The organism is Kribbella swartbergensis, assembly GCF_054784135.1.
Genome location: NZ_BAAGPM010000014.1, coordinates 115,343 through 230,368, shown reverse-complemented (window position 1 = coordinate 230,368; position 115,026 = coordinate 115,343). Strand labels below are relative to the sequence as shown.

The 115,026-nt window shown below is 69.7% G+C and carries 107 protein-coding genes and 1 riboswitch (2 of these 108 only partly in view); of the genes, 40 read left to right on the top strand and 67 right to left on the bottom strand.

All coding sequences use genetic code 11. From position 1 onward, the window contains the following. Positions 1-17, top strand: partial view of an SDR family oxidoreductase gene (locus tag ACYVOK_RS07895; RefSeq protein ID WP_460661607.1) — the 3' end only. 748 nt of this gene lie to the left of the window's left edge; 17 of the gene's 765 nt are visible here — the last part of the coding sequence; its start codon lies beyond the left edge, outside the window; the stop codon is at positions 15-17. 5 nt (positions 18-22) lie between these two features. On the opposite strand, the gene ligD is transcribed toward ACYVOK_RS07895, so the two are convergent. Continuing rightward, complete coding sequence (gene ligD, locus ACYVOK_RS07890; RefSeq protein WP_460661606.1) at positions 23-1,081, bottom strand: non-homologous end-joining DNA ligase; 1,059 nt, start codon at positions 1,079-1,081, stop codon at positions 23-25. 179 nt (positions 1,082-1,260) lie between these two features. On the opposite strand from ligD, the gene ACYVOK_RS07885 reads away from it, so the two are divergent. From ACYVOK_RS07885 to ACYVOK_RS07860, 6 genes are all read left to right on the top strand, one after another. Further along, complete coding sequence (locus tag ACYVOK_RS07885; RefSeq protein WP_460661605.1) at positions 1,261-2,856, top strand: M4 family metallopeptidase; 1,596 nt, start codon at positions 1,261-1,263, stop codon at positions 2,854-2,856. A 114-nt stretch (positions 2,857-2,970) separates the two neighbouring features. Continuing rightward, the gene (locus ACYVOK_RS07880) at positions 2,971-4,695 is read left to right on the top strand and encodes an NAD(P)/FAD-dependent oxidoreductase (protein ID WP_460661604.1); all 1,725 of its coding nucleotides are present in this window, start codon (positions 2,971-2,973) and stop codon (positions 4,693-4,695) included. Beyond that, positions 4,688-6,067: an adenylate/guanylate cyclase domain-containing protein gene (locus ACYVOK_RS07875; RefSeq protein ID WP_460661603.1), complete on the top strand. Its 1,380-nt coding sequence runs from the start codon at positions 4,688-4,690 to the stop codon at positions 6,065-6,067. Before ACYVOK_RS07880 ends, ACYVOK_RS07875 begins: the two co-directional genes overlap by 8 nt. Before the next feature lie 81 nt (positions 6,068-6,148). Next, positions 6,149-8,542, top strand: coding sequence for a lamin tail domain-containing protein (locus ACYVOK_RS07870; protein ID WP_460661602.1), 2,394 nt, complete (start codon positions 6,149-6,151; stop codon positions 8,540-8,542). Positions 8,543-8,607: 65 nt separating this feature from the next. Further along, complete coding sequence (gene msrB, locus ACYVOK_RS07865; protein WP_460661601.1) at positions 8,608-9,024, top strand: peptide-methionine (R)-S-oxide reductase MsrB; 417 nt, start codon at positions 8,608-8,610, stop codon at positions 9,022-9,024. Between the two features lie 131 nt (positions 9,025-9,155). After that, positions 9,156-11,183, top strand: a complete 2,028-nt coding sequence (locus ACYVOK_RS07860) for an AAA family ATPase (protein WP_460661600.1) — start codon at positions 9,156-9,158, stop codon at positions 11,181-11,183. Between the two features lie 4 nt (positions 11,184-11,187). Here the strand turns inward: ACYVOK_RS07860 and ACYVOK_RS07855 are convergent, their stop codons facing one another. From ACYVOK_RS07855 to hemE, 5 genes are read right to left on the bottom strand one after another with little or no spacing between them, the layout of a single operon-like run. Beyond that, positions 11,188-11,535, bottom strand: coding sequence for a VOC family protein (locus tag ACYVOK_RS07855; protein WP_460661599.1), 348 nt, complete (start codon positions 11,533-11,535; stop codon positions 11,188-11,190). Positions 11,536-11,584: 49 nt separating this feature from the next. Then, positions 11,585-12,280, bottom strand: coding sequence for a hydrogen peroxide-dependent heme synthase (gene hemQ, locus ACYVOK_RS07850; protein WP_460661598.1), 696 nt, complete (start codon positions 12,278-12,280; stop codon positions 11,585-11,587). Next, entirely contained in the window at positions 12,277-13,686 is a 1,410-nt protein-coding gene (gene hemG / locus ACYVOK_RS07845) for a protoporphyrinogen oxidase (RefSeq protein WP_460661597.1), read from the bottom strand. The genes hemQ and hemG overlap by 4 nt, the downstream gene beginning before the upstream one ends. Further along, complete coding sequence (locus tag ACYVOK_RS07840; RefSeq protein WP_460661596.1) at positions 13,683-14,168, bottom strand: GNAT family N-acetyltransferase; 486 nt, start codon at positions 14,166-14,168, stop codon at positions 13,683-13,685. The genes hemG and ACYVOK_RS07840 overlap by 4 nt, the downstream gene beginning before the upstream one ends. Further along, on the bottom strand, positions 14,155-15,225 hold the full coding sequence (gene hemE, locus ACYVOK_RS07835) for a uroporphyrinogen decarboxylase (protein ID WP_460661595.1): 1,071 nt from the start codon (positions 15,223-15,225) through the stop codon (positions 14,155-14,157). The genes ACYVOK_RS07840 and hemE overlap by 14 nt, the downstream gene beginning before the upstream one ends. A 141-nt stretch (positions 15,226-15,366) precedes the next feature. Between hemE and ACYVOK_RS07830 the strand changes: the two genes are divergently transcribed. Further along, entirely contained in the window at positions 15,367-15,969 is a 603-nt protein-coding gene (locus ACYVOK_RS07830; RefSeq protein ID WP_460661594.1) for a DUF3000 domain-containing protein, read from the top strand. Further along, positions 15,966-17,228: a ribonuclease D gene (locus tag ACYVOK_RS07825; protein WP_460661593.1), complete on the top strand. Its 1,263-nt coding sequence runs from the start codon at positions 15,966-15,968 to the stop codon at positions 17,226-17,228. The genes ACYVOK_RS07830 and ACYVOK_RS07825 overlap by 4 nt, the downstream gene beginning before the upstream one ends. 6 nt (positions 17,229-17,234) lie before the next feature. Here ACYVOK_RS07825 and ACYVOK_RS07820 read toward each other — a convergent pair whose 3' ends face one another. The 3 genes from ACYVOK_RS07820 to ACYVOK_RS07810 are packed head-to-tail and all read right to left on the bottom strand — an operon-like array spanning position 17,235 to position 19,133. Beyond that, a complete protein-coding gene (locus tag ACYVOK_RS07820; protein WP_460661592.1) occupies positions 17,235-17,723 on the bottom strand; it encodes a glutathione peroxidase in 489 nt (162 codons plus the stop codon). Further along, entirely contained in the window at positions 17,720-18,391 is a 672-nt protein-coding gene (locus ACYVOK_RS07815) for a dienelactone hydrolase family protein (protein WP_460661591.1), read from the bottom strand. The genes ACYVOK_RS07820 and ACYVOK_RS07815 overlap by 4 nt, the downstream gene beginning before the upstream one ends. A gap of 58 nt (positions 18,392-18,449) precedes the next feature. Then, entirely contained in the window at positions 18,450-19,133 is a 684-nt protein-coding gene (locus tag ACYVOK_RS07810; RefSeq protein WP_460661590.1) for a hypothetical protein, read from the bottom strand. 188 nt (positions 19,134-19,321) lie between these two features. On the opposite strand from ACYVOK_RS07810, the gene ACYVOK_RS07805 reads away from it, so the two are divergent. Next, positions 19,322-20,515: a thiolase family protein gene (locus ACYVOK_RS07805; RefSeq protein ID WP_460661589.1), complete on the top strand. Its 1,194-nt coding sequence runs from the start codon at positions 19,322-19,324 to the stop codon at positions 20,513-20,515. Next, positions 20,512-22,623, top strand: coding sequence for a 3-hydroxyacyl-CoA dehydrogenase NAD-binding domain-containing protein (locus ACYVOK_RS07800; protein WP_460661588.1), 2,112 nt, complete (start codon positions 20,512-20,514; stop codon positions 22,621-22,623). Before ACYVOK_RS07805 ends, ACYVOK_RS07800 begins: the two co-directional genes overlap by 4 nt. A 281-nt stretch (positions 22,624-22,904) precedes the next feature. On the opposite strand, the gene ACYVOK_RS07795 is transcribed toward ACYVOK_RS07800, so the two are convergent. The 5 genes from ACYVOK_RS07795 to dxs all read right to left on the bottom strand — a co-directional run bounded on the left by ACYVOK_RS07795 (position 22,905) and on the right by dxs (position 30,517). Beyond that, on the bottom strand, positions 22,905-24,215 hold the full coding sequence (locus ACYVOK_RS07795; RefSeq protein WP_460661587.1) for a peptidase MA family metallohydrolase: 1,311 nt from the start codon (positions 24,213-24,215) through the stop codon (positions 22,905-22,907). 63 nt (positions 24,216-24,278) lie between these two features. Continuing rightward, positions 24,279-25,760 carry an amino acid permease gene (locus ACYVOK_RS07790; protein WP_460661586.1) on the bottom strand — a complete coding sequence of 494 codons (1,482 nt, stop codon included), beginning with the start codon at positions 25,758-25,760 and terminating at the stop codon, positions 24,279-24,281. Positions 25,761-25,829: 69 nt separating this feature from the next. Then, the gene (locus ACYVOK_RS07785) at positions 25,830-27,200 is read right to left on the bottom strand and encodes a gluzincin family metallopeptidase (protein ID WP_460661585.1); all 1,371 of its coding nucleotides are present in this window, start codon (positions 27,198-27,200) and stop codon (positions 25,830-25,832) included. 73 nt (positions 27,201-27,273) lie between these two features. Continuing rightward, entirely contained in the window at positions 27,274-28,677 is a 1,404-nt protein-coding gene (locus ACYVOK_RS07780) for a gluzincin family metallopeptidase (RefSeq protein ID WP_460661584.1), read from the bottom strand. Beyond that, the gene (gene dxs / locus ACYVOK_RS07775; RefSeq protein ID WP_460661583.1) at positions 28,625-30,517 is read right to left on the bottom strand and encodes a 1-deoxy-D-xylulose-5-phosphate synthase; all 1,893 of its coding nucleotides are present in this window, start codon (positions 30,515-30,517) and stop codon (positions 28,625-28,627) included. Before dxs ends, ACYVOK_RS07780 begins: the two co-directional genes overlap by 53 nt. A 152-nt stretch (positions 30,518-30,669) precedes the next feature. On the opposite strand from dxs, the gene ACYVOK_RS07770 reads away from it, so the two are divergent. Further along, a complete protein-coding gene (locus ACYVOK_RS07770) occupies positions 30,670-31,197 on the top strand; it encodes a DUF402 domain-containing protein (protein WP_460662183.1) in 528 nt (175 codons plus the stop codon). 70 nt (positions 31,198-31,267) lie between these two features. After that, positions 31,268-31,702, top strand: a complete 435-nt coding sequence (locus ACYVOK_RS07765; RefSeq protein WP_460661582.1) for a DUF402 domain-containing protein — start codon at positions 31,268-31,270, stop codon at positions 31,700-31,702. Here ACYVOK_RS07765 and ACYVOK_RS07760 read toward each other — a convergent pair. Then, positions 31,681-33,189: an alpha/beta hydrolase family protein gene (locus ACYVOK_RS07760; protein ID WP_460661581.1), complete on the bottom strand. Its 1,509-nt coding sequence runs from the start codon at positions 33,187-33,189 to the stop codon at positions 31,681-31,683. The two genes, ACYVOK_RS07765 and ACYVOK_RS07760, sit on opposite strands and share 22 nt — an antisense overlap. Before the next feature lie 121 nt (positions 33,190-33,310). On the opposite strand from ACYVOK_RS07760, the gene ACYVOK_RS07755 reads away from it, so the two are divergent. Further along, a complete protein-coding gene (locus ACYVOK_RS07755) occupies positions 33,311-35,218 on the top strand; it encodes a Na+/H+ antiporter (RefSeq protein ID WP_460661580.1) in 1,908 nt (635 codons plus the stop codon). Next, a complete protein-coding gene (locus ACYVOK_RS07750) occupies positions 35,218-35,634 on the top strand; it encodes an HIT family protein (protein ID WP_460661579.1) in 417 nt (138 codons plus the stop codon). The genes ACYVOK_RS07755 and ACYVOK_RS07750 overlap by 1 nt, the downstream gene beginning before the upstream one ends. Here ACYVOK_RS07750 and ACYVOK_RS07745 read toward each other — a convergent pair whose 3' ends face one another. Next, positions 35,635-37,278 carry an alkaline phosphatase D family protein gene (locus tag ACYVOK_RS07745; RefSeq protein WP_460661578.1) on the bottom strand — a complete coding sequence of 548 codons (1,644 nt, stop codon included), beginning with the start codon at positions 37,276-37,278 and terminating at the stop codon, positions 35,635-35,637. 75 nt (positions 37,279-37,353) lie between these two features. Continuing rightward, a complete protein-coding gene (locus ACYVOK_RS07740) occupies positions 37,354-37,905 on the bottom strand; it encodes a HEAT repeat domain-containing protein (protein ID WP_460661577.1) in 552 nt (183 codons plus the stop codon). A 65-nt stretch (positions 37,906-37,970) separates the two neighbouring features. Between ACYVOK_RS07740 and ACYVOK_RS07735 the strand changes: the two genes are divergently transcribed. After that, positions 37,971-39,041 (top strand): hypothetical protein, encoded by a 1,071-nt coding sequence (locus ACYVOK_RS07735; protein WP_460661576.1) that lies wholly within the window; start codon positions 37,971-37,973, stop codon positions 39,039-39,041. A 48-nt stretch (positions 39,042-39,089) separates the two neighbouring features. On the opposite strand, the gene ACYVOK_RS07730 is transcribed toward ACYVOK_RS07735, so the two are convergent. The 5 genes from ACYVOK_RS07730 to ACYVOK_RS07710 all read right to left on the bottom strand — a co-directional run bounded on the left by ACYVOK_RS07730 (position 39,090) and on the right by ACYVOK_RS07710 (position 50,893). Then, on the bottom strand, positions 39,090-41,906 hold the full coding sequence (locus ACYVOK_RS07730; RefSeq protein ID WP_460661575.1) for an aconitate hydratase: 2,817 nt from the start codon (positions 41,904-41,906) through the stop codon (positions 39,090-39,092). 197 nt (positions 41,907-42,103) lie between these two features. Beyond that, the gene (locus ACYVOK_RS07725; RefSeq protein ID WP_460661574.1) at positions 42,104-43,036 is read right to left on the bottom strand and encodes an LLM class F420-dependent oxidoreductase; all 933 of its coding nucleotides are present in this window, start codon (positions 43,034-43,036) and stop codon (positions 42,104-42,106) included. A 10-nt stretch (positions 43,037-43,046) separates the two neighbouring features. Beyond that, positions 43,047-47,633, bottom strand: a complete 4,587-nt coding sequence (locus ACYVOK_RS07720) for a hypothetical protein (protein ID WP_460661573.1) — start codon at positions 47,631-47,633, stop codon at positions 43,047-43,049. Positions 47,634-47,669: 36 nt separating this feature from the next. Continuing rightward, positions 47,670-48,866 carry a class I SAM-dependent RNA methyltransferase gene (locus ACYVOK_RS07715; protein ID WP_460661572.1) on the bottom strand — a complete coding sequence of 399 codons (1,197 nt, stop codon included), beginning with the start codon at positions 48,864-48,866 and terminating at the stop codon, positions 47,670-47,672. Continuing rightward, positions 48,863-50,893 carry an APC family permease gene (locus tag ACYVOK_RS07710; RefSeq protein WP_460661571.1) on the bottom strand — a complete coding sequence of 677 codons (2,031 nt, stop codon included), beginning with the start codon at positions 50,891-50,893 and terminating at the stop codon, positions 48,863-48,865. The genes ACYVOK_RS07715 and ACYVOK_RS07710 overlap by 4 nt, the downstream gene beginning before the upstream one ends. Before the next feature lie 95 nt (positions 50,894-50,988). Here ACYVOK_RS07710 and ACYVOK_RS07705 point away from each other — a divergent pair, with 95 nt between their 5' ends. Both ACYVOK_RS07705 and ACYVOK_RS07700 read left to right on the top strand, forming a co-directional pair. Then, positions 50,989-51,651 (top strand): potassium channel family protein, encoded by a 663-nt coding sequence (locus ACYVOK_RS07705; protein ID WP_460661570.1) that lies wholly within the window; start codon positions 50,989-50,991, stop codon positions 51,649-51,651. A gap of 9 nt (positions 51,652-51,660) precedes the next feature. After that, positions 51,661-52,338, top strand: a complete 678-nt coding sequence (locus ACYVOK_RS07700) for a potassium channel family protein (RefSeq protein WP_460661569.1) — start codon at positions 51,661-51,663, stop codon at positions 52,336-52,338. 36 nt (positions 52,339-52,374) lie between these two features. Here the strand turns inward: ACYVOK_RS07700 and ACYVOK_RS07695 are convergent, their stop codons facing one another. From ACYVOK_RS07695 to dut, 4 genes are all read right to left on the bottom strand, one after another. Then, positions 52,375-53,217 (bottom strand): DUF3159 domain-containing protein, encoded by an 843-nt coding sequence (locus tag ACYVOK_RS07695; protein WP_460661568.1) that lies wholly within the window; start codon positions 53,215-53,217, stop codon positions 52,375-52,377. Continuing rightward, positions 53,210-53,599 carry an OB-fold nucleic acid binding domain-containing protein gene (locus tag ACYVOK_RS07690; RefSeq protein WP_460661567.1) on the bottom strand — a complete coding sequence of 130 codons (390 nt, stop codon included), beginning with the start codon at positions 53,597-53,599 and terminating at the stop codon, positions 53,210-53,212. The genes ACYVOK_RS07695 and ACYVOK_RS07690 overlap by 8 nt, the downstream gene beginning before the upstream one ends. Positions 53,600-53,617: 18 nt before the next feature. Continuing rightward, the gene (locus ACYVOK_RS07685; RefSeq protein WP_460661566.1) at positions 53,618-54,322 is read right to left on the bottom strand and encodes a DUF3710 domain-containing protein; all 705 of its coding nucleotides are present in this window, start codon (positions 54,320-54,322) and stop codon (positions 53,618-53,620) included. Positions 54,323-54,418: 96 nt separating this feature from the next. Continuing rightward, a complete protein-coding gene (gene dut, locus ACYVOK_RS07680; RefSeq protein ID WP_460661565.1) occupies positions 54,419-54,871 on the bottom strand; it encodes a dUTP diphosphatase in 453 nt (150 codons plus the stop codon). Positions 54,872-54,948: 77 nt separating this feature from the next. Between dut and ACYVOK_RS07675 the strand changes: the two genes are divergently transcribed. Both ACYVOK_RS07675 and ACYVOK_RS07670 read left to right on the top strand, forming a co-directional pair. After that, a complete protein-coding gene (locus tag ACYVOK_RS07675; RefSeq protein WP_460661564.1) occupies positions 54,949-55,377 on the top strand; it encodes a DUF3093 domain-containing protein in 429 nt (142 codons plus the stop codon). A 29-nt stretch (positions 55,378-55,406) separates the two neighbouring features. After that, positions 55,407-55,730, top strand: coding sequence for a DUF4235 domain-containing protein (locus tag ACYVOK_RS07670; RefSeq protein WP_460661563.1), 324 nt, complete (start codon positions 55,407-55,409; stop codon positions 55,728-55,730). A gap of 118 nt (positions 55,731-55,848) precedes the next feature. Here the strand turns inward: ACYVOK_RS07670 and ACYVOK_RS07665 are convergent, their stop codons facing one another. The 3 genes from ACYVOK_RS07665 to ACYVOK_RS07655 all read right to left on the bottom strand — a co-directional run bounded on the left by ACYVOK_RS07665 (position 55,849) and on the right by ACYVOK_RS07655 (position 58,297). Continuing rightward, a complete protein-coding gene (locus tag ACYVOK_RS07665; protein ID WP_130379292.1) occupies positions 55,849-56,148 on the bottom strand; it encodes a DUF4193 domain-containing protein in 300 nt (99 codons plus the stop codon). A gap of 284 nt (positions 56,149-56,432) precedes the next feature. Beyond that, positions 56,433-57,233 (bottom strand): inositol monophosphatase family protein, encoded by an 801-nt coding sequence (locus ACYVOK_RS07660; protein ID WP_460661562.1) that lies wholly within the window; start codon positions 57,231-57,233, stop codon positions 56,433-56,435. Next, a complete protein-coding gene (locus ACYVOK_RS07655; RefSeq protein ID WP_460661561.1) occupies positions 57,230-58,297 on the bottom strand; it encodes a ferrochelatase in 1,068 nt (355 codons plus the stop codon). Before ACYVOK_RS07655 ends, ACYVOK_RS07660 begins: the two co-directional genes overlap by 4 nt. A gap of 97 nt (positions 58,298-58,394) precedes the next feature. Between ACYVOK_RS07655 and ACYVOK_RS07650 the strand changes: the two genes are divergently transcribed. Together ACYVOK_RS07650 and ACYVOK_RS07645 are read left to right on the top strand one after the other, a co-directional pair. Continuing rightward, the gene (locus tag ACYVOK_RS07650; protein WP_460661560.1) at positions 58,395-59,594 is read left to right on the top strand and encodes an MFS transporter; all 1,200 of its coding nucleotides are present in this window, start codon (positions 58,395-58,397) and stop codon (positions 59,592-59,594) included. A 40-nt stretch (positions 59,595-59,634) separates the two neighbouring features. Continuing rightward, positions 59,635-60,354, top strand: a complete 720-nt coding sequence (locus tag ACYVOK_RS07645; protein ID WP_460661559.1) for a MerR family transcriptional regulator — start codon at positions 59,635-59,637, stop codon at positions 60,352-60,354. Here the strand turns inward: ACYVOK_RS07645 and ACYVOK_RS07640 are convergent. Next, entirely contained in the window at positions 60,337-60,954 is a 618-nt protein-coding gene (locus ACYVOK_RS07640) for a trimeric intracellular cation channel family protein (RefSeq protein ID WP_460661558.1), read from the bottom strand. The genes ACYVOK_RS07645 and ACYVOK_RS07640 overlap by 18 nt on opposite strands. A 57-nt stretch (positions 60,955-61,011) precedes the next feature. Here ACYVOK_RS07640 and ACYVOK_RS07635 point away from each other — a divergent pair, with 57 nt between their 5' ends. After that, positions 61,012-62,007 carry a phosphotransferase family protein gene (locus tag ACYVOK_RS07635; protein WP_460661557.1) on the top strand — a complete coding sequence of 332 codons (996 nt, stop codon included), beginning with the start codon at positions 61,012-61,014 and terminating at the stop codon, positions 62,005-62,007. Positions 62,008-62,011: 4 nt separating this feature from the next. Further along, a complete protein-coding gene (gene fdhD / locus ACYVOK_RS07630) occupies positions 62,012-62,845 on the top strand; it encodes a formate dehydrogenase accessory sulfurtransferase FdhD (RefSeq protein WP_460661556.1) in 834 nt (277 codons plus the stop codon). On the opposite strand, the gene ACYVOK_RS07625 is transcribed toward fdhD, so the two are convergent. Next, positions 62,829-65,600 (bottom strand): AAA family ATPase, encoded by a 2,772-nt coding sequence (locus ACYVOK_RS07625; protein WP_460661555.1) that lies wholly within the window; start codon positions 65,598-65,600, stop codon positions 62,829-62,831. The two genes, fdhD and ACYVOK_RS07625, sit on opposite strands and share 17 nt — an antisense overlap. Positions 65,601-65,607: 7 nt before the next feature. Continuing rightward, positions 65,608-66,723 (bottom strand): metallophosphoesterase family protein, encoded by a 1,116-nt coding sequence (locus ACYVOK_RS07620; RefSeq protein ID WP_460661554.1) that lies wholly within the window; start codon positions 66,721-66,723, stop codon positions 65,608-65,610. A gap of 120 nt (positions 66,724-66,843) precedes the next feature. Between ACYVOK_RS07620 and ACYVOK_RS07615 the strand changes: the two genes are divergently transcribed. Both ACYVOK_RS07615 and ACYVOK_RS07610 read left to right on the top strand, forming a co-directional pair. Then, positions 66,844-67,401 (top strand): GNAT family N-acetyltransferase, encoded by a 558-nt coding sequence (locus ACYVOK_RS07615; protein WP_460661553.1) that lies wholly within the window; start codon positions 66,844-66,846, stop codon positions 67,399-67,401. Further along, a complete protein-coding gene (locus ACYVOK_RS07610; protein WP_460661552.1) occupies positions 67,394-67,906 on the top strand; it encodes a phosphatase domain-containing protein in 513 nt (170 codons plus the stop codon). The genes ACYVOK_RS07615 and ACYVOK_RS07610 overlap by 8 nt, the downstream gene beginning before the upstream one ends. A gap of 172 nt (positions 67,907-68,078) precedes the next feature. Here the strand turns inward: ACYVOK_RS07610 and ACYVOK_RS07605 are convergent, their stop codons facing one another. The 3 genes from ACYVOK_RS07605 to ACYVOK_RS07595 are packed head-to-tail and all read right to left on the bottom strand — an operon-like array spanning position 68,079 to position 69,975. After that, positions 68,079-68,747: a hypothetical protein gene (locus ACYVOK_RS07605; RefSeq protein ID WP_460661551.1), complete on the bottom strand. Its 669-nt coding sequence runs from the start codon at positions 68,745-68,747 to the stop codon at positions 68,079-68,081. A gap of 47 nt (positions 68,748-68,794) precedes the next feature. Further along, on the bottom strand, positions 68,795-69,469 hold the full coding sequence (locus ACYVOK_RS07600) for a hypothetical protein (RefSeq protein ID WP_460661550.1): 675 nt from the start codon (positions 69,467-69,469) through the stop codon (positions 68,795-68,797). Then, a complete protein-coding gene (locus ACYVOK_RS07595) occupies positions 69,466-69,975 on the bottom strand; it encodes an RNA polymerase sigma factor (RefSeq protein ID WP_460661549.1) in 510 nt (169 codons plus the stop codon). The genes ACYVOK_RS07600 and ACYVOK_RS07595 overlap by 4 nt, the downstream gene beginning before the upstream one ends. Before the next feature lie 309 nt (positions 69,976-70,284). Between ACYVOK_RS07595 and ACYVOK_RS07590 the strand changes: the two genes are divergently transcribed. Next, positions 70,285-71,802, top strand: coding sequence for a TldD/PmbA family protein (locus tag ACYVOK_RS07590; RefSeq protein WP_460661548.1), 1,518 nt, complete (start codon positions 70,285-70,287; stop codon positions 71,800-71,802). After that, on the top strand, positions 71,799-73,208 hold the full coding sequence (locus ACYVOK_RS07585) for a metallopeptidase TldD-related protein (protein WP_460661547.1): 1,410 nt from the start codon (positions 71,799-71,801) through the stop codon (positions 73,206-73,208). Before ACYVOK_RS07590 ends, ACYVOK_RS07585 begins: the two co-directional genes overlap by 4 nt. Before the next feature lie 53 nt (positions 73,209-73,261). Here ACYVOK_RS07585 and ACYVOK_RS07580 read toward each other — a convergent pair whose 3' ends face one another. Beyond that, positions 73,262-73,684 (bottom strand): DUF805 domain-containing protein, encoded by a 423-nt coding sequence (locus tag ACYVOK_RS07580; RefSeq protein WP_460661546.1) that lies wholly within the window; start codon positions 73,682-73,684, stop codon positions 73,262-73,264. A 163-nt stretch (positions 73,685-73,847) separates the two neighbouring features. Continuing rightward, positions 73,848-74,516 (bottom strand): class I SAM-dependent methyltransferase, encoded by a 669-nt coding sequence (locus tag ACYVOK_RS07575; RefSeq protein ID WP_460661545.1) that lies wholly within the window; start codon positions 74,514-74,516, stop codon positions 73,848-73,850. Between the two features lie 135 nt (positions 74,517-74,651). On the opposite strand from ACYVOK_RS07575, the gene ACYVOK_RS07570 reads away from it, so the two are divergent. Both ACYVOK_RS07570 and ACYVOK_RS07565 read left to right on the top strand, forming a co-directional pair. Further along, positions 74,652-76,805 (top strand): DUF2157 domain-containing protein, encoded by a 2,154-nt coding sequence (locus ACYVOK_RS07570; RefSeq protein WP_460661544.1) that lies wholly within the window; start codon positions 74,652-74,654, stop codon positions 76,803-76,805. Positions 76,806-76,832: 27 nt separating this feature from the next. Beyond that, complete coding sequence (locus ACYVOK_RS07565; RefSeq protein ID WP_460661543.1) at positions 76,833-78,422, top strand: PfkB family carbohydrate kinase; 1,590 nt, start codon at positions 76,833-76,835, stop codon at positions 78,420-78,422. Between the two features lie 30 nt (positions 78,423-78,452). On the opposite strand, the gene ACYVOK_RS07560 is transcribed toward ACYVOK_RS07565, so the two are convergent. Then, on the bottom strand, positions 78,453-79,271 hold the full coding sequence (locus ACYVOK_RS07560; RefSeq protein WP_460661542.1) for a Mom family adenine methylcarbamoylation protein: 819 nt from the start codon (positions 79,269-79,271) through the stop codon (positions 78,453-78,455). A gap of 534 nt (positions 79,272-79,805) precedes the next feature. On the opposite strand from ACYVOK_RS07560, the gene ACYVOK_RS07555 reads away from it, so the two are divergent. Beyond that, positions 79,806-79,961, top strand: coding sequence for a hypothetical protein (locus ACYVOK_RS07555; protein ID WP_460661541.1), 156 nt, complete (start codon positions 79,806-79,808; stop codon positions 79,959-79,961). 48 nt (positions 79,962-80,009) lie between these two features. Here ACYVOK_RS07555 and ACYVOK_RS07550 read toward each other — a convergent pair whose 3' ends face one another. From ACYVOK_RS07550 to ACYVOK_RS07470, 17 genes are all read right to left on the bottom strand, one after another. Continuing rightward, entirely contained in the window at positions 80,010-81,758 is a 1,749-nt protein-coding gene (locus tag ACYVOK_RS07550; RefSeq protein WP_460661540.1) for an IucA/IucC family protein, read from the bottom strand. Further along, a complete protein-coding gene (locus tag ACYVOK_RS07545; RefSeq protein ID WP_460661539.1) occupies positions 81,755-83,029 on the bottom strand; it encodes a lysine N(6)-hydroxylase/L-ornithine N(5)-oxygenase family protein in 1,275 nt (424 codons plus the stop codon). Before ACYVOK_RS07545 ends, ACYVOK_RS07550 begins: the two co-directional genes overlap by 4 nt. Position 83,030: 1 nt before the next feature. Then, entirely contained in the window at positions 83,031-83,555 is a 525-nt protein-coding gene (locus ACYVOK_RS07540) for a GNAT family N-acetyltransferase (protein WP_460661538.1), read from the bottom strand. Between the two features lie 17 nt (positions 83,556-83,572). Beyond that, on the bottom strand, positions 83,573-85,078 hold the full coding sequence (locus tag ACYVOK_RS07535) for an IucA/IucC family protein (protein WP_460661537.1): 1,506 nt from the start codon (positions 85,076-85,078) through the stop codon (positions 83,573-83,575). Between the two features lie 119 nt (positions 85,079-85,197). Further along, positions 85,198-86,541: a pyridoxal phosphate-dependent decarboxylase family protein gene (locus ACYVOK_RS07530; RefSeq protein ID WP_460662182.1), complete on the bottom strand. Its 1,344-nt coding sequence runs from the start codon at positions 86,539-86,541 to the stop codon at positions 85,198-85,200. Positions 86,542-86,886: 345 nt separating this feature from the next. Beyond that, positions 86,887-88,188 (bottom strand): serine hydrolase domain-containing protein, encoded by a 1,302-nt coding sequence (locus tag ACYVOK_RS07525; RefSeq protein WP_460661536.1) that lies wholly within the window; start codon positions 88,186-88,188, stop codon positions 86,887-86,889. Further along, the gene (gene gcvP, locus ACYVOK_RS07520; RefSeq protein WP_460661535.1) at positions 88,185-91,031 is read right to left on the bottom strand and encodes an aminomethyl-transferring glycine dehydrogenase; all 2,847 of its coding nucleotides are present in this window, start codon (positions 91,029-91,031) and stop codon (positions 88,185-88,187) included. The genes ACYVOK_RS07525 and gcvP overlap by 4 nt, the downstream gene beginning before the upstream one ends. Positions 91,032-91,104: 73 nt before the next feature. Further along, positions 91,105-91,194, bottom strand: a riboswitch (glycine riboswitch). A gap of 15 nt (positions 91,195-91,209) precedes the next feature. Beyond that, complete coding sequence (locus tag ACYVOK_RS07515; RefSeq protein WP_460661534.1) at positions 91,210-92,070, bottom strand: dihydrodipicolinate synthase family protein; 861 nt, start codon at positions 92,068-92,070, stop codon at positions 91,210-91,212. 48 nt (positions 92,071-92,118) lie between these two features. Beyond that, positions 92,119-92,733, bottom strand: coding sequence for a MerR family transcriptional regulator (locus ACYVOK_RS07510; RefSeq protein ID WP_460661533.1), 615 nt, complete (start codon positions 92,731-92,733; stop codon positions 92,119-92,121). A 209-nt stretch (positions 92,734-92,942) separates the two neighbouring features. Next, positions 92,943-93,437 (bottom strand): bifunctional nuclease family protein, encoded by a 495-nt coding sequence (locus ACYVOK_RS07505; RefSeq protein ID WP_460661532.1) that lies wholly within the window; start codon positions 93,435-93,437, stop codon positions 92,943-92,945. 69 nt (positions 93,438-93,506) lie between these two features. Beyond that, complete coding sequence (gene ftsR / locus ACYVOK_RS07500) at positions 93,507-94,190, bottom strand: transcriptional regulator FtsR (RefSeq protein ID WP_460661531.1); 684 nt, start codon at positions 94,188-94,190, stop codon at positions 93,507-93,509. Further along, the gene (locus ACYVOK_RS07495) at positions 94,177-94,713 is read right to left on the bottom strand and encodes an FHA domain-containing protein (RefSeq protein ID WP_460661530.1); all 537 of its coding nucleotides are present in this window, start codon (positions 94,711-94,713) and stop codon (positions 94,177-94,179) included. Before ACYVOK_RS07495 ends, ftsR begins: the two co-directional genes overlap by 14 nt. 191 nt (positions 94,714-94,904) lie before the next feature. Then, positions 94,905-95,288: a glycine cleavage system protein GcvH gene (gene gcvH / locus ACYVOK_RS07490; RefSeq protein ID WP_460662181.1), complete on the bottom strand. Its 384-nt coding sequence runs from the start codon at positions 95,286-95,288 to the stop codon at positions 94,905-94,907. 46 nt (positions 95,289-95,334) lie between these two features. Next, positions 95,335-96,516: a DUF881 domain-containing protein gene (locus tag ACYVOK_RS07485; protein WP_460661529.1), complete on the bottom strand. Its 1,182-nt coding sequence runs from the start codon at positions 96,514-96,516 to the stop codon at positions 95,335-95,337. 1 nt (position 96,517) lies between these two features. After that, the gene (locus ACYVOK_RS07480; RefSeq protein WP_131352136.1) at positions 96,518-96,850 is read right to left on the bottom strand and encodes a small basic family protein; all 333 of its coding nucleotides are present in this window, start codon (positions 96,848-96,850) and stop codon (positions 96,518-96,520) included. Further along, positions 96,847-97,638 (bottom strand): DUF881 domain-containing protein, encoded by a 792-nt coding sequence (locus tag ACYVOK_RS07475; protein WP_460661528.1) that lies wholly within the window; start codon positions 97,636-97,638, stop codon positions 96,847-96,849. The genes ACYVOK_RS07480 and ACYVOK_RS07475 overlap by 4 nt, the downstream gene beginning before the upstream one ends. 64 nt (positions 97,639-97,702) lie before the next feature. Continuing rightward, on the bottom strand, positions 97,703-98,299 hold the full coding sequence (locus tag ACYVOK_RS07470) for a CDP-alcohol phosphatidyltransferase family protein (RefSeq protein ID WP_460661527.1): 597 nt from the start codon (positions 98,297-98,299) through the stop codon (positions 97,703-97,705). 216 nt (positions 98,300-98,515) lie between these two features. Between ACYVOK_RS07470 and ACYVOK_RS07465 the strand changes: the two genes are divergently transcribed. After that, positions 98,516-98,884 (top strand): YciI family protein, encoded by a 369-nt coding sequence (locus tag ACYVOK_RS07465; RefSeq protein WP_460661526.1) that lies wholly within the window; start codon positions 98,516-98,518, stop codon positions 98,882-98,884. Then, the gene (locus ACYVOK_RS07460) at positions 98,881-100,065 is read left to right on the top strand and encodes an RNA polymerase sigma factor (RefSeq protein WP_460661525.1); all 1,185 of its coding nucleotides are present in this window, start codon (positions 98,881-98,883) and stop codon (positions 100,063-100,065) included. The genes ACYVOK_RS07465 and ACYVOK_RS07460 overlap by 4 nt, the downstream gene beginning before the upstream one ends. On the opposite strand, the gene ACYVOK_RS07455 is transcribed toward ACYVOK_RS07460, so the two are convergent. Continuing rightward, positions 100,062-100,427, bottom strand: a complete 366-nt coding sequence (locus ACYVOK_RS07455; protein WP_460661524.1) for a VOC family protein — start codon at positions 100,425-100,427, stop codon at positions 100,062-100,064. The genes ACYVOK_RS07460 and ACYVOK_RS07455 overlap by 4 nt on opposite strands. 52 nt (positions 100,428-100,479) lie before the next feature. Here ACYVOK_RS07455 and ACYVOK_RS07450 point away from each other — a divergent pair, with 52 nt between their 5' ends. The 3 genes from ACYVOK_RS07450 to ACYVOK_RS07440 all read left to right on the top strand — a co-directional run bounded on the left by ACYVOK_RS07450 (position 100,480) and on the right by ACYVOK_RS07440 (position 102,821). Continuing rightward, positions 100,480-101,376, top strand: a complete 897-nt coding sequence (locus ACYVOK_RS07450; RefSeq protein WP_460661523.1) for an alpha/beta hydrolase — start codon at positions 100,480-100,482, stop codon at positions 101,374-101,376. 63 nt (positions 101,377-101,439) lie between these two features. After that, complete coding sequence (locus ACYVOK_RS07445; protein ID WP_460661522.1) at positions 101,440-101,958, top strand: SigE family RNA polymerase sigma factor; 519 nt, start codon at positions 101,440-101,442, stop codon at positions 101,956-101,958. Beyond that, the gene (locus tag ACYVOK_RS07440) at positions 101,955-102,821 is read left to right on the top strand and encodes a PASTA domain-containing protein (protein WP_460661521.1); all 867 of its coding nucleotides are present in this window, start codon (positions 101,955-101,957) and stop codon (positions 102,819-102,821) included. Before ACYVOK_RS07445 ends, ACYVOK_RS07440 begins: the two co-directional genes overlap by 4 nt. Here the strand turns inward: ACYVOK_RS07440 and ACYVOK_RS07435 are convergent. From ACYVOK_RS07435 to ACYVOK_RS07425, 3 genes are all read right to left on the bottom strand, one after another. Further along, entirely contained in the window at positions 102,818-103,615 is a 798-nt protein-coding gene (locus tag ACYVOK_RS07435) for a DinB family protein (RefSeq protein ID WP_460661520.1), read from the bottom strand. The two genes, ACYVOK_RS07440 and ACYVOK_RS07435, sit on opposite strands and share 4 nt — an antisense overlap. A gap of 71 nt (positions 103,616-103,686) precedes the next feature. Beyond that, positions 103,687-105,282, bottom strand: a complete 1,596-nt coding sequence (locus tag ACYVOK_RS07430) for a DNA polymerase Y family protein (RefSeq protein WP_460661519.1) — start codon at positions 105,280-105,282, stop codon at positions 103,687-103,689. Beyond that, positions 105,282-106,184: a hypothetical protein gene (locus ACYVOK_RS07425; RefSeq protein ID WP_460661518.1), complete on the bottom strand. Its 903-nt coding sequence runs from the start codon at positions 106,182-106,184 to the stop codon at positions 105,282-105,284. Before ACYVOK_RS07425 ends, ACYVOK_RS07430 begins: the two co-directional genes overlap by 1 nt. 75 nt (positions 106,185-106,259) lie before the next feature. Here ACYVOK_RS07425 and ACYVOK_RS07420 point away from each other — a divergent pair, with 75 nt between their 5' ends. Genes ACYVOK_RS07420 through ACYVOK_RS07405 form a run of 4 tightly spaced genes read left to right on the top strand, consistent with a single transcriptional unit; the run spans position 106,260 to position 108,394 of the window. Further along, positions 106,260-106,799, top strand: a complete 540-nt coding sequence (locus tag ACYVOK_RS07420; protein WP_460661517.1) for a hypothetical protein — start codon at positions 106,260-106,262, stop codon at positions 106,797-106,799. Then, complete coding sequence (locus ACYVOK_RS07415; protein WP_460661516.1) at positions 106,796-107,188, top strand: hypothetical protein; 393 nt, start codon at positions 106,796-106,798, stop codon at positions 107,186-107,188. Before ACYVOK_RS07420 ends, ACYVOK_RS07415 begins: the two co-directional genes overlap by 4 nt. A 9-nt stretch (positions 107,189-107,197) precedes the next feature. Next, complete coding sequence (locus ACYVOK_RS07410) at positions 107,198-107,662, top strand: PPOX class F420-dependent oxidoreductase (RefSeq protein WP_460661515.1); 465 nt, start codon at positions 107,198-107,200, stop codon at positions 107,660-107,662. Beyond that, entirely contained in the window at positions 107,663-108,394 is a 732-nt protein-coding gene (locus ACYVOK_RS07405) for a PIG-L deacetylase family protein (protein ID WP_460661514.1), read from the top strand. Here the strand turns inward: ACYVOK_RS07405 and ACYVOK_RS07400 are convergent. From ACYVOK_RS07400 to ACYVOK_RS07365, 8 genes are all read right to left on the bottom strand, one after another. Further along, entirely contained in the window at positions 108,357-109,049 is a 693-nt protein-coding gene (locus tag ACYVOK_RS07400) for a GntR family transcriptional regulator (RefSeq protein WP_460661513.1), read from the bottom strand. The two genes, ACYVOK_RS07405 and ACYVOK_RS07400, sit on opposite strands and share 38 nt — an antisense overlap. A 144-nt stretch (positions 109,050-109,193) precedes the next feature. Next, positions 109,194-110,138 carry an alcohol dehydrogenase catalytic domain-containing protein gene (locus ACYVOK_RS07395; RefSeq protein WP_460661512.1) on the bottom strand — a complete coding sequence of 315 codons (945 nt, stop codon included), beginning with the start codon at positions 110,136-110,138 and terminating at the stop codon, positions 109,194-109,196. Positions 110,139-110,199: 61 nt separating this feature from the next. Beyond that, on the bottom strand, positions 110,200-111,111 hold the full coding sequence (locus tag ACYVOK_RS07390) for an amidohydrolase family protein (protein WP_460661511.1): 912 nt from the start codon (positions 111,109-111,111) through the stop codon (positions 110,200-110,202). Position 111,112: 1 nt separating this feature from the next. Continuing rightward, on the bottom strand, positions 111,113-111,505 hold the full coding sequence (locus tag ACYVOK_RS07385; RefSeq protein ID WP_460661510.1) for a cupin domain-containing protein: 393 nt from the start codon (positions 111,503-111,505) through the stop codon (positions 111,113-111,115). Further along, a complete protein-coding gene (locus tag ACYVOK_RS07380; protein WP_460661509.1) occupies positions 111,492-113,078 on the bottom strand; it encodes an FAD-dependent monooxygenase in 1,587 nt (528 codons plus the stop codon). The genes ACYVOK_RS07385 and ACYVOK_RS07380 overlap by 14 nt, the downstream gene beginning before the upstream one ends. Positions 113,079-113,081: 3 nt before the next feature. Continuing rightward, on the bottom strand, positions 113,082-113,807 hold the full coding sequence (locus tag ACYVOK_RS07375) for an SDR family NAD(P)-dependent oxidoreductase (RefSeq protein WP_460661508.1): 726 nt from the start codon (positions 113,805-113,807) through the stop codon (positions 113,082-113,084). Further along, positions 113,804-114,592 carry a GntR family transcriptional regulator gene (locus ACYVOK_RS07370; protein WP_460661507.1) on the bottom strand — a complete coding sequence of 263 codons (789 nt, stop codon included), beginning with the start codon at positions 114,590-114,592 and terminating at the stop codon, positions 113,804-113,806. Before ACYVOK_RS07370 ends, ACYVOK_RS07375 begins: the two co-directional genes overlap by 4 nt. Beyond that, positions 114,589-115,026: the 3' portion of a fumarylacetoacetate hydrolase family protein gene (locus ACYVOK_RS07365; RefSeq protein ID WP_460661506.1), read on the bottom strand. Its footprint extends 396 nt past the window's final position; only the last 438 of its 834 coding nucleotides appear in the window; its start codon lies beyond the right edge, outside the window; its stop codon occupies positions 114,589-114,591. The genes ACYVOK_RS07370 and ACYVOK_RS07365 overlap by 4 nt, the downstream gene beginning before the upstream one ends.

Here is a 115,026-nt window from a genome sequence, read left to right as displayed (position 1 = left end):
CCCTGCGCGCGTTCTAGGCGGTCTAGTCCCTGGGCCGGTCGCGGTCCTTGGAGGGTTGGACGCGCTTCGGCTCGCCGGGCATCTTCGGGTACTCGGGCGGGTAGGGCAGGTCGCCTTCGCCGTGGTCGCGTTCGTGTTTGGCGGACAGCTCCAGCAGGGACTCCAGGGAGAACGCCTTCTCGCCGACGGCCGCGTGCAGGTCGCCGACCTCGGCGAAGCGGGCCGGCATGGTGAGGACGTCGAAGTCGTCCGGTACGACGTCCTCGAGCTCCTCCCACCGCAGGGGCGCCGAGACGCGGGCGCGTGCGTTCGGGCGGACCGAGTAGGCCGACGCGATCGTGCGGTCGCGGGCCATCTGGTTGTAGTCGATGAAGACGCGTTCGCCGCGCTCCTCCTTCCACCAGTTCACGGTGACCTGCTCCGGCATCCGCCGGGACAGCTCCCGGCCGACCGCGATCACCGCGCGGCGGGCCTGGATGAAGTCCCACCGCGGCTCGATCGGCACGTACACGTGCAGCCCGCGACCGCCTGACGTCTTCGGGTAGCCCTCCAGGCCGTGCTCGGCGAGCAGCTCACGCAGCACCGGCGCGACGGTGACCGCGTTCTTGAAGTCCGTGCCCGGCTGCGGGTCGAGGTCGATCCGGAGCTGATCGGGGTTGTCGACGAGCGGACGCCGTACCGGCCAGGGGTGGAAGGTCAGGGTGCCGAGGTTGACGGCCCAGACGACGGCCGCGAGCTCGGTCGGGCACAGCTCGTCGGCCGGCCGGCCGCTCGGGAACGCGATGGTCGCGGTCTCGATCCAGTCGGGCGCGCCCTTGGAGATCCGCTTCTGGTAGAACGCGTCGCCCTTGTTGTCCATCCGGGTGGACAGCTTGGCGCCCTCGAACCAGCCGCTCGGCCAGCGCTCAAGGGTCGTCGGCCGGTCCCGCAGCGCGCCGAGGATGCCGTCCCCGACCGCGACGAAGTAGTTCACGATGTCCAGCTTGGTGAGCCCGCGGTCGGCGAAGTACGGCTTGTCCGGGCTGCTCACCCGCACCGTCCGCCCCGCGATCTCCAGCTCGATTGCCTTGGTCGCCGCCATGCCGCGACGCTACCGCCCGGCACGGACCAAATCCGGCTGCGCTCGCTGAAATTTCCCGGCCGGCGGCGGGAAAGGTGGGGTTCGCGACCCCTGGCCACGGTAGGTGACCGGGCGGTAACGTGCCTGCACCTCGTTCCTGGGGCGTGAGGCCCCCGGGACACCTCTGAAGGAGCGCGAGGATGAACAGATCCGCCCTGTTCGCCGCTGCCACCGCAGTGGCGACGACCACCGCCCTCGGTCTGACCGGCGCCACCACCGCCACCGGTGCGCCGACGGCAGACCCCGTTCCCACCCCTGCAACGGCCGTTGCCCGGGCCAAGGCCGCCATCGGCGCCAACCTCGCCGCCGTGCGGGCCACCGGTGCCGACGCGTTCGTCGTCCGGGACGTCATCGTCGACCCTGACGGGTCCAGCCACGTCCGGATGGACCGGACCGTCGGCGGCCTGAAGGTGCTCGGCGGCGACGTCGTCGTCCACCAGGCCAAGGACGGCAGCTGGAAGGGTGCCAGCCTGACCCTGAGCCGCACCGCCGATGTCGGCCGGACCCCGAAGGTGAGCGCCGCCACGGCCACCGCGAAGGCCCTGTCGCGCGGGCAGCGGGCCGAGGGCAAGCCGACGCTCGTGATCGAGGCCCGCAAGGGTGCGCCGCGGCTGGCCTACCTGGTCACCTCGGCCGGGACCCAGGCGGACGGTACGCCGAGCCACGTCACCACCACGATCGACGCACTCACCGGGGCCAAACTCGTCTCCGAGCAGCACGTCCAGACAGCGACCGGCGACGGCCAGAGCCTGTACAGCGGGACCGTGCCGATCGACAGCACGCCGGCGACCGGTGGGTTCACCTTGACCGACCCGGTGCGCGGCAACGGCTACACGGCCGACGCGAACAACAAGACCGACTCGGCCCTGTGCCAGCTCTTCGGTTTCGGCTGCCCGGTGCCGACCCGGTTCACCGACGCCGACAACCACTGGGGCAACGGGCTGAACACGAACCGGCAGACAGCCGCGGTCGACGCGCACTACGGTGCCGCCACGACCTGGGACTACTACAAGACCCAGCACGGCCGCAATGGCATCTTCAACAACGGCAAGGGCGTGCCGAGCCGGGTGCACTACGGCACCAACTACGTGAACGCGTTCTGGGACGGCAAGCAGATGACGTACGGCGACGGCGACGGCGTGGTGGCCGGTCCGCTGGTGTCGATCGACGTGGCCGGCCACGAGATGTCCCACGGCGTGACCTCGGCGACCGCGAACCTCACCTACTCCGGTGAGTCCGGCGGCCTGAACGAGGCGACCAGCGACATCTTCGGCACCTTCGTCGAGTTCTACTCGAACCGGGCCTCCGATCCGGGCGACTACTACATCGGCGAGGAGATCATGAAGGACCGCCCGGCGCTGCGATACATGGACAAGCCGAGCAGGGACGGCAACTCCCCCGACTGCTACTACTCCGGCATCGGCAACCTCGACGTGCACTACTCCTCCGGCGTGGCGAACCACTTCGCCTACCTCGCCTCCGAGGGCAGCGGCGCCAAGGAGTTCGGCGGACTTCCGCACGACTCGCCGACCTGCAACGGCTCCACCGTCACCGGCATCGGCCGGGACAAGGTCGGCAAGATCTGGTACCGCGCGCTCACCGTGTACATGACGACCGGTACGACGTACGCCCAGGCCCGGACCGCGACGCTGAACGCGGCCACCGACCTGTACGGCGCGACCAGCACCGAGCGTGCCGTGGTCGCCGCCGCGTGGTCCGCGGTGAACGTCAACTGACCGTTTGAGCTGTGGTCGAATCTTCGCCGGTCCTGTCCCACTGGGGTGGGCAGGACCGGCGAACAAACGTTTTGTCCATTGCCCATCGGTGCGGGCGGATTTACCGTCACAAGCATGGGAGGGGAGCCCGGGGGAAGGTCCAGCCTGCGTGAGGCGCGGCCGCTGCTGCTGGTGGTCGACGCCGATCCCGTGCGGCTGGAACGTTGTGAGACAGAGCTCGAGCGGGCGTTCGGAGTCGATTTCCGGGTCCGCGGCGAGCTGACCGCGGCCGCCGCGTCGGACTGTCTGCGGCGCGCACACGAGCTGGAGCAGCGGGTGGCCGTCGTCCTGGTCGATCACGCGCTGCCGGACGACGATCGGGCCGACGTCTTCGACGTGGCGCGGACCGCGCATCCGGACGCTCGGCGGGCGCTGCTGATCGAGTGGGGGTCGTGGGCGGACCGGTCGACCGCCTCGGCGATCCTGTCCGCGATGGCGGTCGGGGACATCAACTACTACGTGCTGAAGCCGTGGATCGAGCGGGACGAACTGTTCCACCGGACGATCGCGGAGTTCATCCAGGAGTGGTCCAGGTTCGAGGTCGCCAACCTGCGTGAGGTGGTGGTGATCGCGTCCGGCCATTCCGTGCGCGGCCAGGCGATCCGCAGTCTGCTGGCCCGCAACGGGATTCCGAGCGCGTTCCGGGCCAGCGGTTCGCCGCTGGCAGAGGCGGCGCTGCGCTGGATCGGCGAGCCCGATCCCGGTGACGGTGTCCTGGTCTGGATGCCGGCGGTGGGCGGCCCGATACTGCGGAACCCGACCGATGCCGAGATCGCCGAGGCGTGGGGGGTGCCGACGACCCTGGCCGACGGCGAGGACTCGTTCGACGTCCTGGTGATCGGGGCCGGGCCGGGTGGGCTCGCGGCGGCCGTGTACGCGTCGTCGGAGGGCCTTCGGACGCTGGTGGTGGAGCGGGAGTCGATCGGCGGGCAGGCGGGGACGAGTTCGCTGATCCGGAACTATCTGGGCTTCTCCCGTGGCATCCGTGGCTCCGAACTCGCCCAGCGCGGGTATCAGCAGGCGTGGGTCTTCGGCGCGCACTTCGTGCTGATGCGGTCGATCGTCTCGCTGGAGAAGGAGGACGACCACTTCCGCGCTGTCATCGGTGAGGTGGGTGAGGTGACGGCACGGGCGGTCGTGCTGGCGACCGGGGTGTCGTACCGGCGCCTCGAGGTGCCGTCCCTGGAGAAGCTGATGGGCAACGGCGTGTACTACGGCGCGAGCGTGTCGGAAGCCCATGGCTTACAGGGGCTCGACGCGGCTGTGGTCGGTGGCGGGAACTCCGCCGGACAGGCGGTGTTGCATCTGGCCCGCTACTGCCGGCAGGTGACTTTGGTGATCCGCGGCAACGATCTGTCCGCGACCATGTCGCAGTACCTGATCGACGCCATCGACGCCGCGCCCAACGTGGCGCTGCATGCCAACAGTGAGGTCGTCGGTGGTGGCGGCGACGGCCGGCTCGAGCACGTCGTACTGCGCGATCGGCTGACCGGTTCCGAGGAGTCGCTCCCGGTCGACGGGTTGTTCGTGATGATCGGCGCGGTACCGGGTACGGACTGGTTGCCGGACAAGGTCGGCCGGGACGCTCGTGGTTTTGTACTGACCGGCTCGGATGCCGCCGCGGATCCGCAGTGGAACGAGTCGCGGCCGCCGCAGCCCTACGAGACGACGCTGCCTGGGCTCTTCGCGATCGGCGACGTCCGGTCCGGTTCGGTCAAGCGGGTGGCGTCGGCCGTCGGTGAGGGGTCCGTGGTGGTGTCGCAGATCCACACGCATTTGAAGGCGTCCGCAGATGCCTGAACGGCGGTTCGTCTACACGCCGGCGATGGTCGGCCTGACCGTGCTGGTCTTGCTGGTACCGCTGGCGGGGTTGCTCCTGGTGTTGCGGCGACCGCAGTTGGACGTGCACTGGGAGCACCACCCCGCGCACTTCTGGCTGGTGCTGCTGACTGCGGTGCTGAGCGCCGTACTGGCCTACGCGACCGGCGCCGCGGCCCTGCGACGTGGTGATCCTCGCGTGCTGATGGTGTCGCTGGCTTTCCTGTCGGCGGCCGGGTTTCTCGGCTTGCACGCACTCGCGACACCGAAGGTGCTGCTCGACACACCGAACGCCGGCTTCACTCTGGCGACACCGGTCGGTGTGGCGTTGGGCTCGGTGTTCGCAGTTCTGTCGAGCCTGAACATGACCGGCGGGCGCGTCGTCACCGCTGTCCGCTGGGGACGGTGGCTGCGCGCGGGATTGCTTGTCCTGATGGCCTTGTGGGCATTGGCCTCCGTACTGCGGTTGCCTCCGCTGCACGGCACCGCCGTACCGGAAGTTGCCGGCGGCATCCTCAGCGCGCTTGCCGTACCGGCGGTGTTGCTCTACGCGATCGCGGCCGGCCGCTACTGGCGGAACTGGTCGGAACGGCCGTCGCTGATGCTGTTGTCGATGATCGCGGCGTTCGTGCTGCTCGCCGAGGCGATGGTCGCGCTGGTGTTCGCCCGGAACTGGGCGTTGTCGTGGTGGGAATGGCACGTGCTGATGCTCGCCGCGTTCGTCCTGGTCGTGGCCGGCGTCCGCATGCAGTGGTACGAGGAACGCTTCGCCGACCTGTACCTCGAGGACACGGTGTCCGGACGGCGGGAGCTGAGCGTGCTGTTCGCGGATCTGCAGGGGTTCACCACGTTCTCCGAGAACCACGACCCGGCCGAGGTCACCGCGATGCTCAACACGTACTTCGAGGTCGTCGTGCCTCCGGTGGTACGGCGTCACGGCGGCGACGTGGACCGGATCATCGGCGACGCGTTGATGGTCACGTTCAACAAGCGCGGCGACCAGCCGGACCACGCGGCGCGAGCCGCCGCGGCCGGGCTCGCGCTGCAGGAGGCGGCGGCGGAAGTCCTGAAGGCACACCCGGAGTGGCCGCGGTTCCGGGTCGGCATCAACAGCGGCGTCGCCTCCGTCAGCCTGCTCGGCACCGAGGGCGGCCGCACCCACACCGTCATCGGCGACACGGTCAACGTCGCCTCCCGGATCGAGGGCAAAGCCCCCGGCGGCGGCGTGGCCATCGGCCCGGCCACCAAGGCCCTGCTGCCCGAGGCCGTGACCGAGTCGCTGGGCCTGGTGGAGCTCAAGGGCAAGGCCGAGCCGGTCGAGGTCTACCGCCTGGTCGCCCTGTCCCGCGAATGATCACCCGTGCCTTTCCGCGGCGCACCTGGTGTTCACGCGTTGGACCTTGGCCGGGACCAGTACGGGTGTGAGAATCCGGCCATGTCTGCCCAGAACCGACCACGGCGCCGCCTGGGCGCCCTCGTGGTCACCTCAAGTCTCGTCTGCTCCGGTGCCGCGGTCGCACTCGCCGCCGCACCGGCGGACGCCGCCTCGTCCACCGTGGTCATCACCGAGGTGTACGGCGGTGGCGGAAACACCGGGGCGCCGTACACGCACGACTTCGTCGAACTGACCAACAACAGCTCGTCGCCGGTCGACCTGACCGGCTGGTCGATCCAGTACGCGTCGTCGAGCGGCACCTCCTGGGCGAACAAGATCACCCTGACCGGCTCGATCGCGCCCGGCGGGGTCTACCTCGCGCAGGGCGCCTCCGGCGGCGCCACCGGGCAGCCGCTGCCGACCCCGGACGCGACCGGCAGCGTGAACATGTCCGCGTCGTCCGGGAAGGTCGCCCTGGTCACCTCGACCACGAGCCTGACCTGTACGACGGGCTGTGCGACCGCGCCGGGTGTGGTCGACTTCGTCGGCTACGGCGCGGCCAACGACTTCGAGACCGCGGCGGCGCCGGGTACGTCGAACACCACGTCCGCCACCCGCAAGGACCCGACCAAGGACGCGGACAACAACAGCACCGAGTTCGCCGCCGTCAACCCGTCGCCGAAGACGCTGACCTCGACGCCGCCCGACCCGGACCCGATCGACGCGAAGATCCGCGACATCCAGGGCTCCGCGCACCTGTCGCCGCTGAACGGCAAGCTGGTCGGCAACGTCACCGGCGTGGTCACCGTCGTCGGCCGGAACGGGTTCTGGTTCCAGGACCCGCAACCCGACACCGACCCGGCCACGAGCGAGGGCCTGTTGGTGTTCACCGGCTCGGCCCCGACCGTGAACGTCGGCGACGCGGTGACGGTCCAGGGCACGGTCGCCGAGTTCCGTCCCGGCGGATCGGTCGGCACCGACAACCTCACCACCACCGAGATCACCAACCCCCGGGTCACCGTCACCGGGACCGCTGCCGTGCCGGCGCCGACGATCGTCGGCCCGGGTGGCCGGGTCCCGCCGTCGACGGTGATCGACGACGACTCCAACGGCGACGTCGAGACCACCGGCACGTTCGAGCCGGCGACCGACGGCCTGGACTTCTGGGAATCGCTGGAAGGCATGTGGCTCGGCATCGACGAGCCGCAGGTCACCGGTCCGACCAGCTCGTTCCGTGAGCTGTCCGTCGTACCGGCAGGTTCCACGGTCCGGACGGTCCGCGGCGGCATCGTGCTGCAGAAGGCCGACAGCAATCCCGAGCGTGTGCTGCTGGACGACGTACTGGCGCCGATCCCGACCGCCAAGACCGGCGACACGCTGGCCGGGGTCGTGACCGGCGTACTGGACTACTCCTTCGGCAACTTCAAGTTCCTGCCGACGCAGACGCCGACCGTGGTCGACGGCGGTGTGACGCGGGAGACGACCAAGGCCTCGTCGCCGCTGCAGGTGTCGGTCGCCACGTTCAACGTGGAGAACCTCGACCCGTCCGACGGCGACGCCAAGTTCGACGGGCTCGCGCAGGCGGTGGTTCGCAACCTCGCGGCTCCGGACATCATCGGGCTGGAGGAGGTGCAGGACAACGACGGCGCCACGAACTCCGGTACGACGGCCGCCGACGTGACGCTGAACAAGCTCGTGGCCGCGATCGTCAAGGCCGGCGGACCGGAGTACGCCTGGCGGCAGATCGACCCGGTGAACAACGCCGAGGGCGGCGAGCCGGGCGGCAACATCCGGGTCGCCTTCCTGTACCGCACCGACAAGCCGGTCAAGTTCGTCGACCGTCCCGGCGGCGGGTCCACGGTCGCGACCACGATCGTCACCGACCGGTTCGGCCGGCCGCACCTGAGCGCCTCGCCCGGCCGCGTCGACCCGGCCAACCCGGCGTGGGAGGCCGCCCGGGTCCCGCTCGCCGGCGAGTTCAAGTGGCACGGCCAGAGCCTGTTCGTCGTGGTCAACCACTTCAGCTCCAAGGGCGGCGACGACCCGCTGTGGGGCCGCACCCAGCCCCCGGTCCAGGTGACCGCGGCGAAGCGGCACCAGCAGGCCCAGTCGGTCCGCCGGTTCGTCGACCAGATCCTGGCCGAGGACACCGGCGCGAACGTGATCGTGCTCGGCGACATCAACGACTTCGACTTCTCGCAGACGACGGACATCCTGGTCGGCTCCGGCAAGACCGCGCTGATCGACATGCCGCGGACACTGCCGCCGAGCGAGCGCTACAGCTACGTCTTCGAGGGCAACAGCCAGATCCTCGACCAGATCCTGATCTCGCAGAACCTGCAGCCGGCGTCGTCGTACGACATCGTCCACATGAACGCCGAGTTCCCCGACCAGATCAGTGACCACGACCCGCAGGTGGTGCGCGTGGTACCCCTGCCGTCCTGGCACCGGTGATTGCGGGACTCTTACGGGCGGCGCCCGGGCGGGGTTTTCCTTGTCCGGGCGCCGATACTGGGATCGTGACAGATGACACGAAGCAGTACGCCGTACAGAAGTCCGAGGCGGAGTGGAAGGCGCAGCTGACGCCCGCCGAGTTCCACGTACTGCGCCAGGCCGGCACCGAGCGGCCGTTCACCGGTGAGTACACCGACACCAAGACCGTCGGTGTGTACAAGTGCCGGGCGTGTGATGCCGAGCTGTTCCGCAGCGAGACCAAGTTCGACTCCCACTGCGGCTGGCCGTCGTTCTACGCGCCGCTCGCCGAGGACCGGGTCGAGTACATCGAGGACCGCACCCTGGGCATGAAGCGCGTCGAGGTCCGCTGCGCCAACTGCGGCTCCCACCTCGGCCACGTCTTCGAAGGCGAGGGCTACCCCACCCCCACCGACCAGCGCTACTGCATCAACAGCATCAGCCTCACCCTCGAACCCTCCTGACCCGCCCGGCGCACCACTGACGGCCGCGGCACGCCGGCGATCACCCGACCCCGGCCACGGGGCACCGTGGCCGGGGTCGGCTGGTTGAGCACTAGACTCGGCGGGCGGTGGCTGTGGTGGAAAGGGATTGCGTGGCTGACGAGACGCGGTGGCGGCGAGTGCTCGATGTTCTTGCTGCAGAGCGGCCGTGGGAGGTTCCGGAGGTCTGGCTGGGTAACGTCCGCCGCCAGTTGCGCGCCTGGGCCAACGACCCGCGGACGTTGCGACCGCCCCGAGCCGACGCCTTCCCGGGCTTCGTGAAGGGCACGCCGGCCGCTGTGTGGTTCACCCATCAGGTCGCACCGCTGCTGACCGGCTGGATTCCTGTGCTGCACGGTGAGTACGCCGACATCTCCGCCGAGCTGACCCGGGACTTCTACCGGCCGTCGGCCCGATTCGGCGGCGCCGGCCACGTGGTCCACAGCGCGGCCACCGACTGGCCGCTGCAGGTGATCTCCGGCGCGCGGAGCTTCCGTGAGCAGGGCCGCCGCCAAGCGCTGCAGCTGTCGCGGGACGTGGTCAGCCTGTTCGTCGACGCGCCGCCGATGGCCGCCCGGGCCCGGGCTCTGACGACCGCGTTCGACCGGGTGCTGGCCGATCGCGAGGCCACCCGCATGCACGTCACCGCCGACTACGAGACGATCGTCCAGTTCTGGCGGACCAGCGCACTCCACGACGACGAGCGGGCGCTGCTCCCGGAGCTGGCCGGCTCCGGCTCGGCTCTGCGCTACTCGCTCAACACGCTGCGGAACGCACACGCCAAGCTGTTCATGGCGAACCCGGACGACGACGCCGGCGACTTCGCCCAGCTCCTGGCCCGGCTGATCCGCGCCGGCGGACTCACCGGCCTTCCGCCGGCGGTGGCCAAGATCCTGGGCAGTGCCGGCCAGGACGTCGAGCGGGCCCTGGCCGAGACCAGGAACGGTTTCGACACCCACACCTGGCTGGCCGCCAACACCGAGTGGCTGGCCCGCGCCGTGCGCCACGACCAGCAGGCACTCGCGCGGTCCTGGGCGGCCGCGGCCACTCGGGTGTCGGTCCACCTGGCCGGCGTGCTCGCGGACGGACCGTGGCCGGAGCCGCAGGTCCCGGACCTGACCGCACTCTTCGATCTGCTCGACCGCCAGCGCCGGCAGGCGGTCGAGGCGGGTTCGCAACGCAAGACCGAGGCCGTCCCCGAACCGGTGGCGGCCATCGCCCCCGTGGCCAATCGCGCGCCGGCCCGGCCGGAACCCGCGGACACCTCGCTGCCGGAGCCGGTCGACCTCAGCGCCGACCCGCTGGCCGAGCTGGACTCGCTGATCGGGCTGGAGTCGGTCAAGGACTCGGTCCGCCGGATGGTGGCCGAGATCAAGACCAACCTGCGCCGCAAGGAGCTCGGCCTGCCGAGTCACGAGCGCGCCCGGCACATGGTGTTCGTCGGCAAACCCGGTACGGCGAAGACGACGATCGCCCGGTTGCTGAGCCGGATCTACAAGCAGCTGGGCGTGCTGGAGAAGGGTCACGTGGTCGAGGTCGACCGCTCCGACCTGGTCGGGTCCACCGTCGGCACCACCGCGCCGATGACCGCGGCCAAGTTCCGCGAGGCGCTCGGCGGGGTGCTGTTCGTCGACGAGGCCTACACGCTGGTGCCGGAGAACAGCCCCGGCGACTACGGCCTCGAGGCCGTCGCCACCATCCTGAAGATGATGGAGGACCACCGCGACGAGTGCGTCGTGATCGTGGCCGGCTACCACCGCGAGATGCAGCGGTTCATGGAGTCCAACACCGGCCTCGCCTCGCGCTTCCCGAAGCTGCTGTCGTTCAGCGAGTACACCAACGACCAGCTGGTCGCGATCTTCGAGCTGATGGCCCGGCAGAAGGGCATGGTCTACACCGACGACGTGCTGGACGTGGTCCGCGGCGTCATCCCGCCCGCTCCCCGCGGCCACAACTTCGGCAACGGCCGGTTCATCCGGAACGTGCTCGAGGAAGCCATCTCGAACCAGGCGACCCGGCTCTCGGAGCGCGACCCGGACAGCCTGACCGAGCGCGACCTGCGCGAACTCCTGCCCGAGGACGTCAAGGCTCCCACGTCGATGAGGGCCGAGGACTACCTGCTCCAGCGGCCGGGGACCTGACGACTCACACCGGCGTGGCGAGGGCGACGGGGTTGTGGTCGGGGTCGGCGATGTACGCCTGCCGTTCGCCCCACGGCATCGTCGCCGGTTCCTGGAGGACCGTGTAGCCGGCCGCGCGGAACGACTCCACCGCGGCCTCGACGTCGTCGACGTACACGAAGAGCTCGAAGCGGGGCGCCGTACCGACGGTGATGCCGAGCTGGGCCTCGGGCCAACCGGCGTCGGACAGTCCCAGTGAGGAGTCGCCGCGTTCCAGGCCGACGTAGTGCGGGTCGCCCTCGAGCGGGAACTGGTACGTCGGCTCGTAGCCGAGCAGGGCGTAGAAGTCGATGGACCGGCGTACGTCACTCACATAGAGGACGGGGAACGCCTTGCGATGCCCAGAGTGAGACACGACGTGCTCAGGCGAGGTTGGCGACCAGCTCGCTGAGCTCGGTCCGTTTGCCGGTGTAGAACGGCACTTCCTCGCGCACATGCCGCCGGGCCGCCGAGGCGCGCAGGTCGCGCATCAGGTCGACCATCCGGTACAGCTCGTCCGCCTCGAAGGCCAGCATCCACTCGTAGTCGCCGAGCGCGAACGAGGCCACCGTGTTCGCCCGGACGTCCGGGTACCCACGGGCCATCTTGCCGTGCTCGGCCAGCATGGCCCGCCGCTCCTCGTCCGGCAGCAGGTACCACTCGTAGGACCGCACGAAGGGGTACACGCACACGTACGCGCGCGGCTCCTCGTCGGCCAGGAACGCCGGGATGTGGCTCTTGTTGAACTCGGCCGGCCGGTGCAGCGCCAGCTGGGACCAGATCGGCGCCAGGTGCCGCCCGAGCCGGGACCGGCGCAGCCCGTGGTACGCCTTCTGCAGCGCATCCGAGGACGGCGCGTGCCACCAGATCATGAAGTCGGCGTCGGCCCGGAAGCCTTCGACGTCGTAGAAGCCCCGGATCACCACGTCGTCGGCCGCCAGCTTCCCGACGAGGTCCGACAGTTCGGCGGTCAGCTCGTCCCTGTCCGCGTCACCCAGTGGCGTCTCGACCTTGAAGACCGACCACATGGTGTAGCGGATCACATTGTTCAGCTCACGCGCCTTCGGCTTCTCTGTCACGGAGCCATTGTCTCCAATGCGTTCAGGTGATCCTGCACCCGGGTCGCCGCCTTGCCGCCGGAGGCCACACACGCAGCGATCCCCACGCCCCGGTACGCCGCTCCGCACACGGCCAACCCGGGCACTGCCGCGACAGCCGCCTCCACACGGTCCACACGGTCGAGGTGCCCCACGGCGTACTGCGGAAGCCCGCCGCCCCACCGCGTCACCAGAGAGCCCACGACAGGCGCCTGCAGGCCCACAGCACGCCGCAGATCCGCGGTAGCCAGCTCCACCAACTCCTCGTCGGACCGCTGGAGCACGTACTCCTCCCCCAGCCGCCCCACCGAGGCCCGGAGTACTGCGAGGTCTTTACCGGCGTCTCTCGACCACTGCCACTTCGCATGCGAGTACGTCGAGGCCTTGATCGTCCGGCCCTCCACCGACGGCACCAGGAACCCGGAGCCCGTCGCCGCAGCCGGCCAGTCCCGCTTACGGACAGCCAGCGTCACGATCGCCATACTCGCGTAGTCGATGGTGGCCAGCTCCGCCGACGCTGCAGGCACCAGCTCCGACAGCATCCGGGAGGCAGGAGTCGCCGGCACGGCGACGATCACCGCATCCGCCGTGACCAGCGTCGGAGCCGGCACCGGTCCGGCCTCCAGCGCGAACCCGTGAGCCGTCCGGGTGATGCGCCGTACCGCCAACTGACGACTGATCTCGACGCCCTTGGCCGTCAGGTCCTTCTCGAGGCCGGAGATGAGCCGGTTGACCCCGCCCACGATGCCCGCGAACACGGGCTGACCCGCCCGCCGCTGACCGGCTTCCCGCAGTTCGGCGGTCGCGGCGAGCAGGCTGGGCGCGGTGTGCAGCTTGGCGTACAGCTCCGGCACGGCGGCCGCCAGCGAGATCTCCTCGGCCCGCCCGGCGTACACCCCGCCGAGCAGCGGGTCGATCAGCTTGTCCGTGACCGCCGGCCCCATCCGCTCGGCGACGAACCGTCCGATCGCGACGTCCTCGGTGAGCGCGGGCGCCGGCAACTCCGCCTCGTGCGCGACCGCCTCGGCGGCGGAAGCACCCAGTACGTCGGCCGTCGCGGCGGCGTCCACCGGTACGCCCATCACGGTCGGCGGGATCGCCCGGATCCGGTCACCGATCCAGAGCCCGGCCGACGTGGTCGCCGGGTGCACGATGTCGTCACCGAGTCCGACCGCCTTGATCAGGTCGACCGCCTCCGGCCGCCGGGCGAGCACCGACTCGGCACCCAGGTCGACGGGCACGCCTTCGAGCACGTCCCCGGCCAGCTTGCCGCCGAGCCGCGGCGAGCCCTCCAGCACGGTGATCCGCGGCGGATTCGGCCCGGTCGCCAGCGCGTGCGCGGCCGCCAGCCCGCTGATCCCACCACCAACCACGACGACCGTGGTCACAGCTCCACCTCGTACGTCTTCTGTCCGCCGGCATCGCTGACCTGGCGGAAACCGGCCCGCGTCAGCACCGCCTGCGATGCCAGGTTGCCGCTCGAGGTTCCCGCTCGCAGAGCGGTCAGGCCGTACTCGGACGCAGCCAGTCTCCCGATCGCCAGCACGGCGGCCGTGGCGAGCCCCTTCCCGGCGGCCTTCTGCGCGATCCGGTAGCCGAGCTCGGCCGAGCCGTCCTCGATGTCCACGAGGTTCACCCGGCCGACCACCGCGCCGGTGTCGTCCACCAGCACGTGGAACCGGCAGACTCCGGCCTCCTGCTCGGCGAGCAGGGCCGCGTGCCGGACCGCGAACTCCTCGAAGTACGCGTCACCACGGTCGGCAATCGACGCCGCGAAGTACGCCCGGTTCTCCTGCTCGAAGGCCAGGACAGCGTCCGCGTGCCGCTCGGTCAGGCGCTCCAGCCTTACCTTGTGGTCAGGCAGGTACACGGGCCGACTCCTCGTGGACGTACCGGACGATGCGGTGCAGGACCTCGGGATCGGCGTCCGGCGGCACCCCGTGACCGAGGTTGAAGATGTGCCCCGAGGCCGCCTTCCCCTCGGCGAGGATGCGGTCGATCTCGGGCCTCAGCGCGTCCCACCCGGCGAACAGCAAGGCCGGGTCCAGGTTGCCCTGGACCGGCTTCGGACCGCCTCCGGCCGCCGTGATCCGGCGTACCGCCTCGTCGAGCGGAACCCGCCAGTCGACACCGACGACGTCCGCGCCGGCCTCGCTCATCAGGCCGAGCAGCTCACCCGTGTTCACCCCGAAGTGCAGCCGCGGTACGCCGTACGACGCCAGCGCCTCGAACACCTTGGCGGAGTGCGGCTGCACGAACTGCGCGTAGTCGCGCGCCGAGAGCCCGCCGGCCCACGAGTCGAACAGCTGGATCGCGGACGCGCCCGCCTCGATCTGCACCGCCAGGTACGCGATCGCCACGTCGGCCAGCCGGTCCGCCAGGGCATGCCAGAGCTTCGGGTTGCCGTGCATGAGCGCCTTGGTCTTGGCATGGTCCTTGCTCGGGCCGCCCTCGACCAGGTACGACGCCACCGTGAAGGGAGCCCCGGCGAAGCCGATCAGCGGCGTCCCGCCGAGCTCGGAGACCAGTTGCTTCACCGATTCCGAGGTGTACGGGACGTCCGCGGGCGTCACCGGGCGGACCGTGTCGAGGCCGGCCGCGTCCCGGACCGGCGTGGCCACGACCGGGCCGACACCCGGCTTGATCTCGATGTCGAAACCGACCGCCTTCAGCGGCAGCACGATGTCGGAGTAGAAGATCGCCGCGTCGACGCCGTAACGGCGTACCGGCTGCAGCGTTATCTCCACGACGAGGTCGGGCCGCATACAGGACTCGAGCATCGTGGTGCCCTCGCGGACCGCGCGGTACTCGGGCAGCGAACGCCCCGCCTGGCGCATGAACCACACCGGCGTGTGCGGGCCGGGCTCGCCCCGGGCCGCGAGCAGGAAGGGAGAACGGTCGAGCGCAGCGGACGGTGTCGAGGGCACCCCTCGATGATCCCACGCCACCTCCGCCCCGGTCACACGCGGTCACGGCAGCCAAGGGCGGCGCCGGAGGCCCGGCCAACAGCACAGCTACCGGCGCGTCGTCGCCAGCGTCTGTGAGTAATCAGTCGTAGGCTGCGAAGCATGGGTGCCCGCAAGCAGGTCGACGCGCCACCCGCGGAGTTCGCCGAGGCAGTGACGCAGTTGCGCGGTGCCCGGTACCGGCCCGAGGTCTTCGTCGAGGAGATGCCCGCGCCGCAGCGGATCGCACCGCACGCGGCCGCGGTCAGCGCCGACGTGACGGTCGACGGTGACGACGTCGCCACCGGCCGTCTGGTCGTCCTCTACGACCCGGACGGGAACGACGCCTGGCAGTCGACCTTCCGCTGTGTCGCGTACGTGCGTGCGGCCGTCGAGCCGGAGATGGTGACCGACGCGCTGCTCGGCGGCGTGGGCTGGACCTGGCTGATGGAGGCGCTGACCGACCGGGGTGCCGATTTCCTGGCCCCGAGCGGTACCGTGACCAGGGTGGTATCGGAAAGTTTCGGTGGCATGGCCGACGACGAGGCGACGGCGGAGATCGAGATCCGCGCGTCCTGGAGTCCCGTGCCAGGACCTGGTGGGCTGGTGGACGTGACCCGGCACGCGGAGGCATGGGGCGAGGTGCTCTGCACGGCGGCCGGCCTGCCGCCGGTGCCGCCGGGGGTGGTGGCGATGCCGACCCGGCGTGGACAGCGGGGCCGATGAGCCCGGCCGAAACCCAGCAGCCGCCTGTCCCGGACGACCCGACCGCGCACCTGCCACTGCTCGAACTCCGTGACGGCCTGTCCGAGGTCGTCGACACCGACACCGCACTCGGCGAGGTGATCGAGGCGTTCCGGTCCGCCACCGGACCGGTGGCCGTCGACGCCGAACGCGCGTCCGGCTATCGGTACTCGCACCGCGCGTACCTGGTCCAGCTGCGCCGCGAGGGCGCCGGCTCGGCCCTGGTCGACCCGATCCCGTTCGGCGACCTGTCCGCGCTCGGCGACGCGATCGTGGACGCCGAGTGGATCATCCACGCCGCCAACCAGGACCTGGCCTGCCTGGCCGAGGTCGGGATGGTGCCGCGGAAGGTGTTCGACACCGAACTGGCCGGCCGCCTGCTCGGGTACCCGAAGGTCGGACTCGCCTCGCTGGTCAGCGAGGTGCTCGGCTACCGGATGCGCAAGGAGCACTCCGCGGCCGACTGGTCGACCCGCCCGCTGCCAGGACCGTGGCTGATCTACGCCGCGCTCGACGTCGAGATGCTGATCGAACTGCGCAACGCGATCGAGGCCGAGCTGCGCCGTGAGGGCAAGTGGGAGTGGGCCGAGCAGGAGTTCGCCGCGATCCTGTCCGCTCCCCCGCGGGAGCCAAAGCCCGACCCGTGGCGGCGGACGTCGGGGATGCACCGCGTCCGCAACCGCCGGAGCCTGGCCGTCGTCCGGGCGCTGTGGGAGGCCCGCGACCAGATCGCCGCGGCCGCCGACATCTCGCCCGGCCGGATCCTGCCCGATGCCGCGATCGTGGAGGCCGCGTCGGCGATGCCGGCCGACCGGGACGCGCTGCAGCGGCTGACCGCGTTCAAGGGCCGCGGCGCCCACCGCCACATGCGCACCTGGTGGGAGGCCATCGACCACGCCCGGCGACTGCCCGAGTCCGAGCTCCCGAAGCAGGGACCCCGGTACGACGGCCCGCCGCCGGCCCGGGCCTGGGCCGACCGGGACCCCGACGCGGCCGCTCGCCTGTCGGCCGCCCGGGCCGCTGTCGGCGAGATCGCCGAGGCACACCGCCTGCCGACCGAGAACCTGATGGCGCCGGACACCATCCGCCGCCTGGCCTGGTCGCCGCCGGCCAACCTGACGGTCGAGGTCGTCAGCGCGTTCCTGCGCGACCACGGCGCCCGCGAGTGGCAGATCGGCCTCACGGCCGAGGTCCTCACGGACGCCATGGCAGCCGAAGCCCCGGCGAAACCGCTCGACTAGCCCGGTCTACGCCGGCAACTGGGCCTCGATCGCCTCGACGACCTCGGGCGACTCCGGCTGGGTGCCGGGGCGGAAGCGCGCGGCGACCGTGCCCTCGGGGCTGATCAGGAACTTCTCGAAGTTCCACTGGACGTCGCCGGCCTCGCCCGCCGCGTCCGGGGTCAGGGTCAGCTCGGCGTACAGCGGGTGCCGGCCGTCGCCGTTCACCTCGAGCTTCTCCAGCATCGGGAACGTCACGCCGTACGTCGTCGAGCAGAACGTGGAGATCTCCTCCGCCGTCCCCGGCTCCTGGCCGCCGAACTGGTTGCACGGGGCACCGAGGACGGTGAAGCCGCGGGACGCGTACTTCTTCTGCAGGTTCTCCAGGCCCTCGTACTGCGGGGTGAGGCCGCACTTCGACGCGACGTTCACGATCAGGACGGCCTTGCCCTTGTACTCACCGAGGGAGGTGGGCGCGCCGGAGAGGGTGGTCAGCGGGATGTCGTACAGGCTCATTCGGATCCTTGGGAGGTCGGAAGATGGCGGGACAGGAACGCGACGGTACGGCGCCACGCCAGCTCGGAGGCCTCGGCGTGGTGGAACGCGGGCAACGGGTTGTCGAAGGCGTGCCCGGCACCGGGATAGCGATGGATCTCGGCGTCGTCACCCAATGACGGGATCACCGCGTCGGCGTCGAGGTAGGGGTCGTCGTCGCCGAAGTGGTGGAGGCTGGTCGCGGTGACCTTGGGCGCCAGACCGAGCAGCTGCGGCAGGGCCGAGCCGTAGTAGCTGATCAGCACGTCAGGCGACGACACCGCGGCCACGTTGAAGCCCAGGCCGCCGCCGAAGCAGAACCCGATCACACCGGTGCCCTGCTCGCGACTGCGCAGGTACTCCAGCACCGCGACCGAGTCCGACACGGCCTGGTCCCAGTTGAGCCGGCCGGCGATCGCCATCGCCTTCTCCAGCAGGTCGGGCGCGGACTCGTCCAGCTCGGTGTCGTCCAGCCGCCAGTAGATCTCCGGTGCGACCACGTAGTACCCGAGATCGGCCAGGTCCTGACCGCGCTGCTTGATGTAGTCCGAGACGCCGAAGATCTCCTGCAGCAGCAGGAGACCCGGGCCGGACCCTTCCCAGACGTGGACGGGCATCAGCCCCGAACCCGTATCGATTTCGAGAGTCACGCAGCCGAGCCTAGTCGCCGGGCTCGCGGGAGCCCGGCGACACCGACGGAACCGAGCCTCAGCGGAGCTCGATCGGCTGCCGGTCGGCCTGGGTCACCGGCTGGACGGGTGCCGGCTGCGGCATCCAGGCCTTGCACTCGTCGATCGCCGCGGTGAGCAGGTTGTACAGCCGGTCGTCCGGGTCCGGCACACAGGCCTGCGAGATGCCTTCCACGGCGCACGACACGGCCCGTGGCGCGGTCCGCCTGGCGAAGTCCGGCGTACTGCGGTGGGCCCGGGAGGTGAAGGATCGCGCCCACTTGGCCGCGGCCGGGACGGACTCCAGCGCCTCGAGTGACGCCGGCTCGAGGTCGTCCAGCGGACGCCCGTCCAGCGTGGCCAACTGCTTCTCCCCCACCAGCAGGGCGACTGCCAGGATGTACTGCCGCTCCTGCGACACGATCGGCAGCGCGTGCTGGATGCAGCGCGCGGTCACCCGCGGTACGACGTGCGGATCGTCCGGAGTCAGCCCGATCACCGAAGGGATGAGCGGAGCCAGCCGGGCCCGGCCGGCGTCCGTCGTACAGTCGTTGACGTCCCGGGCGACGCCCGCCAACAGCGGATGGGTGCAGGCCGGGTGGTCCGACCAGGGCTCGCCCGCCAGGTAGGACGCGAACTCCATGAAACAGGCGCCTTTGCGCGGGTTGCGGTGCTTGCCGCGGCTCAGCACCGGTACGGCGAGATCAAGGTTGTTCTTGTTCATCGAACGGCTCCAGACACACGTACCTTTCCACCAGCATGCGCCGATTCCGCGCCGTGCGCCACGGGTTACGGCCGCTGTGACCACACCGCTGTGTTGTGTGAGCAGCCGCACAGTCCCGCCTGCTTTGGGACTTCTGTTACCCACGGGTAGCATCGAGGCAGCTTTTCCGACCCCCAGAGGAGGGCCTCGTGCCCCGTGAGATCCGCGATGTCGTGTTCGTCGACGGCGTTCGCACCCCGTTCGGTAAGGCCAAGGGCCAGTACGCCGAGACGCGCGCCGACGACCTGGTGATCAAGTGCATCCGGGAACTGCTGCGGCGGAACCCGTCCCTGCCGCCGGAACGGGTGGACGAGGTCGCGATCGCGGCCACCACCCAGATCGGCGACCAGGGCCTGACCATCGGCCGGACCGCGGCCCTGCTGGCCGGTCTGCCGAACACCACGCCCGGCTACGCGATCGACCGGATGTGCGCCGGCGCGATGACCGCGGTCACCACGACCGCCGCGGGTATCGCGTTCGGTGCGTACGACGTGGTCGTGGCCGGCGGTGTCGAGCACATGGGCCGGCACCCGATGGGCGAGGGCGTCGACCCGAACCCACGGATCGTCGCCGAGAAGCTGGTCGACACCTCCGCGCTGGTGATGGGGTCGACCGCGGAGAACCTGCACGACCGGTTTCCCACCATCACCAAGCAGCGCGCCGACGCGTTCGCCGCCGCCTCCCAGGAGAAGGCGGCCAAGGCGTACGCGAACCACCTGATCCAGCCCGATCTGGTCCCGGTCGCGACCCGGTCGGCCGAGCAGGGCTGGGGCTACGCCACCTCCGACGAGCCGATGCGCCCGGGGACGACGGTCGAGGACCTGGCCGGCCTGAAGACGCCGTTCCGCCCGCACGGCCGGGTGACCGCGGGCAACTCGGCCGGGATCAACGACGGCGCGACCGCCTGTGTGCTCGCCTCCGCCGCGGCCGCCGAGGAGCTGGGCCTGACGCCGAAGATGAAGCTGGTCTCGTACGGTTTCGCCGGTGTCGAGCCCGAGGTGATGGGTGTCGGGCCGGTGCCGGCGACCCAGAAAGCACTGCGCCTCGCCGGTCTGACCATCGACGACATCCAGGCCTTCGAGGTGAACGAGGCGTTCGCCGTCCAGGTGCTGGCGTTCCTGGAGCACTACGGCATCGCCGATGACGACCCGCGGGTCAACCCGTACGGCGGCGCGATCGCCTACGGTCACCCACTGGCGTCCTCCGGCGTACGCCTGATGAACCAGCTGGCCAAGCAGTTCGAGCAGCGCCCCGAGGTCCGCTACGGCCTCACCACCATGTGCGTCGGCCTCGGCATGGGCGGCACGGTCATCTGGGAGAACCCGAACTGGGAGGCGAAGTGAGCTTGCAGGAACTCATCGACAGCGCGGTCGCACTGTCGGACGACGAGGTCGTCACGCTTGCGCACTCCCGGGACGTGGTGCTGCCCGGGAAGGCCGGCACGATGGCCCTCATCACGCTCGACAACGGGCACGACCACACGAAGCCGAACACGTTCGGCCCCAAGGGCCTGGCGTCGCTCAACGCCGCGATCGACGCCGCGCTGGCCCGCGACGACATCGCCGCGATCGGTGTCACCGGCAAGCCGTTCATCCTGGCCGCCGGTGCCGACCTGACCGGCGTACCGAAGCTGACCGACCGGGAGCAGGCGCTGAACCTGGGCCGGATCGGGCACGGCGTGATGCGCAAACTGGTCGACGGCGGCAAGCCGTCGTTCGCGTTCGTCAACGGTGTCGCGCTCGGCGGCGGTCTGGAGGTCGCGCTGCACGCGCAGTACCGGACCGTCTCGGCCGCCGCCGGCATGCTGGCGACGCCGGAGGTGTTCCTCGGCTTGATCCCGGGCTGGGGTGGCAACTTCCTGCTGCCGAACCTGATCGGCGCCGACAACGCGGTCAAGGTCGTCGTCGAGAACGCCCTGAACCAGAACAAGATGCTCAGCGGCCCGGAGGCGGTGAAGCTCGGCATCGGCGACGTACTGCTCGACTCGGCCGACTTCCTCGAGCAGTCACTGGTGTGGGCCTCCAAGGTGCTGACCGGCGAGGTCACCGTGGAGCGGGCGGAAATCGACCGCGGTGACGCCTGGGATGCCGCGGTTGCCCGGGGCAAGGCATTTGCCGACCTCAAGGTGAGCGGTGCGGCCCCGGCGCCGTACCGGGCGCTCGAGCTGATCGCGGCGGCGAAGGACAACGATCGCGATCGGGGGTTCGCGGCGGAGGACGAGGCGCTCGCGGACCTGATCATGAGCGAGGAGCTGCGCAGCGGCCTCTACGCCTTCGACCTGGTGAACAAGCGGGCCAAGCGTCCGGCCGGCGCGCCGGACAAGTCGCTCGCCCGGCCGGTGAGCAAGGTCGGCGTGGTCGGCGCCGGCCTGATGGCGGGCCAACTTGCGCTGCTGTTCGTCCGGCGGCTCGAGGTTCCCGTCGTACTCACGGACCTCGACCAGGAGCGGGTGGACCGCGGTGTCGGGTACGTGCACGGTGAGATCGACAAGCTGCTCGGCAAGGGCCGGATCCGGCCCGACAAGGCGAACCAGCTCAAGGCGCTCGTCACCGGCTCGGTGGACAAGGCGGTCTTCGCGGACGCGGACTTCGTCATCGAGGCGGTGTTCGAGGAACTGCAGCTGAAGAAGACGATCTTCGCCGACCTGGAGAAGATCATCCGGCCGGACGCCGTACTGGCGACGAACACCTCGTCCCTGTCCGTCACCGAGATGGCCGCGGACCTGGAGCACCCGGAGCGGGTGGTCGGGTTCCACTTCTTCAACCCGGTCGCGGTGCTGCCGCTGCTGGAGATCATCCGCGCGGACCGGACCGACGACGCGACGCTGGCGACCGCGTTCGCGGTCGGCAAGGCGCTGAAGAAGTCCTGTGTGCTGGTCAAGGACGCGCCGGCATTCGTGGTGAACCGGCTGCTGACCCGCTTCCTCGGCGAGGTCAGCGCGGCGGTCGACGAAGGTACGCCGATCCCGGAGGCGGACAAGGCGTTGTCGGCGCTCGGCCTGCCGATGCCGCCGTTCGTGCTGCTGCAGCTGGTCGGGCTGCCGGTCGCGCTGCACGTGGCGGAGACGATGAACCGGGCGTACCCGGACCGGTTCGCGGTGTCGGAGAACCTGGCCAAGGTGGTTGCCGCAGGCAAGAGCTCGTTCTACCTGTGGCCCGAGGGCAAGCCGGTGGTGGACCCGGAGGTCGAGGGGCTGGTCACGGTCGGCGACAAGCCGTCGACGGCGGAGGAACTGCGGACCCGGGTGCTGACCGCGCTGGCCGAGGAGATCCGGATCATGCTCGAGGAGGGCGTGGTCGCGGAGGCACAGGACATCGACCTGTGCCTGCTGCTCGGCGCCGGCTGGCCGTTCCACCTCGGCGGCATCACGCCGTACCTGGACCGCACCGGCATCTCCGAGAAGGTCAACGGCTCCCGCTTCCTCCCCCAAGGCACCGCCGGCCTGACCTGACCAGACCGCTGGGGGTCGGTACGACCCCGGAAGCCCGCTCCGGCCCCCAGCACCTTCCCGTTGCGCCTTCCCTCCGCGGGCACCACCCGTTCCGGAAACCGCCGGTGGTGCTGGGGCGTGAGGGCGCGGGCGAGGTGGTGTCGTCGGCCGATCCCCCCGCCGCCACGAGCACCGGCCCCCCGGCGCGTCATCCCGCCCGGGACGAGGACCTCCTGGTCCCGCGGGAGGCCGCCTTGGCTCAACTCCCCCGCCCCCGAGCGAAGCGAGGGGGCGGGGGCTTTTCAGCCCTTGTACTTCTTGACTGCTGCGACCAGTTGGGCGGGGGTTTTGCCTGTGTGTTTCTTCAGGATGGTGGTGTAGGCGGTCTGGCTGGTGTTGTGCCGGGCCATGTCGGTGTAGAGGTCCGCCACACCCTTCTCCCCCAGCTCGTCGACCAGGTACGCCGTGATCCACCAGCTCTGCCCGTAGGACCGGTCCCCGGCGGCGTCGAACTCCGCCCGCGTCGGCAGCACCTTCATCGACGGCAGGTACTTCGTCCGGACCGTCTTCCGGTAGGGATCCACGGTCCACTGCGGATCGTCCTCGATCGACGCGCACCGGACGTACTCCGCGATGCCTTCGACCAGCCAGATCGGCGTCCGCACCCCCAGCTGGAGGGTCGCGACATGCGTCATCTCGTGCACCAGCAGATCCTCGTCCAGCTGCTTGCGGACAGCCGGGTTGACGACGATCCGGCTGCTCACCGGCGCCACCGACTTCTCCGCCCACGGGTCACCGTCGTACAGCGAGACCGCCTTGGCCGCGATGGTCCAGCCGTAGCCGCTGCCCGCCGTCCAGACCGTCGCCATCACCCGCGGCTCGGACATCGCGACCACCATCACCGAGCCGCTCCACGGTCGCCGCCAGTGCCGTCGTACGCCGTCGACCGCGCTCTGGGACACCTTGGCGATCTTCTGACCGAGCGCCTGCTCACCCTTGTCGACCACCACGACGACTCGGCCGCGGCGGATCACCGCGATCTCCTGGAAGTCCCAGGGCTGCCGATGCCCGTCCGGGCTGAGCGTCTCCTCGATCGCGCTGTCGTCCACCAGGACCCAGGTCCCGCCGCGCTGGACGAAGGCGTACCCGAGGTCCGTCTGCACCGGTTTCGCGTCCAGGCCGTGCAACTGGTAGCGCATCATCACCCGGGTCGAGAAGACGTCGGCGCCGTACTTGCCGATCAGCACCTTCGACGGCCGCTCGTCCGCGACGACGTACTTCAGCGTGGTGAACCGGAACTTCCGCAGGTTGGTGAACAGCATCCGCTGCCGCGCCACGAGTTGCTTGTGCTGCGGGTCCACCGCCGCGAGGAAGCCTTTCAGGTCACCCTTCAGCACCGCCGCGGAACGCTTGGCCAGGACCGCATCGACCTCGGTCTTGCGAGCCGCCTGCTGCCCCTCGGTCAGCTGCCCCGGCGTGGCCGTGGCCTTGATCGCGGACACGCTGCTGCCGGCCGTCGAGCCGCCCTCCTGGAGGCGTACGGCGACCACGCCGGACGTCCCCGCCAGGAGCAGCGCGGCAAGACCTGCGAACAGGCGCCGCGGATGCTTCATCGTCTCCCCCTCCAGTGGCCGGCTGACGGATCGTACCGTCAGCCGGCCCTGCATCGTCCAGGCCTACGCCCGCGTGCTCTCGCCGGTGCGTTCCTCGATACCGACCCGGCTCTTGCGGTAGCCGTAGACGAAGTAGAGCAGGAAGCCGAGCACCATCCAGACGGCGAACCGCAGCCAGGTCTCGATCGACAGGTTCAGCATCAGGTAGACGCAGATCGCCGCCGACAGAATCGGGATCACCGGGTTCCACGGCACCCTGAACGAGCGATGGATGTCCGGCCGCCGCCGGCGCAGCAGCGGCACCGCGATCGAGACCAGGGTGAACGCGGCCAGCGTGCCGATGTTCACCATCTCCTCCAGCTTGCCGATCGGGGTGAGCCCGGCGACGATCGCGACCAGGATGCCGATCCCGATGGTCAGGCGGTACGGCGTACCCCACTTCGGATGCGTCTTGCCGACTTCGCGCGGGATCAGGTGGTCGCGGCTCATCGCGAACACCACCCGGGCGGCGCCGATCATCAGCGTCAGCACCACGGTGGTCAGACCGGCGACCGCGCCGGCGGAGATCAGCGTCGCGAAGCCCGGCCGCCCGACCGAGCGGAACGCCTCGGCCAGCGCCGCCTCGCTGTTGATGTCGGTGTACTTGATCATGCCGGTGATCACGATGCAGACCAGCACGTACAGCACGGTGCAGATCGCCAGCGAGCCGATGATGCCGCGGGGCAGGTCGCGCTGCGGGTTGCGCGCCTCCTCGGCGGTGGTGGCGACCACGTCGAACCCGATGAACGCGAAGAACACCAGGGACGCGCCCGCGACGATGCCCATCACACCGAAGTGCGACGGGGCGAACCCGAACAACGCCTGGAACAGCGGCGTGGTGACGGTGACCTCCGGATCGGGCGTCGGCACGCTCGGCGGGATGAACGGCGACAAGTTCGAGCCCTTGATGTAGAACAGGCCGGCCACGATCACGAACAGCACCACGAACAGCTTGATCGCGACCAGCACCAGGTTGACCCGCAGCGACTCCTTGATGCCGATCGTCGCCAGCGTCGCCAGGACCAGGACCAGCAGCATCGCGAGCACGTTGACACTGCTGTCCGGCCCGATCGACTCCGGCCAGCCCAGTCCGATCTGTTCGAGGAACAAGGCGGCGTACGACGACCAGCCCTGGGCCACGACGCTTGCCCCGAGCATCAACTCCAGCAGCAGGTCCCAGCCGATGATCCAGGCGAAGATCTCACCGAGGGAGAAGTACGAGAAGGTGTACGCCGACCCCGACACCGGCACCGTGGACGAGAACTCGGCGTAGCACAGCGCGGCCAGGGCGCAGCAGATCGCGGCGAGCACGAACGAGAGCGCGATCCCCGGCCCGGCGTACGTCTTGGCGGCCCGGCCGGTCAGGGTGAAGATGCCGGCACCGATGATGACGCCGATCCCGAAGACCGTCAGATCGACGGCGGTGAGGCGTTTCTTGAGCTGGTACTCCGGCTCGTCGGTGTCCGCGATCGACTGCTCGATCGTCTTCTTCCGCAACAGACTCATCTGCGCCTCCTCGACATGGACGGAACCATTCGAGACTGCCTCTCTGACACCGCGAGGTCAAACAGGCACTCAGCGTTGTGGTTCGTAGGTTTTCAGTGATGTCCACAACGTCACCTCGGTGAGGCCGCAGTGGTTCATCAGGATCCGGTCCCTCGCCGCCTGGTCGTAGCCGTGCCTGGCCAGGTCCTCGTACAGTTCCGCGACCTTGTCGAGGCCGAAACGCCTGACCAGGTAGCGAACCGCGAGCCAACTGACGCCGTACACGTCGGCGTTGTTCTGGTAGAAACCGGCGTCGCTCGGCAGCGCGCCCAGGGCCGGCAGGGCCTCGTCGATGACCTCCTGTTCCCACTTGGCCACCTCGCCCGGACCGCTGATCGCCTCGATCCCCCGCCAGGACACGTACTCCGCCGCCCCCTCGGCCAGCCACAGCGGTTCGTAGCCGCCCAGGTCGGCGGTCGCGACATGGGTGATCTCGTGCGACAGCAGGATCTCGTCCACCCGGTCGCGCTCGTTCGGGTTGACCACGATGTACGCGCCGGCCACGGTGCCGTCGGCGGTGTCCTGACCGGGCAGCGAGGAGAACGTCGACCCCGCGCTCGCGGCCGACTCGACGTCCTCGTCGGCGAACCGGGCGTCGCGGACCTCGGACTCGTCCAGCGCGATGATCAACACCGACCCGCGCCACCTCCGCGGCCAGTACTCGGTCACCTGGGCCAGCGCCTCGGTCGCCTCGACCACGATCGCCCGGCCGCGCCGGGTGTCGCCCTTCTCCACCACGGCCAGCACCCGGGGTCCCCGGTGCACCTCGATCCGGCCCAGGTCCCACGCCTCCTGGTGGGCGCCGGGCCCGAGGTCGTCGTCGAGGTCGTCGTCATCGGTGAGCACCCAGCGGCCGCGCACGTTGATGAACGTGTAGCCGAGTTCGGTGACGACCGGCGTCAGGTCGACCTTGGGGATCTGGTACCGCATCAGGATCCGGACCAGGTACGTCGTACGCCCGTGAGCCTTCACCACGGCCGGATCGAACCGTTCCTCGGCCTGGCTGTAGCCGAGTTCGGTGAAACCCATCTCGACCAGGTTGGCGAACAGGATCTTCTGCTCGGCCCGCAGCGCCTTGTCGGCCGGGTCCACGTCCTGCAGGAACAGCGCCTCGTTGACGGTCTGCACAGCCTGCGCGCGGCGGATCAGGATCGTGTCGATGGCGACCCGGCGGGCGGCGATCGCGGCCGCGGTCTTCGACGGCTTGCCCGACTGGTTCGGCCCGGCCGGGGTCAGTGTCGTGGTGGGCCTGGCCCGGGCATCCCGTTCCCGGTCTTCAACGGTGTAGACCACGCCGCCCGAGACGAGCGCCACCGCCACCAGCAGCCCCAGCCAGCGCCGGGGCCCACGGGGCGGATCCTGAGCGCCTGGGGGTCCGGCGCTAGGGGTGGTCACACTCACGTCGGGTCGATCCTCCGAGTACCCGTCTGTCGCAGCCCGGCTACCCTACTCGGTTCCCCGGATTCCACCACCCTCAACTGGCGGCGGCCGCCTGGAGGGCCTGGAAGAGGCCTGCCTCGGTCATGCCGACGTGTTCGAGCATGATCCGGTCCCGCTCGGCCTGGGTGGAACCGAGCGCGGCCAGCTCCTGGTAGAGCGTGCCGACCTCGGTGCCGCCGAAGCGTTCGAAGAGGTGGTCGACGGCCAGCCAGGCCAACGGGTACGAGCTGTCGGACGTCTCGAAGAACACCGCGTCGGCGGGCAGGCTCTTCGCCTTCGACAGGTACTTCGTGCGGACCTCCTGCCGGTACTTCCCCAGCGCGAGGTTCTCCGCCCCGTCCATCGGCAGGAACTCGACGTACGTCGCCGCTCCCTCGACCAGCCAGCGCGGGGCGTTGGCGCCGTACGGCGCGGTGGCGACGTGGGTGAACTCGTGGGCGAGCGTACGGGCGTCGACCTTCGACCGGTTGCGCGGGTTGACGACGACGTACGAGTCGGCCCGCTCTCCCTCACCGCTGACTTCACCGGGCAGCGTGCGGTACACCCAGGTCGCCATGGCGATCGCGTCCTCGGCGTTCTTGGGCGCGGTGTAGTCGGCGCCGCGGACGATCTTGTCGTCCAGTGCGATCACCACGCCGGACCCGGTCCAGCCGCCCGGCCAGCTCTTCGACACCGCCTTCACCGCGCTGGTCGCCTTGCCGAGCAGGCTGTCCGCGAGCTGCTCCTGCCCCTTCTCGACGACCACGAGGACCCGAGGCGCGCGCCGGACCAGCACCTCGCCGGTGTCCCACGCCTCCTGATGCGAGCCGCGCGGCAACCGCTTGTCCAGGTCGGTGTCCGACACCAGCATCCAGCGGCCGTCACCGCGCTCGGTGAACGTGTACCCGAGCATCGCGCGGACCGGTCCGGCGTCGATGCCGCGAATCTGGTACGTCATCGCGATCGCGACCAGGTACGTCGACGGGCCGTACTTCCGCGTGACGGCCTCGTCGTACTGCTGACTCAACTGCTGGTAGACGAGCCGGGAGAAGCCGAACTGGCGCAGGTTCGCGAACAGGGTGCGCTGCCGGGCGACCAGGCTCCTGTTCCCTGGATCCACGTCGGCGAGGAACGCCGCCTGGTCGTCCTGGAGCACGGCCTGGGCCCGCTTGCGCAGTACCTGATCCACCGCCGCCGCCCGGGCGGCCAGGTCGATGTCCGGCGTACTCGGCGCCGGCGTTGCCGTGCCGCCGGCGCGGTCGCTCGCCCGGTGCAGGGCGAGACCGCCGGCCACCGCGACGGCCACGAGGACGAGTGCCAGCAGGAACGGCCAGATCCTTGGGCCCTTGGCGGCCGCGTGCCTGCTCTTCGGGGGCGCGGCGTGCCGCCCGCTCATGCCGGCCGGCTCAGGCGCCGCCCGGCCGGCCGCTCGCCGGATCCGGCTCACCGATCGCGTCACCGGAGTGCTGCGCGATCATCTCGGTGATGTCCCGGGCCAGCTCCTGCCCGGTCAGCCCGATCTCCTGCAGTACGGCGGGACGCTTGGCGTGGTCCAGGAACTGCTGCGGGATGCCGAAGTCCCGGACCGGTGTCGTCACCCCGGCGTCGCGCAGCGCCTGCGAGATCATCGACCCGCAACCGCCGGCCCGGCCGTTGTCCTCGATCGTGACGACGAATTTGAACTTCGCCGCCAGCTCCACCAGCTTCGGGTCGACCGGCTTGACCCAGCGCGGATCCACCACGGTCACGCCGAAGCCCTGTGCCTCCAGTCGGCCCGCCACGTCCATCGCGGTGGCCGCCATCGAGCCGATGCCGACCAGCAGGACGTCGGTGCCGGAGCGCTCGAGGACGTCGAGGTCGCCGATCCGGTCGATCGCCTCGATGTCCGGGAACACCTCGCCCTTGGCGTACCGCAGCACGGTCGGGGCGTCGGAGACGTCGACCGCCTCGTTGAGCAGTTCCTCCAGCCGCGTGCCGTCCCGCGGCGCGGCGAGCCGCAGTCCGGGAACGAGCTGCAGGATCGACATGTCCCACATACCGTTGTGGCTCGCACCGTCGTCACCGGTGACGCCCGCGCGGTCGAGGACGAAGGTGACACCACACTTGTGCAGCGCCACGTCCATCAGCAACTGGTCGAACGCCCGGTTGAGGAACGTCGCATAGAGGCCGACGACCGGGTGCAGACCGCCCATCGCCAGCCCGGCCGCACTCGTCACCGCGTGCTGCTCGGCGATGCCGACGTCGAAGATCCGGTCCGGGAACTCCTGCGCGAACGGCGCCAGCCCGGTCGGGTGCAGCATCGCGGCCGTGATCGCGACCACGTCCGGGCGGCGGCGGCCGATCCGGACCATCTCGTCGGCGAACACGTCGGTCCAGCCGCGCGGCTTGTTGGCCGGCCGGATCTGGTGGAAGTTGTCCTCCTCGTCCTGCTCGGCGGCGGCGTACCCGAAGCCCTTCTGGGTCACCGCGTGCACGATCACCGGACCGCCGAACGACTTCGCGTTGCGGAGCGCGTCCTCCAGCGCCTGACGGTCGTGCCCGTCGACAGGGCCGACGTACTTCAACCCGAGGTCCTCGAACATGCCCTGCGGGGCGAGCATGTCCTTCAGGCCCTTCTTCACGCCGTGCAGGACCTCGTACATCGGCGGGCCGACGTACGGCGTGCGGCCGAGGTTCGTCTTGACCAGCTCGAGGATCTTCTCGTACCGCGGGTTGGTCCGCAGGCTGGTCAGGTGCGTGGCCAGGCCGCCCACCGTCGGGCTGTAGGAGCGGCCGTTGTCGTTGACGATGATGACGAGTTTCAGGTCCTTGGCGGCGGCGATGTTGTTCAGCGCTTCCCAGGCCATCCCGCCGGTCAGGCCGCCGTCACCGATCAGCGCGACGACGTGCCGGTCCTCCCTGCGCAGCCGGTAGGCCTTGGCCAGGCCGTCGGCGTACGACAGCGCGGTCGAGGCGTGGCTGTTCTCGACGATGTCGTGCTCGGATTCGGCCCGGCTGGGGTAACCGCTCAGGCCGCCCTGCTGACGGAGCGTGTCGAACTTGGGCGCCCGGCCGGTGAGCAGTTTGTGGACGTAGGTCTGGTGACCGGTGTCGAACACGAGGCGGTCGCGGGGCGAGTCGAACACCCGGTGCATCGCCAGGGTGATCTCCACCATGCCCAGGTTCGGCCCCAGGTGGCCGCCGGTCCGCGAGACCGTCTCGACCAGGACATCCCGGATCTCGGCCGCGAGATCGGTCAGCTGCTGACCGGTCAGCTTCTTGAGGTCCGCCGGCCCTCCGACCGTCTCCAGCACGCGCATCGAGCTCCTCCCGCGGATCGTCCTCGAATGCTTGAGTCTATGCACCCGCCGCCCGGTTTCCGAACTCGCACGGGCGGTTGGGCGAATCTCACACCGTGGGATGCGCGCCGCGCCCGGTTGGTTCGATCTCCACCTAGAGTGATCGCGTGGAGATGGTGAGGACGCTGTTCCGGAAGTACGACGGGCAGCCGCACCGCCTGGTGGAAGCGGTCCGGCTCGGCGAGGACGAGCACGGCCTGTGGGTCGGCTCGGTCCCCGGCACCCAGGGCCAGCGCGCCGACGGCAGCTGGGTCACCATCGACCACCACCGGGTCCGCCTCTTCCCGCACGGCCAGTGGTGGAGCGCCCTGTTCAACGACGACCCGCACCAGACAGCCATCTACTGCGACATCACCATGCCGGCGGAGTTCGGCGTCGACACCGTCACCACCGTCGACCTCGACCTGGACATCCGCCTGATGCGCGACGGCACCGTCCGGGTCATGGACGAGGACGAGTTCCACGCCCACCAGGTGAAGTACAACTACCCACCCCAGGTAGTAGCCACTGCCCAAGCCACCTGCACCTGGCTGGCCACCCACATCACCACCACAGAACCCTTCACCACCGCCTACAAGCCCTACCTGGACCTCACCCGCTCGCTCGGTGTTCACGGTCGGCCGACCCCTCCCCGGCGATAGGTTGGGGGTCATGCGGGATGTGCGGGTGGTTTATCGGAAGTATGACGAGAGGTTGCATTGGCATCAGTGGATGCGGTGGCTTGGGGAGGATGAGTACGGCGTGTGGTTGGGGGCGCCGGCGGAGTCGGTTTCGCAGCGTGGGAGTGAGCCGGAGGTGGTGCACTCGCAGGCTCATGTGCAGTTGTTCCCGCGCGGCCGGTGGTTCACGGCGAGCTTCAACGACGAGCCGCGGTCGACGGAGATCTACTGCGACATCACCACGCCGGTGGAGTTCGGTGAGGACGTGTTCACGATGGTCGACCTCGACCTGGACGTGATCAAGAAGCGGGACGGGACGATCATCATCGACGACGAGGACGAGTTCGCCGAGCACCAGGTGAAGTACGGCTACCCGGCCGACGTGATCGAGACCGCCCGGGCGACCTGCGACTGGCTGGCCGGCGTGGTCGCGACCGACGAACCGTTCCTGACCGTCTACAAGTCCTATCTCGACAGGGTGCGGTGAACGCGCAGCGTCGCATCCTTCAGCAGTAGCGCCCCGGGCAGCGGCCCGCGCTGGCCGGCGAACATGTCGGCGACCGGGGTGACGGTCAGGTAGAGGTTCTTGCCGGCCGGTACGTCGACCGCGATCGCGGGCAACTCGATCGACCGCCGCTCGCCCTGGACCACCCGCTTCTCGCGCAGCGGCATCGTGTTGTTCTGCACGACCTTCGCGGTCAGCGGGCTCGTGCCGACACTCAACGCGAAGAACGCACCGGAGTCCGGAACCACCGTATAGACGCGGGCGTCGAGTCGGGGCACGCCTGCGACGGTGATCGGCCCGCCGGCGACCTTCAGGTTGACCGGCAGCCCGGCACCGGTCGGGGTGACGATCTTGCCGAGCGGATACCGGGCGTTCGCCGGCAGATTTTGTTGCGTGAGGCAACGACCATCAGCGGTGGACAAGTGGTAGGCGCCGTACCCGGACAGGCCGGTTGCCCTGCCCAACAGCTTGGCCGTCATGAACCGCAGGGCGAGACCGGAGAAGCTGGACGATCCCAACGCGATCGAACACGGGTCACCGGCAACAGCCCATCCCGGCGGCACCACGCTCGGCAGCGTGTGCCCGGCGTTGTAGCCGACGAAGATCGACCTGGCACGGGCGCCCGGGGTCAGCGCGCGCTCGTAGTTCGCCAGCCCCTGGTTGAGGTTGAACAGATTGTCCGAGATCCCCTGACCGATCAACACCGGGATGTCCAGCTTGCGCCCCTGCGCCACATGCCACGCCGGCCCGTTGCGCGCGAAGAACTCGTCCAGGTCCCGCCCGGCCTTCCCCGGCGGCCACGCTCCGGTGGTGATCAGTACGACGAACGCCGCCGAGACCTCAGGCGGAAGGCGCGTACCGCCGCCGGCGTACAGCAAGGACAGCCACATCGTCCGCGCCGCCTCGTCCGGCGCGAGGCTCTGCTTCAGGTCCCACCAGGTCACCTCGGGCGCGAGCGCGTCGAACCGGGTCCGGCCGCTGTCGCGCAGTTCGGTGAACGCACCGGCGAACTGGAACCCGCCGCCGTACGACCCGCCGATCGCCCCGATCAGCGGATCACCGGGTCCCTGCTTCGTCACCCAGTCGAGCCCCGCGACCAGATCGACGAGCTCGATCACGTCGCGGCCCTCGAAGTCCGGGTTCATCACGTGGGCGACACCGGTGCTCTCGCCGAAGCTGCGCTGGTCGAAGCTCAGTACGCCGAAGCCGGCGTCGAGCCAGGACTTGAAAGCGGCCGGGTCCTTGGTCCGGCTGCCGCCCCAGCCGTGGCTGTGCATGATCAGCGGCACGGTCTGCGACGCGGAGGCACCCGCGGGTTTGAACAGCGAATAGCAGATCCGCACCGGGGTCGTCGTACCGGGCTCTGGTACGGAGGACACACATCCCGTGGACGCGACGGCGGGCGCCGCGATCAACGAGGAACCGAGCAGAGCCAGTGCGCAAGCCAGCGCAGCCACACGACGACGCATCAGTCACTCCCGGTGATCGACGAATCCCGCTGCGCACACGCTAGACGACGGCGCGCCCGCTGACCAGATCCAGGCTTCGCTGTGGGCGAATCAGGGGGCCGAAGCTGCGAGACTGTGCTCCGTGCATATCGCGATCGAGGTCGTGGCCCTCGTCGCCGTGGTCGCGGGCGGGGCCGCGCTGGCCCGGCGGCTCGGGATCTCGGCTCCCCTGCTTCTCGTCATCATCGGGATCGCCGCGTCGTACCTCCCGTTCGTCCCGCGGGTCGAACTGGCGCCCGAGGTCGTCCTGGTCGGGTTCCTGCCGCCGCTGCTGTACGCCGCGGCCATCCGGACCAGCCTGGTCGACTTCTCGAAACACCGGCGCTCGATCGGCCTGTTGTCCGTCGGTCTGGTCGCGTTCACCACCCTCGGTGTCGGCCTGGTCGCCTACTGGCTGCTCGGCGCGGTCGCGGAGGCGCAGGGCCAGGAGCCCTTGCCGTTCTGGGCGGCGATCGCGATCGGTGCCGTGGTCGCACCGCCCGACGCGGTCGCCGCCACCGCCATCGCCCGACGGGTCGGCCTCCCCCGCCGGGTGGTCACCATCCTCGAAGGCGAGAGCCTGGTGAACGACGCGACCGCCCTGGTCTGCCTGCGCACCGCGATCGCCGCCGCGGCGGTCACGCCGACCGTCCTCGACGTCGGGCTCGACTTCCTCCGGGCGGCCGGCGGCGGAGTGCTCGTCGGGTTGGTCGTGGCCATCGGGCTGGCCAAGATCCGGCGCCGGTTCACCGACCCGGTGCTCGACACCACGCTCAGCCTGACCGCGCCGTTCATCGCCTACATCGCGGCGGAGAACCACTACGTGCACGCGTCCGGCGTCCTGGCCGTCGTCGTCACCGGCCTGCTGCTCGGCCACAAGGCTCCGATCATCCAGTCGGCCAAGTCGCGGATGTCGGAGCGGACCAACTGGCGGACGTTCCAGTTCCTGCTGGAGAACACCGTCTTCCTGCTGATCGGGCTGCAGACCCGCTGGATCCTCGACGACCTCGCCGACAGCCCACTGCCGGGCTGGCTGATCGCGGTCGCGACGCTGGCGGTGTTCGCGACCGTCGTACTCCTGCGGCCGATCTGGGTCATCCCTGCGACGTTCCTGTCCCGGCGGACCCTCGGCCCGTCGCGGCCCGGACCGGTGTCCTTGCAGAGTTTGGTCGTGGTCTCGTGGGCGGGGATGCGTGGCGTGGTCACGCTGGCGGCGGTGTTCACGCTGCCCGAGGACACGCCACATCGTGAGGTGCTCGTCTTCATCGCGCTGGCCGTCACCGCAGGCACCCTGCTGGTCCAGGGCTCGACCCTTCCCTGGCTGGTACGGCGTCTGCGCCTGCCCGGCCCGGATCCGGCGGAGGATGCGTTGCAGGAGGCCGCCGTACTGCACGGTGCCCATCGGGCCGCGATGGAGAAGCTGGACGAGGTCTCGACCCCGGACGATCCACCCGAGGTGCTCGAGGTGCTCCGGCAGCGTGGCGAGTCGCGGGCACAGGCCGCGTGGGAGCGGCTCGGGCGGCCCGAGAGCGAGTACGAGACGCCCAGTGAGGCCTACCGCCGGTTGCGGATGGCCATGCTCGAGGCCGAGCGGGCGCACCTGCTGAAGGTGCGCGACGCCGGCCTGGTCGCCGACGAGGTGCTGCAACGCGCCCAGATCGCACTCGACGTCGAGGAGTCCATGCTGGATCGCGACGAGGACGACGACGTCGGCGGGCAGTCGGACGACCTCCGCCTCGCGCCGCCGCCCGGCGGGGCGTGCGAGCACCTGGAGAGCGCTCCGATGGTGCTCCCGCCGAACACGCCGGACGGTTGTGAGGAGTGTCTGACCATCGGCAGCACGTGGGTCCACCTGCGGCTCTGCCTCGGCTGCGGGCACGTCGGCTGCTGCGACTCGTCGCCGATGAAGCACGCGAGCGAGCACCACGCGACCACCAAACACCCGGTCATGCGCAGCTTCGAACCAGGTGAGACTTGGCGCTGGTGCTTCGTTGACGAGAAGCTGGGCTGATGGCCGACTGTCTGTTCTGCTCGATCATCGCCGGGACCACACCCGCCCAGGTCGTCCTCGACACACCGGACGTCGTCGGATTCCTCGACGTACGGCCGGTGTTCAAGGGGCACACGCTGCTGGTGCCGCGCGAGCACGTGCCGACTCTAGTGGAACTGCCGGACGAGTTGACCGTGCCGCTGTTCGGCGCGGCCCGGACGGTCGCGGCGGCGGTGCGTACGGCGTTCGACGCGCAGGGGTCCTTCGTTGCCGTCAACAACGTGGTGTCGCAGTCCGTCCCCCATCTCCATGTGCACGTGGTGCCACGGACGAAGGGGGACGGACTGCGCGGGTTCTTCTGGCCCCGGACCAAGTACGCCGACGACGCCGAGGCAGCGGAGTACGCCGGCAAACTCCGCGCCGCCCTGGCCGGTTAGTTACGGACGGGCGGTCTCCCACGCGACCGTGTCGTCGGCAGCCGCGAACGTGCGGGCGGCGGCCGCGGCCGGCGGGTTGTCGGCGGTCAGGTTGAGCCCGGGCTTGCGGTCCTCGATGGTGAACTGCGCCCGGGTGAACACCTCAGCGTGCTTGGTCCGCACCGAGCGAATCGTGCGGAAGTCGGCGACCAGCGACTCGCGGGTGATCGTGGTGTTCACGTAGCCGCGCAGGTTGTTCTGGAACCGCAGGTGCGGGTTCCACGCGAACCACGGGTGCGAGCCGGTCGGCGAGTCGGCGCCGTCGCCGCCGCTGGTGATCGACGAGCAGACCAGCTCCGACCCGACCGTCCGCGACGTCGGGTCGTCGTAGTCCAGCTTCAGGTCGGCGGCCCAGTGCGCGTGCACGTCACCGGTGAGTACGACGGGGTTCCGCACCCGGGCGTCGACCCAGCCCCGGGTGATCCGGTCGCGTGAGGCGACGTACCCGTCCCACGAGTCCATCGAGGTCACCTTCAGCGGACCGGAGTTGTTGTCGCGCTGGGCGAAGAACACCTGCTGGCCGAGGATGTCCCAGCGCGCCTCCGAACGGCGGAAGCCGTCGATCAGCCACTTCTCCTGCCGCTCGCCGGTGATGGAGCGCTTCGGGTCGACGGCCGCCGGGCAGTCCTTGTAGCCGTCGCCGCAGCCCTGGTCGTCGCGGTACTGCCGGGTGTCGAGCATATGGAACGTGGCCAGCTCACCCCACTTGACCCGGCGGAACAACTGCATGTCGATGCCACGCGGCTTCGACGACGCGCGCAGCGGCATGTTCTCGTAGTACGCCTGGAAGGCGGCCGCGCGGCGGGCCAGGAAGCCGTCCTCGGGCCGTTCCGGCGTCTGGTTCGCCCAGTTGTTGTCCAGTTCGTGGTCGTCCCACACCACCAGCCAGGGCGCGACCGCGTGGGCCGCCTGCAGGTCCGGGTCGGTCTTGTACTGCGCGTGCCGCTGCCGGTACGACGCCAGGTCGGTGGTCTCCGGTCCGTCGTGATCACGGACGTTGCCGCCCGGAGCGACGTACGTGCCCTTGGTGTACTCGTACTGGTAGTCGCCGAGGTGGAGCACCAGGTCCGGGTGGTCCTCGGCGAGCCGCCGGTACGCCGTGAACCAGCCGTGCTCGAACTGGGAACACGAGACGAACGACATCGCCAGCTCGCGCGGCATGGTCCCCCGGGCCGGTGCGGTCAGCGTCCGGCCAGTGGGCGAAACGTACCCCTGGGCGCGGAAGCGGTAGTAGTACTCGCGGCCAGGCTGCAGGCCCTGGACGGTGACGTGGATCGCGTGGGCGTGCTCCGGCCGGGCGACGGCGACACCGGCCTTCACGACGTGGTGGAACCGGGAGTCGGTGGCGACCTGCCACTGGACGGCGTACGCGCGACTCGGCATGCCGCCGAGGCCGTCGGGGGCGACCGGGTCGACGGCGAGGCGGGTCCACAGCACGAACCCGTCGGGCCAGGGGTCGCCGCTGGCGATGCCGAGCGTGAAGGGGTCCTGCCGCACCGGGGTTGCGGCGGCGGTGGTCGGGGTGGTCAGGACGGGGGTCAGGCCGGCGACAGCCGCAGTGGAAGCCAGACCGGCTTTCAGGACGGATCTACGGGAGGTCTCCATGCGCCCGACCGTTCCCGTCCCCGGCGTCCACCAATCGACATCCAGATGACCACCAGATGGCGGCTTCGGCCTCCTTCAGCGGAGGCTGCGGTCCAGGCGGGTCTCCAGCCGGTCGAGGGCCTTCTCAGCAGCCGCGCGGACGGTGTTGTCGGGATCGTCGAGAAGGCCCCGCAACGGCTCGGCGTGTTCGGCTTCGCCGGCGGCTCCGACCGCCCGGGCGGTGCTGGCGCGGACACGAGGCAGCTCGTGGGTCAGGCCCGGCAGCAGGGCGTCGACGAGTTGACCGAGCTCGCGTTGGGCGGTGACGCGGGCGACGTGTTCGCGGACGCGCCAGGCCGGGTCGTTCGCCGCGACCAGGAGGGCCTCGACGGCGTCGTCGCGCCAGACGTACAGGAAGGCCCGGGCAGCCCAGACCCGGGCCCAGTAGAAGTTGACCGGATCGAGCTTCGCCCATCCGCCGACGGTCGGGCCGACCAGCCACTCCAGCTTGTCGACCTCGGTGGTGAACGCCTCCTCCGGATCCACCTCACCGGTCAGTACGGCGATCGCGAAATCGATCACCGCATCCTCGCCATACCGTGCGCACGCGCCGCGGACGACCTCGCGCGGCGGCTTCCGGTCGGTCATGGATTCAGTCAAGCCTGGACCGCCGACAGTTCCGGCTGACCCGGTGCTCTCGATAGGTTCGGCGGATGGGACTTCTGGATCCGTCGTCGGCGGAGTACCGGGTCGTCGCCGGGATCATCGCGTCGGCCCATCGCCGGGTCGGCGCGACCAGGTCCCACCGCTGGAACGGCGACATCGGCGTACTCCCAACCCTCAGCAGGCAACGCAGCCAGGCGGACCTCGACGGCACCATCCACCTGCACCCGCGCAACGTGATCGGCCCGTTGATGCGCGCGCACGGCGGAGCGGGCGGGCGCTGGTGGTATCCGCGGGCTGCGCGCGACGCGGCGTACAACGTGATCTACGAGGCGCTGCGACAGAGCAGCAAGCCGTCCGTGCGGCCGACGGACTACGATGCCGGCAAGCCGCTGGACGGCGGGTTGGCTCTCAACGCGCGCACCCTCGACCAGTCGTTGGCAGAGCAGCGGACGTACGAGATCGCCGAAGCGGTGCTGGGCGACAACGGGATGGCTCAGGTGTACGTCGAGGATCCGCCGGAGGCGGCCGGGCTCGGTGGCCACGGTCTGTCCAGTGGGATGGTGACGCCGTTCCGGGTGAACCCCAGGGCGACGACCGCGACCGCGGGAGTCCGTGGCTTCGTCGACGGTCTCGCGGCCGCGACCGGTCGGGGCCGCGACGAGGTGTTCGACCGCCTGATCACGGAAGCCAAGGGATCGCGGTGGAGCCTGGCCTTGCAGCTGGTGGCCGATCCCGAGGTCTTCTCGAGACTGTCGTCCGAGCAGCGGTCGTCGGCGTACTCCGAGGCGAGTCGGCATGCGGCTCAGGAGTGGTCCCGGCTGTCGTCATTCCGATCGATCACGATCAGCACCGTCGAGGCAGCCGAGCAATGGGGCTACAGCATCGGTCTCGAGACGGCCGACACCGTGGTCAAGCAAGCCAACGGTCTGCCGACGCCGGTCACCGCGGAGCCGGCTCAAGCATTGCGGGCTCCGGCCGGCAACCGGGAGCTGTCTCCGAATGACGTGCTTGGTGCGCAGGCGCCCCTGACCGGCGTGAAGCGGCCCGAGTCCGCTCCAGCCGCCGGAACCAGCTCATCAGCACCTGCCGAGCGCCGTGCGCAACAACTCGACAAGTAGCCGGGAGCCGGCCGACCGGACTGGTCGGCCGGCTCCTCGGGTGGTAGGTCAGCTCGCGATCAGGGAGCGGAGCACGTACTGCAGGATGCCGCCGTTGCGGTAGTAGTCGGCCTCACCGGGGGTGTCGATCCGAACCACCGCGTCGAACTCCTTCACCGACCCGTCCGGCGCGGTCGCCTTGACGTGCACGGTGCTCGGGATGGTCCCGTTGTTCAGCTCGGTCACGCCGGTGATGTCGAACGTCTCCTCACCGGTCAGGCCGAGGGACTCCGCGGTCTCACGGTCGGGGTACTGCAGCGGCAGCACGCCCATGCCGATCAGGTTCGACCGGTGGATTCGCTCGAAGGACTCGGTGATCACGGCCTTCGCGCCCAGCAGCGCCGTACCCTTGGCCGCCCAGTCCCGCGACGAACCCGAGCCGTACTCCTTGCCGGCCAGGATCACCAGCGGCGTGCCCTGCTCGGCGTACGCCTGGGCGGCGTCGTAGATCGTGGTCACCGGCGCGTCGGGCTTGGTGAAGTCGCGGGTGAAGCCGCCCTCGGTGCCCGGCGCGATCTGGTTGCGCAGCCGGATGTTCGCGAACGTGCCGCGGATCATCACCTCGTGGTTGCCGCGCCGCGAACCGTACGAGTTGAAGTCCTTGCGGTCGACGCCGTGCTCGGCCAGGTACTTGCCGGCCGGGCTGTCGGCCTTGATCGAACCGGCCGGCGAGATGTGGTCGGTGGTGACCGAGTCACCCAGCTTGGCCAGCACGCGCGCGCCGGCGATGTCGGTGACCGGCGCCGGCTCCTTCGCCATTCCCTCGAAGTACGGAGGCTTGCGCACGTACGTCGATTCGGGGTCCCAGGCGAACGTCTTGCCCTCCGGGGTCGGGAGCGACTGCCAGCGCTCGTCGCCGGCGAACACGTCGGCGTAGTCCTTGGTGAACATCTCCTTGTTGATCGAGCTGGCGATCACCTGCTCGACCTCCTCCGCGCTCGGCCAGATGTCGCGCAGGAAGACGTCGTTCCCGTCCTGGTCCTTGCCCAGGGCATCGTTCTCGAAGTCGAAGTCCATCGTGCCGGCCAGCGCGTAGGCGATCACCAGCGGCGGCGAGGCGAGGTAGTTCATCTTCACGTCCGGGTTGATCCGGCCCTCGAAGTTCCGGTTGCCGGACAGCACCGAGACGACCGCCAGGTCGGCCTCCTGGACACCGGCCGACACCGCCTCCGGCAACGGACCGGAGTTGCCGATGCAGGTGGTGCAGCCGTACCCGACCAGGTGGAACCCGAGCTTCTCCAGGTACGGCGTGACGCCGGCCTTCTCGTAGTAGTCGGTGACGACCTTCGACCCGGGCGCGAGCGAGGTCTTCACCCACGGCTTCGACGCGAGGCCCTTGTCGACGGCGTTCTTCGCCAGCAGCGCGGCGGCCAGCATCACGGACGGGTTGGAGGTGTTGGTGCAGGAGGTGATCGAGGCGATCACCACGTGGCCGTGGTCGAGCTCGACCTCCTGGCCGTCCAGGGTGATCTTCGTCTTCTTCGACGGCCGCCCGTCGGCCGGATGCGGCTCGTGCGGCTGCGCCTCGTCGGAGTGGTCGCGGCCGTTCGCCGGTGGGTCACTGGCCGGGAACGACTCGACCACGCTCTCGTCCGCGAGCGACGGGACCGCGTCCACTGCCGCCGTACCGACCTTGTCCTCCTCGGGGACGTAGTCGACCAGCGCGCCGCGGAAGGACTCCTTCGCCTTGCTCAGCTCGACCCGGTCCTGCGGCCGCTTCGGGCCGGCGATCGACGGGACCACGGTCGACAGGTCGAGCTCGAGGTACTCCGAGTAGCGCGGCTCGACCGCCGGGTCGTGCCAGAGGCCCTGCTCCTTGGTGTAGGCCTCGACCAGCGCCACGTCGTCATCCGAACGGCCGGTCAGCCGCAGATATTCCAGCGTCACGTCGTCGATCGGGAAGATCGCGCAGGTGGAGCCGAACTCGGGGCTCATGTTGCCGATGGTCGCCCGGTTCGCCAGCGGCACCGCGGCGACGCCGTCGCCGTAGAACTCGACGAACTTCCCGACCACTCCGTGCTTGCGCAGCATCTGGGTGATGGTGAGGACGACGTCGGTGGCGGTCGCGCCGGCCGGGACCGAACCGGTCAGCTTGAAGCCGACCACCTTCGGGATCAGCATCGAGACCGGCTGGCCGAGCATGGCGGCCTCCGCCTCGATACCGCCGACACCCCAGCCGAGCACGCCGAGGCCGTTGACCATCGTGGTGTGCGAGTCGGTGCCGACACAGGTGTCCGGGTATGCCTGGCCGTTTCGGACCATCACGGTCCGGGCCAGGTGCTCGATGTTCACCTGGTGCACGATGCCGGTGCCGGGCGGGACGACCTTGAACTCGTCGAACGCGGTCTGACCCCAGCGGAGGAACTGGTAGCGCTCGCGGTTGCGCTCGTACTCGAGCTCGACGTTGCGCTCGAACGCGTCCTGCCGGCCGAACACGTCGATGATCACCGAGTGGTCGATGACCAGCTCGGCCGGCGCCAGCGGGTTGATCCTGGTCGGGTCGCCACCCAGCTCGGCGACCGCCTCGCGCATGGTGGCCAGGTCGACCACACACGGCACACCGGTGAAGTCCTGCATGATCACCCGGGCCGGGGTGAACTGGATCTCGGTGTCCGGCGCCGCGTTCGCGTCCCAGTTGCCGAGCTTGCGGATGTGGTCGGCGGTGATGTTCGCGCCGTCCTCGGTGCGCAGCAGGTTCTCCAGCAGCACCTTGAGCGAGTACGGCAGGGTGTCCGCACCCTCGATACCCGCCAACCTGAAGATCTCGTACGACTGCCCGTTGACCTCGAGTGCCCCCTTGGCACCGAAGCTGTCGACGCTCGCCATCAACCTGCTCCTCTATCCGGTCCTGTTCCGCTGAGCCCATCCTGCCGAGCACCCGGCCCGGCCGCGACGTCAGGTTCCCCTAACTCCGCACCAAACTCTCTCGACATCAAGATACACGACATCGAGTCACTCCAGCACCTCTTTCCGAACCTGTGGACGAACGCCGCCGCCCGCCGCGGCGGGCGGCGGTGCGCTTCTCAGGAGACCTGGGGGAGGACTTCGGCGGCGATGAGGTCGAGGTGGGCCAAGTCTTGGAGGTCCATGATCTGGACGTACTGACGGCTGGAGCCGACGGCGGCGAACTGGCCGAGACGGTCGACGACCTCGGCGGGGGTGCCGGCGATCGCGTTGGCCTTCAGCTCGTCGACGTCACGGCCGATGGCGGCGGCGCGCTGCTTGACCTGGGCGTCGTCCTTGCCGACGACGACGGTGTGCGCGGTCGACAGGGCCAGCGTCTTCGGGTCGCGGCCGATCGCCTCGCAGGCAGCCTGGACGCGCTTGAACAGCGTCTCGGTCTCCTCGACCGAGCGGAACCCGGCGTTGAACTCCGCCGCGTACTTCGCCGCCAAGGCCGGCGTACGCTTCTTGCCCGCACCGCCGACGATGATCGGCGGGTGCGGCTGCTGCACCGGCTTCGGCAGCGCCGGCGAGTCGGTGATCCGGTAGTGCTCGCCCTGGAAGTCGTACGTCTCCCCCACCGGCGTGTCCCACAACCCGGTGATCAGCTCGAGCTGCTCGGTCAACAGGTCGAACCTGCCCGGCGTGTCCGGGAAGTCGAGGCCGTACGCCGTGTGCTCGGCCTCGTACCAGCCCGCACCGAGCCCGAGCTCGGCCCGGCCGCCGCTCATCTGGTCGACTTGCGCCACCGAGATCGCGAGCACGCCGGGGTTGCGGAACGTGGCCGAGCTGACCAGCGTGCCCAGCTTGATCCGGCTCGTCTCGCGGGCCAGCCCGGCCAGCGTGATCCACGCGTCGGTCGGCCCCGGCAGGCCGTCGTGATCGCCCATCACCAGGTAGTGGTCGGACCGGAAGAACGCGTCGAACCCGTTCTCCTCGGTTTTGCGTGCCACCGCGAGCAGATCGTCGTACGAGGCACCTTGCTGGGGTTCGGTGAAGATCCTGAGAAGCATGCGGACCACGCTATCTCGCGGTGGTGTACAGCCTCTCCAGATACGACGGCTGCCACTGCGGACTGCGGTCGGTCAGGCGGCGTACCAGGCCGCGTACGTCGAGGCGCGGCTCCACCGGGTTGTCCCACCAGTCGGGGACCTGGTCGTACCACCGGTCGATCCGCAGCGTCCGGCCGGCCGCGTCGATCCGGGCGAACAACCAGCCACCCTGCTCACTCGACGCCTCGGTGATCCAGAGGTCACCGAGCAACCCGCTCAGCTTGTCCGCGGCGAACTCGGGATCGTCCACCTCCGGCGGCTCCAGGTCGAACCGGTACGACGGCGCGGCCGGGTCGAGCACCTGGACCTGAATGGTGAACCCGGACGGCACGATCGCCGTCCGCGCCCGGCACCAGGCATGCAGAGCACGGAACGCCTCCGACTCCTTCGGCCGCGGGCGCGGTCGCTCGACCTCGGCCCGCATCGCCTCCTCGATCGACCCCGGCACCGGCTGAATCCGCGGCCCGTCGGACCCAACCACGCCCAACCCAGGAATCGACATCCGCACCGCCGCAACCACATCCACCCCCGCCGCCGCAGGCTCGCCGTACAGCCGCCCCGCAGGGCCGCCAAGCGGGTGCGGCCGCGCCGCAGGCTCGCCGTGGAGCCCTGCCGCACGGTCACCGAGGGGGTTGGGCGCCGCGGTCTCGCCGTGAAGCCCCGCCGCACGGTCGCCGAGGGGGTCGGTCGCCGCGGCGTCACCGTGGAGCCCCGCCGCAGTGTCGCCGAGGGGGTGCGGTTGCGCGGCGGGATCGCCGTGCAACCCCGCCGCGCGATCGCCGAGGGGGTTGGGCGCTGCGGGGTCGCCCTGAAGCGCCGCCGCACGGTCACCGAGGGCGCGCAGCTGCGCCGCGGGCGCCACGTGGGTGGTGGGCTCGGGGCGAGGCATGGGCTCTGGTTGGGGCGACGGCTCGGGCTCGGGCCAGGGGGTTGGCTCGGGCTCCGGGACCGGCTCCGGTGTCGGCTCAGGCTCCGGCCAGGGTTCGGGCTCCGGCTCGGGGGTCGGCTCCGGGGTGGGCTGAGGTGGAGGTTCAGGTTCAGGCCATGGCTCGGGATCCGGACCGGGCATCGGACCTGGAGTGGGGTGCGGCTCCGGCCGTGGGTACGGGTCAGGCCCAGGCGTCGGACCTGGCTCCGGCCCAGGGGTTGGGCCGGGCTCCGGCCCCGGCATAGGGCCGGGTTCCGGGCCAGGCATGGGGCCGGGTTCTGGGCCGGGCTGGGGCCATGGGGCCGGGTGTGGCTCGGGTTGAGGCCAAGGCCCAGGGCGGGGTTGAGGCTGTGGCCAGGGCTGAGGTTGAGGGTGAGGCTCAACCTGAGCTTTAGCCGCCGGCGCAGCCCCGAAAACCTCGTCCTCCCCCTCGTCGAACTCCACCGGCACGTCGAACCGCAACGCAGGCGCCGCCCGCTCCGCCGCCAGCTCCTCGAACCGCCCAGCCGCCGCCGACCCCACGGACCGCCCGTCCGCGCCCGCCGACTCCCCGGACGGCTCGCCGGCTGCTGGCTCGTCGGACCGCGTGGCCGCCGCCGACTCCACAGACCGCCTAGCTGCCTTCGAGCCCTCGAACCGCTCAGCCGCGCCCGCCGACTCCTTGGACGGCCCGTCGGCCACCAACTCCTCGAACCGCCCGGCCGCGCCCGCCGACTCCTCGGACGGCTCGCCGGCTGCTGGCTCCTCGGACCGCGTGGCCGCCGCCGACTCCACAGACCGCCTAGCTGCCTTCGAGCCCTCGAACCGCTCAGCCGCGCCCGCCGACTCCTCGGACGGCCCGTCGGCTGCCGAGTGCTCGGACCGCGTGGCCGCCGTCGACTCCACGGACTGCCCCGTCGTCGCCGGCTCCGGGGACAGCTCGGTGGTCGCCGTCGGGTCCACCACCACCGGGATCTCCGCGGTCGGTTCGTCCTCGGGGTCCTCTACCTGCGCGACAGGCTCGTCGCGGAGTTCACCTGGCGCCGATTCGCCGGCTTGCGAGGCATGCTCCAGCGGCGCGCCGTGCCGGCCGGTCCGATCCTCGAGCCGGTCAGGCGATCCGTCGTACTGTGCGGACTCGCCGCGCAGTACGTCACGCCGACCCGGCCAATCAGTGGGACCGGCGAGGCGATCGGCGGGCTGCTCGATGCGGGCCGGGCTATCAAGCGGCTGGCCCAGCCGGTCAGTTGGGCCATCGAACCGCGCGGCCGGTACGTCGCCGTGGGCGGGGTCGTCGTGTTGGTCGGTGAGGTGGGGTCGTCCAGCGGTCGGGTCGTCGAGGCCTGCCACGGGTTCAACCGGGCGGGTGGGTTCGTCGACCCACGCGGGCTCGCGCGGCTGGTCGGGTCGGGCGGTCGGTGCAGCGGAGTGAGCGGCCGGTACGTCGCGGTGGGTGCGGTCGTCGTACTGGTCGGTGAGCTGGGGTCGTTCAGCGGTCGGGGCGTCGAAGCCTGCGACGGGTTCAACCGGGCGGGTGGGTTCGTCGACCCACGCGGGCTCGCGCGGCTCGTCGGGTCGGGTGTTCGGTGCGGCGGAGTGTGCAGCCGGTACGTCGCGGTGGGCGGGGTTCTCGTGGTTGGAGAGGTGGGGCTGTTCGACGGTGGGGGCGTCGAGGCGTGCCGTTGGTTCGCCTGCACGGGTGGAGTCGTTGAGGCGGGTGGGCTCGGTGACCGGGGCTGGTCGGGCGGCGGGTGGGGCTACTGGGGCGAACGGGGATGGGCCGGTGAAGGAGGCGGGCTCGTCGTCTTCGTCGAAGTCCTCGGAGGGGTCGGGGTCGACGATGGCGGCGATTTCGGCTGTCGGTGCGTCGTCGTCATCCAGAGTTGGTTGAGGTGACGTCGCCGGGTCGGGCACCTCGGCTGCGGCGCGGCCCTCGGCTACAGCAGGCCACTCGGCTGCGGCAGGTGACTCGGCAGCTGCGGGTGTCTCGGCGGCCGCGGGGGCGGGCGGCGCGGCGGCCACGTGAGGTTCGTCCGCGGCGGACTCCGGCTGGAGGTGTGCGGCCTGCTGCTGGTCGGACTGGTGGTAGCCAGCCTGCTGGCGGTCGGCCTGCGGGTGGTCGGCTTGCGGGCGATCGGCCAGGTGGCGGTTGCCGTGGAGGGGATCGGCCTGCTGCTGGTCGCGCTGGTGCTGCTGGCCGGGTTCCTCGGGGTGGTGGGGGGCGGGGTGTTCGATCCATTGGCCATTCAGCCAGGTGCCGCCTTGCCATTCGGGGGTGGCGGGGGGCGGGGGTGCGGCGGCGGTGTTGTCGGCGAAGGGGTTGTATTCGCTGGTGGCGTCGCCGTCGGCGTCGGTCCAGGCGGGTTGTTCTGCGGTTTCCCAGTCCTGGTCGTCGGCGTCCTGGGGGTACGTCGCCGCGGCGGGAGCGTCGGCGAACAGGCTCGCGTAGAAGTCCTCCCCCTCGTGCAGCCCACCGCCGACTCGCGGCGGCTCGGAGGAAGGCAGCTGCCCGTACGGTAGGCCGGTCCCGACCACGTCATCCGGCAGATACGTGCCCGGCGCAGGTCCACCGGCCGTGGCAGGACCGCCAAGGGCAGGACCGCCAAGGGCAGAGCCGCCAGCGGCAGGACCGCCAAGGGCAACGCCGCCGGGGGCAGCGTCGCCACGGGCAGGTCCGCCGGGCTGGGAAACGTTTGGTGGAGCGTCTGGCGCGTTGTCGTGTTTGCGCCGGCGTAGCCAGCCCTGTTTCTTGCCGACGATGCCGTAGTCGTCGGAGCGGGCGGGCTCGATCGGGGGTTGCGGCGTCCGGTCGTCGTACGGCTCCGGCTCGGTGTACGCCGGCCCGGCGGGGATCGACTCGTCGATCGGCTGGCCGGTGAACGGGCTGATGCCGGGCGGGACGACGTACGACTCCTCGTCCTCGGCGCCCTCGGGTGCTCCCATCACGACATCTGCAACGACCGAGACCTCGGCTGTGTCAGGGCCGTCGGCCAACCGTGCGGGTACCGCAAAGTTCCGGGTGAAGTCCTCGGCGGCGACCACCCCGGCCGCCAGGTCCGGCTGGACCGGGGAGCGCGGATCGATCCCGAACCGGTCGAAGAACTCCCCCAGCGCCTCGGCCGTGATCCCGCCGGCCGCGGCCGCCCGGATCAGCTGGATCCCGAACGGCAGCAGTTCGTCCAGTCCGCCGAGGTAGTCCGCCCATTCGGCGACCCACTCGATCATCTCGCCGGCGGCTTCCTCGTCGGACGTGATCCACTGCCCGATCGGCGCGAACCCGTCGTCGAGCGGCTGCCACGGGTCGCCCGGGTACGACGCGCGCGCCCAGGTGCCGTTGAAGGCGCCGTACACGAAGCCGAGCTCGCCCGACGAGATCAGCCGCTGGACCTCGGGCAGCGCGATCCAGTCCGGCGAGCCTGCGAGCAGGTCCGCGCCGGCGGTCCGGCTGTGCTGGGTGTGGAACCCGAACAGCACCGCCCGCCCGCCGTCGAGCCGGATCATCCGCAGGATCGACGCCGTCTCGTCCTGGTGGTGGTACCCGTCGGCGTCGGCGTACCAGCGCCGGTCGAACCCGGTGGCATGGGCGACCGCGGCGAGTGCGGTCCAGCGGGCGCGCAACTGCTCCGGGTCGTCCAGGTCAACGAGCGGCATCAGGTCTCCAGCGCAAGGGAATCCAGGCCCAGAACGCTACCCGAGCCCCCGGACAGTCACCACTTCACTGTCCACAGGCTCGAGGATGGCGACGCACTCGATGTGGTGGGTCATGCCGAACAGGTCGAAGGCGCGCAGGGACGCGATCCCGTAGCCGAGCTTCCCGAAGGTCTTCAGGTCTCGCGCCAGCGCGGCCGGATCACAGGCCACGTACGCCACCCGACGCGGGGTCAGCGCGGCGATCCGCCGTACGACGTCGTTGCCCGCACCGGTCCGCGGAGGATCGAGCACGACGAGGTCCACGTGCTCGAGCCCTTGCCCGACCGCTGTGTTGAGCACGCGGTCGACGTCACCGGTCTCCAGCGTCACGTCCGGCAGGTCGTGCAGGTTCCGCCGAGCGTTGCGAACCGCGTCCTTGTCACCTTCGATCGCCAGCACCGGACACCCGGCCGACGCCAGGAACGCGGCGAACAGCCCGACACCCGAGTACAAGTCGAGAGCCGTCTCCCCCGCCACAGGCTCGAGTCCACTCAGTACGGCGTCCACCAGCGTCTCCGGAGCGGCAGGGTGCACCTGCCAGAACCCACCGGCCTCCACCCGGAACCGCCGGCCGCGGACGACCTCCACCACCCGCCCACCGGGGTCCCGGTCGGTCAGTACGGCGGTCTTGCCCTCGGACGACACGACAGCCTGCACCGACGTCACGTCCGGCCACCGCCGGCCCAGCACGTCCGGGCTGTCCGGGTGCGCGATCAGGCACTTGTCGATCGGGATCAGGTCGTGTGACCGGTGCGCGTACATCCCGGGCCGCCCGTCCACCACGGCGTACTTCATCCTGGTCCGCCAGCCGAGGCCGTCGTCACCCGGGGATTCCATCACCACCGTCCGCTCGATCCCGCCGATCCGCCGCAGCGTGTCCGACACCACGGTCGCCTTCAGCCGGCGCTGCTCGACGATGTTGGCGTGCTGGAAGTCGCAGCCTCCGCACAGCCCCGGCCCGGCGTACGGGCAGGGCGGCTCGATCCGCTGCGGGGACGGAGTGAGCACCTGTACGGCGTCGGCCCGCAGGTACTTCGCGGTCTGCTCCGTCACCCGGGCGTGGACCAGTTCACCCGGCAGCGCGTGCCGGACGAAGACCACCTGCCCCTCGTGCCGGGCCACACAGTGTCCCCCGTGCGCTACTGGTCCTACTTCCAGCTCTACGACTGTCCCGACGATGTTCTCGTCTGTCACCGATCTCCTGACGCCTTGCGGGCCCCACGCCGTACCTGGCCTGCCACCCGCTCCACCCGTTCCTGCCGTTCCTCAGCTGCCTGCGAGGAGATCAGCTGGTAAGGAACCGACGTAACCATCACACCAGGTGTGAACAAGAGGCGCCCCTTGAGCCGCAGGGCGCTCTGGTTGTGCAGGATGTGCTCCCACCAGTGGCCGACGACGTACTCCGGGATGTAGACCATCACCACGTCCCGCGGCGACTGCCGCCGGATGTCCCGGACGTACTGCAGGATCGGCCGGGTGATCTCCCGGTACGGCGACGCCAGCCGCTTGAGCGGGACCGGGATGCCGCGGCGGTCCCATTCGGCCTGCAGCGCCTCGGACTCCTCCCGGTCGACGTCGACCGTGACCGCCTCGAGCATGTACGGCCGGGCCGCCTTGGCGAAGGCCAGCGCCCGCATGGTCGGCTTGTGCAACTTGGACACCAGCACGATCGAGTGCACCCGGGACGGCAGCATCAGCTGCTCGTCGCCCTCGACCGCCGTCTGCCGGCCGACCGCCTCGTAGTGCCGGCGGATGCCCTTCATCATCAGGAACAGCACCGCCATCGCGATGATCGCGATGTAGGCGCCGTGGGTGAACTTGGTGAGCAGCACGATCACCAGCACGACACCGGTCATCGTCAGACCGATCGTGTTGATCGTCCGCGACCGGTACATCTGCCGCCGCCTGGCCGGGTCGGTCTCGGTCTTCAGCAGCCGGGTCCAGTGCCGGACCATGCCGGTCTGGCTGATCGTGAACGAGACGAACACGCCGACGATGTACAGCTGGATCAGCCGGGTCACCTCGGCGTCGAAGGCGACGATCAGGAAGATCGCGAACGCGGCCAGGATGACGATGCCGTTGCTGAACGCGAGCCGGTCGCCGCGGGTGTGCAGCTGCCGCGGCAGGTAGCCGTCCCGGGCCAGGATCGAGCCGAGCACCGGGAAGCCGTTGAAGGCGGTGTTGGCGGCCAGCACCAGGATCACGCCGGTGGCCGCGGCGACCAGGTAGAAGCCGGGTGAGAAGTGGTCGAAGATCCCCTTCGCCAGCTGACCGATGACCGGGTCCTGGTGGTAGGCGTCGCCGACCGGTACGCCGTCGCGCAGCAACTGGTGGGACGGGTCCTCGGCGAACCGCACTTTCATCACGTTCGCCAGCGCCACCACGCTGATCATCATCGTGATCGAGATGCAGCCGAGCAGCAGCAGCGTGGTCGCCGCGTTCTTGCTCTTCGGCTTCTTGAACGCCGGCACCCCGTTGCTGATCGCCTCGACACCGGTCAGCGCGGCACAGCCGGACGAGAAGGCCCGCAGCACCAGGAACCCCATCGCCAGTCCGCCCGCCCCTTCCACGAACGGGCTCTCGGCGACCACGTCCAGCGACGCGGTCTCGGCGGCCGGCAACGTCCCGAACAGCATCCGGCCGAACCCGAACGCCGCCATACCCAGGATCGTGACCATGAAGACGTACGTCGGTACGGCGAAGGCCGCCCCCGACTCGCGCACGCCGCGCAGGTTCATCGTGGTGAGGAACAGCACCGCGACCACCGCGGCGGTCGCCTGGTGACCCTCCAGCGACGGAACGGCCGACGCGGCGTACTGCGCGGCGGACGAGATCGACACCGCCACGGTCAGCACGTAGTCGACCAGGAGCGCACTGGCCACGGTCAGGCCGGCCGTAGGTCCGAGGTTGACGTTCGCCACCTCGTAGTCGCCACCACCCGACGGGTACGCGTGCACGTTCTGCCGGTACGACGCCACCACCACGAGCATCACCAGGGCGACGACGATGGCGACTTTCCAGGAGATCGTCAGTGCGGTCAGGCCCGCCAGTGACAGGGTCAGGAAGATCTCGTCCGGGGCGTACGCGACCGACGACAGCGCGTCGCTGGCGAACACCGGCAGGGCGATGCGCTTCGGCAGCAACGTCTCCCCGAGTTGGGTGCTGCGAAGTTTGCGGCCGAGCAGCAGCCGCTTGCCGATATCGCCTAATGCGGGAGTCACACCGGTGATGTTAGAGGGAGCCCCCGAGCGGTGTAGCGTCTATCCCTGCCGAACCGATGCCAGTGGCCCCACCTGGGGCAAGGAGTGATCACCGAGTGCACGTCGTCATCATGGGCTGCGGCCGCGTCGGCTCGACGCTCGCGAGGACCCTGGAGAAACGCGGCCACACGGTCGCGATCATCGACCAGTCCGCCGACGCGTTCCGGCGGCTGAGCCCGAACTTCACCGGCCGGACGATCACCGGCATGGGTTTCGACCGGGAGATCCTGATCGACGCCGGGATCGAGGAGGCCGAGGCGTTCGCCGCCGTCTCCAACGGCGACAACTCCAACATCCTGGCCGCCCGGGTGGCCCGGGAGACGTTCGGCATCAACAACGTGGTGGCCCGGATCTACGACCCGGGTCGTGCCGAGGTGTACCAGCGGCTCGGCATCCCCACCGTCGGCACCGTGCGCTGGACCGTCGACCAGATGATGCGCCGGCTGCTCCCGGAGGGTTCCGAGCCGGAGTGGCGCGACCCGTCCGGCACGGTCCGGCTGGCCGAGGTCCACGTCCACTCCGAGTGGGTCGGCCGGCCGGCGTTCGACATCGAGAGGGCCACCGGTGCCCGGGTCGCGTTCCTGACCCGGCTGGGCGAGGGGCTGCTGCCCCGGGCCGACACGGTCATCCAGGAGGGTGATCTGGTCCACGTCGTGATGCTGGAAAAGGATGCGGCCGCGATCGAGTCCCAACTCGGCGCGAAGCCCGAAGATGCCTGAGGAGCTGTGATGCGGGTAGCCATCGCCGGTGCCGGCAATGTCGGCCGTTCGATCGCCGCCGAACTGCTGGAGAACGGCCACGAGGTGCTGCTGATCGACAAGGACCCGCGGGCGATCAAGGCCGAGTCCGTGCCGCGGGCCGAGTGGCTGCTGGCCGACGCCTGTGAACTGTCGTCACTGGAGGAGGCCGCGCTGCAGCGCTGCCAGGTGGCGATCGCCAGCACCGGCGACGACAAGGTCAACCTGGTCGTCTCGCTGCTCGCCAAGACCGAGTTCGGCGTTCCCCGGACCGTTGCCCGGGTCAACCATCCGCGGAACGAGTGGATGTTCAACGAGGCCTGGGGTGTGGACGTCTCGGTGTCGACCCCGCGGATCATGTCCGCGCTGGTCGAGGAGGCCGTCTCGGTCGGCGACCTGGTCCGGCTGTTCACCTTCCGTCAGGGCGACGCGAACCTGGTCGAACTGACTCTGCCCGAGGACTCCCCGATGATCGGCCAACGGGTCGGCGACATCGACTGGCCGCTCGACACCGCGCTGGTCGTCATCCTGCGCGAGGGCCGGGTACTGCGCCCGGACCCGGAGGGCACCTTGGAGCTCAACGACGAACTGCTGTTCGTCGCGGCCGACGAGACCGAGGAGCAACTCGAGGCCATCCTCTCCCCGCACCACCACCACAGAGCTGAATGAAGAAAGTGCCCGGGCCGTCTGGCCCGGGCACTGTTCTTACTTCTTGTTCCCGCGGAGCAGATGCGTGACGTGGTCGCGGGCCTCGTCCCACTTGTCCGGTGGCAGTGATCCCCGCAGTACGGCGTACGCGAGCCAGAGCGCGAGCGCATAGAGCGGAAGACCCATGCAGACCTTCGCGATGCCGAGGGCGTTCAGGCTGTCGACGAGGTACAACGGCACCTGGACGATCAGACGCAGGGCGAACAGGGCCGCGAAGACCAGAGTCGCGCGGGTGAAACCTCTGAGCATCGCCGGGTCCCGGCGCCACGCCGTCCCGGTCTGGGTGATCACGCCGTACAGGACGCCGAACAGCGGCCAGCGGATCAGGATCGTGAGCGTGTAGAGCGCGAAGTACGCGAGGTTGGTGAAGAACCCGGGCAGGTAGACGTCCTTCGCATCGCCCGTGCGGTTCGCCACCCAGGCGGAGATGAGGACGCCGACGAAGCCACCGGCCACGTTGCGCAACGGTTGCCGACGGAGCAGCCGCAGTACGGCGACCAGCGCGGCGCACCCGATCGCGACGATCAATGCCAGCCGCAGATCGTGGTCGCTGACGGCGTAGACGATCAGGAAGGCGATCCACGGCAGCCCGATGTCGAGCAGCGCGCCCCAGCCGCCGAGGGCGTGGAAGAAGTCCTTGTCCGTGGTCTGCGGCTTGTCCGGCCCGGCCTGCTTCTGCTCGTCCTTCTGCTCGTCACCGGTCAGGACGGACTCGGCCGCCTCGACCTCGGGACGCAACATCTCGACAAGTTGCTCGTCGAGATGTTCGTCCAGTTGCCGGCGCAGACCCGTCTCGGCCTGCTGGTCGTCATCGACCCGGTCGCGGCGCGGGTCAGCCATGCGCTGCCTGCGGGCGGAGCTCGTAGCGCGGGTTGAACATCACCCGATCGCCGTCGACCACACCGATCCGCCCGGAGACGATCAGCTCGGAGCCGGGGTGGATCCCGGCGATCTTGCGCCGGCCGAGCCAGATCAGCTTGACCGTGCCGGTGCCGTCGTACAACTCCCCCTCCAGGGCCGGTACGCCGCCGCGCGGGCTGAACGTGATCGTGCGCAGCGTGCCGAAGAGGGTGACCAGCTCCCGGTCGTGGCAGCCGGTGATCGACCGCGCGCCACAGTCCTGCGCGAAGTCCTGCAGGACCTCGGCGTCCTGCTGCTCGCGGTCGCCGGCCAGGCCGCGGATGGCTCGCCGCCACAACCCAGCGGGCTTGTTACTACCCATGATTCGAGTGTAGCCCCGTCACGCCTCGGTACCGGGCGCCGGCTGAGCACCCGGCGGCAGCCGCAACGGCAGCGGCTCACGCACCGCCATCGGCTCGGGCCCGCGGACCACGATCGTGCTGCGCAGCGTCTCCTCCATCGGCGGGGCCGCGTCCGGCTCGACCGCGGCCCGGCCGAGCACGGTGGCCCGGAGCAGCCAGCGCGGGCCGTCCACACCGATCACCCGCGAGGTTTGGCTGAAGATCTGGCCGTCGGGGTCCTCGACCGGGACGACCAGTACCAGCTCGGTGCCGAACGGACCCTCGGTCTCGGTCGCCGTACCGCCCATCCGGCTGGCCTCGGCGGCGATCTCACGCCGTACCTCGGACCAGATGCCGGAGGACTTCGGCGCGGCGAACGCGCGCAGCTCCAGCGCGGAGTCCTCGAGCACCAGCAGGATCGCCTGCACCTGGCCGGACTGCTCGTCGACCTGCAGCCGCAGCTCCATCCCCGGCTGGCCGGTGATCACCAGCGCGCCCAGGTCGATCCGGTCCTCCGCCTCCAGGACGCTGGGGTCCACCTCACCGGAGTCGAACGGCCCCTTCGCGCGGTCGTCCGGCGCGGTCGTCTCGGAGACCTCGTCGTCGGCCACCACATCGGCGGTCGTCGCCGGGTCCTCCTGCTTGGCAACCGCGTCCGCGGTCGTCGCGGGGTCCTCGTTCTTGGCCTTGCGGCGGAAGATCACAGCCCTTGCCTCTGCTTCTAGATCGGTACAGCCTGATTCTTTGTTCGTACAGCCGCCGTAGTCTCGCGCATCCGTCAGGTCAACGCGCGCACCTGATCAGCGTGTCACATCACCGAAACCGCCGGTCGAGCCGTGTCCCCCGTCGCCGCGGGCCGACCCCGGCAACGTGGTCACCTCGACGAAGCGGGCCTTCTCCACCCGCTGGATCACCAACTGCGCGATCCGGTCACCGCGCCGCAGCGTGACCTCGGCATGCGGGTCCAGGTTGATCAGGCAGACCTTGATCTCGCCGCGGTAGCCCGCGTCCACGGTGCCCGGCGCGTTGACGAGCGACACCCCGTGCCTGGCGGCCAGCCCGGACCGCGGATGGACGAAGGCGGCGTACCCGTCCTGCAGGGCGATCGCGATGCCGGTGCCGACCAGGCCGCGTTCGCCCGGCTTCAGGGTGATGTCGCTCGCCGCCACCAGGTCCGCGCCGGCGTCGCCGGGGTGCGCGTACGACGGCAGCGGCAGGTCGGGGTCGAGTCGCTGGATCAGAACCTCGGTCACGGGAGGACCCTACCGACGCGCTCCGGCGGGTCGCGTGCCAGGCTGGTCCCGTGGGTGCCTACCGCGAACGTCTGAGCGTGCCTGTGTCCTGGTGGCTCATCGCCGCCGCCGCTGTCGTGACGCTGTTCGTCATCACCGCCGTACCGGCCGGAACCCTGGCCGGCGCGATCGTCGGCGGTGTCGCCCTGGTCCTGCTGGTCGTCTTCTTCATCCGGTACGGCGGAGCGCGGGTCGAGGTGGACGCGGAACGGCTCCGGGCGGGGCGGGCCGTGATCGAGCGGGTGCACCTCGGCAGAGTCGAGGCGCTGCACGGGGACGACGCCCGGCACGCGTTCGGACGGGACTGCGACCCGAACGCCTACCTACTGCTGCGCAGCTATGTGCGGGGCGCGGTGCGGGTGGAGATCACCGATCCGCGCGATCCGGCGCCGTACTGGGTGATCGCCACGCGGGCACCGGAACGGTTGGCAGCAGCGCTGACCGGGCACAGCGTGACAAGATCCTGACTGTCGGGGACTGCCGTTAGGAGGCTGTTGTGGTCGGAGCGAAGATCGGCTGGAAGCTGGTGCTGGCCGCGTTCACACTGGCCGTGGGCCTGGTCGCGAACAAGGCGATCAGCACGGCCTGGAAGCTCGGAGCAGGCGGGAAACCGCCGAAGGGCGGCCAGGGGAACTACGCCGAGGTGGTCGGCTGGGCGGTCGCGAGCGGTGCCGCGGCGGCCGCGGCGAAGCTGTTCGCCGAGCGCCGGGCGGCCGAGTACTACCTCAAGTCGACCGGCCACCCGCCCCCCGGCTACGAGCAGGACGCCACTCAGCGCCTCGTCAGGAACACCGACACCGGCCTGGTCAAGAAGGACTGACGCCGAGCCGTTTGATGGACGCTGAAGGATCCGGTGTGGTGAGTGTGGGTGGAACAACGAGCGGGACCGTCCCCGGGTGGGGGCGGTCCCGCTGTGTTCGGTGAAGGAGGGCGCTGGGTCAGGCTGCGCAGTCGCGGCAGATCAGCTGCCCGTTCTTCGTCTCCGCGAGCTGGCTGCGGTGGTGAACCAGGAAGCAGCTCGAACAGGTGAACTCGTCGGCCTGACGAGGAAGCACCCGCACCGCCAGCTCTTCGTGGCTCAGGTCGGCCCCGGGCAGCTCGAAGCTCTCGGCCGCCTCGGCCTCGTCCTCGTCGACCTTGCCGGAGTTCTTGTCGTGACGGCGAGTCTTCAGCTCCTCGATCGACTCTTCGGAAGCGTCCTCGTCCGTCTTGCGCGGGGCGTCGTAATCAGTCGCCATGGTGTTCCCTGCCCTCTTCGTACCCGTGGTGTTGCCTGCTGAGCCCTTGAACGGGTAGAGCGGCCGAGAAATTCCGCACCGGAATCCTTCGTCCCCCGAAACCCTTGACAGCCAGGCCGGGACCGGCGTTCACCGCTCCCGAGGGCGAGATTGTGCCCTATCGAGGGCCCTTCGCGCGCGTCGGGGTCCATGTTGTGACCAGCGTGTCGCGACAAATGTCAGGAGCGAACAAGCGAATGCACGTTTGTGCGCACTCATGCGCACAAACGTGCACGCAGCGACACTTATGCGCGCAAGGGATCCGTGGCGGCCAGCAGTTCGTGGAACGGCCCGAACAGCGCAGGACTGGCCGCGATCGACATCTCCGGCGACACCTCGTCCCCGTTCAGCCCGCCGACGGTCGCGCCGGCCTCGCTCGCGATCAGCACACCCGCTCCGTAGTCCCACGGGTTCAGCCCGCGTTCGAAGACCGCGTCCAGCCGGCCGCAGGCGACGTAGCACAGGTCGATCGCGCCGACCCCGATCCGCCGGATGTCACGGACCTTGGTGATCAACTGCTGGATCACCTCGGCCTGGACCTGCCTGCGGACCGGGTCGTACCCGAACCCGGTCCCGACCAGCGCGGTGCTCAACTCCGTGCACCCCGACACCTGGATCGGCCGGCCGTCCAGGAACGCCCCTCCGCCCTTGGTGGCGGTGAACACCTCACCCTTCGGCGCGTCGACGACCACACCGGCGACCGTCTCCCCGTCGTACTCGACCGCGATCGAGACGGCGTACGTCGGGATGTCGTACAGGTAGTTCACCGTGCCGTCGATCGGGTCGACCACCCAGCGCACCCCACTGGTGCCGACCACGTCGTCACCCTCCTCGCCGAGGAACGAGTCGTCCGGGCGGGCCCGCAGGACCCGGGCCCGGATCAGCTCCTCGGACTCGCGGTCGACCGCGGTGACCACGTCGGTGATGGTGCTCTTGGTGTCGGCGACCGTGATCGTGCCGCGGCGGCGCTCGACGATCAGCCGGGCTGCCTCCTCCGCCACCTCCACGGCCAGCTTGAGCAGGTCCTGGGGGCTCTCGGTAGTCATACAACGTCCTTCGGAGTAGGTCGGCGCAGAGGTGGGCAGCAGTCGTGGCGGCAGTCGTCCCAGGCCGGGCCGAGCCTGCCGACACACGGCCGGGCCGGCTGCTCGCCACGTTCGACCGCGGCCCGCTCGACGACCAGGTCGCGCAGCATGGTGACGAACTGCTCGTCGGTGCCCGGTGTCGCGGCCCGGGCCATCGGGAGGTGCAGCTTCTCGGCGGTCTGGGCGGCCTCGGTGTCGAGGTCGTAGATGACCTCCATGTGGTCGGAGACGAACCCGATCGGTACCACGGCCACACCCGGTACGCCGTCGGCCGCGAGCGTCTCCAGGTGGTCGTTCACGTCCGGCTCGAGCCACGGCACCTGCGGAGGGCCGGAGCGGGAGCAGTAGACGAGATCGGTCCTGCGGGTCCGGCCGGTCCGGCGCTCGATCTCCGCGCTGATCTCGGCGGCCACGTCCAGGTGCCAGTCGACGTACGCGTTGCCGTCCGGTCCGCTGGTCGCGTTCATCGCGGTCGGGATGGAATGCGTCACATACGCGATCGCCGAGCCCTCGGGCAGCTCGCCGAGCGCCTTCGCGGTGGCCTCGACGAACGAGCCGACGAAGCCGGGGTGGTTCGCGTAGTGCCGGAGCTTGTCGATCCGGGGTGCGTTCGGGACCTGCCGCGCGGCGTCCTCCAGGTTCTCCCGGTACTGGCGGCAGCCCGAGTACGACGGGTAGGCCGACGTCACGATCACCACGGCCCGGCGGATGCCGTCGTCGGCCATCTGCCGCATCGTGTCGGTCAGGTACGGCGCCCAGTTGCGGTTGCCCCAGTAGATCGGCAGGTCCAGCCCGATCTCGTCGAACGACGCCCGCAGCGCCGTCAGCAGCGCCCGGTTCTGGTCGTTGATCGGGCTCTTCCCGCCGAACGCGTAGTAGTGCTCGCCGACCTCCTTCAGCCGCTCGTCGGGGATCCCCCGGCCGCGGGTCACGTTCTGCAGGAACGGCAACACGTCGTCGGGCTTCTCGGGGCCTCCGAAGGACAGCAACAGCACCGCGTCGTACGGCGAAGCATCCACAGGCATGGTTCAAGTTTCTCAGCCGGGTGGTGACGCGAGGTGGCAGGGGTGAAAAGGATGCACGGTCCTGAGCCGAAGACGGTTAGGGTGTTCCCGGTTTCCCATGCTCAAGCCTTACGTCCACCTCATGCGCCGACCCGGTGCCAGCGCGTTCTTCGCCGCCGGGATCCTCGGGCGTATGCCGATCTCGATGATCGGTCTCGGCATCGTCATCCTGATCGCGCAGGAGAGCGGCTCCTACGGCCTGGCCGGTGCGGTGTCCGGTGTGGCGGTCATCGCGGGCGCTCTGACCGGCCCGATCCAGGGCCGGATGGTCGACCGGTTCGGTCAGGGCACGCTGCTGAACATCGGCTCGGTGGTCTGCACGATCGCACTCGCGGCGCTGCTGGTCGCGGTGCGTGCGGACTCGGCCACCTGGGTGCTGTACGCGTTGTCGTTCGTTGCCGGTGGCACTCGTCCGCAGGTGGGTTCGTTCGTCCGGGCCCGGTGGACACATCTGCTCGGTCGCGGCCGGGCGCTGCAGACCGCGTTCGCACTGGAGGCGGTCGGTGACGAGGTCGTCTTCATCGTCGGGCCGGTGCTGGTCACCGTGCTCGCCACTCAGGTCAGCCCGTACGCCGCTCTGGCCGCGGCCGGAGTGCTCGGACTGATCGGCGGCATCTGGCTTGCACTCCTGCGGGCATCGGACCCGCCTGGTCGCGGTAAGGCCAACGGGGCTGAGCAGGCACCACTCCCCTGGCTCTCGATCCTGCTGCTCAGCCTGATCGGGCTCGGTCTCGGCGCGACGCTCGGCGGTGCTGAGGTCATCACGGTCGCGTTCACGACCGAGAAGGGTCAGGCCGGGATGTCCGGCGTCGTACTGGCCGTGTGGGCCTTCGGCAGCCTGCTGGCCGGTCTCTGGTACGGCTCGGTGCACTGGCGTGCGCCCGTCGAGCGGCGCCTGCTGATCGGCACGATCCTGCTCGCCGTCACGCTGGCACCACTCCCCTGGGTCGACAGCGTGTGGCTGCTCGGTGTGGTGCTGTTCGGCTGCGGTATGACGATCGCGCCGACGCTGGTCGCGGTCACCGCCTGCGTCGAGGAGTGGGTCCCGCCGCAGCGCCTGACCGAGGCGATCACCTGGACGGTCACCGGCATCCTGCTCGGTGTTGCCCCCGGCAACGCGGCCTCCGGCCACGCCGTCGACGTCTGGGGCCCGTCGACCGCGTACTGGGTCCCGTTCTCCGTCGGCATCGCCTGCGCCCTGGTCGCCGCGGTCTCCATCACCTTCGCACGGCCCAAAACCAGATTCGCCCACAACTAGTCTTGTATCTCCTCCGAGGGGAGATGCGAGGGTGGCCGGTATGGATCACTCGATCGGCGAGCTGGCCCGGCGGGCCGGGGTCACGGTGAAGACGGTCCGCTATTACTCCGACCACGGCCTGCTGCCGTCCCGCCGTACCTCTGCGGGCCATCGCCGGTACGACGGCACCGCGCTCGCCCGGCTGGACCTGATCCGGACGTTGCGTGCCCTGGGTATCGACCTGGCCACGGTCCGGAAGGTGCTGGACCACGAGCAGACCCTGGCCGAGGTCGCCACCGCGCTCGCCGACGCTCTCGCGGTCCAGCTCAGGACCCTGCGGCTGCGGCACGCGGCGCTGTCGGTGATCGCCCGGCGCCACTCCACTCCCGAGGAGCTCGAACTCATGCACATCCTCTCCGCTCGCTCCGACGACGAACGCCGTACCTTGATCGCAGACTTCCTCACGTCGATCCTCGGCGACGACCCGGACTTCGCCGCGATCCGCCGGAACCTGACGCCGGAGTTGCCCGACGACGCCGACGCGGAGCAGGTCGAGGCCTGGTTGGAGCTGGCGGTGCTCACCCAGGACGAGGACTTTCGGACAGGGGTACGACGGATGGTCGCCGGCTACCGCACGCTCGCCGGGGACTGGCGCAACCCCGAGCTCCGCGGAAAGCTGATCGAGCTCCGCCGCACGGAAGTCGATCCACGCTGGCACCGGTACCAGGAGCTGCTCGCGGTCGTCAACGGCTGGGCGCCGCCGTCACGGGTTGCGGGGTAGGGGCGCGTTCCAGCCGCGGCGGATGGCCAAGAGGCGGATGACGAAGCAGGTGACCGCGGCCGCGATCGGCACCCACAGGGCGTGGTACTCGAGCGCCGCCGCGACCACCACGATCCCCGCACCGAGGAACGCCGGGGTGGCGTAGATCTCCGAGCGCAGGACCACGGGCACGCGGCCGCTCAGGATGTCGCGGATCACCCCGCCGCCGATACCGGAGATGGTGCCGATGAGCGCGGCCGACAGCGGCGACAGGTCGTACTCGATCGCCTTCAGCGCGCCGGTTACGCAGAACAGCGCGAGGCCGGCCGCGTCGAAGATGTTCACCAGCCGCTCGAGCCGGCCGATCCCGGGGTGCAGGAAGAACGTGATCAACCCGGCCGCGACCGGGACCACCAGGTAGCGCCAGTCCTCCAGCGCGGCCGGCGGGGTCGCACCGATCAGCACGTCCCGGATGAACCCGCCGCCCAGCCCGGTGACGAGCGCGAGCACCAGAACGCCGAACACGTCGAGCTTCTTGCGGACGCCCACCAGCGCACCGGTGATGCCGAACACGAAGATCCCCACCAGGTCGAGCACCTGCAGAACAACGGATCCACTCACAACCCGCACGCTAAACCACAGGCGGCAGTACGCCGTCGCGCTCTATGGTCTGTGATCATGGCCGGCGTTCCCGAGGTCGACTACACCGACACTTCCCTGCGCCCGGACTGGGCTAAGGTCCCGCTCGCGCTCCGGGAGAACCTGGCTGCCGCCCTGGGCACTGAGGTGGTCGAGGCCGGTGCGCCGGTGAGGTCGGGTTTCACCGGCGGCTTCGCGGCGCCGGTGCGGCTTGCCGACGGCCGCCGGGTCTTCGTCAAGGCCTCCGACGACACTCTCCACTCCTACGGCGCGTACCAACGCGAAGCCGAGGTGGTCCCCCAGTTGCCGTCGGCCATCCAGGTCCCGGCCGTCCTCGCGACCGCTCATGCCACGGACTCCGAACGCGCATGGTTCGCGCTGGCGTCCGAGTGGATCCCGGCGCGCATGCCGGGTGTTCCGTGGACGACGGCGGACTTCGAAATCGTGACCGCCACCTGTGAGCGAATCGCGGAGGCGATGGAGCCGAGTCCGTTCGACGGACTGGGGACCTTCCTGAGCGACATCTCCGGCGGTGACCCGTCTCCGCTCCAGATCCCGTCGTTGATCCGAGCCGGTGAGTTGCCCTTGCCGAGCGGCCTGCAGCCGTGGGCCGGCGACGTACTGCCCCAGCTGGACGACCTGCTACAGCTCGCACCGGAGGCCTTCACCGCAGAGGCCGCGACGCACGGCGACCTGCGACCGGACAATCTGCTGATCGACAGTGCGAACACCTGCTGGATCCTCGACTGGAACTGGCTCTCGCTCGGTCCGCGCTGGATGGACTGGGTCGGGCTGCTGCCGGTCGCGCAGCACCACGGCATCGACACGGCCGCCGCGATCCGGCGCAGTCCGCTGACCGCCGGCGTACCGGCCGATCACCTCGACTGCTTCGCCGCCGTGGTCGCGGCGTACATGCTGAGGAACGCCGACGCGCCGCCTCCGCTCGGATGCACGCAGGCCGTCCGCGAGCACCAGCGGTACTTCGCCTGGACCTTCCTCGACTGGCTCGCCGTACGGCGGCAGTGGCTACCGTGAGGGTATGAGCAAAGGGCCGACCACGAGGTTCAAGGTCGAGGTGCTGGACGGCGACCGGACCTCCCGGCGGGAGGACGTCGTCGTCACCGAGGAGCCGCTCGAGCTGCGGCTGGAGTGGCCCGGCCGTCCGCCCGAGCCGCTGGTGGTGACGATGCGGACGCCCGGTTCCGACTTCGAGTTGGCGGCGGGGTTCTGTCTCGGCGAGGGCTTCGCGGTGCGGCCGGACGCCATCAAGACCGTTGCCTACTGCACCGATGTCAGGCTGACCCGGGAGCAGCAGTTCAACACCGTCACCGTGACCTTCGACGGCCCACCGGACCGGGAGCCACCGCAGCGGTACGGCGTGACCTCGGCGGCGTGCGGTGTCTGCGGGCAGCAGAGCCTGGACGAGCTGGCCGAGCGCGACTACGCCCCTGTCGACCCGGTCCAGGTGCCGGTCGACGTCGTACGGCGGTTGCCGGACCTGCTCCGCGAGGGGCAGCCGATGTTCACCCGGACCGGCGGTCTGCACGCGGCCGGGCTGTTCACCGCGGACGGCCGGAGGGTCGTGGTGAAGGAGGACGTCGGCCGGCACAACGCAGTCGACAAGGCGGTCGGGTGGACGGTCCTCAACAACCACAGCCGCAAGGGTCTGGTGCTGGCGGTGAGCGGCCGCGCCGGTTACGAGATCGTCCAGAAGGCGGTCGCCGCCGGGATCGGGATGATCGTGGCCGTCGGCGCGCCATCGAGTCTGGCCGTCGACCTGGCCCGTCGGTTCGACGTGACGCTCGCCGGTTTCACCCGCGGCGAACGGTGCGTCGTCTACAGCGCACCGGGACGGATCACGCGTCCAGCTTGATGAAGGTGGCCTTCGGGACGTACTCGTAGCGGTCCGGCATGCAGGTCAGGATGATGATCTGGCCGTGGTCGCCGGCCCGGCCGAGCAGCGCGCCCATGTCGCGCAGCCGGGCCTTGTCGGACCAGCCCAGGGCGTCGTCGAAGATCACCGGCACGCTGCCCTCGCCGGTGCTGACCAGGTGGCTGATCGCGAGCCTGGTGATGATCGCCAGTTGCTCCTGAGCGCCCGTCGACAGCGCCTCCACTCGCAGCCGGGTGCCGTCCAACTCGCGCTCGGCCACGGCGAGGTCGTCGTCCAGCCAGACCCGGAACGACTGCCCGTACACACTCCGCCCGAGCGACTCGATCCGGCTCTGCAGCGGCTCGGAGTACTTCGTCTGCGCCTCCGCCCGGTGCCGGCTCAACGTCTCGTACACCCGCCGAGCCGCCTCGGCCCGGCGCCGCAAGCTGTCGTGCTCCGCGCGTACGGCGGCCAACTCCAACTCGGCCACATCGCGCCGCGTCGCCAAACCGTCCCGGCCCGACTGCTCGAGCCGGCCCTCGGTCGTCCGCAGCGCATCGCGCAGGCTGTCCCGCTCACTCTGCAGCCGCTCGGCAACGGCCAGAGCGTCCGCCAACTCACCGGCGATCTGGTCGGCTCCGGCAGCGTCGGCCTGCTCCTGTACGGCGGTCAGTTCCTCGAGCACCGTCTCGACGTCAGCCATCGCCTCGGTCTCGGCCGCGACGACCGCCTCGTCGTCGAGAACACCCCGAGCGGTCTCCAACGCCTCGACGGCCGCGGCCAGCCGCTCGGCCGCGATCTCCGACCGCGCCCGCGCGTTCTGCGCCTCCGACCGATCCTCGTCGGCCGCCTTCCGGGCCTGAGCCGCCGCGAACTCCGCGTCGCCCAGCAACCGCTCGGCCTCGGCCAGCCCGGCGCGAGCCTCTTCCAAGGCTCGCTGCGCAGCAGCCAGGTCGTCCGGCTCGGCGGCCGGCAGCTCGAAGTCGTCGAAGAGCGTGTCGTGCGGCGACGCGAACTCCTCGAACAGTGACATCTGCCCCGGCACGCCCTCGACCGCGGGCTGCCTCGAGCCGGTCTCCTCGGCATCTGCGTCGTCGTCCGGGCCGACGCCGAGCCGCGCGGTCAGCACCGCGATTCGCTCCGCCGGATCACCACCGGCTGTCAGCGAACGCTCGGTCCGCCGGGCCTCGTGCAATTCGGCGGACGCCGTGTCCGCCTTCCGCAGCAACTCACGCGCCGCCGCGACATCCTTGACCCCGGCCTTCTTCAGCAGGTCCTGCTCGCGCCGGACCGCGTCATCCACCCGCGACCGCAGTGTCGCCGCTTCCCCACCCGCCCGGACGGTCACCTCGACCTGCCCGGGTACGCCGACCACCAGCTCCCCGGAGACGAGCAGCTCAGTCGATTCGTCGAACCCCAGCTCCCCCGGCACCTTGCCGCCCGGGCAGTCCAGCCCGGTCCCGGACAACTCGACCGGCTCCGCGCCGAGCCGCCGTACCGACACCTCGGGGACGCCGGCGGCGAGCGCGGCGCGGGCTTCGACGACCGCGGCGTGCGCGTCCTCCAGTGCGGCGACCAGCGCGTCGTCGACCTTGATCCGGTCCAGGATCGTCCCGGCCGCGGCGATACGAGCGCGGACGTCGACCAGTTCGGCCTGCTGTCCGAGCAGCCGGTCGAGCTCGGCGCGGTCCATCAACTCCGAGACGCGGAGTTCCGCTTCCTGGACGTCGGTACGGCGGGCGTCCTTGAGCTCGACCACCTCGGCCAGCGCCGCCTCGGCCGCATGCACGGTCTCCGCCGCGGTCTTCGCGACGGTCTCGGCATCGGCCCGGCGCTCGGCCAGTTCGGCATCGGCCTTGGTGAACCGCTCGACCTCCTGGAGCAGCCGCTCCCGCTCGAGCCGGGTCCGCGTGTGGTTCTCCAGGCGGGCGCGCGCGGTCTCGGCGCGGGCCCGGACCGAGTCGCGGCGCAGCAGGATCTCGTCGGTCGCCTTCTTGCGTTCGCGCAGTTCCTCGACCGACGCGAGGTGGTCGGCCAGCCGGTTCGTCACGTCCTGGAGGTCGAGCGCGAGCCGCTCGGCGCGACGGATGTCCTGCTGGACCTCCTCCATCGCCTTCAGCGCCTGGGCCGCGGTGAGCTCGGCGGCCGCCACCGCCTTCTCGGACCTGGCGAAGTCGCCGGTCGGCCGTCCGCCGCGGGTCCAGTAGCGCAGGTACTCGTGCTCGACAGCCGTCACGAGGGGCATCGACGCGCCGTCGACCGGCGTACCGGATTCGGCTGTCACCGCGGTGATCAGCGGCTCGGCGTCGGCCGGTGTCGGCAGCACCAGCGACTGGCCCTGGCTGACCATCAGGGTCTGCCACAGCACCGGGTCGACGTGTTCGTGGAAGAGGCGCTCGGCCTCGTTGTGGGCCTCGCGACCGGTCCACGACGTACGCCGCCCGTCGGACTCGACCACGGTCAGCTCGGTGGACCGGTTCTTCAGCCAGCGCTTCGAGTAGGTGAGCTCACGGCCGCCGAGGGTGAGCTCGACCGTCACCTCGGGACCGACGTCCTGGCCGACCGGCTGGATGTCGCGGATCCGGGTCGACTTCGAGTCGTCCGGCAGGTCGAAGATCAGGCCGAACGCCTCGACCAGGCTGGACTTGCCGACCTCGTTGTCACCGACGACCACGGTGGTGCCGAGTGCGGGCAGCCGAACAGTGCGGTCCTTGACGCCGCGGAAGTTCCGCAACGTCAGACTGTGCAGTCTCAACCCAACCTCATCCCGCGTCCCGCGCCAGGCGGTGCATCAACGACAGCGCGGCACCCGCGGCGTCGTCACCGGCGGCCAGCGCCTGCCGCAGTTCCTCCATCGCCGCACGCGCCGGGCCGCTCAGCTGCAACGCGTCCAGATCGGCCGCGTCGGGCGCCGGGCGGACGGTCCAGAACTTCGCCCACCGCTCGACGCTCGCGAAGACCTCGCCCTGCGCCTCGATGATCATGTCGAGTCGGCTGTACAGCGGGAGCGGCAGCGAACCGTCACCGGCGAGCCGGACATACGTCCGCTCCTTGTCCGGCAACTCCGCGAACCAGTCCTCCAGAGCCCGCAGCGACTCCTCGTCGAACAGTTCGACGCGATGGTCGACCATGTGCCACGCGCCGACCCGCACGGGCTCGACCTCGATCTCGCCGGCGCCGATCGTCACCTTGAGCACGTTCCCCGGGGCGTCCTCCTCGGGCGAGGTGACCTCCTGCGTCCCGGAGAACCAGATGCGATCGGTCACCCGCGTGGTCGAGTGCCGGTCGCCCAGGCCGACGTACTGCAGCCGGCCGTCCGCGACCGCGGCTTCGAGGGCTGCCTGATCGATCGTCGGTACGTCGGACATGCCGCCGCTGAGACTGGTCAGCTGACCGTGCGCGAGCAGAATCCGGGTCGTGCCGGGCGGCGCGGGCTTCAGGTCGGCGTACCCGGGAGCCGCCGGGTCGGACAGCGGCCGGCGGGACCGCCACGGCGCGCCGACGATCTCCACCCCGGGCAGGATCTCCAGCGGCTTGGTGTCGGTCAGGACCGTGACATGCTCGGGCGCGTGCGCCTGCCACTGCGCGGACGTCCAGAGCGAACCGGGCTCGAGGGCGTCGTGGTTACCCGGCAGCAGGACGACCGGGACCGGGATCCGCTTGAGTGCTTCACAGGCCCGCAGGATGGTCTGCCGCTCGACCTGGTTGTGCTCGAACACGTCGCCGGTGACGACGACGAACGCCGCTCCGGTGTTGGTTGCGACGTCACCGATCCGCGCGACAGCGTCCAGCCGGGCCTGACCCCACCGGGCCTGACCGTCCGGCCCCAGGAACCGGCGCATCATCCCCAGCTGCCAGTCCGAACTGTGCAGAAACATGATCGACTCTTCCATCGCGCTGAGAACGCTAACCCGCCCCACCGACAACCGCCCAACCCAACACACCCCAACCTGCACACCGCCCACACTCCGGACGCGCCGCCCGGGATAATCGCGGCTGTGGAGAGCTATCTGGAGACCGAGCGGCTGGTACTGCGCAGGTTCACCGAGGAGGATCTGGAGTTGCTCGTGGAGCTGGACTCGGACCCCGAGGTGATGCGGTTTCTGACCGGTCAGGCGACGCCGCGGGACGAGGTCGAGCGGGTGGTGCTGCCGGGGATCCTGAAGGGGTACGGCGAGCATCCGGATCTCGGGACGTTCGCGGCTCATCAGAAGAGCGACGGGGCGTTCGTGGGGTGGTTCGGGCTGCAGCCGACCACGGAGGACAAGGTCGTGGACGTCGGGTACCGGCTGAACCGGACCGCCTGGGGCAAGGGGTACGCGACCGAGGGCACGAAGGCACTGATCGACAAGGCGTTCGGCGAGCTCGGCATGGAGAAGGTCGTCGCGGACACGATGGCGGTGAACCAACGGGCCCGCGCGGTCATGCGGCGGTCCGGGCTGCGGTTCGTCCGGATCTTCCACGAGCACTTCGACGACCCGCTGCCCGGGATCGAGTTCGGCGAGGTCGAGTACGCCGTCGACCGCCGTACCTGGGAAGCTGGACGACGTGCCTGACGACAGTAGGTTCGAGGATCGGCGCCCGTACGCCGTGCTGGACATCGACGCGACGCTGTCCGACACCAGCAAGCGGATCCACTTCATCCAGAAGCGGCCGAAGGACTGGGACTCGTTCTTCGCGCATGCCAAGGAGGACGCCGTCCTGGACGAGGGTCTCGCGGTCGCGACCACGCTCGCGGCCGACCACGACATCGTCTACCTGACCGGCCGGCCGGAGCGGCTGCGGCGGGACACGCTGAAGTGGCTGAAGGACAACGGCTTCCCCGACGGCGAGGTCTACATGCGCGGGAACACCGACCGCCGCCCGTCGGTGACGATGAAACTCGGCCGGCTGAAACGGCTGGCCGAGCAGCGGCCGATCGCCGTCCTGGTCGACGACGACGTCAAGGTGTGCGCGGCGGCCGAGAAGGCCGGCTACCCGGTGATGAGGGCCGACTGGGGACTCGACGCCGAAACCCAGCCCACCCTCCTCGAGGCCCAGGAAAAAGAGGGCCGCACCTAGTCATTCCGGTTACGGCCGGCACTGCGCAGGTGAGGGCTCAGCGAAGCAGCAGGCGACCTGCTTGCCGGCGTACGGGACACCGCTGCGCTGGTCGAGGAGGTGGACAGCATCCTCGACCAGTATGGCGGGCGCCTGTTCGCCGGTTTCGAGATGGCCGCTCAGCTGGCGTGACTCATTCGGCGTCGATCAGCTGCCAGTCCCGACGCCTCGGCAGCAGGCGTACGGCGACCACGGCCAGGACCGCACCGAGCAGGAAGCCGGGGATCGTCCACCGCCAGCCGGTGAAGACACTGGTCGACTCGACCTTGGCCGGTGCGGTTTCGGCCGGGGACTCGGCGGCCGGAGGCTCCGAGGCCGGCGCTGCGTCGGCCGGGTGATGGAACGAGGTCGGACCGCCGTACGACGGCTCACCGTTGCGCTGACCGGAGAGCAGTTGCAGCGAACCGAGGAGCTTCAGCAGTCCGACCTTGTCGGCCGGCGTGTGCCAGGTGGGTTTCCCCGAACTGGGGCCGCCGTTGTACTCCTGCCGGGCGATCCAGGGACCGCCTGGCGCGTCCGGGTAGATGATGTCGAGCCGCCAGACCGACATGTCGTGGATCAGCCAGGCGGCGCGGACGAAGTTGCCCACGGCATGGCGCTCGTCTCCCGCCGCGTCGCGTGATCCGACGGAGTCGGTCAGGCGTTGGAGGTCGGCGTACCGCTGATCCTCGTAGCCGACGGCAACCACCTTGGGTGGGCTGCTGAGCAGGACGCTGGTCGGTCCGCCGGCCTGGGCCGGCGCGGCCCCGAGCGCGGCGACGGCGAGCACGGTGACGAACAGAGCAAGAGTACGGCGGACCATGGCGCTCTCCCTGAGACGAGGACTCACCCCTGGTACACCGCCGACGGCTACGAGGTTCCGCGGGCCAGCTGCACGGCTCGTGCCTTGTCGGCGACGCCTTCGAGACGGAAGGTGACGCCGGAACGGACCCAGACCAGGGTGGGGCCTGCTACCCGGACCCGGCGCTCGACGCCGGCCGAGTCGACCAGGACGAGCTCGTGCGCTGTGTCGAACCAGTAGCCGTCGACCTCGGGTATGTGCTCGAGGCTCCGGTAGTACTTCTTGAAGTAGAGCGGCGAGACCTCGGCCCGGAACTGCTCCAGGCGCACACCGTCCCATCCCAGCGCCACGAACGCCGGTGACGCCTCTACACCCTTCGGTGCCCCCAGCCCGGCCGGAAGCGCCGGCTTGAAGCCGGCAACGCGCTCCGCCTCCGCCAAGGAGAGCTGGCCGGTCACAGCAGGTGGTCCGGTCGGCGTACTCGTCGGGGCGGTGCCGATCGGTTGGGCCCGCACTCCCCCGATGTTGAGCCACTCCGCCACCGTCGCGCGGACCGGAGGCGTCGCTACCGCTCCCGCGACCAGCACCAGGAACAGGGCCAAGAACGTCCGCCAACGGTCCCTGAGCGACCGCCGTACGGGGATGTCTGCCACTCGGGCGAGCACTGCGGCCTTCAGACCCTCGTCGACCGGAGGTACGACGGCAGAACGGCCGAGAGCGCGGAGTTCGTCGTCCAGGTTCATCGCTGCACCTCCTTGTCCGGTAGCGCATCCCGTAAACGTCCCAGCGCGCGGTGCAGCCGGGACTTGACCGTCCCACGCGGCCAGCCGAGCACCACGGCGGTCTCCTGCTCGTCCAGGTCCAGCAGGTAGCGGCAGGTCACCACCAGCCGGAATGGCTCCGGCAGCGACCGCACCGCCGTCAGCAGCTCCCGCCGCCGTTCCAGTGAGACGGCCTGCTCGGCGGGATCCAGTACGACGTCGAGCGGTGCGGCCAGCTCTTCGCGGTGGGACCGGCGGCTGCGCGAGCGCAGGACGTTCCGTGTCTCGTTGGCGATGATGCGGAGCAGCCACGGCCGGAAGGGCGCCCCGGTGCGGAAACTGCCAAGTGCCTTGTACGCCTTCACGAACGACTCCTGCACCACGTCGTCCGCATCCGCGCCCGCTCCCAGCAACACCGCCGTACGCTTCGCCACCTGGGCATGCAGCACCACCAGCTCGCCGTACGCGGCAGCATCCCCACCCCGCACCCGAGCCAGAATCTCCGCCTCCCCAACCCCGCCGATCACTCCTCCTGTCCCAGATCACCCGAAACCCGCCTCCGCGAGCCGGGCAACTCCATCCCGCCACCTCCAGCGAGGTGACCGTCGATCCAACCCGCCGAGCGCAGCGAGGCGGGTTTACAGCCGACCCGCTACCCCAGCGAGGCGGACTCTCAATCCACCCGCCGAGCGGAGCGAGGCGGTAACTTCTCTCCCCCTCCGAGCGGAGCGAGGCTGTTTGCTGACATTGTCACTACACCGCCGGTCAACAGATGGTTCCGTGTATAGGGTCGACTCGTGCCTGAAGTCGACGCGAGTTTTCTCGCCCTTCCCCGTCATGAGCTCGCCGAGGCGGCCCTGCAGCGCGCCAAGGACCTCGGCGCGACGTTCGCCGAGTTCCGCCTGGAGCGGATCCGGTCGGAGTCCATCACCCTGCGCGACAGCCAACTGGAGAACGCCAAGGACGACGAGGACCTCGGCCTCGCGGTCCGCGTCATCCACGACGGCACCTGGGGCTTCGCCGCCGGGGTCGCCCTCACCAAGGACGAGGCGGTCCAGCTCGCCGAGCAGGCGGTGAACATGGCCCAGGTGTCGCGGCCGATCAACGCCGAGACGATCGAGCTCGCCGACGAGCCCGTGTACCACGACGCCACCTGGATCTCGTCGTACGAAATCGACCCGTTCAGCCGGCCGCGCGCCGACAAGATCGCGCTGCTCACCGACTACAGCGACCGGCTGCTCGGCGCCGAGGGCGTCGCGCACGTGAGCGTCCACGTCGCCTCGGTGCACGAGTGCAAGTTCTACGCGAACTCGGCGGGTACGTCGTTCACCCAGCAACGGGTCCGGATCGGCCCGAAGATCACCGCGTTCGCGGTCGACGCCGAGACCGGGCGGTTCGACTCGATGAGCACTTGCGCTCCGCCGGCCGGGCGCGGCTGGGAGTACCTGACCGGCACCGGCTGGAACTGGGACGAGGAGCTGGCCGGCATCCCCGGCTGGCTGGCCGAGAAGATGGCCGCGCCGAGCGTCGAGGCCGGCGTCTACGACCTGGTGATCGACCCGACGAACCTGTGGCTCACCATCCACGAGTCGATCGGTCACGCCACCGAGCTCGACCGCGCCCTCGGGTACGAGGCCAACTACGCCGGCACCAGCTTCGCCACGATCGACAAACTCGGCACGCTGAAGTACGGCTCGCCGATCATGCACGTCACCGGCGACCGCACCGCCGAGCACGGCCTGTCCACCGTCGGGTACGACGACGAGGGCGTGGCCGCCCAGCAGTGGGACCTGGTCAAGGACGGCATCCTCGTCGGCTACCAGGTCGACCGCCGGATGGCGAAGGTCAACGAGGGCCTGCTCGGCACACCGCGCTCGAACGGCTGCGCGTACGCCGACTCGTCCGGTCACATCCCGATCCAGCGGATGGCGAACGTGTCGCTGCAGCCGGCCCCGGGAGGGCCGTCCACCGAGGAGCTGATCTCCCGGGTGAAGAACGGCCTCTACATCGTCGGCGACAAGTCGTGGTCGATCGACATGCAGCGGTACAACTTCCAGTTCACCGGGCAGCGGTTCTACAAGATCACCGACGGCAAGCTGGACGGACAGGTGCGCGACGTCGCCTACCAGGCGACCACCACCGACTTCTGGGGCTCGATGGAGGCCGTCGGCGGTCCGCAGACGTACGTCCTCGGCGGCGCGCTCAACTGCGGCAAGGCCCAGCCGGCGCAGTCCGGCGCGGTCAGTCACGGCTGCCCGTCCGCCCTGTTCCGCAGCGTCCGCATTCTCAACACCACGCAGGAGGCCGGCCGGTGACGACCGCCATTCAGCTCATCCCGCAGGACACCGTCGAGCGGGGTCTCGCACTGGCCAAGGCCGCGGGCGCCGACGGCTGCGTCGTCATCGTCGCGGAGACCTCCAGCACCAACCTCCGCTGGGCGAACAACACGCTCACCACCAACGGCGCCATGCGCGGCTCCAGCGTGACCGTGATCGCGACGGTCGGCGCCGGCGAGGGTACGGCGGCCGGCGTCGTCGGCCGGTCCTCGGTGACCGACGCGTCGTTGCGCGAGATCGTCGAGGCCGCGGTCTCGACCGCCCGGGCGTCGAGCCCGGCCGAGGACGCCCGCCCGCTGATCGAGGGGGCCGCCGCCGACGACTGGGACCTCGAGCCCGAGGAGACCTCGGTCGGCGTCTACGAGAAGTTCGCACCGGCCCTCGGCGAGACCCTGCAGCGGGCCGGCCACGAGCACCGCTGGCTCTACGGCTTCGCCGATCACCAGGTCGTCACCTTGTACGTCGGTTCGTCCACCGGACTGCGGCTGCGCCACGCTCTCCCCCGCGGCTTCGTCACCGCGACCGGGAAGTCGGGTGACCTGAGCCAGTCGGCCTGGGTCGGCGCCGCCACCCGCGACTTCGCCGACATCGACCCGCACGCGATCGACGCCGAACTGACCCGCCGGCTCGGCTGGGCCCGCCGGACCGTGTCCGTGGACGCCGGCCGGCACCCGACGGTGCTGCCACCGGCTGCCGTTGCGGACCTCACGACGTACCTGTTCTGGTGTCTCGACGGGCGGGAAGCGTTCGAGGGGCGCAGCGCCTTCGCCAAGCCGCCAGGCGGAACGCGCGTGGGCGACGTACTGTCACCGCAGCCGGTCAACCTGCGGTCGGATCCGCTCCTGCGGGGGCTGGAGACGTTCCCGTTCGCGGTGGCCCGGTCGTCCGGCGGATCGTCCAGCGTGTTCGACAACGGGCTCACGCTGAAGGCAACTGACTGGATCCGCGGCGGCAGGCTGGAGACGCTGATGACCAGCCGGTACACCGCGGACCTGATCGGCGCGCCGGCCGCGACCCCGGACATCGACAACTACGTGCTGTCGGTCGACAGCGCGACCGGGACCACGGACGACCTGGTCGCCGGGCTCGACCACGGCCTGCTGCTGACCTGTCTGTGGTACATCCGGATGGTCGACCCGCAGACCCTGCTGCTCACCGGTCTCACCCGCGACGGCGTCTACCTGGTCGAGAACGGCGAGGTGACCGGTGCCGTGAACAACTTCCGGTTCAACGAGAGCCCGATCGACCTGCTGGCCCGGTTCACCGCGGCCGGCGCGACGGTGCCGTCGTTCTCCCGCGAATGGGGTGACGACTTCTCCCGCACCGCGACCCCGCCGCTGCTGGTCCCGGACTTCAACATGTCCAGCGTGAGCCAGGCCAGCTAGAAAGCAGAACGCCCCGCGAGATTTTTCTCGCGGGGCTTCTGTGTGTGTCCGGGTCAGACTGTCGGGTATCCAGGCTCGGCCGGTCCCGCTCCCGGCTGCCCGAAGCGCTCCGCGGCCTTCGGGTCCGGACCGTGCTGGTTGTCACCAGCGGTGCCCTCCTGCGCGGCGAGGACGATGAACCAGATCCAGCCGATGCACGGCACCAGGTTGATCAGGACCCACCAGCCGCTGCGGTTGGTGTCGTGCATCCGGCGGATGCCGACGGCGATCGACGGCACCAGGACGGCCAGGCTGTAGATCGTCGACAGCCAGCCGTTGCCGCTGTTGTTGCCGAAGTCGGTGCCGATGATCCGGTCGATGATGCCCAGGATGATCGAGATGATCACGTTGAAGAGCACGAACATCCAGTACTCTTTGCGCCGGGCCCGGCCACTGAACACGGCGTACTTCTTGAGGACGTCGATGTACCACTGCATTGCTGATTCTCCGATGGTCGAAGGTGAGACGCGGACAGAGCCTGTCGGAACCGGTGGGGTTCGTCAATGCAACTATTCGCATTGGTGACCACACCGCAATCTGCCGCGCCGCAGCTAGAGTGAACTTCACCTCTTCGGAACCGGCTTTTTCCTAGAGCCGGCTTCAGCTTTCCGGGTGAGGTTTCGCGAGGGCGACGCGCCAGAGCCGGCGGGCACCTTCCTGGTACGGCGTCGCGTCGTCGAGCCGCCAGCGGTCGGCCAGGTCGTGGATCAGCGCCTCGTCGAAGAACCGGCCGACGAACCCGTCGCGCATCGCGAGCCCGTCCTCGAGCTCCTGCCACTGCTCCGACCAGGGATCGTCCGCCGACCAGACGGCGTACACGAACAGCCCGCCGGGTCGCAGGACGCGGTGGACCTCGCCGACCAGCGACCGCAACTCGGCGCGCGAGAACGCCATGTTCAGCAGCAGGTTCGCGAACACGGCGTTGACGGTCGCGTCGGCCGGCGGCAGCGGGTCGCGCACGTCGTGCAGCGCCGCGGTGACGCGGTCGTCGAGGCCTTCGCGCTGTGCCGCCAGCCGCAACTGGTCGAGCGCGGCCTCACTGAAGTCGGTGGCGTGCACGCTGAAACCCTGCTGGGCCAGGAAAAGCGCGTCACGACCCTGTCCGGCGCCGAGTTCCAGCACGTCGTCGATGCCCGCGGCACCGAACGCGCCGGCCGCCCACCGCGCCGCCTCGGACGGCCCGGTCCCGTGCAGGTGTGGATGCTGCTCGTACGCCGTCTGCCAACGTTCCTGCTGAGCCCTCGCGAGCTCGACATGTCCAGTGTTCATGGTGCTCCCCGTGGTCGTCACGCCGGTCTGGACGACCGGCAGACCGCAGCAGCCTACGGCACGAATTGAGTAGACGTACTCACGCCGACGCTCGTTCCTGCTCGGGATAGTGAGGTGAGACTCAGGAGGATCGCCATGAACGCGCACGCCACCGCCCCCTTCCGGTGCCCGGCCTGTCACACGCTGCTACACCTCACTCTCGAGGCACAACCCGCGGCCCTGCCACCTCCATTGCCGCAGGCACCCTTTCCCCCGCCGCCTCCCCCGCGCAGCCTCCCCATGCAACCTTCACCGGCGGCCCCCATCCCGCCTCCGCCTGCACCCACACCACGCCCGCCGGCACCCACGCCGGCACCCACACTGGCGCCCCCGCGGCAGGTTCGCCGGCCCGCTGCCGGTTTCCTGCCGATGCGGCCGCCGGCTCAACCGGAACGGCGGCCCGCGCGACCGCGCCGCCGGTTGAGTCCGCAGGCAACGTTGCTCAGCCTCGGCGTACTCCTGCTGCTGGCGGCCGGTGTCACCTTCCTCGCGGTCAACTGGGACAACATTCCCGTCGCCGCGCAGGCCGGCATCATCGGCACCCTCGCCGCGCTCGCCTTCGCCGGCTCCGTCCCGGCGAGCCGCAGTTCTCTCGCCGCGTCGGCCGAGGCCCTCGCCATCCTCGGCTGCGGCCTGCTCACCGTCGACCTGTACGGCGCCCGCGCCCTGGGCCTCGTCCCGCGGGACTCCGTCGACGGGATCACCTACAGTGCGATCGTCTTCGGCGCCGTTGCCCTCATCAACCTTCTGATGACGCGCGCGGCGCCGAAGGTGGTCACCTACGGCGTCACGACCGTCATCGCGGGTCAGTTGCCCTTGCCACTGATCCTGATCGACCGGGTCAGCCTGCCGTGGCTGCTCGCCGCTCTGCTCGCGCAGGTCGTTGCCACCCTCGTCCTCTCCGGCAAGGGAACGGCGATCGTCCGCCGGACCGGGGCCATCACCGCGGCCGTCGTGTTCTGCGGCATCCTCGTCACCGGGATGGCGCGCACCTTCTCGGGTCTGCTGACGAAGTACTCCGCCGATTACCGAGACTTCACCGGTACGACGTTCACCAACGCCGGACTCATGACCGTCAGCGCCACCACAGCGGTCGTCTGCATCGCCGCGGCCACCGGCGTTCTGATTCTGCGGAAGCGGCCGCTCTCGATCACGCAGCAACTCGGTGAAGCGGTCTGCGCGGCCGCCGCCGGTTTCGTGGTCGCCACGTGCCTTCCGCAGCTGCCGGGTCCCGGCCGCTGGTTGACCACGGGTCTCGCCACCGCGCTTGCGATCACGGTGATCCTGCGCAACCGACGTACCGGACCGGTTTCGTTGATCTTGCACGTCGCCACCATCACTGTTGCCTTGGTCAACGTTCTGTTCTGCCTGTGGCAGGCCGACGTACGGCAGCTCGGCTTCATCTCCGGCATCGTCGCCGTACTGGCCGTCTTCGCCGCTCTGCGCACGGTGATCGACGCCGTCCCGGCGGCCGGGGTCGCCAGTCTGGGTGCGCAGTTCGCGGTCGTGCTGTTCACGCTGGACGACTTCGTCGGCCTGTGGGCGGGCGCGGTGAGCCTCGCCGTCATCGGAGCCTGCAGTATCGGCCTCGCCTGCCGGTACGTCGGTCAGCCGCTCGAGCGAGTGTTGATGTGTGCGTCGGCGAGTGCCGTCGTGGCAGCCGAGATCGTCGCGGTCATGGTGTCCGCGGACGCCGGGACCGGTGTCGTGCTCACCATCGCCGCCGCTCCGCTGGTTGCCTATGGCATGGCACCGGCTCGGCGCCCCGCGCTGCTGGTGGCCGGGTTCCTGCTGATCGTCGCGAACACCGCGTTCGTGCTCGCGGCCGGTGGGACGACGATCGAGTGGTTCACGGTGCCGCCGGCGATCGTGATGGTCGCGATCGGCGTGCTGGCCTGGCGTGACCAGCCGAGCTGGATCTTCCTCGGGCCGGGCCTGCTGATCGGCCTGGTGCCCTCGGCATTGATTGCCGATGGCAACAGTAGCTGGATCCGGGTGACGCTTGTCGTCGCCGCGGCGCTGACGGTGATCGTGCTCGGCGCCCAGCTCGGCCTCCAGGCTCCGTTCGTGATCGGCGCCGCCGTCCTGGCGAAGATCGGGATCTGGCAGTTCCTCGAGGTCGCCCCGCTGATTCCGCGCTGGATCACCCTGGGTGCCGCCGGCGCCGTCCTGCTCGCCGTCGGAGCGACATACGAACGCCGCCTCGCCCAGGCCAAGCACGCCGCGCGCTGGTTGTCGGCGTTGCGATGACGCGCTGCCGGTTTCCCCGGTGACCCGGTGATCCGCATACTTGGGTTCGAGGAGTATGACGAGCCCGGGGGCCGGATGACCAACCGCAGCGATCAGCAGACGGCGGACGTGCTGTTGCTCGCCAGCGTGCTCGAGAAGTTGCGGACCCATGACGGCTTGACCGTTGCCCGGCTGCACGCGAACCGGACCGGGATCGCGGCACCCTTGATGGACCTCGCCGCGACCCGCCGGTTCGCCACCGTGCACGAACTCGACCTCGCCTCGGCCGCGTTCGACCTGGTCGCCCACTGCGTGCGCGAGGATCTGCACGGCACCCAGCAGCTCGTCGCCGATGCGATCCTGGCGCTCGGCCTGCACACCGACGCGCTCACCCATGCCGGTGTCGACGAGCGGATCACCCGTTCGCTGTACAGCACCTCCCTCGGCCGCCGCCGGGAGACGTTGCTCAACCACTGGCACCGGCTCCACCAGGCGCTGGGCCACCAGCCGCCGGAGGCTCCGAGCGACCGGGCGCTGCGCGGTACGACAGAGCCCGCCGTACTGCGGGAGCTCGCGAACCAGCTCATCCGGCGCGACATCTACTCGGTCGGCTCGAAGACGGTCGTGATGCTCGACGCGGCGCCGGCCACCGACGACCCGCCGGCCGGGCGGGTGATCGTGGTCGGCGGTGCGGTGATGGACGCGACCTTCCGGACCAAGACGCTGCCGGCTCCCGAGACGTCCAGCGAGGCGTACAGCTTCGACCTCTCCCCCGGCGGCAAAGGCCTGAATCAGGCGGTCGCCGCGGCGCGGCTCGGTCTGCAGACGTCGATGATCGCCGCTGTCACCGACGACCGGTTCGGCGAGCAGATCCTGCAGTACCTGCAGGAGGAGGGCGTCGACACGTCGCTGGTCAAGCGGGTGCGCGGCCGTACGCCGTTCACCGGCGTGTTCGAGAAGGAGCTCGGCGACAGCATCGCGGTCAACTGGCGGAACCAGACCGAGGTGTTCCTGTCACCGGAGGACATGGACGACCGCTATGCCCACCTGGCCGGGTGCGACGCGGTGCTGATGACGTTCGAGGTGCCGCGGGAGACGATGCAGCACACCCTCGCCATCGCCCACCGCGACCCGGACAGCCGGCCGCTGACGATCGTCACACCGGGTCAGCCGTACGTCGACGAGCGGATCTCGCGGGACACCTTCGGCCGGATCGACTACCTGGTCGCCCATCCGTGGGAGCTGGGGAGCTTCGCCTCGCAGGGGCTCGGACCGTTCGACCCGGACCCGGTCGCGCGGAACCTGCTCGCCTTCGGCGTCGAGACACTGTGCCTGCTGGTCAACGGCGGCTGCACGGTCTACTCCGGCCCGGCCCACGACGTGATCAGCGTGCCGACGATCCCGTCGATCTACAAGGAGTCCTCGGCCGCCCGGGACGCCTTCTGCGCGGCGCTCGCGGCCAAGCTGGTCGACAACGACCGCAAGTTCACCGGCCAGGTGGCGCTGTGGGCGGCCGCCGCGATGTCGTGCGCGACCGCCGACTTCCCGCTGTCGAACTCGATGCCCGATCGCAAACGCGTCGAGGCGCTGCTGGCCCGCTCCCCGTTCACCGTCAACGGCGGCGGCCTCGGCGCCTGACCTGAGGTCGGACGTGCCCTAGGACGTGCCCTAGCGGCGGAGGCGGCGCTGGTCCGTCGGCGGGACAGCCTCGGTCTCGCCGCGGACCCGGCAGCAGTAGATGACCGAGTCGAGCAGCTTGGCCCGGCTCTGCTCGAACCGCCCGTGCGGGTGGGCGGCACGGAGCTCGGTCAGGTTGGCACCCCCGAACCGGGTGCGCAGCTGGCGCGGGCTGGCGTAGACGCCGTCGACGTACAGGTAGGGCCGCGCCTCGATCGACATCCATTGCTGCCAGTTCGCCGCCCGGTAGCTCGCGCCGACGAATCCCAGATTCGGGTCGACCGCGGTGGTGAGCACCTGGACCGAGGGAATCTCGCGCCGGATCACCTGCCGGACCTTCGCCAGCAGGAAGGAGATCGCATTCGGCGGGGCGACGTCGAACGAATACACCCGGGACACGTCCCAGGCGGCGCCCAGCGGTACGCCGAACTGAGTCTGCAACTGCCGGCCGACCCGCCGCCATTCCAGCGGTGAAAGGCTGCACAACGTCACCGGAAGCCTGTTCACCGGGTCGACCAGAGCGAAGTTCACCGACCCGGCGCGGGCGCTGCGCAGGTAATGCAACCGGCTGAAGATCTGGTCCGCCTCGGCATTTCCGAGCCGCACGAAACGCAGGTCGGTCAGACCGTACTCGTCCGTCGGAATGAGGTGCTCGATCAGTTTCTGGTCGTGCGCCAGCCGGCCGGCGTTGCGATTCAGTTCGGCGATCACCTGATTGCGCCCGACGGTGCCGTTCGGGCGGGCCAGCCGGGGCAGGTGCAGCAGCGTGCGAACACTCAGGGCGCGAGTCGGAACGGTGTGCCGGCGCACGGCATCGGCCAGCAGGGCAGCGAACTCCGGTGCGTGCGTTCGGCAATCATCGAGCGAGATCCGAGGCGCTACTGGGGCTGAGACTGCTGGGGCCGAAGGCCGCGGGACGACCGCGGAAGCCGCCGGTCCGGCGGCGCTGATCACCACGCGTGCATGCTAGCCGACCGTTGCCGCGTCGCCGCAACTTCCCAACCGGACGAGTTCTGGCGGCGTGTTGCGGGTTGTGCTGCCAGTTGGCAGCAGCGGTCTGCCAATTGGCAGCGAACGGTACGCCGGAATGCTCCGGCGTATCACCGGACGCTGCCAAAGCGGCAACCAGGCACCTGGCCAGCACTGCCAAAATCATGTCCGGACATAGCCGGTGATGCCAAATTTTCCGGATTGACAACCGATTGTCGTGACGTTCACTGAAAGCGTAACCAGTAACGCCGGACCGCCGCCTCACTCTAACCCAGGAGCGGCGAAAGACAAGCAGCCAAGGGAAGTGAATCGAAGGACAGAAGGCTCTGCAGCCCCGGAAAAAGGAGAAGTGCCATGCCTCCCAACGAATTCGTCGCGACCGTCGTCGTGCTGGCCAGCGCGATACTCCTGATCTCCTTCTGGAAACAGATTCTGTTCATTCTGCTCTTCGGAGTGGTCATGGTCTTCTGCTTCGGGCTCTACAACGTCGCCACCGCGATGGGACGCTGATCGCCCGACACATCGACGAGGAGCTCTGGCGTCACGGCCCGCCGACCGTCACCAAGGTGTAGTCGGCGGAATCGACTTCGCGGTGTGGAGGGGGTTGGGGATGGTGCCTGTGGAGGGGATGGGTGGGCGGGTGTCGAGGTCGGTGTAGCCGAGGGTCAGCCGGTAGCCGTTCAGCGGGTAGCGGGTGAAGGTCGGTCCGAGGAGGGCAGTGGCGGACAGCCGATCGGCGTACTCCGGGAAGGTCCGGGTGTAGAGGTCGACCTCGCCGCGCACCAGGCCCCAGAAGACGTCCGGACCTAGAAGGTCGGTGTCTTCGAGCAGGTCGGCCAGCGGGTTGAGGACTCCCAGGAGGAGGGCGTCGACGAGGTACTGCCGCAGGACGTGCCAGGGTTTGCGTGGCAGGACCCGGGCGTGCGAGTCCGGTTCAATGCCTCGGGCAACTACTGGGTCGGTGGAGACGTTGATGTCGTCGACCAGGTCCTTGATCACGATCCGGGCGGGGAGGCCTTCGGGGCCGCAGATCACGGCGAGGTTCTCGCCGTGGGGGTTGACCGTGATGCCGTAGTGGTGCATCAGGTGCAGCAGCGGCCGCAGCAGTGCTGACAGCAGGTGGGAGACCCAGACCTGCGGTTCGGCACCGGACTTCTCGATCAGGGCCTGGACGAGTGGGCCATCCGGGCTGGTGTGCAGTACGGCGGCCAGCGCCCACGCCGTCTCGTCCGGGTGCAGCCGCGGGTCGAGTGGATCGCGCCAGATGCACCCGAGCGTCTCGGTCCACTGATAGGGGATCCCGGGAGCACTCGACAGTTGCGGATGGCGAACGGTGACGGACGCGACCTCACCGAGCAGTTCGGTGCCGAGCCGGCCAAGCACCTCGTCGCGATGCCACAGCCCGCGCAGCCACTGCGTGATCATCGGCGCCGCCAGGGTGCAGTGCTCCGGGACGCCGCGGTACACCGACGTGTTCAGGATCTTCAACGGCAGCTTCACCTGGTAGCGCAGCGGCTCGGAGAGGTTCACCATCGTTCGGATCGACTGCGTCGGCAGGTACTCGTCCGGCCCCTCCCCCAGCACGACGATCTCCCCGCCGGCCAGCTCACGCGCCCACTGTGTCCGTACGACGTGGTCCAGTTGCCACGGGTGACACGGCAGCCAGACGTACGAGTCCGGATCGGTCAACCGAGCCCGGAACTCCTCGAACACCTCAGGCCCCAGCTCACGACCAACCACGGCGTGCTCCGAGAGGTCCGGCGTACCACGGAACTCCGCCAGGCCACGACGTACGGCGAGCCACACCAGCCGCATCGGAGTGCGCGCCTCTGGTGCGTAGCGCAAGCTGTCCTCGGCCGAGAACCCCAGCCGCCCCTTGTTGGCAACCAGCAACGGATGACCGGTCAGATGGCCCTCCAGTCGACTGTGCTGCAGTCCCAGCAGCTCGGACCGCGACACGGCGGTAGTAGCCATTCGTACGTCGGCCGCCAACGTGCTGGTCAGTTCGGCGACGTATCCGGCGACCGTCGTCCCGTCCAGCCCGAGTACGCCGGCTGCGTCGACGAGGAACTGGACAGGATCGGTCGCGACCTCGCTTTCGTCGTTGCCGAGGATCCCCGCCGTCGTACGGCGTACCGAGCCAGGAGTCACGCGCCAACTGCCGAACGCGCCTCTGGTCGCCTCGAACGAGTAGGAGACGTTGCCGAGGTCCAGACAGTTGTCGACGGGCTGCAGCAGGCCTTCTGTGCAGAGCTGTGAGATGAGCTTCGCCAGGAGTTCTGACGAGCACTGCGTCCAGACACTCATCCGGGGATGGCGAAGCTGGTGAAGGCGGTGGACTTCGGCAGGCGGAAGAACTCACGGCCGGCGACCGCGTTGAGGATCGTCGCGTTGCGGATGGCGCCGATTCCGAGGTCCGGAGCCGCGACACCGTGGCTGTGCAGGTCCGCGTTGGCCACGAAGATGCGTCCAGCCAGCGCGTCGTCGGTTGCCACACTGTGGTCCCGGTTGATCACCCATCGCCCGGCAGTGTCACGCCGCACCCGGTCCTCGAGTGACGCCATGAACGGCAGCGGGCGGTTGCGATACCCCGTTGCCGCTACGACCGCGTCGGTCAGGTGCTGGAAGGTCTTGCCGGTGTCGGTGTGGTGCATCGTCAGTTCGATGCCGTCCGCCCGAGCCACCGCCGACACCACGGCCACACCACACTGCAGTTCCACCGGTGGGGCGCTGAGGTCGCGGTGATACAGCTCGTCATGGATGTCGTCGAGCGTGTCCGACGAGATGCCCTTGTAGTGCCGCCACTGCTCCTTGACCAGCCTGTCACGCGTCGGCTCGTCCAGTGCATGGAAGTAGTCGACGTACGACGGCGTCGTCATCTCCAGCACCAGCTTCGAGTAGTCCAGCGGCGCGAACGATGGCGTACGCGTCAGCCAGGACAATGCCGGGCCGTTCGCCCGCAGCAGGTCCAGAGCGCACTCCGCACCGGACTGCCCCGATCCGACCACCGTCACGCGACCGGCGCGCAGCAGGTCCTCCCGGCGGAACAGGTAGTCCGCCGAGTGCAGGAAGCGCTCGGCCGGCAGTCCGCTCAACGCAGCCGGCACGAACGGCTCAGTCCCGACGCCGAGAACCAGATGCCGCGCCTCGAACGTTTCCACCGCGTCACCGCGCTCCACGGTCAGCCGGAACACTGAGCCGTCCCAGGACACGTCGTTCACGTGGTGACCGAAGTGCAACGAGTCCAGCTGGGCTGCACACCACCGCAGGTAGGCCTCGTACTCACGCCGGGTCGGGTGGAACTTCTCCCGCACGTAGAACTGGTACAGCCGGTCGTTGTCCCGCAGATACGACAGGAACGACAGCGGATGTGCCGGCTCGACCAGACTCACCAGGTCGGCCAGGAACGACACCTGCAGCATCGCGTCGTCGAACATCAGCCCGCGGTGCCAGGTGAACTCCGGGCGGCTGTCCAGCACCGCGATGCGTACGTCGTCGACGCCGTCGGCCAGCGCGGCCAGCCCGAGGTTGAACGGCCCGCAGCCGATCGCGATCACGTCATATGGTGCGGTACTCATCTCAGGCCTCCACGGTCCTGGTGCGGACCATCAGTAGTGCTGTCTTCTCGGGAAGCTGTAGCTCTCCCTGCTCGACGAACCCGGCCGCGGCGAACGCGCGGACGGACGGCGTGTTCTCGACATCCGGCTCGGCCACGACCCGCCGGCACTCCGGGTCCGTCGTGAGCAACGCGTCCGCCACCGCACGCAGCAGTTGGCGGCCGAGACCGCGGCCGACCCTGGTCACATCGCCGATGGCGATGTGGATTCCCCAGTCGTGCTCGTCACTCGCGTAGTACTCCGCCAGCCGGTCGTACCTGACCCGGTAGAGCTCGACGTACCCGAAGTCCTCGGAGTCGATTGCCACCACACAGGGAATCGAATGCTCTCCCGCGGTCTGCGCGCTCAATTCCTGCGCCCACCGCTCCACCGACCAGTCCTGATGCCACCACCGCCGGATATGCGGCTGTGCCATCCACCACGCGATCTTCGCGGCATCCGAACGACCGGCGGGCCGAAGGTCGAAGCCGTTGTCCAGGTGAAGCATCGGATCGACGTCACACCTCATCGCAGCGGGTTCGGAATATCGAGGTAGACCGACTGGGCATCCAACGGCGCGACCACTTCGTCGATCCCGCGCAGCCGGGTGAGCATGTTCGCCTTGCACGGCAACGTCTCCGCCTCGAGCCATCGACGAGCCAGCCGGTCACCATCCGGACCGGCGGACTTCAGCAACGGCAGCGCCGACGTCAGCCGATCCCGCACGACACCGAGCAACGAGTCCTCATCCGCGACGCCGTCGTACCCCAGACACCCCACCACGGCGAGCGCCTGGTTGTGCAGCAGGTAGTACGTCAGCCGATCGTCGACGATCGCATCGTCGACCACGGCCAGGGTGGAGTCCTGCGATCCCGTCACAGCAAGCAGTCCACGCAAGTACGACGAAGCCAGGTAGTACCCCTGGTTGTCGCGGTACGCGCCGCCCTCGATCCGGCCGGCACCGTCCAGCCGCACCAACGTGTTCTGCTGGTGTGCCTCCAGTCCGATGCCGGTCTCGGCGTACAGGTGCAGCATCGGCACCAGCACCTGGTCGATGTACGACGCCACCCAGCCGGCCGGGTCGTCAGCGGCGTACTCACTGAGACGGCTGATCCCACCGGGCCGTGGTGCGACCAGACCGGCCAGACACGCGTAGCTGTCGACGTCGGCCGGCACTTCCCGTACGGCGACGTCCAGGCCGGTCAGTGTCGGACCGCCCTCGTCCAGAGCCACCCACGCCGGGTCACGGACGATGGTGAAGGTTGGGTGTGCGGTCGCCGTCCCGGCGTTGTACGCGGCGTCCAGCAACCTGTTGATCTCCAGGCCGCGACGCAGCTCGGTCGGCGTGGATTCGCGGCGTGAGTTGGTGATCCGCAGGCCGAGCGACAGCTTGAGCATGACCGGCAGGTCCGGGTGGTACACAGTCCGCAGACTCGAGGTCGGGTACCACTGCGCTCCTTGCGGGCCAAGCGCCTTCACCCGGCCCGCCGAAATCAGCTCGGCAACCCGCCGGCGCTGCATCACTGCGGTCGCCTGCCACGGGTGCGCAGGGATGAGGACTCGGCCGGCCGACGGGGTGATGCCGGCCAGCGCGCCCATGAGCTGCAGAGCGTCCAGTCCCTGCAGCGAGGGCGCGCCGACCAGCTGGTCCGACGACACCAGTTCGGCGTCGGCTTCGAACCAGTGCACCGCGAAGCGGCCGCCGAGTTCCGGCGAGTAAGCCGCCAGCTCGTCGCCGCTCAGTCCCTCCCGGCTCTTCGGGGCGGGGTGGTTCAAGTGCCCGAACAGCAGTGCTTGCTCGATCTCCAGGAAGCGACCGGGTCCGCGCTCACCGCCGGCCTTCGAGACGAACAGTTCGACGTTCCGGACCGACTCGGCGGTCCGGGCCGCGAGGTCCTCGATCTCCGCCGGGTCGGCGTCGACGGACAGCAGCCGGACCAGATCCTCCGGCGCCGGCGGTACGCCGTCCACCAGGACGTCGGTGAATTCGTGCAAACCGGTCCGGGACGCGTGCTCGACCCGGGCCGTCACGGTCGAGTCTCCAACTTGGAAGCTCAGCGGGCCCCCCTCGACCGGGACCGGTGTTTCCCTTGTGTAGCACCGCAGGATCGCGTTGAGGTGGGCTGCAATCGCGGTGTCAGTCGGTGAGATCACGCTGCTCCTTCGCCGGTCTCGGCCTGGAGGTCGAGGCCGGTGGCCACGACCTGGTCGAGCAGGTTTTCGATGTCCGACGCGGTGGCGTTCGGGTTCAGCAGTGTCAGCTTCAACGCGACCACCGCCGGGCGGCCGCTGCGGGCCGGCAGCTTGGTCCGGCCGATCAGCGCTCGTCCGGACGTCAGCAACCGGCGCCGGACCTCCCCCTGCAGGGCGTCCGCCTCGGCCGCCTCCAGGCCCTGCCCGGCGACCCGGAACAACACCGTGGTGAGCGTCACCGGCGCCAGCAACTCAAGGTTGCTGTCGGCAACGACTCTGGCCGCGGCGGCGTGCGCGAGTTCGTGACAGGTGTCGAGCATCGCGCCCAGACCGGCTCGTCCGTACGCCGTCAAGGTGGTGGCGACCTTCACCGCGTCCGGGCGGCGGGTGGTCTGCAGGCTCCGGCCGAGCAGGCCGTCCAGGCCGGAATCGATGTCGTCGGCCGGATTCAGGTAGTCGACCGACCGGCCGAACGAGGCGAACCGGTTCTTGTCGGCCACCAGCAGCACGCTGGTCGCGGCGGGCTGCCAGCCGATCTTGTGCAGGTCCAGCGTCACCGAGTCGGCGTGCGAGAGGTCGGCCAGCAGTGGCGCGAGCTGGTCGGAGAACAGCGCCCCGAACCCGTACGCCGCGTCGACGTGCGCCCAGGCGCCGTACTGCCGGGCCAGCTCCGCGATCGGCGCGATCGGGTCGATCGAGCCGTAGTCCGTCGTACCGGCCGTGGCGACCACCGCGATCGGCGTCCGCCCCGGCTTGGCGAGCTCGTCCGCGAGGACGTCCGTACGCATCCGGAAGTGCTCGTCCGAGGGGATCGTGATCGCGGCGTTCTCGCCGAGACCGAGGGCGGCGCACGCCCGCTGGACCGAGAAGTGAGCCAACTCCGAGCAGAACACGACCGGATGATCGATTCCCTGCACTCCATAACGCCGTACGTCGACACCGAGAGCGGCGGCGGCGTCGTCACGGGCGATCAGGACGGCGAGCAGATTCGAGATCGAACCGCCCGGCGTCAGTACGCCGTCCGCGTCCGGGCCGAAGCCCGCCAGACCGGCCAGTGCCTTGACCACCCACTGCTCGATCGCGAGCGTCGCCGGACCGGAGTCGTAGGTGTCCATCGACGCGTTGCTCGCCGAGGCCAGCGCGTCCGCGTCGACGGCGACCTGCAGCACCGGCGGCTGCAGGTGCGCCGCGGCGTGCGGGTGGCTCAGGTCGATCCCGTTCTCCGCCAGCAGCCCCGCGATCAGCTCGAGCGCCGCCGACTCGCCGACCCCGGTCGAGGGAACCCGCGGCTCCCCCAACACCTCGGTGGCCCGCCGCAAAACCTCCCCCGGCCCCCCAGCCGGCAACGGTCCCCGGCCCGGATCGGAGACGGTCGAGGCCAACGGCCACGAAGCGAACGGTCTGCGCACCGGGGCGGGCAACGCAGTCAGACGCGCAGGTTGCGGCATCCAGATCTCCCGAAGAAGAAGTTGTTAGGTAAGCCTTAGTAAGGCAGACCTAACTTTTGCCGCCGATGACGTACCGTGTCAACTCGGCCACGGCCGACGTGGCGATCCTCACGATTCGCTGCCTGGGCACGTTCGGACTGCTCGTTCAGTGTGCTCCGGCGAGAGCATCCGCCCTACGTGCCGCATACCGGCCGAGGATCAGGAACCGTAGGGGGTCCTGGTGAGGACGAACGTCGCTACGTTGAGGTGGGAGATCGTGTCGCCGTCGCGGATGACTTTCAGCTTCTCGCCGGCTAGATAGCCGTCGCGGCCCTGGTAGAGGTCGGGGGCTACGGGTGAGAAGCGGGACGTGAGGGCGCCGGTGAGTTGGAGGATGCCGCCGGAGACGGACATGGTGACTGGTGAGTTGCCCCAGTACCAATGGCCGAGGATGTCTTCGCCCTGGGTGAGCGGCGGCTCCGGGACCCACTCCTGCGCGAGGACCGGCTCATGGTCGACCAGTTCACGCAGAAGATCCGGTGGGAGCGAGGCGACCCGGCCATAGGTCGCGTTGCCGAGGGTCACCGCGCCGATCCGCCGTACCCGGTCGACGAAGAGACCGGCCAGGAAGCCGGGCATCGAGCCGGTGTGACCGACGAACAGGTACGGGTCGTCGGCGATCAACCGCAGACCCAACCCGTACGACGCGCTCAGAGCCTCGCGCGGATCGGAGGCCACCGGCGACGCAATCTCCTCGACCGTGTCGCGGCTCAGCACCTCGTACACCGGGTCGATCCAGAACATCGCGTACTTCGCCAGGTCCTCGATCGTGCTCCACAACTGCCCCGCCGGCGCCATCGCACCCGCGTCGTACGCCGGCTCCTCCATCAGCCGGCCGCTGAACGGGTGCACCGAGAACCCTTGCGCCGCCGCACCGGCCGGGAAGTACGTCGTACGACGCATCTCCAGCGGATCGAGGATGCGCTGCCGCACCAGGTCGAGCCAGGACTCACCGCGCAGCCGGGCGACGATCTCGCCGAGCAACCCGTAACCGAGGTTCGAGTAGTGGTGCCGCCGATCGGCGGGTCCGGCGGCCTGCGACTCGTCCATCGCCGCCGTCAACTGGTCGAACGTGACACCCGGGTTGCGTTCCCACCACGGTCCCTCCGGCTCGGCGTTCATGCCGCCGGAATGGGCGAGCAGATGCCGGATCGTCCTGTCCCCGAAGGCGATTCCAGGCAGGTGCTTGCCCACAGCATCGTTCAGCGCGAGCAGCCCGTCGTCGCGGCACTGCAGCACCAGGATCGCGGTCAGCGTCTTGGTGATCGACCCGATCCGGTACTGCACGTCCGGACCGGGCGCACCGCCGTCCGCCGTGGCGAACCGCCCGCGCGACCCGGTCCACACCAACTCGCCGTCCCGGACCACGCCGGCGTTGACCGACGGCAGCTTCCATTCGCTCTGCGCCGCCGCGATCTGCGCGAACAGAGCGGCGGCGGTGTCAGGACGTACAGAAGTCACTCAAAGGCCTCCGGGGCTGGGCAGGAGCAGATCAGGTTGCGGTCGCCGTACGCGCCGTCGATCCGGCGGACCGGCGGCCAGTACTTCGACGCGCGGTCGACCGACCGCGGGAACGCCGCCTCCTCGCGCGTGTAGGCGTGCTCCCACTTGTCGTTGATCACCGACTCGGCGGTGTGCGGCGCGTTCACCAGCGGGTTGTCCGCGGCCGGCCACTCCGCCGCCGCGACCCGATCGATCTCGTGCCGGATCGCGATCATCGCGTCGCAGAACCGGTCGAGTTCCCCGAGGTCTTCGGATTCCGTCGGCTCGACCATCAGCGTGCCGGCCACCGGGAACGACATCGTCGGCGCGTGGAAGCCGTAGTCGATCAGCCGCTTGGCGACGTCCTCGACGGTGATCCCGGTCTCCTTCGTCATCGGCCGCAGGTCCAGGATGCACTCGTGCGCGACCAGGCCGTTCTCACCGGTGTACAGCACCGGGAAGACGCCCTCGAGCCGCTTCGCCACGTAGTTCGCCGAGAGTACGGCGGCCTTCGTCGCGGCGGTCAGGCCCTCGGCACCCATCATCCGGATGTACGCCCACGAGATCGCCAGCACACCGGCCGACCCGAACGGCGCCGCGCTGATCGGGCCGACCCCGGACTCCGGACCGGCCTGGTCCAGCAGCGGGTGGTTCGGCAGGTACGGCGCCAGGTGCGCGGCCACTGCCACCGGCCCGACGCCCGGCCCGCCGCCACCGTGCGGGATGCAGAACGTCTTGTGCAGGTTCAGGTGGCTGACGTCGCCGCCGAACTCACCGGGCTTCGCGAGCCCGAGCAGTGCGTTCAGGTTCGCGCCGTCGACGTACACCTGGCCGCCGTGCTCGTGGACGATCCGGCAGACCTCGGTGACGCTCTCCTCGTACACGCCGTGCGTGGACGGGTAGGTGATCATGATCGCCGCGAGCTTCTCGGCGTGCTCGGACGCCTTGGCCCGCAGGTCGTCCAGGTCGATCGTGCCGTCGTCGTTGCCCTTGACAACGACGACCTTCATGCCGGCCATCACCGCGGAGGCGGCGTTGGTGCCGTGCGCGCTGGCCGGGATCAGGCAGACGTTGCGGCCCTCGTCGCCGTTCGCCCGGTGGTAGCCGCGGATCGCGAGCAGGCCGGCCAGCTCGCCCTGCGAGCCGGCGTTCGGCTGGATCGACACCTTCGCGTAGCCGGTGACCTCGGCCAGCCAGCGCTCCAGTTGCCCGATCAGCTTCACGTACCCGGCCGCGTCCTCGATCGGCGCGAACGGGTGCACGTCGGCGAACTCCGGCCAGGTGACCGGCTCCATCTCGGTGGTCGCGTTCAGCTTCATCGTGCAGGAGCCGAGCGGGATCATTCCGCGGTCCAGCGCGTAGTCCTTGTCGGACAGCTTCCGCAGGTACCGCAGCATCGCGGTCTCCGACCGGTGGGTGTTGAACACCGGGTGGGTCAGGTAGTCCGTCGTACGGCGAACCGCCTCTGGCAACGCGGTCGTCCCGAGCGAACCGTCGTACCGGACGCCGAAAGCGTCGCAGACCAGGCGCAGCGCGGTGGCGTCGGTCTTCTCGTCGCAGGAGATGCCGACGTGGTCGGCGTCGACGAGGCGGAGCCAGATCCCGTTCTGCCGGGCCGCGTCGACGACGTCGGCGGCGCGGCCCGGGACGCGGGCGAGCACGGTGTCGAAGAAGTTGTCGTGGACAACCTCGACGCCGCCTTCCCGCAGCGACCCGGCCAGCTTGCCGGCGTAGTCGTGGACGCGTTCGGCGATCGCCTTCAGGCCGTCCGGGCCGTGGTAGACGGCGTACATCGACGCGACCACGGCCAGCAGGACCTGCGCCGTACAGATGTTGGACGTCGCCTTCTCGCGGCGGATGTGCTGCTCACGGGTCTGCAGAGCCAGCCGGTACGCCGGGGAGCCGTCGGCGTCGACCGAGACGCCGACCAGGCGACCCGGCAACGACCGCTCCAGACCGGAGCGAACGGACATGAAGCCGGCGTGCGGACCGCCGTAGAACAGCGGTACGCCGAAACGCTGCGACGAGCCGATCACGATGTCGGCGCCGGCCTCACCCGGTGCCTCCAGCAGCGTCAGGGCGAGCAGGTCGGACGCGACCGCGACCAGGGTGTCGCGCTCGTGCGCGGCGGCGATCAACGGGGCGAGGTCGCGGACGACGCCGCCGGAGCCCGGGTACTGCACCAGGAAACCGAAGAAGTCGCCATCGGGCAGACCGTCGGTGGTGTCGGCGACCACGACCTCGATCCCGAGCGCCTCCGCCCTGGTCCGGACCACCGCGACGGTCTGGGCGAAGCAGTCCGCGTCCACCAGGAACCGGTCCGACTTGCTCTTCTTGTTGGAGCGGTGCGCCAGCGTCATCGCCTCGGCGGCCGCGGTGCCCTCGTCGAGCAGCGACGCGTTGGCGGTCGGCAGGCCGGTCAGGTCGGAGACCACGGTCTGGAAGTTCAGCAGCGCCTCGAGCCGGCCCTGGGAAATCTCCGGCTGGTACGGCGTGTAGGCCGTGTACCAGGCCGGGTTCTCGACCAGGCGGCGGACGATGACGGACGGGGTGAAGGTGCCGTAGTACCCCTGGCCGATCATCGAGGTGGCGACGTTGTTGCGGGCGGCGAGCTGGCGAAGCTCGTGCAGCGCGTCGACCTCGGAGGCGGGTTCGGGCAGCCGGAGCGCCTCGGCGGACCGGATCGACGCCGGGACCGCGGCGTCCACCAGCGCGTCCACGTCGTCGTACCCGAGAAGCTGGACCATCCGCGCGACCTCGTCCGGGCGCGGTCCGATGTGGCGGTCGGCGAAGGCGGCCGAGACTTGCGGGATTTCGTTCACTAGAGGCTCCAAGGCTGACAGTGCTGCCGGGGTCGCCTCCCCCTCTGTCACGTGGTGTGCGCTCCAGAGTCGCCTGTGGCATTCGGTCCATGGGCCTGAGAGGTTCCGGGGAGGAATTGCCCCTTCGGCGCCCGGGTCAACGGGTCTCTCCCGAATGCTGTGTACGGCAGTCCCGAGGCTACCAGGAATCCTCGAACAGTTCGGGCAGGAGGCTCCGGGCGACCGGCTGGGCGGCCTCGACCTGCTCCGGAGTGGCCGCCGTCATCGGCCAGCGAACCCGGGTGCCGACATCGGCCCAGTCACCGACGGCGGCCAGGAACTTGTCCAGCGCCGGGTTCGACAGCCCGGCCTTCTGCAGTGGTACGACGTGCTGCGCGAAGAACTCGCCGATCCGGCGTTCCACGTCCAGGTCGCGCGCATACCGGACCGAGCCGTTCGGCGAGAGCGCGGCCACGTTGGAGTAACTGCCGTGTGCACCGAGTAGCGACATACTCGCCAGGAAGTGGCCGGGCACGAAGATCGACAGGCCGGACTTCGTTGCCTCGTCGAACCAGGCTTTGTCCCCGCCGGCGGTCTTCAGGCCGATCAGGCTGGGCACCGACTCGGCGAGTCTGACCAGCAGGTCCGGACCGACCCGGGTCTTGGCGTGCGGCGGGTTGTACAGCACGAGTGGTACGTCGGCGGCGGTGTCGGCGACCCGGCGGAGGAAGTCGAGCGACTCCTGGTCGTTCAGCGGCAGCCAGTCGGGCAGTATCACCTGGACCGCACCCGGCTCGAGCTCGGCGGCCCGTCGTACCCGCTCCAACTGGAGCTGTGCCGACGGATGGCCGGCACCGATCTGGAACGGCTTGCCGGTGGCCGCGAGGATCTCGTTGACCCGATCGAACTCGGGCTCGGTCAGCGTCTGGAACTCCCCCGCGGTGCCGTGGGCGTACAGACCGTCGACCTCGGTCGCGGCGAGCGTGGCCGCCTGTGCTTCGAGCCGCGCGTAGTCGATGGAGTCGTCGGCGTCGAGGGGCAACAACAAAGTCGCCCACACACCGCGCAGTGTTTCGACGGTGAGTGGGCGCACAGTGTGAGCAGCGGGTCAGCCGGTCATGCGGGCGCGGCGGCGGGCGGCAAGCTCGTCGTTCGCGTGCTGGTCGGCGTCGTCGTGGCCGTCGGCGCGCTCCGTGGGCAGCTCGGACAGCGAACCCTCGACCTCGCGCCAGACACCGCCGAGGGCGATCCCGAACACGCCCTGGCCGCCGGCCAGCAGATCGATCACCTCGTCCGGCGAGGTGCACATGTAGACCGACGCGCCGTCGCTCATCAGGGTGATCTGGGTCAGGTCGTCGATACCGCGCTTGCTCAGGTGCGCGATCGCGGTCCGGATCTGCTGCAGCGAGATCCCGGCGTCCAGCAGCCGCTTGATCACCTTCAGCAGCAGGACGTCACGGAAACCGTACAGCCGCTGGGTGCCCGAACCGGTTGCCGGGCGCACCGACGGGGAGACCAGGCCGGTGCGTGCCCAGTAGTCGAGCTGACGGTAGGTGATCCCGGCCGCGGCGCATGCCGTCGGGCCGCGGAACCCGACGTCCTCCGGCATCGGCCGCAGGTCGTCGTCGAAGAGCAGACCCTGGACGCCCGCGGCAGCGGCCGCCTCGGCGTGTGCTTCGGACGTCGACTGCGCCGTCAGATCCGTGTCGCCGGTGCGTGTCACGCCTGAGCCTCCCTGGGTACCGACTGGAACGGGTCACATCCGTGGAGTGACAACACCCCACAACTCCTTCAAGGTAAGCCGCCGATCAGGGAGGGTCAACGATCACAGCCCTCGCCCGAGAGCGTGTCGCAACCCTGACCTCAATCGTTACCTTGCGCGCCTTGTACCAGATCGTTCACCTCTGCGGGTCCCGCACCGGCGACCCGCCCCTAACTCTTGTCGAAGTCCTCCGGAGTGACCTGGTCGAGGAACTCGCGGAACCGCTCGACCTCCTCTTCCTCCTCCACTTCGTCGGTGCCTGCCGCCTCACTCTCCGGGATCGGGATCCCGGCCTCGGCCAGGATCTCCTCGGTGCAGAACACCGGTGTCCCGGTGCGCAGCGCCAGCGCGATCGAGTCCGACGGCCGGGCGGAGATCTCGGTCTTGTTGTCGAACACCAGGATCGCCTCGAACACCCCGTCGGTCAGGTTCACGATCCGGACCTGGTTGAGGGTGTGGCCGAGCACGCGGATGGTCTCGGCGAACAGATCATGGGTCAGCGGCCGGGGCGGCTCCATACCCTGCTGGGCGAATGCGATCGCACTCGCCTCGGCGGCACCGATCCAGATCGGCAGGTACCGCTCACCCCCGACCTCCCGGAGCAGCACGATCGGCTGACTCGAGGGCATCTCAACCCGGACTCCGACCACGTCGACTTCGCGCACACCTTCAGCCTACTCCGCAGGGAAGCCCCGGGCAGGCCCACGGGTGCGCCGATGGGACGAACTCGAAGGTCAGCGCGGGAGCCGGGAGCGGACCAGGGCGGCGTGCAGGCGGACGGCGAGGGCGGCCAGTTCCTCGGTCTTCTCGGTACGGCGGGGGCCGGTGACCTGCTCGATCAGGCCGGCCTCGCGGTCGGCCGCCGTACGGAACGGGCGCAGGTGGCGTGGCTCGATGCCGTAGCGGGCGAACTCGCCGGCCAGTTTCGCGACCACGATCGCGTCCCCGTCGTAGTGGTTGCCACGAGCCACCACCAGCCCGTGGTTCTCCACCTGGTCGAGCAGTTCGGCCGGGATGTCCGCGGCCGCCCGCAACTCCTCCCGGGTCAGCCTGAGTTCGGTGCCCTCGGCACCGAAGTCCTCGGCGGACGGCAGGCCCGGCGGCTCCGGCAGCGAGGTCGGCGCGACCGGCGGGCCGCCCGCGGCCGGGCGCAGGCCGCGGTCGATCGCGGCCAGGTGTTCCTTGATGACCTTCAGCGGCAGGTAGTGGTCACGCTGCGCGGTCAGGACGTAGCGCAGCCGCTCGACGTCGGCGGCACTGAACTTGCGGTAACCCGACGCGGTCCGGGCCGGCGTCACCAGCCCCTCGGACTCGAGGAACCGGATCTTGGAGATGGTGACGTCGGCGAACTCGGCCTGCAGGATCTGCAGCACCTCACCGATGCCGCGGCCCTCGGCGGACGGCTCAGGCCTGGCCACTGGCGTAGTACACCAGCCGGTACTTGCCGATCTGGACCTCGTCCCCGTTGTTCAGCCTGACCTCGTCGATGCGGTCGCGGTTCACGTAGGTGCCGTTCAGGCTGCCCACGTCACGCACCTTGACGCCGTACGCGTCGCGGCGGAACTCCGCGTGCCGCCGGGACACGGTCACGTCGTCGAGGAAGATGTCGCTGTCCGGGTGGCGGCCGGCGGTGACCACGTCCACGTCGAGCAGGAAGCGGCTGCCCGCGTTCGGCCCGCGCTGGACGATCAGCAGGGCGGACCCGGCCGGCAGCGCGCCGACGGCGGCCTCGTCGTCGGCGGACAGCGGCTCACCGGTGCGCTCCGGCTCCGGCTCGGCACCGATCGGGGTGAGCATCGCGGTGTCGGTGACACCGGGTGTGACACCGGGCGTGGTCGAGGTTGCCGCCGGGCGGTCCGCGCCAGGAAGCATCGCTCCGCACTGCGAGCAGAACCGGCTGCCCTCGGAGTTCTCGTGCCCGCACTGGTTGCAGAACGGCATGCTGTGATCCTCCCGATCGCCGGCGGTCCGGCGACGTTTTCGATAGACCCCGTGTGAACAAGTGTGGACTCGGAAACGCGGACCTCAACCCTCTACCAGCGGTTGAGGTCCGGCCAACCTATCAGTTGGCGCAAGGCGGCCGCCGGGCGGTCCGCACCGTGCGTCCCGGGCCGGCTCCGGCCTGCTTCGGCTCAGCTCTGGTCGAGCTGGGCCTGGTACTGCTCGGCGTCCATCAAGGCCTCGACCTCCTCGACGTCCTCGACGTCGATGTCGAGCAGCCAGCCCTCGCCGTACGGGTCGCTGTTGACCAGGTCCGGCTGGTCGGCGAGCGCCTCGTTGACCGCGGTCACGGTGCCGTTCACCGGCGCGAACAGGTCGCTGACGCTCTTGGTCGACTCCAGCTCACCGCAGGCGTCGCCGGCCCGCACTTTGCTGCCGACCTCGGGCAGCTGCACGTACACGATGTCGCCGAGGGCGTCCTGCGCGAAGTCGGTGATGCCGACCCGCACCGGTCCGTCGCCGTCGGACTTCACCCATTCGTGCTCGGGCGTGTACTTCAGGTCTTCCGGGTACACCATCGTCCTCTTTCACTCAAAGCACAGCTGCTTGGTGGGGGCTGACTTACTTCGTCGGGCTGGGCGCCGGGCGAGCGTAACGATGCTCCTCGGGCGCGTGCAAGGCGGTGATCTGGACCAGTGGAAGTTCGGTCACCTCGGCCGTTCCACCGACCTGGGGACCGGTCACCTCGCTGACCAGACCGCCGGGGAAGTTGGCCGCCTCGGCCAGGTTGTGCGACTCCCCGATCGCCTCGATCACGTACGGCGAGCTGACCTTCTGGCCGTCGATCCGGATGCCGGGCGAGTCGTCGACCAGGTCGGTACTGGCGACCACCCGGACCGAGCCGTTGATCTGGATCGCCTCCGCGCCGGCGTCGCGCAGTTCCTCGATCGCGTCCAGCAGGTTGCTGGACGTCATCTTGCCGTCGGGGTCGTTCAGCGTGATCCGCACTCCCGGCCCCTGCGCGGGCAGGGTTCCGGCCAGGATCCCGAGCACGCGGACCTGCGCCTCGGCCTGCTCGCGGGCGGTCTGCGCCTTGTCCGCGCTGGACTCGAGCGTGTTCTTCCGCTCCTCCAGCTCGGCGATCTCGCTCTCCAGCCGCCGGGTGTTCTGGCCCAAGCCGTCCAGGATCGCGATCAGGTCCTCGCGGCGGGCGTTCTGGTAGCCGTCGTCGGCCCGGTTGACCCGGACCTGGACGACCGCCATACAGGCGACCAGTGCGAGTACGACGGCGACGATCGCCTGGCCGCGCGACGGTTTGAAACCGGCCTTGAGCCGGCGCAGCGCCAGGTTCGGCGTCCGCGGCGACTTCGGCCGAGGCATCGGCGTCGGCTCCTCCGGATGCACCGGCCCACCGACCTCCCCACCTGCGTCCTTGCCTCCACCAGACGCCCCGTCAGGCGTACCTCCACCCGACGCCCCGGCTGCAGAGCTACTCTCACCAGGCGCCGCTGCAGGGCGACCTTCGCCGGACGGCGGGGCTGCGGCTCCACGCTCACCGGACGACGCGGCTGCAGATCTGCCCTCGCCCCACGCCGCGGCTGCGGCCGCGCCCTCCCCGGATGACGGGGCTCCGGCTGCCTCTTCGGTCGGCTTCCGGCCCTCGTCCGTGCCGACCGGCTCACTGCCCCTGCCTGGCGTGGCCGGCGTCTTGCTGTCCGCCGCGGGTTCGGCGCGACGATCCTCCGCGGCGGCGTCTGGCCGCTGCGGCTCCTGGGCTTCCCGGTCCGGCTTGTCGTTGCTCATGTCAGGCCCTGAAGATGTGCCGCCGGATCGCGGCCATGTTGGTGAAGATGCGGATGCCCAGCACGACGACCACGCCGGTGGACAACTGGGAACCGACCCCGAGCTGGTCGCCCAGGTAGACGATCAGCGCGGCGATCAGCACGTTGGAGACGAACGAGACGACGAACACCTTGTCGTCGAAGATCCCGTCCAGGAACGCCCGCAGCGCCCCGAACACGGCGTCGAGCGCGGCCACCACCGCGATCGGCAGGTACGGCTGGGCCCATTCCGGTACGTCGGGCGCGACCAGCAGACCGATCACCACACCGATCACCAGTCCGAGTACGGCGATCATCTCGGTCCACTCACCTTCGCGTAGCGCAACGCGATGGTCGCATCGGCGGGCACCAGCAAGGATTCCTCCGTCGTGATCGTCATCCTGACACCGAAATTGCTGACCAGGTACTGCACCCACTGACCACCCGAGCTCTGCGCGAACCGGGCCGGCATGGTCGCGGTGTCCCCGATCGCGAGCACCGTGTACGGCGGCGTGAGCGAGCTGTAGTCGACCGTGATCGCACTCCCGGCGCCGCGGATCGCGGTCATCGAGGTGAGCCGGTGACCGTTCACCGAGATCGCCTCCGCGCCGGCCGTCCACAGGCCGTTGACCAGTTGCTGCAGGTCGACGTCGAGCAGGCGGCCTTCCTTGTCCGCGTCCTTCGCGTCGTCGACCACGGCCTTGATCCCGGGACCGGTGACGGCGATCGCGCCGGTCTGCAGTTCCAGTGCGTCGAGTTGCTGCTGCAGGGCGGCACCCGAACTGGTGTTGCTCAGTCCGCTGGCCTGCAACCGCCGTACCTCGTCCGCCAACTGGGTCTGCTGGGCGCGCATGGTGTTCAGCCGGGTGTCGGCCTGCTCGATGCGGGCGATCAGTTCGTTGCGCTGCTTCTCCGCCTCGGGCGCGGTGCGGTAGTTCTGCGAGGCCGCGACGGCGAGCAGGAAGCCGAGGACGAGGGTCGCGGCCACGAGCATCACCCGGTGCCGGGTCCGGACCGGCTTGCCGTCCTGTTTCGGGCGGGTGCTGGCCGCGGCGGCGTACCCCTCGTCGAGCGGGTGGGCCATCAGGTTGTTCAGCAGCGACATGGACGCATCGACACGCCGCGGTGTGGGTGGGCCTTCCTTCGGTGGCGCAGACTGAGTCACGGGTCTACCCGGCCGGGTCCTTGATCGGTTTCACCGTCTGGATCAGGTGCCGCAACTGGGCGAAGTACAAGGCGCCGGCCCAGTAGTACAGACCCGTCCCCCAGATCGCGAACGCCCAGCCGAACACCCGCGCGAGCAGGTTGAGGGTGCTGTCGCCGTCACCGAGCAGGAGCAGCGGGAACGCGTACAGCAGGCAGAAGGTGGCCGACTTGCCGAGGAAGTGCACCGGCAGCGCGTTGAAGCCGCGGCGGTGCAGGGCGGGCAGGGTGAAGGTCAGCAGCAGGTCGCGCAACGGCAGCGCGATCGCCAGCCACCACGGGATGATGTCGCGCAGCGCGAGACCGAGCACGGTGGCGAAGATGTACAGCCGGTCCGCGACCGGGTCGAGCATCTGACCGAGCCGGGTCGTCTGGTTCATCCGCCGGGCGATCTGGCCGTCGGCCCAGTCGGTGAACCCGGAGACGGCGAGCACCAGGATCGCCCAGCCGTCCTCCTGCGGACCGAGGATCAGCCACAGGAACAGCGGCACTCCCAGCAACCGGAGGAAGCTGAGCACGTTCGGGATCGTCAGTACCCGGTCGGACACTTCCAAGTCCGGCACGCGACCCCTCCCTCTCTCACCCTGGACACCCGTCGTAACTGTACTTGGGTGCGTCGACAGGTTTATCCCCGGCCACTCCGGGGAAGCCCTGCCCTTCCCCTGATACCAGAACGCCCTCGCCCCGTTCCCGCTACGCCCGCTATGAACCGGTGACCCGATCGATACCCAAGGGTGATGCTTGCCTCGCCTAGGCTGAGCTGAACGGGAGGAGAACCGGTGAAGTTCCTGGTGCTGATCTACGCCAACCCGGAGTCCCGCAAGGTCTGGGACTCGCTGAGCGACGAGCAGAAGCGGGAGGGGATGGCCGGCTACACCGCGTTGGAGGAGGCACTCTCGGCCCGCGGCGAACTGCTGGCGTCGGAGTCGCTCGACGACCCGGACAGCACCAAGCAGGTGCGGATCCGGGACGGCCGGGTGATGACGACCGACGGTCCGTTCGCGGAGGTGAAGGAGCAACTGGCCGGGTTCTACCTGCTCGACTGCGACAGCATGGAGCGCGCGATCGAGATCGTTCCGCAGATCCCGGAGGCGCCGTTCAGCATCGTCGAGATCCGCCCGGTCCGGGACCTCGGTGCGCTGATGTGACGATCGAGGAGTTGCTGCGCGAGCTGGCTCCGCAGGTGCTCGGCCCGCTGGTCCGGCGGTACGGCGACTTCGACGCCTGCGAGGACGCCGTACAGGAGGCTCTGCTGGCGGCGGCGCAGCAGTGGCCGGTGGACGGCGTGCCGGACAATCCGCGCGGCTGGCTGATCACGGTCGCGTCGCGGCGGCGGATCGAGGCGCTGCGCAGCGATGCGGCCCGGGTACGGCGGGAGGAAACGGTCGCCACGTGGCCCGAGGAGGAGCCGCCCTCGTCGGTGGACGACTCGCTGACCTTGCTGATGCTGTGTTGCCACCCGGCGCTGACCCCGCAGTCGCAGGTCGCGCTGACGCTGCGGGCGGTCGGCGGTCTGACCACGAGCGAGATCGCCCGGGCATTTCTGGTGCCGGAGGCAACGATCGGTCAGCGGATCAGCCGGGCGAAGGTAAAGCTCAAGGGGGCCCGGTTCGCGATGCCGCCGGCCGCCGAGCAGCCGGAGCGACTGGCCGCCGTACTGCATGTGCTGTATCTCATCTTCAACGAGGGGTACACCGCATCGTCCGGCTCGTCGCTGCACCGAGTCGAGTTGAGCGCCGAGGCGATCCGGCTGACCCGCCAGCTGCGCGAGCAACTGCCGGCCGAGGGTGAGGTCGCGGGATTGCTGGCGTTGATGCTGCTGACGGATGCGAGAAGACCGGCGCGTACGACGGCCGACGGAGCGCTGGTGCCGCTGCCTGAACAGGACCGGTCGTTGTGGGACGCGGAGGCGATTGCCGAGGGCACCCAGTTGATCGAGTCGACGTTGCGCACGGCACCGGTCGGCCCTTATCAGTTGCAGGCCGCCATCGCCGCCGTACACGACCAGGCCGAGCGGGCCGAGGACACCGACTGGCGGCAGATCCTGATGCTGTACGAACTCCTCGAGACGACGGCGCCCGGACCGATGGTGACCCTCAACCGGATCGTCGCGGTGGCGATGGTGCACGGTCCCGCTCGAGGACTCGCGCTCCTCGACGACGTGGACCCGGCGCTGAAGGATCATCACCGGCTGGCCGCCGTACGTGCGCATTTCCTGGAGCTGTCCGGCGACGTCTCCGCTGCCCGGGCGGCCTACCAGCAGGCGGCGCGGCTCACCGAGAGCGTCCCGGAGCAGCGCTATCTGCAATCGCGCGCCGACGCTCTCTAATCCCAGGTGGTTGCACGCTCCGCGAAGTACTCCGGAGTGCTGTGCACCGGGATGACGCACAGCAGGTGGCCGCCTGGTGCGCGGAGGGTGTGACAGCCCTGCCAGCTCGACACCTCGACGGCACCGAGCCCCACGAGCCGTCCGACCTCGGCTTCGACGTCGTCGGTCTCGATGTCCAGGTGGTAGCGGGGTTCGTCGTCCACGGACTGCACTGCTGTGACATAGCCGGGCACCGCGTCCTCGAGCACGGTGAACTGCGGCTCCCCCGGCGGCGTCGACGTCTTCACCCCGAGCGCACTTGCCCAGAACTCAGCTGCCCGGCCGGCCTCGTCGCGCCGTACGTCGATCAGAAAAGTAGACATCCGGCTCCTGTGCATGCGACCAAACTATCCGGGGACCCGTCACAATCGACCAGTGCAGACACCCGAGACCACGTACGACGCTTTGACCGATCGCGTCGCATCGCTCTACGAGCAGGGCGCCTATCGGGAGGCTCTCGCTCTACTCGATGACACCGACGACTCGCTGCTCCCCTGGCTGGCCGAGCTGACCCACATTCGGGCTTGTTTCCTTGGAGTACTCGGTCAGCCGGAGCAAGCGCTGGCTGCACTCCAGTCCGCAGCTGCAACCGGTGCCTGGTGGGACGACTCGCTGCTGACGGAGGACGACGACCTGGCCGGCCTGCAGGACCTGCCGGGCTTTGCCGACCTCCTCGAGCTGTCTCGCAAGCAGCGCTCTGGGGCATCGGTTGTGGCGCCCGTACTCGAGCTGCCGACCGGTCAGGCGCATGGTGTGGTGGTCGCATTGCATGGCGCTGGGCAGCGGGCCGCACATGCTGCACGCGACTGGGCGAGTGTCACGTCGCTCGGCTACGCGCTGCTGTGCGTGGAGTCGTCGCAGCTCATGTCGCCGATGTACCGGACGTGGCCTGATCCGGAGCGCTCTCGTGACGACGTTGCTCGGGCGCTGACTCAGCTGCCGGCCGAGCTGCGGTCGTTGCCTGTCATCGCAGCAGGGTTCTCGGCCGGTGGCCGGGTGGCGCTCGACTGGGCTCTGCGCGGTCGGCCACAGCCGGTGGCCGGGGTCGTCGTACTGGCTCCGGCACTCCGCGGGCTGCCCGATGCCGCTCATGCTGCCTTGCAGCCTTCTGTGGTGCTGACGGGGACGGACGACGATCTGCGCGGGGTTGTCGAGGAAGCCGGCGAGCAGTTGCGCGGGCTCGGCGTCTCGGTGGAGTGGCTGCCGGGCGTCGGCCACGAGTTCCCGGCGGACTTCGCGGATCAGCTCGAGCGCGTGCTGCGTACCGGGTGACGGAACCTCAGGTCAGGCCCAGGCTGTCTATACGGGTGTGGGACCTGGGGAGAACGGGCGGGCATGAGCAGGAACGACGACTTCAGCGAGTACGTGGCGGCGCGCTGGCCGGGTCTGGTGCGCTCCGCCGTGCTCCTGGGGTGCTCGCACGCCGAGGCCGAAGACCTTGTGCAGTCCGCCCTGGAACGGTGCCTGCTGAAGTGGGGCAAGGTCCAGGCAGCCGAGGACCGGGACGCCTACGTTCACCGGGTCCTCATCAACACCTTCGTCTCCGGACGTCGCCGCCGCTGGACGGGCGAGAAGCCGACAGCCACCGTGCCCGAGTACGCCGACACCGACCAGACTGCCGGCGTCGACCACACCGCCGGCGTCGACGACACCGATGCCATCATGCGCGCCCTCGACCGACTACCCACCGACCAACGCACCGCCGTCGTACTGCGGTACTACGCCCACCTGAGCGAACAGCAGATGGCCGCCGTCCTCGATGTTGCCGCGGGCACGGTGAAGAGCCGTCTGTCCAGAGCCGTGAAGGCCCTGGCCCAGGACCCGGATCTGGCAGAACTGCGGGGAACCCGATGATCGAGACCAAGCTGACCGAACTTCTCGACCGCGCCGCCGAACGCACCCCCGTCGGCCCACCCCCGATCGAGGCCATGCACGCCCACGTCACCCGCCGCCGCCGTACTAGGGTCGCCTCCGCGGTGGCCGTCCTCGCGGTCGCGGCTGTCGCCGGCGGCACCGCGGTCATCGTGAGACCCGACCCGACCCGGGACGACTCGTCGCCGCCCATCGCCTCGACCAGCCCGACCGCCGCGGTCACCCCGGAGACACGCCTGGTAGGCATCGGTCACGCGGCCATCGCCGTACCCGAGCACTGGGGCATGAATCAGACGCACTGCGTCACGCCTCAGCGGGACACAGTCATCCTCGCCCGGGATGGTCACCTCTGTGCGATCGCGCGGCCGGTGGGGGTCGAGAGTGTGGACCTGGGGCGCGGCAAGCCGCTGCCGATGTTCGGCTTCACCGCCGACGAAACCATCCAGATCGACGGCGTGCGCGCCGAGCGCCGGCGGACGACCTGCTCCGACGATGGCGGCACCGAGGTCCGGACCTGCTCGGGAGGTGTGCGCATTCCATCGCTCGACACCTGGTTCTGGGCCGAGTCGTCCACGAGCGCCGAGGAGGTCGACCGCATCCTCGAGCGCATCTCGGTCGTCCCGGACCGGGTCGGCGTACCGCCGCCGCCGTACGCAGTCGGACACGGCGCGGGCACCGGAGCCGCGAATTACGCCGCCGAGCTCCGCAGACTCGGCCTGACCTCAAGAACTCGGACGACGAAGTCCCCCAGCTACACCCCGGGCGATCTCCTGGCGGTCTCCCCCGCGCCCGGAACGATGCTCCCGCTCGGAGCCACGGTCACCCTCACTGTCGTCGGTCCTTAGCTGCGGGACTCCAGGGCGGATAGGTCGCGGGTGGCGTAGCGGTGGTGGTCGCATTCCTCTTCCAGGAGGACGGCGAGGCATTCGGCGACGGGGCGTGGTTCTTCGGGGTAGCCCGGGGCGGGGGTTCGCAGGCAGGGGCGGCCCAGGTCGGCGTCGGTGAGGCGGTCGAGGACGCCTTGGACGACGGCTGCCCGGTCGGCGCGGGCTTCGAGGACCTCGGCGTACGTCGGGTCGGCGTCCGGCTCGATGCCCAGCGTCTCCGCATCCGCGGGAGCGTAGGCGGTCTGCGGCAGTGCGAGCGGATGGAACGGCCTCTCCTGGTCGAGGATCGTGCGGCTCACCCACGAGTCGGTGATGAAGACGAGGTGGCGCAAGGTCTCGACGAACGACCACTCGCCGTCGACACGTTCGTGGCGGACGGTCTCGGGCAGCCGTTCGGCACGAGCGGTCAGCTCGGACCACAGCCGCTGGGTCGTGGCCCACATCGCGCGGAAATCGTCCGCGTTATGGATGTTGCGCAGTTGCACCCGCTCGGGATACCGGCGGTCCAGCTCGGCGTCGACGTACCCGGTGACGTCGATCCCGTTGACCACGAGGTTCTGGACATACCCGGAGATGTCGACGTCGACCAGCCAGCCGTCGACGATCTTCGTCCCGGTCAGATCACAGTCGACGAACCGCGCACCACGCAGGTCCCGCACCATGAACGTCGCCCCGCGAAACTCCTCGGTCGCCCCATCGTCGTGATACCCCGCCGACCACCGATGCGGCCCGAACTGCGCTCCTCCGTCCATTGCGCCATTCTCATCCCCAGCACCGACAGTTTTCGTCAACCCACCTCACGTGCGCTGACGGTCTCGAGCGGTCAGTCGTAGGTGGCTTCGGCCTGCCAGGTGGTTTGGCGGAGGGAGAAGAGCCAGGCCCGGGTGTCGGCGGTGGTGAACTGGAAGCGGGCCTGACGGGATTCGGTGCGCGGATCCCACCAGCGTTCGTCGACGAGCCAGGGGCCGGCCCAGGCGGTGATCGGATGGAGCTTGTTGCTGTCGGCAACTCGCGGACCGGGGTCGAGGCGGAAGGCGGTGGGGGTGCCGGAGAGCGCGCCGCGGGCGCTGACCGAAACCTCGGTGCCGTCCTCGGCGTAAACGCGCGCAGGCAGCGGGGTGGGGAAGACAGTGGTGGGCGCGAGTGTGGGCCAGCGCGCCGGGTCGGCGGAGCTGATCGCTCCCGGCCACGGCTGATCGGCCGGATGGGCCGGTAGCGGCCGGTCACCCCACGGGATCAGGGTCTGCCGCTCGGCGTACCCACGCCCTCCGCCGATCACCACCGACGCGACGGCACCATGACCGAGCATGCTCTGAACCCGCGACAGCGCCCGGTGGATCCGCTCGTCCGGCCCGCCTCCCCACAGCCCGTCGACATGCGCCCCGACCGGGTCGACCTGTTCGGGAACAAGACGGAGCCGTACGACGGGTGACGTCAGCTCGCTGGTCGCCGTACCACTCCCCTGCAACTGCCAGCGGACCCGATCCACCACGTCGGCCGCGGTGAACCAGCGTGGATGCAGCCACTCCCGCTCGTGGATCCGGCCGGACTCGGTGCCGGCCTCGACCCGCAACGTCGTACACACCAGACCGAGCTCGGTCAGCCGGGCAATCAGTTCGTCGGCGACCGACCGGACCGCGAACGCCACCTGGTCGACCCGGTCCACCGCCGGCTCGAAGTCGAGCGTGCGGACGAGCTCCGGCGGCACGTCGCGGCCGACCACCGGACGGTCGTCGTACCCGCGGGCGAGCCGGTGCGCGAACGCACCGTTGGGCCCGAACCTGGTGAGCACCTCGGTCGGGGACAACTGCGCGAACGCCCCCAGCGACCGCAGCCCCAGCCGCCGGAGCAGATCGGTGAGCTCCGGCTGCTCGAGCGTGTCGACGCCGAACGGTGCCAGGAACTCCGCGGACTCCCCCGGCGGAATCACCAGGATCCGCGTCTCCGCCGGACTCGACCGGGCCGCCTGCTCGGCGGCGAACGGACCGTCGGCGATCCCGACCCGGCCGCCCGGGACGTCGAACGTCTCGAGCCGGTCGAGAAGCTTCTCCGCCGCCGCGAACTCGCTGCCGTAGAACCGGGTCGGCCCGCGTGCCTTCAACGCGCACATGCCCGGGCGGATCACCTGGACGCCGGGGATGAGCGCCTCCAGACAGCTGATCACCGGGTCGAACGCGCGGGCGTCGATCACCGGGTCGTACTTCAGTACGACGAGCTCCGGGCAGCGTGACTGCGCATCCCGGGCCCGCAGACCTCGGCGTACCCCAGCGGTCCGGGCGGCGGCGGAGGTGGCGAGCACCTTGCCCTTCTCCAGCACGGCGACGGGCTCGTCCGGGGAATGCCCGGCAGCGCCCGCGGCCGCTGTCACCGGCCAGTCCGGCACCCAGACCACCATCGTGCGCGTCGGTCCGCGGCTCATCAGCCCACCGCCTCGTCCTGCCAGCGCGGAGCCAGCGGATCGACCGACTCGATCGGACGGAAGGTGGAGTCCGACGCTGAGTCGACCGACCGGACGGCGCCATCCGGCCCGGGGAGCCAGAGCCGATGCTTTCGCCGGCGTACGGCGGCTCGACGGCCGGTCACCACGACCGTCGCCTGTCGAGCAGTGAGCATGCCCTCGCCGGACCCCAGGCCGGCCCAGGCGCTGCTCTCGACCTCCAGGCGCGCCTCGCTTCCCGGCCACGAGCCGACCGTGATCAGCACCGCACCCCGGGTCCGCAGGCGCGCGGCGAGCCGGGACGCCTCGCCCGGAGTCACCTCGCCGGGCGGACGGACGACCACCACGGTCAGTGCGTCGACCAGTGCGGCGACGACATTGAGCCAGTCGTGCTCCGGCTCCGGCACCAGGACCAGCCGCTCGAGGTCCACGCCGAGCCCTCGCGCAGCCTCCGCACCGAACGACGGCATCCCGACGACACCGCACCACGCACCCTCCGCGGACGGGCCGGCCATCATCGCCATCGCCAAGGCCGATGAACCGTGCACGGAGTACGCCGAACCGCCGCGCAGACCGACCCCGGCCAGCAACTCGGAGACCGCCGGGAGGGTGGGCAGCACCCGGTCCACACTCGCGGTGTCCAGCGCCTGCTGCACCCGCACTTCGGTGGTCCGCGGCGCGGGCACCAGCCGTCTCGGCCCGGCAGGCGCCGCAGTCGCGGCGGCGCCGAGCTCCCCTGAGCCTGTTGCGAGGCTCAGGTGGGTGTGTCCCCCGTCAGTGGTGCGGGCGGCCTTCTGGGCCTTGGCCCGGGCGAGCAGCATCCGCGCTTGGTCCAGCGCCGTGACCGCCGGTCGCGCTCGATCTGGTGCGGTTCTCCCCGTCATGAACCCATGTTCGAACACCTGTTCGAACATGTCAATGCGCTCGTCCACAGGTCGCCGGACGGCTAAGGTCACGGCATGCGACGGGTCGATCATCCGCGGCTGATCGCCGCACTCCAGCAGGTCGAGGACAGCATCGACGAAGCCTGGCGGCGGTTCTGCAGCGACTCCGGCGTCACGGCGGGTACGGCGGAGGAGCGGGAGCTGGCCGAGGTCGTCCTGCAGGACACCTCGGAGTTCGACTGGCGGGTCGTTGACGGCGCGCTGAAGCAGCTGACCTGCCCCGACTGCGGGTCGGGCCTTGGCGCCGGACCGACCGGTTGTGCGAGCTGCGACCAGGCCAACGGCTTCCGATTCGCGGCCCGTGAGGTCGACCGTCCCGGCGTACCTCCGGGCAACGAGCACGCCATCCGTGTCTCCTCGGCCGTGGCCCGGACCAGGCACAGGTACTCACCACGGGCCCGCGCCGGCTACGAGCTCTACCTCCCGGACCTACTCGAAGGTGCGCTCCCGACGACTCCGGAGGCGCAGCGCACCAAGGCGATCATCAACCAACTCACCGACGACGAGGCAGAAGAACTCCTCACGCCGGACGACCTGCAGGTCAAGGGCTCATGATGGACCACCTGTACGCCGAGGTCGTCCGACACCACGACGACCTCGCAACCTGGCTGAGTGGTGTCGCCGGCCCGGAGCTACTGGAGACGTTCGGCAGCGCGCACCGCCGCGACTTCACCCTCATCACCATCGACGGCGCCTGCCTCGACCTCCCGGCCCTCATGACCTCGCTGGCCGGTGCGCAAGGCGCCGCCCCCGGGCTGACGATCAGCATCGAGGAGTTCGAGGTGCTGGTCAGCACCGACGACGTCGCCGTGTGCAGGTTCCTCGAGCGCCACACCATCGGCTCCAGCCGCCGCGTCACCGCCGTACTCACACCGGACGCACAGGCCCGGTACGGCGTTCGGTGGTTGAGTGTCCATGAGACCGCAGTGTCCGAGCGAACATAGGGTGGGGTCATGCCGAGGACTGTTGCGACCACTACCAAGGTCGATCTCGACGGGCTGCTGGAGTTCGTGCGGCCGCGTCACCACATGATGCTGATCACCACTCGTGCGGACGGTACGCCGCAGGCGTCGCCGGTGTCGGGTGGTGTCGACAGCGAGGGCCGCATCGTGATCTCGTCGTACCCCGAGCGGGCGAAGAGCACGAACGTCGAGCGGGACCCGCGGACCAGTGTCGTGGTGCTGTCGGACGACTGGAACGGCCCGTGGGTGCAGGTGGACGGCAGTGGCGAGGTGATCCAGCTGCCGGACGCGGTGGAGCCGCTGGTCGAGTACTACCGGTCGATCGCCGGTGAGCACCCGGACTGGGACGAGTACCGCGAGGCCATGCGTAAGCAGGGCAAGTGCCTGATCCGCATCACCCCGGAGCGCTGGGGTCCCGTGGCGACAGGCGGCTTCCCGGCCCGCCTGGCCGACTGAGTGCGCACTGTCCTCGTAGTACACGCCCACCCGGACGACGAGGTGTTCGCCACGGGTGCTGCCACCTCCGTGCTGAGCGCTGCGGGGTGGCACGTCGTACTGCGTGTTGCCACGCCAGGGATAGGGGACGCGGCCGACAGGCTGCACGCGTCGTGCGATCTACTGGGCATTGACGAGTGGGACTGGTTGAGCACCAAGGACCGGTGGGTCGACGACGGCGGGCACAGCGGTCCGCAGAGTCTGGCAAGTGCGGAGCCCGAGGAGCTCGCGGCCGCGGTGGAGACGGCCATAAGCGAGGTCTCACCGCAGCTGGTGCTCACTGTCGGCCGAGACGGCCTCACCGGGCACCCGGACCACATAGCCATCTCAAGTGCCGTGCAGCAGCAACAGCAGTGTCACGCGTTGGGAGCAAGGCTGCGAGCACAGGATGTGCAGGCAGGTCGCCAGTACCTGCAGCAGTTGCTCCCAGGTGAACAGATCGGCTCGGGCCTCGTCACCGGATGCACTGCTCCCCTGCAGGAGATCACCGGTGCATCGGAGCCCCGCCGGCGACAGGCACTCGACCAGTACTACAAAGGCCTGGGTACGACGGACCTCCCCGACCTGATCACCACGTACGGCCGACGTGGCGACTCCCTGCTGCTACGGGCAGTCTTCGATGCGAGCGGCTGGCACACCGACCGTTTCGAGGTGCTCAGCTCTTCCGGTAGCGGCGTTCCATCGTTTCCGTGATGCGCTGCATCGCGCCTTCGAGGTGTTCGCGCAACGCGGCCTCCGCGCCGGCCTCGTCGTGGGCGACACAGGCGTCGAGGATCGCCTGGTGCTCACGCCGGGTCTGCTCGATCCGCGCCTTGGTCTGCCGGGAGCCGAACCGGTAGCGCTCGCTGTTCTGCCAGACCGGCTCGATCGCGCGCGGCAGCCAGCGCGACCCACCCGCGCGGTAGATGGCGAAGTGGAACTCGGTGTGCGCCTGCCGGGAGGCGATGTTGTCGCCGGCCTTGGACAGCCGGACGTGCTCGGCCAGCGCAGCGCGGGCGGTGGCAGCGTCCGTTTCGGTGAAGCGGGTCGCGGCGGCCCGGACGGCGAGGGACTCCAGCGCCAGCCGGGTCTGGTGGGTGTCGCGCAGGTCCTCCATCGACAGTTCGCGGACCCAGGCGCCCTTGTGCGGAACGATCTCGACCAGTCCGAGGGCCTGCATCCGCCGCAGCCCTTCGCGGATCGGCATCTGGCTCATGTCCAGCCGCTTGGCGAGTTCCTCCAGCCGCAGCGCCGTACCACTCGGAAGTTCGCCCGACAGGATCAGTTCGTGCAGTTCGGCCGCCGCCTCCTCGGCGAGCGTACGACGGCCGGTCGGTCCCCCGGGCGTGAGCTCGAGTCGTCGGGTCATGGGGTGCGGGCTGCCTCTCTCCTCCACTGCACAACTCTGGGAGGTAACCGTAGCGGCCGGGGGGTGTTCCCGGGGCACTCCGAGAGCAGATTGCTCAGCTCGCCCCTGATTGGTCTAGTCCGGCGGTCCGAACGGGCAGGTGCGCTAGAACGCCGTCAGATCAAGGAAAACCCGGCGATCGGGACCGACCCGGTCGAGGGCGTCAGCCGCTCGGCCGGCGGGGAACACCTCGGCCTCCGGTCGCGCCTGCGCCGGCACCACGTCGGCCAGCGCCTGACTGACTGCGCCGGGCTCGATGACCGTTCGCTGCAGGTTCACCGGCAGCACCCGGAGGTCGCGCCCGATCAACTGGTGCAGATCGATAGTGGTGAACTCACCCGCCTTGTAACCCAGGACGGCGACCCGCCCGCCCGGAGTGATCTGGCCAAGGACCCCACTGGTCACCGGACCGCCCACGGTGTCGATCGCCGCATCGCACCACGGCAGCTCACGTCCGACCTGGCCCAGTCCGTCGACTCGCACGATCTGGTCGACCAACGGGGCTGCAGCATCCACAGGCTCACCCACCCACGCCAGCCCGATCACCTTCGCCGCACCGGCCGATCGGGCCACTGCGGCACACAGACGGCCGAGCACGCTGGTGATCCCGGTGACTACGACCGTCTCGCCTTCCACTACCGCGGCCACCCGTCGTACTGCGGTGTGGGCCGTCAGCGCGGGTGTCAACAGTGCAAGAGCGGCGACAGGATCCAGTGCAGCAGGGAGACGATGTACGGCGGCGTCCGGCACGACGGCGTACTGACCCCACAGGCCGGGCCTGGTCACACCGACGTCCTCGCCGCGAATCATCACCGACGTCCCGGCTTCGAGAACCGACGACGCGACCACGACGCCGACGCCCTCTGATCCAGGGACGAAGGGTTGCGTCGGCTGCTTGCCGGCCAGCGCCGACCGGTCGGCCTGAGTGACCGCGGCCATCCGCATCTCGACCAGCGTCTCCCCCGGTCCGGCCGCCAATTCGAGCTCCTCGGTCTTCAACTGCAGACCAGGCCCATGGCTGCGCAGCACAGCCCCCGCCCGCGCGCTCATGTCTCCACCCCGTTCATGATTTGATATCTGATCACATCTCGTCGCTGACGAAAAACTCGTCTCATCGCACGACGACCTCCTTCGCCAGCGGCGCGGTCAGCTGACCGGCCACCGCGGCCCGCGCCGTGGACACGCAGTCGCTGCCCATCGGGAACGGCCAGTCGCTGCCGGCCAGCACCCGGTCGGCCCCGAAGGTCGAGACGAGCAGGTCCAGTACGGCGTCGTCGTGCACCAGATCGTCGACGTACAACCGGCGCAACGCGTCCGCCACCGGCAACGAGGGCGGCTCGATCCCGGGCCGGGACGTGTCGATCCCCCGCTGCCAACGGCCGGCCAGCGCCGCCGTCACACCACCCCCATGGCAGAGGCAGAACCGGATCCCCGGAAACCGCCCCGGTACATCCGCGAAGACCAGGGTGGCCGCGGCCAGTCCGGTCTCGTACGGATTTCCCAACAGATTCGTCAAGTAGAACGACTCAAGCCGCTTGTCGTCACTGTGTCCCGGGTGGATCAGTGTGAAAGCCTCCAGCGAGTGCAGCACCTCCCACACCGCGTCCAGCCCTGCGTAGCCCGGCACACCAAGCTCAGTGCCGAGGGCAAAGCCGCTGAAGACGCCCTCACGAGCCAGAGAGGCGGCAACTGCCGGTGCCTCCGGGTCCAGCAGTGGCAACTGGCCGAGCACCCGCAGCTGTGGTGTAGCGAGCTCACGAAGCCCCTGGTTCACCAACTCGGCCCACTCGACGCCGGCGTCGTACCGGAACAGCGCAGGCGGCACGGAGACCACCGCACCGTCCAACTCCTGTTCGGCGACCCACTGCAGCAACGCAGCCGGGTCGGCAAGCCGTCCCAGGGGCAGCCGCTGACCGTCGACCACCAGCGAGCCGTTGTCGACGGACAACCCGAACGCGCCCTTGTGCGCGGCGGCAAGCACAGTGGGCGGTATCAGATGGGTGTGGACGTCCCAACCGGCCATGTCAGCGGGCGTCCTCGTCGTTGTCGTAGAACGACGGCCGCTCCGGATAGTGCGGGCCGTCGTACACCTCCAGCAGGATCGACGTCTCCTCTGCGAGCGTCGGCCCGTGCACACAGCCCTTCGGGTTCCAGTAGAAGCTGCCCTTGGTCAGGGTCGTACCGGTCGGCAGATACACGTACCGCCCGGACAGACAGAACATGAACTGGTTCGACGCATGCCTGTGTTCGGACGGGATCCCGGACCCCTTCTCGAATCGCACCAGCGCGATCGACGCCTCCGTCTCCGGGTCCCGCCACAACATCTTGTGGGACAGGCCGGCCAGGGACTTGTCCACCCATTCCAGGTCGTCCGTCTGCAGCAGCAACTCGCGCAACGGTTCGTCAAAGGACGCCATCTGAGCCCTCCCGCGGTACAGGCCGGCCAGTGATCCCGGTGTAGAGCTCCTCCGCCACACCGGTACGCAGCGGAGCCACTGCGGCGATGTGCCCGTCCGGCCGGATCAGTACGACGCTCTCCGGCGGTACGCCGTACCTGTTCGCGGCAACGCTTCCCGGGTCGAACAGGGCACGGTCACGCAGACCCGAGTCGTGGGGCGCGTCCCACCGCGAGACGGCGTAGTGCTTCAACGCCGGCGAGTCGTTGACCGGGATGTCCGGCCTCCGTCGTACGTCGGTGAAGTACAGCGCGACGAACGAGTCCCGGCACAGGTCGTGGATCGTCACCCGGCCGGACGGCCCATGCAACTGCAGGTCGGGTGCACGGTCACCAGCACGTACGGCAGGTGGTTCCGCAGCCGCGGCCACCATCGACCAGTCGCCCTCTCCGGTCACGTCCAACCGGACACTCAGCAGCGTCCGCGTGTACGCCGTGGCCCAGTCGCTGCCGGACGCCGTCACCGCACCCCGCTCGTGGGACATGTACTTGCGAGCCGCTTCGGCCATCTCGCCGGACCCGTTGACCGCCACCGGACGCTGCTCCTGCTCGTAGCCGTCCAGCAGCGTGTCGTCCGCCCAACCCCGCAGCACCCAGGCCAGCCGCCACGGCAGGTTGGACGCGTCCAGAGCCCCCGTGTTGAGGCCCAGCGCCCACATCGGCGTGATCAGGTGAGCCGCGTCGCCCATGAGGAACACCTTGCGGTCCAGCGACCACTGGTCCGCGACGCGGTGGTGCACGTTGTAGACGACCGAGCCGAGCAGCTCGATCCGGTCCACCTCGCCGATGAACTGCTTCACCTTGACCAGCAGGTCCTCGTCCCCCGGCGGCTCGGCTCCCGGGCCGAGCGGGAACAGGAACCGCCAGTTGTCCGGCTGCCGGATCAGCACCATCCACTCGGACCGGTCCGCGAAGTACGCCAGGTACGGGTAGTCACGCGCGTTGTCGACGTCCAGGTCGACCACGACGTCGATCAGCATGTACCGCTCGGGCAGGGTCTCCCCCACCACCGTCACACCGAGTGCGTCGCGGATCTTGCTGCGGCCGCCGTCACACGCGAGCAGGTGCGACGCCTCGATCTCGCGCGGCCCGTCCGGTGTCTCCACCTGCAGCACGACCCGGTCGTCCCGTACCTCGAACGAGGTGAGCCGATGCCGGGTCAGCACCGGCTGATCCAGCCCGGCCGCGAGGATCGGCTCCATCTTCTGCTGCGGCAGGTTGATCACGAACGGGAACTGTGTGTCGTTGACCAGCTCGGCCAGCTTCACCGAGGCCCGTGGCGTGTTGGTGGCCCGGTCGATGTCACCGATCTCGTCGATCCGCAGTGCGGCCGCCAGGATCCCCTCCACGACGCCGTACCGGTTCCAGATCTCGAGCGTTCGGCTGAGCGTAGTACCGGCCTTGGTGTCGGAGGACAGTACGGCGTCCTCCTCGAGCAGGACGTACGGGATGCCGTAGTGCTGCAGGCCGAGGGCCGTCGTCAGGCCGATCGGCCCGGCACCCACTACGGCGACGGGCAGCTGGTCAACAGTCACTCATCACTCCGTAAAGCTCACTAGCTTGGCGAAGGCCCGCTCACGGGTCAGCACGGACCCGGTCATCGCGGCCGCGTCGGACAACAAGAACAGCAGCGGCCCGACCACGTCCTCGGGGTCTCCGATACCTATGGTGTCCTGCCAGTGCAGGCGGTCCGCATCCGCGTTCGCACCTCGGAACTGCTCGGTATCGATCACTCCCGGGGCGGTCACGTTGACCCGCACCCGGTGCTCGGCCACCTCGGCGGCGAGTGACTTCGCAAACGCGACCAGCGCGGCCTTGCTCGATGCGTACGCCGCCGCACCGGCGTACCCGGTGACAGCCATGCCCGACGTGAACACGACGACCGATCCGGACCGCCGCGACACCATGTGCGGTACGACGGCCTGACACACCCACACCACGCCGTCGAGGTTCACCTGCAGCGTCCGGGTCCACTCGGACGGGTCCTGCTCGATCACCGGCGTACGAGGCTGCACGGCGGCTCCGGCGACCAGTCCGTCGATCCGGCCGTAGCGCGACAGCACGTCCGCAACGGCCGACTCCACCGACGCACGGTCCGCGACATCCACCTCGACGTACTCGACACCCGACGCAGGCTTCACCACGTCGAAGACGACCGCAGTACCGCCGCAGGACGTGACTGCACGCGCCAACGCCGCACCGATGCCTTGCGCGCCGCCTGTGATCACAACGACCTCACCGGTCGCGTCGAAGCGCACCTTCATGACGTCTCCTTCTGCGTCGACAGGCCGTGCTGATCCCCTTCGGCCCGCCTCGTCGGTGCTGATCCCCCCTCGGCCCGCCTCGTCCGTGCCGATCCCCCCTCGGCCCGCCTCGTCATGGTCTCGGTGATCCGCTGGAACGCGCCGGCCAGATGGTTGCGAAGAGCCTGCTCGGCCGCGTCCGGATCGCGCGCCACACACGCGTCCAGGATGGCCTGGTGCTCCACCCGGTTCCGCTCGATCAGGAACGCGGTCGGCCGGCTGCCGAACCGGTACCGCTCGCTGTTCTGCCACACCGGCTCGATGGCCCGCGCCAGCCACTGCGATCCACCGGCCCGGTAGATGGCGAAGTGGAAGTCCGCGTGCGCCTGCCGCGCACCCACCGAGTCCTCGGCCCGTGACAGCCGCAGGTGCTCGGCCAGCGCGGCCGCTGCCTTCTCCAGATCCGCTTCGCTGAAGTGCTCCGCAGCCGCCCGTACGGCGAGGGATTCCAACGCCAGCCGGGTCTCGTGCGTGTCGCGCAGGTCGTCCAGTGAGAGGTCACGGACCCATGCACCACGGTGCGGAATGATCTCGACCAGTCCGAGCGCCTCCAGCCGCCGCAGTCCTTCCCGGACCGGCATCTGGCTCATCTCCAGGCGGCTCGCCAGCTCGACCAGGCGCAACGGCGTACCGCTGGGAAGGTCCCCGGACAGGATGAGCTGGTGCAACTCGGCGGCGGCGTGCTCGGCGAGCGTACGACGCCCGCCACGGCCACCACCCGGTAGCAGCTCCAACGGACCGTTCATGCCCGCACCACTGTGTTGCGGAGTTCACCGATCTTGTCTGCCCGGGTGACGACCACATCACCCTCCTGCAGGAACACTTGCGGCTCGCGGGCGTTGCCGATGCCTGCCGGCGTACCGGTCAACAGCAGGTCGCCGGGGCGCAGTGTCATGCCGAAGGACAGCTCACTGATGAGAGTGGCGACGTCGAAGGCCATCTGCTTGGTGGAAGCGTCCTGCCGCACCTCACCGTTGACCAGACACTGCAGCCGTACGTCCTGCGGATCACCGAGTTCGTCGGCCGTGACGATCCACGGACCGAGCGGCATGGTGTTGTCGATGCTCTTGCCCTTCAGCCACTGCCCGCCATGCGCCCGCTGCAGGTCCCGCTGGGACACGTCGTTGGCCAGCGTGTAACCCCAGACGTAGTCCAGCGCTTCGGAGGCGGGGATGTTCTT

Coding starts and splice junctions, on each gene's coding strand:
- ligD (WP_460661606.1), bottom strand. CDS start 1,081: ATGGCGGCGACCAAGGCAATCGAGCTGGAGATCGCGGGGCGGACGGTG.
- ACYVOK_RS07885 (WP_460661605.1), top strand. CDS start 1,261: ATGAACAGATCCGCCCTGTTCGCCGCTGCCACCGCAGTGGCGACGACC.
- ACYVOK_RS07880 (WP_460661604.1), top strand. CDS start 2,971: ATGGGAGGGGAGCCCGGGGGAAGGTCCAGCCTGCGTGAGGCGCGGCCG.
- ACYVOK_RS07875 (WP_460661603.1), top strand. CDS start 4,688: ATGCCTGAACGGCGGTTCGTCTACACGCCGGCGATGGTCGGCCTGACC.
- ACYVOK_RS07870 (WP_460661602.1), top strand. CDS start 6,149: ATGTCTGCCCAGAACCGACCACGGCGCCGCCTGGGCGCCCTCGTGGTC.
- ACYVOK_RS07830 (WP_460661594.1), top strand. CDS start 15,367: ATGGGTGCCCGCAAGCAGGTCGACGCGCCACCCGCGGAGTTCGCCGAG.
- ACYVOK_RS07825 (WP_460661593.1), top strand. CDS start 15,966: ATGAGCCCGGCCGAAACCCAGCAGCCGCCTGTCCCGGACGACCCGACC.
- ACYVOK_RS07820 (WP_460661592.1), bottom strand. CDS start 17,723: ATGAGCCTGTACGACATCCCGCTGACCACCCTCTCCGGCGCGCCCACC.
- ACYVOK_RS07810 (WP_460661590.1), bottom strand. CDS start 19,133: ATGAACAAGAACAACCTTGATCTCGCCGTACCGGTGCTGAGCCGCGGC.
- ACYVOK_RS07795 (WP_460661587.1), bottom strand. CDS start 24,215: ATGAAGCATCCGCGGCGCCTGTTCGCAGGTCTTGCCGCGCTGCTCCTG.
- ACYVOK_RS07790 (WP_460661586.1), bottom strand. CDS start 25,760: ATGAGTCTGTTGCGGAAGAAGACGATCGAGCAGTCGATCGCGGACACC.
- dxs (WP_460661583.1), bottom strand. CDS start 30,517: ATGCGCGTGCTGGAGACGGTCGGAGGGCCGGCGGACCTCAAGAAGCTG.
- ACYVOK_RS07770 (WP_460662183.1), top strand. CDS start 30,670: ATGGTGAGGACGCTGTTCCGGAAGTACGACGGGCAGCCGCACCGCCTG.
- ACYVOK_RS07765 (WP_460661582.1), top strand. CDS start 31,268: ATGCGGTGGCTTGGGGAGGATGAGTACGGCGTGTGGTTGGGGGCGCCG.
- ACYVOK_RS07760 (WP_460661581.1), bottom strand. CDS start 33,189: ATGCGTCGTCGTGTGGCTGCGCTGGCTTGCGCACTGGCTCTGCTCGGT.
- ACYVOK_RS07750 (WP_460661579.1), top strand. CDS start 35,218: ATGGCCGACTGTCTGTTCTGCTCGATCATCGCCGGGACCACACCCGCC.
- ACYVOK_RS07745 (WP_460661578.1), bottom strand. CDS start 37,278: ATGGAGACCTCCCGTAGATCCGTCCTGAAAGCCGGTCTGGCTTCCACT.
- ACYVOK_RS07740 (WP_460661577.1), bottom strand. CDS start 37,905: ATGACCGACCGGAAGCCGCCGCGCGAGGTCGTCCGCGGCGCGTGCGCA.
- ACYVOK_RS07735 (WP_460661576.1), top strand. CDS start 37,971: ATGGGACTTCTGGATCCGTCGTCGGCGGAGTACCGGGTCGTCGCCGGG.
- ACYVOK_RS07730 (WP_460661575.1), bottom strand. CDS start 41,906: ATGGCGAGCGTCGACAGCTTCGGTGCCAAGGGGGCACTCGAGGTCAAC.
- ACYVOK_RS07725 (WP_460661574.1), bottom strand. CDS start 43,036: ATGCTTCTCAGGATCTTCACCGAACCCCAGCAAGGTGCCTCGTACGAC.
- ACYVOK_RS07720 (WP_460661573.1), bottom strand. CDS start 47,633: ATGCCGCTCGTTGACCTGGACGACCCGGAGCAGTTGCGCGCCCGCTGG.
- ACYVOK_RS07700 (WP_460661569.1), top strand. CDS start 51,661: ATGCGGGTAGCCATCGCCGGTGCCGGCAATGTCGGCCGTTCGATCGCC.
- ACYVOK_RS07695 (WP_460661568.1), bottom strand. CDS start 53,217: ATGGCTGACCCGCGCCGCGACCGGGTCGATGACGACCAGCAGGCCGAG.
- ACYVOK_RS07690 (WP_460661567.1), bottom strand. CDS start 53,599: ATGGGTAGTAACAAGCCCGCTGGGTTGTGGCGGCGAGCCATCCGCGGC.
- ACYVOK_RS07665 (WP_130379292.1), bottom strand. CDS start 56,148: ATGGCGACTGATTACGACGCCCCGCGCAAGACGGACGAGGACGCTTCC.
- ACYVOK_RS07660 (WP_460661562.1), bottom strand. CDS start 57,233: ATGACTACCGAGAGCCCCCAGGACCTGCTCAAGCTGGCCGTGGAGGTG.
- ACYVOK_RS07655 (WP_460661561.1), bottom strand. CDS start 58,297: ATGCCTGTGGATGCTTCGCCGTACGACGCGGTGCTGTTGCTGTCCTTC.
- ACYVOK_RS07650 (WP_460661560.1), top strand. CDS start 58,395: ATGCTCAAGCCTTACGTCCACCTCATGCGCCGACCCGGTGCCAGCGCG.
- ACYVOK_RS07645 (WP_460661559.1), top strand. CDS start 59,635: ATGGATCACTCGATCGGCGAGCTGGCCCGGCGGGCCGGGGTCACGGTG.
- ACYVOK_RS07635 (WP_460661557.1), top strand. CDS start 61,012: ATGGCCGGCGTTCCCGAGGTCGACTACACCGACACTTCCCTGCGCCCG.
- fdhD (WP_460661556.1), top strand. CDS start 62,012: ATGAGCAAAGGGCCGACCACGAGGTTCAAGGTCGAGGTGCTGGACGGC.
- ACYVOK_RS07620 (WP_460661554.1), bottom strand. CDS start 66,723: ATGTTTCTGCACAGTTCGGACTGGCAGCTGGGGATGATGCGCCGGTTC.
- ACYVOK_RS07605 (WP_460661551.1), bottom strand. CDS start 68,747: ATGGTCCGCCGTACTCTTGCTCTGTTCGTCACCGTGCTCGCCGTCGCC.
- ACYVOK_RS07600 (WP_460661550.1), bottom strand. CDS start 69,469: ATGAACCTGGACGACGAACTCCGCGCTCTCGGCCGTTCTGCCGTCGTA.
- ACYVOK_RS07580 (WP_460661546.1), bottom strand. CDS start 73,684: ATGCAGTGGTACATCGACGTCCTCAAGAAGTACGCCGTGTTCAGTGGC.
- ACYVOK_RS07575 (WP_460661545.1), bottom strand. CDS start 74,516: ATGAACACTGGACATGTCGAGCTCGCGAGGGCTCAGCAGGAACGTTGG.
- ACYVOK_RS07570 (WP_460661544.1), top strand. CDS start 74,652: ATGAACGCGCACGCCACCGCCCCCTTCCGGTGCCCGGCCTGTCACACG.
- ACYVOK_RS07555 (WP_460661541.1), top strand. CDS start 79,806: ATGCCTCCCAACGAATTCGTCGCGACCGTCGTCGTGCTGGCCAGCGCG.
- ACYVOK_RS07550 (WP_460661540.1), bottom strand. CDS start 81,758: ATGAGTGTCTGGACGCAGTGCTCGTCAGAACTCCTGGCGAAGCTCATC.
- ACYVOK_RS07545 (WP_460661539.1), bottom strand. CDS start 83,029: ATGAGTACCGCACCATATGACGTGATCGCGATCGGCTGCGGGCCGTTC.
- ACYVOK_RS07540 (WP_460661538.1), bottom strand. CDS start 83,555: ATGCTTCACCTGGACAACGGCTTCGACCTTCGGCCCGCCGGTCGTTCG.
- ACYVOK_RS07495 (WP_460661530.1), bottom strand. CDS start 94,713: ATGCCGTTCTGCAACCAGTGCGGGCACGAGAACTCCGAGGGCAGCCGG.
- ACYVOK_RS07485 (WP_460661529.1), bottom strand. CDS start 96,516: ATGAGCAACGACAAGCCGGACCGGGAAGCCCAGGAGCCGCAGCGGCCA.
- ACYVOK_RS07480 (WP_131352136.1), bottom strand. CDS start 96,850: ATGATCGCCGTACTCGGACTGGTGATCGGTGTGGTGATCGGTCTGCTG.
- ACYVOK_RS07475 (WP_460661528.1), bottom strand. CDS start 97,638: ATGTCGCTGCTGAACAACCTGATGGCCCACCCGCTCGACGAGGGGTAC.
- ACYVOK_RS07455 (WP_460661524.1), bottom strand. CDS start 100,427: ATGTCTACTTTTCTGATCGACGTACGGCGCGACGAGGCCGGCCGGGCA.
- ACYVOK_RS07445 (WP_460661522.1), top strand. CDS start 101,440: ATGAGCAGGAACGACGACTTCAGCGAGTACGTGGCGGCGCGCTGGCCG.
- ACYVOK_RS07440 (WP_460661521.1), top strand. CDS start 101,955: ATGATCGAGACCAAGCTGACCGAACTTCTCGACCGCGCCGCCGAACGC.
- ACYVOK_RS07435 (WP_460661520.1), bottom strand. CDS start 103,615: ATGGACGGAGGAGCGCAGTTCGGGCCGCATCGGTGGTCGGCGGGGTAT.
- ACYVOK_RS07430 (WP_460661519.1), bottom strand. CDS start 105,282: ATGAGCCGCGGACCGACGCGCACGATGGTGGTCTGGGTGCCGGACTGG.
- ACYVOK_RS07425 (WP_460661518.1), bottom strand. CDS start 106,184: ATGACGGGGAGAACCGCACCAGATCGAGCGCGACCGGCGGTCACGGCG.
- ACYVOK_RS07420 (WP_460661517.1), top strand. CDS start 106,260: ATGCGACGGGTCGATCATCCGCGGCTGATCGCCGCACTCCAGCAGGTC.
- ACYVOK_RS07415 (WP_460661516.1), top strand. CDS start 106,796: ATGATGGACCACCTGTACGCCGAGGTCGTCCGACACCACGACGACCTC.
- ACYVOK_RS07410 (WP_460661515.1), top strand. CDS start 107,198: ATGCCGAGGACTGTTGCGACCACTACCAAGGTCGATCTCGACGGGCTG.
- ACYVOK_RS07400 (WP_460661513.1), bottom strand. CDS start 109,049: ATGACCCGACGACTCGAGCTCACGCCCGGGGGACCGACCGGCCGTCGT.
- ACYVOK_RS07395 (WP_460661512.1), bottom strand. CDS start 110,138: ATGAGCGCGCGGGCGGGGGCTGTGCTGCGCAGCCATGGGCCTGGTCTG.
- ACYVOK_RS07390 (WP_460661511.1), bottom strand. CDS start 111,111: ATGGCCGGTTGGGACGTCCACACCCATCTGATACCGCCCACTGTGCTT.
- ACYVOK_RS07385 (WP_460661510.1), bottom strand. CDS start 111,505: ATGGCGTCCTTTGACGAACCGTTGCGCGAGTTGCTGCTGCAGACGGAC.
- ACYVOK_RS07375 (WP_460661508.1), bottom strand. CDS start 113,807: ATGAAGGTGCGCTTCGACGCGACCGGTGAGGTCGTTGTGATCACAGGC.
- ACYVOK_RS07370 (WP_460661507.1), bottom strand. CDS start 114,592: ATGAACGGTCCGTTGGAGCTGCTACCGGGTGGTGGCCGTGGCGGGCGT.